This is a genomic window from Candidatus Poribacteria bacterium, from assembly GCA_021295715.1.
GTDB lineage: Bacteria > Poribacteria > WGA-4E > WGA-4E > WGA-3G > WGA-3G.
On the sequence record JAGWBV010000002.1, the window covers coordinates 5,577 to 120,919 of the forward strand.

General features: G+C 48.3%; 86 protein-coding genes and 1 pseudogene (1 of these 87 only partly in view). 52 read left to right on the top strand and 35 right to left on the bottom strand.

The genetic code is table 11. The features are described 5' to 3' along the window. The first annotated feature begins 200 nt into the window (after positions 1–200). Entirely contained in the window at positions 201–2,543 is a 2,343-nt protein-coding gene (locus J4G07_00485; GenBank protein MCE2412455.1) for a hypothetical protein, read from the top strand. A gap of 99 nt (positions 2,544–2,642) precedes the next feature. Here the strand turns inward: J4G07_00485 and J4G07_00490 are convergent, their stop codons facing one another. Together J4G07_00490 and msrA are read right to left on the bottom strand one after the other, a co-directional pair. Further along, on the bottom strand, positions 2,643–4,250 hold the full coding sequence (locus J4G07_00490; GenBank protein MCE2412456.1) for an efflux RND transporter periplasmic adaptor subunit: 1,608 nt from the start codon (positions 4,248–4,250) through the stop codon (positions 2,643–2,645). After that, the gene (gene msrA / locus J4G07_00495; protein ID MCE2412457.1) at positions 4,243–4,782 is read right to left on the bottom strand and encodes a peptide-methionine (S)-S-oxide reductase MsrA; all 540 of its coding nucleotides are present in this window, start codon (positions 4,780–4,782) and stop codon (positions 4,243–4,245) included. The genes J4G07_00490 and msrA overlap by 8 nt, the downstream gene beginning before the upstream one ends. Positions 4,783–5,061: 279 nt before the next feature. Between msrA and J4G07_00500 the strand changes: the two genes are divergently transcribed. Continuing rightward, complete coding sequence (locus tag J4G07_00500; protein MCE2412458.1) at positions 5,062–5,694, top strand: HEAT repeat domain-containing protein; 633 nt, start codon at positions 5,062–5,064, stop codon at positions 5,692–5,694. Between the two features lie 2 nt (positions 5,695–5,696). Here J4G07_00500 and J4G07_00505 read toward each other — a convergent pair whose 3' ends face one another. The 3 genes from J4G07_00505 to J4G07_00515 form a co-directional block, all read right to left on the bottom strand. Then, positions 5,697–6,659, bottom strand: a complete 963-nt coding sequence (locus J4G07_00505; GenBank protein MCE2412459.1) for a hypothetical protein — start codon at positions 6,657–6,659, stop codon at positions 5,697–5,699. After that, positions 6,643–7,449 (bottom strand): hypothetical protein, encoded by an 807-nt coding sequence (locus tag J4G07_00510; GenBank protein ID MCE2412460.1) that lies wholly within the window; start codon positions 7,447–7,449, stop codon positions 6,643–6,645. Before J4G07_00510 ends, J4G07_00505 begins: the two co-directional genes overlap by 17 nt. Positions 7,450–7,529: 80 nt before the next feature. Next, on the bottom strand, positions 7,530–8,294 hold the full coding sequence (locus J4G07_00515; protein MCE2412461.1) for a sugar phosphate isomerase/epimerase: 765 nt from the start codon (positions 8,292–8,294) through the stop codon (positions 7,530–7,532). A gap of 289 nt (positions 8,295–8,583) precedes the next feature. Between J4G07_00515 and J4G07_00520 the strand changes: the two genes are divergently transcribed. The 4 genes from J4G07_00520 to ubiE all read left to right on the top strand — a co-directional run bounded on the left by J4G07_00520 (position 8,584) and on the right by ubiE (position 13,528). Further along, entirely contained in the window at positions 8,584–9,360 is a 777-nt protein-coding gene (locus J4G07_00520; protein ID MCE2412462.1) for a hypothetical protein, read from the top strand. A gap of 96 nt (positions 9,361–9,456) precedes the next feature. After that, positions 9,457–10,233 carry a hypothetical protein gene (locus tag J4G07_00525; GenBank protein ID MCE2412463.1) on the top strand — a complete coding sequence of 259 codons (777 nt, stop codon included), beginning with the start codon at positions 9,457–9,459 and terminating at the stop codon, positions 10,231–10,233. A gap of 171 nt (positions 10,234–10,404) precedes the next feature. After that, entirely contained in the window at positions 10,405–12,801 is a 2,397-nt protein-coding gene (locus J4G07_00530) for a phenylalanine--tRNA ligase subunit beta (protein MCE2412464.1), read from the top strand. A 16-nt stretch (positions 12,802–12,817) separates the two neighbouring features. Continuing rightward, on the top strand, positions 12,818–13,528 hold the full coding sequence (gene ubiE / locus J4G07_00535; GenBank protein MCE2412465.1) for a bifunctional demethylmenaquinone methyltransferase/2-methoxy-6-polyprenyl-1,4-benzoquinol methylase UbiE: 711 nt from the start codon (positions 12,818–12,820) through the stop codon (positions 13,526–13,528). Between the two features lies 1 nt (position 13,529). On the opposite strand, the gene J4G07_00540 is transcribed toward ubiE, so the two are convergent. The 7 genes from J4G07_00540 to J4G07_00570 all read right to left on the bottom strand — a co-directional run bounded on the left by J4G07_00540 (position 13,530) and on the right by J4G07_00570 (position 18,200). Further along, positions 13,530–14,477 carry a histone deacetylase gene (locus tag J4G07_00540; protein ID MCE2412466.1) on the bottom strand — a complete coding sequence of 316 codons (948 nt, stop codon included), beginning with the start codon at positions 14,475–14,477 and terminating at the stop codon, positions 13,530–13,532. A 91-nt stretch (positions 14,478–14,568) separates the two neighbouring features. After that, the gene (locus J4G07_00545) at positions 14,569–14,901 is read right to left on the bottom strand and encodes a hypothetical protein (GenBank protein MCE2412467.1); all 333 of its coding nucleotides are present in this window, start codon (positions 14,899–14,901) and stop codon (positions 14,569–14,571) included. A 79-nt stretch (positions 14,902–14,980) separates the two neighbouring features. Continuing rightward, on the bottom strand, positions 14,981–15,337 hold the full coding sequence (locus J4G07_00550) for a type II toxin-antitoxin system HicB family antitoxin (GenBank protein ID MCE2412468.1): 357 nt from the start codon (positions 15,335–15,337) through the stop codon (positions 14,981–14,983). 3 nt (positions 15,338–15,340) lie between these two features. Next, positions 15,341–15,580 (bottom strand): type II toxin-antitoxin system HicA family toxin, encoded by a 240-nt coding sequence (locus J4G07_00555; GenBank protein MCE2412469.1) that lies wholly within the window; start codon positions 15,578–15,580, stop codon positions 15,341–15,343. 155 nt (positions 15,581–15,735) lie between these two features. After that, positions 15,736–17,208, bottom strand: a complete 1,473-nt coding sequence (locus tag J4G07_00560) for an SAM-dependent DNA methyltransferase (GenBank protein MCE2412470.1) — start codon at positions 17,206–17,208, stop codon at positions 15,736–15,738. Then, on the bottom strand, positions 17,198–17,374 hold the full coding sequence (locus J4G07_00565; protein ID MCE2412471.1) for a hypothetical protein: 177 nt from the start codon (positions 17,372–17,374) through the stop codon (positions 17,198–17,200). The genes J4G07_00560 and J4G07_00565 overlap by 11 nt, the downstream gene beginning before the upstream one ends. Positions 17,375–17,429: 55 nt before the next feature. Beyond that, positions 17,430–18,200 (bottom strand): LamG domain-containing protein, encoded by a 771-nt coding sequence (locus J4G07_00570; GenBank protein ID MCE2412472.1) that lies wholly within the window; start codon positions 18,198–18,200, stop codon positions 17,430–17,432. A 452-nt stretch (positions 18,201–18,652) separates the two neighbouring features. Here J4G07_00570 and J4G07_00575 point away from each other — a divergent pair, with 452 nt between their 5' ends. The 7 genes from J4G07_00575 to J4G07_00605 all read left to right on the top strand — a co-directional run bounded on the left by J4G07_00575 (position 18,653) and on the right by J4G07_00605 (position 25,592). Then, on the top strand, positions 18,653–19,942 hold the full coding sequence (locus tag J4G07_00575; protein MCE2412473.1) for an anaerobic sulfatase maturase: 1,290 nt from the start codon (positions 18,653–18,655) through the stop codon (positions 19,940–19,942). A gap of 30 nt (positions 19,943–19,972) precedes the next feature. Beyond that, a complete protein-coding gene (locus J4G07_00580; protein MCE2412474.1) occupies positions 19,973–20,560 on the top strand; it encodes an AAA family ATPase in 588 nt (195 codons plus the stop codon). Further along, positions 20,560–20,775 (top strand): hypothetical protein, encoded by a 216-nt coding sequence (locus tag J4G07_00585; protein MCE2412475.1) that lies wholly within the window; start codon positions 20,560–20,562, stop codon positions 20,773–20,775. The genes J4G07_00580 and J4G07_00585 overlap by 1 nt, the downstream gene beginning before the upstream one ends. Positions 20,776–20,968: 193 nt before the next feature. Next, complete coding sequence (locus J4G07_00590; protein ID MCE2412476.1) at positions 20,969–23,587, top strand: leucine-rich repeat domain-containing protein; 2,619 nt, start codon at positions 20,969–20,971, stop codon at positions 23,585–23,587. A 135-nt stretch (positions 23,588–23,722) separates the two neighbouring features. Beyond that, positions 23,723–24,013 carry a hypothetical protein gene (locus tag J4G07_00595; GenBank protein MCE2412477.1) on the top strand — a complete coding sequence of 97 codons (291 nt, stop codon included), beginning with the start codon at positions 23,723–23,725 and terminating at the stop codon, positions 24,011–24,013. Continuing rightward, the gene (locus tag J4G07_00600; GenBank protein ID MCE2412478.1) at positions 24,010–24,468 is read left to right on the top strand and encodes a sugar phosphate isomerase/epimerase; all 459 of its coding nucleotides are present in this window, start codon (positions 24,010–24,012) and stop codon (positions 24,466–24,468) included. The genes J4G07_00595 and J4G07_00600 overlap by 4 nt, the downstream gene beginning before the upstream one ends. Before the next feature lie 14 nt (positions 24,469–24,482). Beyond that, positions 24,483–25,592 (top strand): hypothetical protein, encoded by a 1,110-nt coding sequence (locus tag J4G07_00605; GenBank protein MCE2412479.1) that lies wholly within the window; start codon positions 24,483–24,485, stop codon positions 25,590–25,592. 36 nt (positions 25,593–25,628) lie between these two features. Here J4G07_00605 and J4G07_00610 read toward each other — a convergent pair whose 3' ends face one another. Continuing rightward, positions 25,629–27,329, bottom strand: a complete 1,701-nt coding sequence (locus tag J4G07_00610) for a hypothetical protein (GenBank protein ID MCE2412480.1) — start codon at positions 27,327–27,329, stop codon at positions 25,629–25,631. Between the two features lie 359 nt (positions 27,330–27,688). Here J4G07_00610 and J4G07_00615 point away from each other — a divergent pair, with 359 nt between their 5' ends. From J4G07_00615 to J4G07_00630, 4 genes are all read left to right on the top strand, one after another. After that, positions 27,689–29,125 carry an ATP phosphoribosyltransferase regulatory subunit gene (locus J4G07_00615; GenBank protein MCE2412481.1) on the top strand — a complete coding sequence of 479 codons (1,437 nt, stop codon included), beginning with the start codon at positions 27,689–27,691 and terminating at the stop codon, positions 29,123–29,125. Positions 29,126–29,242: 117 nt separating this feature from the next. Beyond that, a complete protein-coding gene (gene hisG / locus J4G07_00620) occupies positions 29,243–30,022 on the top strand; it encodes an ATP phosphoribosyltransferase (GenBank protein ID MCE2412482.1) in 780 nt (259 codons plus the stop codon). A gap of 12 nt (positions 30,023–30,034) precedes the next feature. Then, positions 30,035–31,366 (top strand): histidine--tRNA ligase, encoded by a 1,332-nt coding sequence (hisS, locus tag J4G07_00625; GenBank protein ID MCE2412483.1) that lies wholly within the window; start codon positions 30,035–30,037, stop codon positions 31,364–31,366. Positions 31,367–31,416: 50 nt separating this feature from the next. Then, positions 31,417–32,604, top strand: coding sequence for a metallophosphoesterase (locus J4G07_00630; protein ID MCE2412484.1), 1,188 nt, complete (start codon positions 31,417–31,419; stop codon positions 32,602–32,604). A 327-nt stretch (positions 32,605–32,931) separates the two neighbouring features. On the opposite strand, the gene J4G07_00635 is transcribed toward J4G07_00630, so the two are convergent. The 7 genes from J4G07_00635 to J4G07_00665 form a co-directional block, all read right to left on the bottom strand. Beyond that, on the bottom strand, positions 32,932–33,261 hold the full coding sequence (locus tag J4G07_00635; protein ID MCE2412485.1) for a hypothetical protein: 330 nt from the start codon (positions 33,259–33,261) through the stop codon (positions 32,932–32,934). 15 nt (positions 33,262–33,276) lie between these two features. Then, positions 33,277–33,513, bottom strand: coding sequence for a hypothetical protein (locus J4G07_00640; GenBank protein ID MCE2412486.1), 237 nt, complete (start codon positions 33,511–33,513; stop codon positions 33,277–33,279). A gap of 94 nt (positions 33,514–33,607) precedes the next feature. Next, positions 33,608–34,375: a tyrosine-type recombinase/integrase gene (locus tag J4G07_00645; GenBank protein MCE2412487.1), complete on the bottom strand. Its 768-nt coding sequence runs from the start codon at positions 34,373–34,375 to the stop codon at positions 33,608–33,610. A 94-nt stretch (positions 34,376–34,469) separates the two neighbouring features. Further along, positions 34,470–35,864, bottom strand: a complete 1,395-nt coding sequence (holA, locus tag J4G07_00650) for a DNA polymerase III subunit delta (GenBank protein ID MCE2412488.1) — start codon at positions 35,862–35,864, stop codon at positions 34,470–34,472. A gap of 319 nt (positions 35,865–36,183) precedes the next feature. Next, positions 36,184–36,366 (bottom strand): zinc ribbon domain-containing protein, encoded by a 183-nt coding sequence (locus J4G07_00655; protein ID MCE2412489.1) that lies wholly within the window; start codon positions 36,364–36,366, stop codon positions 36,184–36,186. 10 nt (positions 36,367–36,376) lie between these two features. Next, complete coding sequence (locus J4G07_00660; protein ID MCE2412490.1) at positions 36,377–38,812, bottom strand: hypothetical protein; 2,436 nt, start codon at positions 38,810–38,812, stop codon at positions 36,377–36,379. 110 nt (positions 38,813–38,922) lie between these two features. Continuing rightward, positions 38,923–39,855, bottom strand: a complete 933-nt coding sequence (locus tag J4G07_00665; protein ID MCE2412491.1) for a hypothetical protein — start codon at positions 39,853–39,855, stop codon at positions 38,923–38,925. Between the two features lie 300 nt (positions 39,856–40,155). On the opposite strand from J4G07_00665, the gene J4G07_00670 reads away from it, so the two are divergent. From J4G07_00670 to J4G07_00690, 5 genes are all read left to right on the top strand, one after another. After that, positions 40,156–40,605 carry a hypothetical protein gene (locus J4G07_00670; GenBank protein MCE2412492.1) on the top strand — a complete coding sequence of 150 codons (450 nt, stop codon included), beginning with the start codon at positions 40,156–40,158 and terminating at the stop codon, positions 40,603–40,605. Positions 40,606–40,893: 288 nt separating this feature from the next. After that, complete coding sequence (locus tag J4G07_00675; protein MCE2412493.1) at positions 40,894–42,210, top strand: TolC family protein; 1,317 nt, start codon at positions 40,894–40,896, stop codon at positions 42,208–42,210. 70 nt (positions 42,211–42,280) lie between these two features. Further along, positions 42,281–44,158, top strand: coding sequence for an efflux RND transporter periplasmic adaptor subunit (locus tag J4G07_00680; GenBank protein ID MCE2412494.1), 1,878 nt, complete (start codon positions 42,281–42,283; stop codon positions 44,156–44,158). Positions 44,159–44,386: 228 nt separating this feature from the next. Continuing rightward, positions 44,387–47,557, top strand: a complete 3,171-nt coding sequence (locus J4G07_00685; protein MCE2412495.1) for an efflux RND transporter permease subunit — start codon at positions 44,387–44,389, stop codon at positions 47,555–47,557. Between the two features lie 201 nt (positions 47,558–47,758). Next, entirely contained in the window at positions 47,759–48,487 is a 729-nt protein-coding gene (locus tag J4G07_00690; protein ID MCE2412496.1) for a hypothetical protein, read from the top strand. Positions 48,488–48,514: 27 nt separating this feature from the next. On the opposite strand, the gene J4G07_00695 is transcribed toward J4G07_00690, so the two are convergent. From J4G07_00695 to J4G07_00705, 3 genes are all read right to left on the bottom strand, one after another. Further along, the gene (locus tag J4G07_00695) at positions 48,515–49,693 is read right to left on the bottom strand and encodes a threonine synthase (protein ID MCE2412497.1); all 1,179 of its coding nucleotides are present in this window, start codon (positions 49,691–49,693) and stop codon (positions 48,515–48,517) included. A gap of 56 nt (positions 49,694–49,749) precedes the next feature. Then, the gene (locus J4G07_00700) at positions 49,750–50,688 is read right to left on the bottom strand and encodes an ornithine carbamoyltransferase (protein MCE2412498.1); all 939 of its coding nucleotides are present in this window, start codon (positions 50,686–50,688) and stop codon (positions 49,750–49,752) included. A gap of 161 nt (positions 50,689–50,849) precedes the next feature. After that, positions 50,850–51,920, bottom strand: coding sequence for an Ldh family oxidoreductase (locus J4G07_00705; protein ID MCE2412499.1), 1,071 nt, complete (start codon positions 51,918–51,920; stop codon positions 50,850–50,852). A 276-nt stretch (positions 51,921–52,196) separates the two neighbouring features. On the opposite strand from J4G07_00705, the gene J4G07_00710 reads away from it, so the two are divergent. The 5 genes from J4G07_00710 (at position 52,197) to J4G07_00730 (ending at position 59,804) form a co-directional block, all read left to right on the top strand. Beyond that, positions 52,197–54,638, top strand: a complete 2,442-nt coding sequence (locus J4G07_00710; protein ID MCE2412500.1) for a DUF1592 domain-containing protein — start codon at positions 52,197–52,199, stop codon at positions 54,636–54,638. Further along, positions 54,638–55,801 carry a hypothetical protein gene (locus J4G07_00715; protein ID MCE2412501.1) on the top strand — a complete coding sequence of 388 codons (1,164 nt, stop codon included), beginning with the start codon at positions 54,638–54,640 and terminating at the stop codon, positions 55,799–55,801. The genes J4G07_00710 and J4G07_00715 overlap by 1 nt, the downstream gene beginning before the upstream one ends. Positions 55,802–55,816: 15 nt before the next feature. Further along, positions 55,817–56,866 (top strand): SMP-30/gluconolactonase/LRE family protein, encoded by a 1,050-nt coding sequence (locus J4G07_00720; GenBank protein ID MCE2412502.1) that lies wholly within the window; start codon positions 55,817–55,819, stop codon positions 56,864–56,866. 242 nt (positions 56,867–57,108) lie between these two features. Beyond that, complete coding sequence (locus tag J4G07_00725; protein MCE2412503.1) at positions 57,109–58,323, top strand: transposase; 1,215 nt, start codon at positions 57,109–57,111, stop codon at positions 58,321–58,323. A gap of 131 nt (positions 58,324–58,454) precedes the next feature. Next, a complete protein-coding gene (locus tag J4G07_00730) occupies positions 58,455–59,804 on the top strand; it encodes a DUF1552 domain-containing protein (protein MCE2412504.1) in 1,350 nt (449 codons plus the stop codon). 73 nt (positions 59,805–59,877) lie between these two features. Here J4G07_00730 and J4G07_00735 read toward each other — a convergent pair whose 3' ends face one another. From J4G07_00735 to J4G07_00765, 7 genes are all read right to left on the bottom strand, one after another. Then, the gene (locus tag J4G07_00735) at positions 59,878–60,360 is read right to left on the bottom strand and encodes a VOC family protein (protein ID MCE2412505.1); all 483 of its coding nucleotides are present in this window, start codon (positions 60,358–60,360) and stop codon (positions 59,878–59,880) included. Between the two features lie 431 nt (positions 60,361–60,791). After that, a complete protein-coding gene (locus J4G07_00740) occupies positions 60,792–61,619 on the bottom strand; it encodes a Uma2 family endonuclease (GenBank protein ID MCE2412506.1) in 828 nt (275 codons plus the stop codon). Between the two features lie 182 nt (positions 61,620–61,801). Further along, a complete protein-coding gene (locus J4G07_00745; GenBank protein MCE2412507.1) occupies positions 61,802–63,712 on the bottom strand; it encodes a hypothetical protein in 1,911 nt (636 codons plus the stop codon). A 39-nt stretch (positions 63,713–63,751) separates the two neighbouring features. After that, on the bottom strand, positions 63,752–65,884 hold the full coding sequence (locus J4G07_00750) for a VCBS repeat-containing protein (protein ID MCE2412508.1): 2,133 nt from the start codon (positions 65,882–65,884) through the stop codon (positions 63,752–63,754). Beyond that, on the bottom strand, positions 65,874–66,851 hold the full coding sequence (locus J4G07_00755; GenBank protein MCE2412509.1) for a formylglycine-generating enzyme family protein: 978 nt from the start codon (positions 66,849–66,851) through the stop codon (positions 65,874–65,876). The genes J4G07_00750 and J4G07_00755 overlap by 11 nt, the downstream gene beginning before the upstream one ends. Next, positions 66,820–67,983: a tetratricopeptide repeat protein gene (locus J4G07_00760; protein MCE2412510.1), complete on the bottom strand. Its 1,164-nt coding sequence runs from the start codon at positions 67,981–67,983 to the stop codon at positions 66,820–66,822. Before J4G07_00760 ends, J4G07_00755 begins: the two co-directional genes overlap by 32 nt. Positions 67,984–68,049: 66 nt before the next feature. Continuing rightward, entirely contained in the window at positions 68,050–68,853 is an 804-nt protein-coding gene (locus tag J4G07_00765) for a LamG domain-containing protein (GenBank protein ID MCE2412511.1), read from the bottom strand. Positions 68,854–69,105: 252 nt separating this feature from the next. On the opposite strand from J4G07_00765, the gene J4G07_00770 reads away from it, so the two are divergent. The 4 genes from J4G07_00770 to J4G07_00785 all read left to right on the top strand — a co-directional run bounded on the left by J4G07_00770 (position 69,106) and on the right by J4G07_00785 (position 74,348). Next, a complete protein-coding gene (locus J4G07_00770) occupies positions 69,106–69,477 on the top strand; it encodes a hypothetical protein (GenBank protein MCE2412512.1) in 372 nt (123 codons plus the stop codon). A gap of 46 nt (positions 69,478–69,523) precedes the next feature. Beyond that, positions 69,524–70,129, top strand: coding sequence for a hypothetical protein (locus tag J4G07_00775; GenBank protein ID MCE2412513.1), 606 nt, complete (start codon positions 69,524–69,526; stop codon positions 70,127–70,129). A 100-nt stretch (positions 70,130–70,229) separates the two neighbouring features. Next, positions 70,230–70,976, top strand: a complete 747-nt coding sequence (locus J4G07_00780) for a LamG domain-containing protein (protein MCE2412514.1) — start codon at positions 70,230–70,232, stop codon at positions 70,974–70,976. A 36-nt stretch (positions 70,977–71,012) separates the two neighbouring features. Continuing rightward, on the top strand, positions 71,013–74,348 hold the full coding sequence (locus J4G07_00785) for a right-handed parallel beta-helix repeat-containing protein (protein ID MCE2412515.1): 3,336 nt from the start codon (positions 71,013–71,015) through the stop codon (positions 74,346–74,348). Between the two features lie 102 nt (positions 74,349–74,450). Here the strand turns inward: J4G07_00785 and J4G07_00790 are convergent, their stop codons facing one another. Next, positions 74,451–76,295 (bottom strand): Rieske (2Fe-2S) protein, encoded by a 1,845-nt coding sequence (locus J4G07_00790; protein MCE2412516.1) that lies wholly within the window; start codon positions 76,293–76,295, stop codon positions 74,451–74,453. 130 nt (positions 76,296–76,425) lie between these two features. On the opposite strand from J4G07_00790, the gene J4G07_00795 reads away from it, so the two are divergent. Beyond that, on the top strand, positions 76,426–77,661 hold the full coding sequence (locus J4G07_00795; protein MCE2412517.1) for a hypothetical protein: 1,236 nt from the start codon (positions 76,426–76,428) through the stop codon (positions 77,659–77,661). Between the two features lie 131 nt (positions 77,662–77,792). Here the strand turns inward: J4G07_00795 and J4G07_00800 are convergent, their stop codons facing one another. Next, positions 77,793–80,672 (bottom strand): sigma-70 family RNA polymerase sigma factor, encoded by a 2,880-nt coding sequence (locus J4G07_00800; protein ID MCE2412518.1) that lies wholly within the window; start codon positions 80,670–80,672, stop codon positions 77,793–77,795. A 622-nt stretch (positions 80,673–81,294) separates the two neighbouring features. Here J4G07_00800 and J4G07_00805 point away from each other — a divergent pair. The 6 genes from J4G07_00805 to J4G07_00830 all read left to right on the top strand — a co-directional run bounded on the left by J4G07_00805 (position 81,295) and on the right by J4G07_00830 (position 87,129). After that, positions 81,295–82,305: a PD40 domain-containing protein gene (locus J4G07_00805; protein ID MCE2412519.1), complete on the top strand. Its 1,011-nt coding sequence runs from the start codon at positions 81,295–81,297 to the stop codon at positions 82,303–82,305. 154 nt (positions 82,306–82,459) lie between these two features. Beyond that, entirely contained in the window at positions 82,460–82,759 is a 300-nt protein-coding gene (locus J4G07_00810; protein MCE2412520.1) for a hypothetical protein, read from the top strand. 80 nt (positions 82,760–82,839) lie between these two features. Further along, positions 82,840–83,964, top strand: a complete 1,125-nt coding sequence (locus J4G07_00815) for a PD40 domain-containing protein (GenBank protein ID MCE2412521.1) — start codon at positions 82,840–82,842, stop codon at positions 83,962–83,964. A gap of 221 nt (positions 83,965–84,185) precedes the next feature. Further along, positions 84,186–85,196, top strand: a complete 1,011-nt coding sequence (locus J4G07_00820; GenBank protein MCE2412522.1) for a glycosyltransferase — start codon at positions 84,186–84,188, stop codon at positions 85,194–85,196. A gap of 616 nt (positions 85,197–85,812) precedes the next feature. Further along, complete coding sequence (locus J4G07_00825; GenBank protein MCE2412523.1) at positions 85,813–86,004, top strand: hypothetical protein; 192 nt, start codon at positions 85,813–85,815, stop codon at positions 86,002–86,004. A 153-nt stretch (positions 86,005–86,157) separates the two neighbouring features. Then, on the top strand, positions 86,158–87,129 hold the full coding sequence (locus J4G07_00830) for a PD40 domain-containing protein (GenBank protein ID MCE2412524.1): 972 nt from the start codon (positions 86,158–86,160) through the stop codon (positions 87,127–87,129). Between the two features lie 108 nt (positions 87,130–87,237). Here the strand turns inward: J4G07_00830 and J4G07_00835 are convergent, their stop codons facing one another. Together J4G07_00835 and J4G07_00840 are read right to left on the bottom strand one after the other, a co-directional pair. Next, positions 87,238–88,605 carry a hypothetical protein gene (locus J4G07_00835; protein MCE2412525.1) on the bottom strand — a complete coding sequence of 456 codons (1,368 nt, stop codon included), beginning with the start codon at positions 88,603–88,605 and terminating at the stop codon, positions 87,238–87,240. Positions 88,606–88,685: 80 nt separating this feature from the next. After that, entirely contained in the window at positions 88,686–90,176 is a 1,491-nt protein-coding gene (locus J4G07_00840; protein ID MCE2412526.1) for a M81 family metallopeptidase, read from the bottom strand. A 177-nt stretch (positions 90,177–90,353) separates the two neighbouring features. On the opposite strand from J4G07_00840, the gene J4G07_00845 reads away from it, so the two are divergent. From J4G07_00845 to J4G07_00910, 14 genes and pseudogenes are all read left to right on the top strand, one after another. Beyond that, on the top strand, positions 90,354–91,313 hold the full coding sequence (locus J4G07_00845; protein ID MCE2412527.1) for an aldo/keto reductase: 960 nt from the start codon (positions 90,354–90,356) through the stop codon (positions 91,311–91,313). A gap of 58 nt (positions 91,314–91,371) precedes the next feature. Continuing rightward, positions 91,372–92,580, top strand: a complete 1,209-nt coding sequence (locus J4G07_00850) for a phytanoyl-CoA dioxygenase family protein (protein ID MCE2412528.1) — start codon at positions 91,372–91,374, stop codon at positions 92,578–92,580. 134 nt (positions 92,581–92,714) lie between these two features. Further along, positions 92,715–94,152: pseudogene (locus tag J4G07_00855) on the top strand (sulfatase-like hydrolase/transferase). A gap of 462 nt (positions 94,153–94,614) precedes the next feature. Next, positions 94,615–95,631 carry a MoxR family ATPase gene (locus tag J4G07_00860; protein MCE2412529.1) on the top strand — a complete coding sequence of 339 codons (1,017 nt, stop codon included), beginning with the start codon at positions 94,615–94,617 and terminating at the stop codon, positions 95,629–95,631. A gap of 3 nt (positions 95,632–95,634) precedes the next feature. Next, the gene (locus J4G07_00865; protein ID MCE2412530.1) at positions 95,635–96,537 is read left to right on the top strand and encodes a DUF58 domain-containing protein; all 903 of its coding nucleotides are present in this window, start codon (positions 95,635–95,637) and stop codon (positions 96,535–96,537) included. Between the two features lie 125 nt (positions 96,538–96,662). Beyond that, positions 96,663–98,651 carry a BatA domain-containing protein gene (locus J4G07_00870; GenBank protein MCE2412531.1) on the top strand — a complete coding sequence of 663 codons (1,989 nt, stop codon included), beginning with the start codon at positions 96,663–96,665 and terminating at the stop codon, positions 98,649–98,651. Between the two features lie 39 nt (positions 98,652–98,690). Further along, complete coding sequence (locus tag J4G07_00875; GenBank protein MCE2412532.1) at positions 98,691–100,952, top strand: VWA domain-containing protein; 2,262 nt, start codon at positions 98,691–98,693, stop codon at positions 100,950–100,952. A 255-nt stretch (positions 100,953–101,207) separates the two neighbouring features. Next, entirely contained in the window at positions 101,208–104,621 is a 3,414-nt protein-coding gene (locus J4G07_00880; protein ID MCE2412533.1) for a hypothetical protein, read from the top strand. Then, a complete protein-coding gene (locus J4G07_00885; GenBank protein ID MCE2412534.1) occupies positions 104,618–105,565 on the top strand; it encodes a hypothetical protein in 948 nt (315 codons plus the stop codon). The genes J4G07_00880 and J4G07_00885 overlap by 4 nt, the downstream gene beginning before the upstream one ends. Before the next feature lie 15 nt (positions 105,566–105,580). Further along, positions 105,581–107,413: a carboxypeptidase regulatory-like domain-containing protein gene (locus J4G07_00890; protein ID MCE2412535.1), complete on the top strand. Its 1,833-nt coding sequence runs from the start codon at positions 105,581–105,583 to the stop codon at positions 107,411–107,413. Positions 107,414–107,586: 173 nt separating this feature from the next. Beyond that, the gene (locus J4G07_00895) at positions 107,587–108,615 is read left to right on the top strand and encodes a terpene cyclase/mutase family protein (GenBank protein ID MCE2412536.1); all 1,029 of its coding nucleotides are present in this window, start codon (positions 107,587–107,589) and stop codon (positions 108,613–108,615) included. Positions 108,616–108,725: 110 nt separating this feature from the next. Further along, positions 108,726–111,257, top strand: coding sequence for a hypothetical protein (locus J4G07_00900; GenBank protein ID MCE2412537.1), 2,532 nt, complete (start codon positions 108,726–108,728; stop codon positions 111,255–111,257). Between the two features lie 159 nt (positions 111,258–111,416). Further along, positions 111,417–113,330, top strand: coding sequence for a hypothetical protein (locus J4G07_00905; GenBank protein MCE2412538.1), 1,914 nt, complete (start codon positions 111,417–111,419; stop codon positions 113,328–113,330). A 108-nt stretch (positions 113,331–113,438) separates the two neighbouring features. Beyond that, entirely contained in the window at positions 113,439–114,422 is a 984-nt protein-coding gene (locus J4G07_00910; protein MCE2412539.1) for a PD40 domain-containing protein, read from the top strand. An 88-nt stretch (positions 114,423–114,510) separates the two neighbouring features. Here the strand turns inward: J4G07_00910 and J4G07_00915 are convergent, their stop codons facing one another. Next, positions 114,511–115,343 carry the 3' portion of a mandelate racemase/muconate lactonizing enzyme family protein gene (locus J4G07_00915; protein MCE2412540.1) on the bottom strand. It continues 301 nt past the right edge of the window, so the window shows 833 of its 1,134 coding nt (coding positions 302–1,134); its start codon lies off the right edge, out of view; its stop codon occupies positions 114,511–114,513.

Genomic DNA, 115,343 nt, shown 5'->3' on the forward strand with positions numbered 1-115,343 from the left:
TCCGAGGGAGTGCTTCTGCTTGAGAATGCTTTTCTCATCGCAAGAAATACGCTATTTCCCCTAAATTGACACCTATGGTGCGGTTTCCTAACCGCACCGGTGTAGAGTGTATAGGTAATTCTAAAATCTACCATAATTGCCTGCTTTGCATTCTGGTTGACAAGCAACTGAGGAAATGGTATGGTAAAGAAAATATCTACATGGAGGTTGTAGACTTGAGTACACTAAAAAGCCCCAACAAGGAGGACTTGGAAGATGCCTTGAGTAAGGCACTCCGAATATACAGGAATTGCATGCGTTTTTTCATTGTTCGTCATTTGAGGCGGGTTCCCGGGGAAACCCCCGAAGATTTGATTGCCAACGCTTTATCACATCAACAAGCAGACCAATTTTGGGCAATATTGGATAAGAGAGATGATATCGAATCCGCAATTGACTTTAGTTACTTTCCACCAATTATCCAAAAAAACTGGCTAATCGAACAAAATAGACAAAATTATGGTTTTGCCCAGCAATTCGACTCGGATATGACTTTTCAGAGTAGGTTATGGTTGATAAGAGCGGGACGAAATATTGGGGAACATGAAGATACAAAAATAGACTCCGAATTCGTTCGGACCCATTTATTTCATATTGCTGAGGTACTTGGGAAAATCAATAGTTCTGACGAACAGGGAAAAGTCGAGAAGATCCGGGATGAACTCTTTTCTGATGATACCGCGGAACGTCTCATGGAAACGGAGGAACGCCTAAAGGCTGTAGAAGCGGACAATGCAAAACATAAGAAGACCCTCTCGGAAGTGGAGCAACGCTTAGCGGCTACGGAAGTAGAAAAAAGCGAATACGAACAGAAAAATGCAGCACTTTCAGAACAGGTAGATACGAAAGAGAAACAACGCAAGAAATTAGATAGGCAGTTAAAAAATGCACAAGTGCGGAATGACAAACGTAAAACGGAACTGGCGGGCGTGAAACAACGTTTAGAAAAATCCGAAGCAGAGAGAACTGATCATAAGAAACACCTCAAAACCATCTCGAAAGAATTAGAGGTAATGAAAATCGAACGGAGTACCTCCGAAGAACGACTCACTGCTACATCAAATGAACTCGCATCGGTGCAAGTTAATAAGGATGCTTCTGAGAAACACCATGCAGTCACACGGAATCTATTAACCACAGTAGCAATCGGCGATCAAGCAGTATTTCCGCCTCTCGGCACTGATGCTGCTGCCCGAATACTTGATCGACGAAACACAGAGAAAAAGAATTACCTTCTGGATCTGTTAGAACAAAAACAACCTACCATCATCTATGTCCAGAGTGAAGAGAAAATTGATCAGTTGTTGACCCTTGTCGGACCGGAGAAAGCAAAATTTATTGGAGAGCATAATGCCCAAACCTCTACTGCGGAAGACACGGAGATTTTGGAAAAACTTCGGAAGGGTGAATTAACTGCTATCGTCTCAGACACCGCATTTTCTACCTCAATACCCTCACACTGTGTTGAACATTTTGTCTTTTGTCATCTTGCCCCGAGCTCAGAGGCATTCTTCGATCGGTGTCAACCTGCTTTTACATCGGAAAAGAATACGTATCTACATCTCATCTACAATAGTGAACAGGATATGGAAGGGTTAACTCAAAAGTATCCAGATAGGGAAATGTTGGAAAAGTTGTACCCAGAATTGACAAATCTCGCAGAAACAAACGGTAATTTTATTACGATTGGAAATCTCTATAGCGAATCGGGTATAGCAAAACTTAGTATTGAAACAGGTCTTGCCATTTTTGAGGAGTTACAGTTGCTTGAGCGAAATGGAGAGAATATAAAATTGTTACCACCCACTGGAAAGAAGTTAGACGAATCGGGAATCTATCTTAGAGGAGAGAAACTGAAAAAAGAAACAGCGGATTTTGGAGATTTTCAATTTGAGCATTCCATCGAGCAAATTTGGGAAAAGATGCTGGAGAAACTGAAGGTAGACAACAGTCAAATGTTACACGATAGTCGCATTCATAAGATGCCCTTGAGAGTCTCTGAAACAGAAGAAGACTATCTCATGGATTACCAGACCCAGTCTGAAAAATCTACAGAGGTAGTTGAAAAAGACAGCGCAGCAAGCGACGTAACTTTGGAGGCAGGTCACACCGCCAAACTGACACGAGCGAATGTCAAAGCAGTCTCTCGGACAACTAAGGGCAAGTCCCGAGAGAAAAAGCCCAGCATTTCCGAGCGTTACGTCGCAGATACGACTAAAGAGGACCGCAACCAGGTCGCGGTAAAAGTCGTTGAGATGCGGATCAACGCTGCTGGATCAAAGCGGATGAGTTGGCGTCAAATTCGCGAGAAGCTGGGTCTTAAGAATGACCAATTCCACAAGGTCATTCGCCATTCCCCGGGCTACCGGAAAGCGGTCATTGACCGCATCCAGAAGCTCAGAGCTCGCCCCGAGGGGTGGGAATACTCGGGTAAACTGGAGGTCCTCACAGGGATCCAGATTTCCGAGTCGGAACTCAAGCAAACCAAAAGAAAGGCAGGGTAGGCACCAGACCTACCCCTACAGATTATACGATTTTCTGTTGGATAGTGATTCAGGTTTGAATGAAGTAGCTGTGAGGAAATTGCTTCCGTTTCTATATATCTAATCCCGAATAATAGACACTGGCGTTCCATCCTGTAACCGGTGGTGTTCACCAACAATCACCAATGTGCCGTTCAAGAGCCTCGCGGTAACCTCTATCTCACCACCGTAAACAGTACCAACGCTGACCTGTTCCCGGCGTGCCGTATTCCCTTCAACGGTAAAGATAGTTCCGCTCCCATTTTGAATGTGCAAGACTGAATGTAATGGAAGGAGTAGCACATTTTTCCGCTCACCTGTTTTGACAGAAACCGTGATTGTGCCACCCGGTCTCAGACCGCCATTGTGAGAGAGGGTCCCTACAGAATTCGGCACCGTTGCATGGACGAGAACGGTGTTGTCTTCACGGTTAACCGTTGGGCTGATAAAATCAATCGTGCCAACGATATTCCGAATACCGGTATCCGTAGAAATCAGAACAAGATCGCCACTGTGAATGCGACGCGCGTCCGTGACAGGCATGTTCCAAATGGCTCTGAGTGCCTTAACGCCAATAACCGTAAATACTGGTTTCCCTGTCGGTGAGGCGGCGGATCCTGCATAATCTCCGATATTCAAGTGGCGCGTGGCAATAACGCCATCAATTGGAGATTTAAGAGTTGTAGCATTTGCCCGTTCTTGCGCTATTTTGAGTTGTTCTTCGGCTTGACTCACCGCCGCTCTCGCAATTTCAATCTCTTGCTCCCAAGATTTTGCCTCTACCAGTTTCTGTGCCGCGGTGAGGTCGGCCTGCGCTTGGGTGACCTTTGATTCTGCCAAAGCGATCTCGCGTTCCCAGCTGCGGATCTCCACGAGTTTCCGAGCAACGGCTAATTCCGCTTCTTCCTCAAACTGTCGCGCTGTAACCTGAGCTTCCTCTAAACGGATCTCCGCCAATCTCAAACGTTTCTCTACGGATTCAAAATTGCTATCACTGATGAGTTGCTTCTCATGGAGTGATTTGTTTCGCTCATAATCTGCTTCAGCGTCATCGCGCTCCACTTTCGTGCGTTCCAAACTTTGTTCCGCATTTGTTTTCGATTTTTCAATTGTTTCCTTGGCCGCTTGGGACGTCGCTTCTGCCTGCACAAGTTGGTTACGGACACGCATTTCAGCGAGTGATTGTGTCTCCACAAGGTTCGATTGCGCAGTCATCAACGTCTCCTGAGCAACCGCCAACTGAGATTCAACATCCGCTTGGGTGTTTGCTTCCGTCAATGTGCGTCGGGACTTTGCACCGCTTAATGCCGATTCCGCACCTATTACGGCGAGTGCCGCTTCTCTTGAATCCGTCTCGGCAAGCACATCATCTTTCGCCACACTTTGCCCAACAATCGCTTTCAGGGCAATAATCTTCCCCGGAACATTGGCAAACACCTTCACCTCAGCGTGCGGTTCTAAATGTCCGGTATACTGCTTTGTGGAAACAATCGTCCCGCGTCTCGCTGTGGCTACTGGCACAGCGAGCGGTGATGCTGCCTCTTGGGCGACTCCGTTTCCAACACTGGAGGAAAAGATAATAGCGAAAACGCTCAGTAGAAGTGATTGTCTCAGGTTATTTGTCCGCTTTAACATTAGGATTCTGGCATAAATCGCAGTGTACGCTTTTAAAATATGTCTATTAACCATTTTTAAGTTTATCCTTAAAATCCTTTGTGAACTTTCTCATCTTTGGGTGAATCACAAACTGGCAGTAGGGCTGGTTATGATTCAATTGAAAATAGTTTTGGTGGTAATCTTCGGCAGGATAGAAGACATCTATGGCGGTAATCTCTGTCACAATCGGAGCGTCCCACATATCAGATGCGTCCATCTCGGCTTTAGATTTTTCCGCGATACGTTGTTGCGCTTCCGTGTGATAGAAAATCGCTGAACGGTACTGGGTCCCGACATCAGCACCCTGCCGATTTAAGGTTGTTGCATCATGCGTGTGCCAAAAAATTTCTAATAACGCTTCATAGGAAATAACGTCTGGATCGAACTGAATCTGAATGACTTCGGCGTGGCCCGTCATTCCCATACACACCGCTTGATACGTTGGATTGACAGTGGTGCCACCGGTGTACCCTGAGACGACCGTGTGAACACCTTCCACCTGCAGAAAGACTGCCTCGACACACCAAAAACAACCTGCTCCAAATGTCGCTGTCTCTAATTTCATTTCTTTGATGACGGCTTTCGCGCTGTGACGAACTCCGTGACTCTCCTTTACAATGTAACTTGTAATAACGTAACTTGAATTTGCTGGTGAGGTTTCAAATTTTGCCCATAGTTTTCAAACGTCGGGAATCGGAGGGTTTTTGCTGGGGGTTTCTTCCCTCCTACAGAAGAAATGGATCTCCGTGAAGTTTTAAGGACGGCAACTTGCAAAAAGCGGAAAACTGTGCTACACTCGTAACCCATGAAACGTTTCTTTTTATTTTTTGTTTTCCTGTGTTTGATGGGATGCGAGTCACAGGAACAACAGATTAAAGCACTTGTCAATCAGCTGGGTGACAGAGCGGCTGTGCGTCGCACCGAAGCCACCGAAGCCTTAGTCAAGATAGGTCCTGAAGCGGTCGATGCGCTCATCCAAGGATTATCCGATGAGAATTCGCAGATTCGTGAGATGTCGGCGTGGACGCTCAGCGAAATCAAAACGCCTGTTGCTCGAATTGTCCCCGCACTTATCTCTGTGCTGGCAGATCCCGATGAAAACCTCCGTGTTGTTGGTTCCGTCGCCTTACAAAATGTAGGTGAACCTGCCGTGCCGTATCTCATCGATGCTTTAACAGCAGAGACAGCGGATATTCGGTTGCATGCCGCTTATGCAATAGGTGAAATCGGGACACCGCTTGATACAATTTTACCTGCGCTCATCAACACACTTACAGATTCGGAATGGAACGTCCGTCGTCTTGTCGTGCGTGCCTTGGCTACAATAGGTACGCCTGCCGTCGATCCTCTCGTTGTAGCACTTAATTCCCCTAATGCTGACCTCCGCCGTATGGCGGAACGCGCCTTGAACGATATTGGCACCCCACAAGCCCGCAAGGCAATTGCAGACGCAAAGAAAGGATTGGCAGATCGCTGAGACTATTCAGTCGAAACTTTCTTTCCTGCCATTCGGAGACACTCATCCCAATAAGAGACAGCATACGTCTTCACAGGTTCAGGTTGGTGCGCTTGTTCGAGATACTGCGCTATCCAGTCAAGTAACTGCTCCCGGAGTGATTGCCGAATCTCGCCATCCTCATAGGCTAATTTGTAGAAATCCTGCCGTGTGTCGTCATCTAACTGAAAATCAACTTGGCGATAGAGGACAAGATTGACTATCAATCCGAGTGTGAGGTGTTCAATAGGGTTGGGGAAAATACTGATGGGTGGATCCAATGCGAACAGATTATCCAGTGGTAAGGCTTTTACGTAGTCGCAGCGATTTTCGATACACGCCAACTGCCGATCGATCACATTGACTTCAGCCAAATGGATAAGGGCTCGTGGGACATCTGTATCTCTGATGGTTATTTGAAGCCACCGGATCGTGGTTCTGTAAGTCAACAACGCCTTTAAGAATTCGAGTTCCGCTTGCGTATAAATCTGAATACCTTCTGTTTCAAGGTCAGTATAGGTAGCACCGAGAACACGTTCTTCATCTCTATCAGGGGGTAGAATCACACCGTGTTCTAAAAGTTGGCGTGCTCTGTCTAACAATTTTTCTGTCAGCGTATTCCCGATTTGGAAGAATTTGACGACCCGGTTTTTACAGAGGAGTCGAACCGCTTTGTCAAGATCGCCCTTGCTGCCATACTCCAACCCAAGACTGGTGAGCGTGAAAGCCGTCTGAATCTGCGTCCGCAGCCCCGATTGATCGGAGAGGTCGGTCGTCTTCATTGTGATAAGTTTGTGTGCAATAGCGGCTATATTCTGATAAAGCGTATCCGCCCGTTCACGAGGAATTCCACCGAAAGTGTCTCCGTGCGCTAAGGCTTGTGCGAGGAAGAGTCGTCCGTCAAGCTGCGCTTCGGCGACGAGGGAAAACCTATTTGTTTTTGTCATCGTCATCCTCATCGTCATCTAATTGAAGCGACTCTAAGTCGACCTTCTCTATGAGGTCAGCTTCAGTAACATCAATACCGGCTTCTTTATCACGCGCTGCGACGCGTTCTGCTCTATCCGCCTGTACAGCATCGAAAACAGCGGCAAGTTCGGCTTCAACGTCTTCTTCCGTATCAATTGCGAAGAGTTCCCTGATGAATGTTCTAAAAACTTCATCATCTGCTTCCCAGATAGCATTACAAATCGCCCGAGCGCGTTCATCTGCATAATCAATTGCTGGTGAAGTTGGATCAAGATACCCGGCTTCAAGGAGCATCCCACTGTGGTCATCCTGAAGTGTGACACGATTGTGGAGAAGTGCTGCCAATAAGCGGATATCAAGTTCTCTGAGAAACCGTCCAAGATCGTTCCGTTCACATTCAGAAAGTTCAAAAAGCCAGAGGTCCAATGACTCTTCATCGAGTTTGCCATCGCGCCAGACAGCAATGTCCAGCAGTTCCTCAAATTGATCGTTTGAAAGACATGGCAATAAGACTGAAGCAAGTCCTGTCCCGAGCATCGTGTCCAAGACTTGGAGGACATCTTCGGTAGGGCTCTCTTGGATAAGTTCGGTGCAATCGGGCACAAGATAGTAGAGTTTCTCTCGTGATTTTGGGTTACGAGTCGCGCTCAGGATATCCAACTGCTGCTGCTTCTCGTAACTTTGAAAAAGTTGCTCCGCTTGCTGCGTCGGTAGGGACAGTAACTTCTTACTTTCCGAACGTGGCGCTATCGTATTTGGGCTGTTCATGCCGACTCCTTCATCATGAGACGGGATCCAATATTGAAGTGCATAAATTCCTGATAACGAATGTTACCTCCGTTTCTGTCTCAATAACTGTTTCGCACAAAATCGAGGTTTTTCGCGGCGGACGCAATTGGATCATCTTTACTGGGAGTTTCGAGGACAAACCAACTATCATATCCAACTGCATGGACAGCATTAAAAACGGCAGGGAAGTCAACATCGCCCTCACCGGCGTGATTGCCGCCAGTATCCTTGATGTGCATCTGTGTGATCGCACTCCCCAAGCTCCGAATTTCCGACGGTGAGTCGTAGCCGAATCCCGTGGCGTTCCCCATATCGTAATAAACCCCAACGGCTGACGAGCCGACATTATCAATAATCTGCTGATGCTGTTCAGCACTTAACGTTGATTCAATGGCAAGGAAAACGCCATGTTTTTCAGCGGTTTCAGCAGCCGCTTTCAACCCATCAAGAAACCGTGATGCACTGATGTGTTCATTCTCGATCTGACCGTTCCCGAAAAACGGCACCAAAATCACGTTCGCACCGAGCTGCGGACACGTCTCCGCCAAATATTGTAATTTTGCGATTCCCTCGGTCCGTGTGCTATCCGTCGGATGCATAAATGAGTACGCCGTGAAGCCACCCGGTGACAGTGAAGACACTTCAATACCAGCGGCTTCTGCCAAACTGTTCACTTTATCAATGCCGCCATCTTGCCAGAGTAGATGTTCACGGTAGTTGACTCCCATACAAATCTCGACCCCATCAAACCCGATCTCTTTTGCCTTCTGAAACGATTCTTCAAAAGAAACGGGCAACATCCCGTCCCGAATACCTACCTTCATAGACTACCTCCTAAAGGACACAACTTTAAATCAGAGTACTATTCATATCAATTCTGCATTTTAACATAGTCTTCGCACGAATTGCAAGGAGATCCACTTTTTCTTTTTTACATTGTATTGTTAATTACGAATCTGTCCGAAAAAAGTTGATTTTTTTCTCATCGATGTGTTAATATATTCCAGATGAATTATCTGTACAGACGCACCAAGAATCATCTGAGGGATAAAAGGATCCCATTGAGTACCGAAAAAAGTCGTCCTGTACGCAAAAAATAGAGAGGATATCTTAATGAAACAGATTATTTGTATAGCTACAATTTTCTTTCTGTCTGTATGTCTCATCCCCGGCGTTTTCTCGCAAACTTTACTGAGCGATGAATTCAATGGAACCGGTCAAGACCTTCAATCCTTCTGGCAGGTCAAAGATGGTGATAAGAGCCCTTGGGAGTTGAAGGATGGACTGCTCGTTGCCGAGGCAGGTTTCGACCAGAATTTGTGGGGCGATGACACCTCCACACGTTTCTATCAGGTCACGGACCAGGACCAATTCGACATCGAAACATCAATGGTCGTTGATTACGCAGATGCTTGTACTGTCGCTGGCATTGTTGTATATTCTGCAACAACGAAGGATCACCAAGACCGCGATGGCCAGTGGGTTACATTGAAATTGTGGGGTCGCGGGGCTGCACAAGATAATAACGCTGTTCTCCAGTACCAGCGTCGTCAAAATGATGCCGCACCGTATGTCGGTACACAACCCGATTACAATCCAGAGCAAGGTGTTATCCCAATTGAACTGCGTATCAAACGCGATGGCGATGAATACGAATCATGGTTCAAGCCGAATGCAGAAGGCGACTGGGTTTCGGTAAGTAAAGTGACCAACGAACTCGAAGAACCGCTTGAAGTCGGCATCTACGTCGGTATTTGCGAAGGCGAAAGTGCTGCTGGTAGGATGACCGTCACTTTTGACTACTTCCGAGAAGCCTCAAGTCCGGCGACACCAGTTGATCCGCGTGGCAGACTCGCCGTTACGTGGGGTGAACTCAAAGGACAACAATAGCATCAAACGCTATTTGCAACTTCTACGAAATTACTGGCGGCTCCAATGCCGCCAGCAAATAGCGTCCCGTACGGAAAAATTAGAAAGGATATGTTAATGAAACAGATTATTTGTATAGCTACAATTTTGTTCCTGTCGGTATATCTCATCCCCGGCGTTTTCTCGCAAACCTTACTGAGCGATGAATTCAATGGAACCGGTCAAGACCTTCAATCCTTCTGGCAGGTCAAGGATGGTGATAAGAGTCCTTGGGAACTGAAGGATGGACTTCTCGTTGCCGAGGCAGGCTTCAACCAGGACTTATGGGGTGCCGATACCACCACACGTTTCTATCAGGTCACGGATCAGGACCAATTCGACATCGAGACCTCAATGGTTGTTGACTACGCCGATGCTTGCACTGTCGCTGGTATTGTCGTGTATTCTGCAACAACACAGGACCACCAGGGCCGAGATGGCCAGTGGGTGACCTTGAAGTTATGGGGGCGGGGTGCGGACGACAACAATGCGGTCCTTCAATACCAACGCCGTGAAAACGATGATGAAGGTTTGGGATATGTCGGTGAATTAGCTGGCTATAGACCAGATCAAGGTGTTATCCCGATTGAACTGCGCATCAAACGCGATGGTGATGATTACGAGTCATGGTTCAAGCCGAATGCAGAAGGTGACTGGGTCTCGGTGAGCCAAGTGACCAACGAACTCGCAGAACCACTTGAGGTAGGCATCTACGTCGGCATTTGCGACGGCGAAGGTCCGGGTAAGATGACTGTCACTTTTGACTACTTCCGAGAAGCGTCAAGTCCAGCAACGCCGGTTGACCCGCGCGACCGACTCGCTGTTACGTGGGGTGAACTCAAAGGACAACAATAGTCGCAAACGCTATCCAAAATTTCTACGAATCGCTGGCGGCTACAATGCCGCCAGTTCTTTTGTGAAAAGAAAATATGAAGTAAGTAACGACTTTATCGTCTATTTGTATAAAAAAAGAGGACGGTTTTCCTCCGCTATTAAAATCGGAGGATTCCAGACCGAAAAACTTTGATGAATGTGACCTTAAATTGGCTTAAAGCCTACATCGATTTTGAATTTTCTCTAACTGAACTCGCTGATCGGTTGACGATGTTAGGTATTGAGGTAGAATCCATTAAGCATCCCGGAGCCGAACTCGAAGGTGTAATTGTCGGTAGCGTCACCTCAATTCGACCGCACCCAAACGCAGATAAACTTGTTCTCTGTCAGGTAGATACGGGTGGGGCTGAGGAACTTCAGATTGTCTGCGGTGCTCCGAACGTCAAAGAGGGTATGTTCGCACCTGTCGCTACAATCGGTGCAACACTACCTGCGGGGTTTACAATCAAGCGCGCGAAATTGCGCGGCGAAACTTCGCAAGGGATGCTCTGCTCTGAAAAGGAGTTAGGGCTCTCTGACGATGCTGCCGGTTTGATGGAACTATCGACGGATATACCCCTTGGAACACCCCTCTCAGAGGCTCTTGGATTGGACGATGTCGTATTTGAACTGGAGATTACACCTAACCGTCCCGATTGCCTCAGCCTGATCGGAGTCGCTCGCGAAATCCGAGCGGAAACCGGAAATCCTTTAAAACTACCGGTTGTCGACTTGCCGGAAAGTGACGTTAACGTCAGGGACCTGACGTCTGTTACGATTGATGCCCCAGAGCTTTGCCCGCGTTACGCAGCACGCCTCATTCAAGGTGTTAAAGTGGCAGAATCCCCAACATGGTTGCAACAGCGGCTTGAATCCGTTGGTATAGGTGTTATTAACAACATTGTTGATGTTACTAACTTCGTCCTAATGGAATATGGACAACCGCTCCATGCCTTTGATTATCACAAGCTCACAGAGAATCGCATTGTTGTTCGTCGCGCCACAGCGGGTGAAAAAATAACAACTCTCGATGAAGTTGAACGCGAACTCACACCCGATATGCTCGTCATTGCCGATGCCGAGCGACCTGTTGCCCTCGCTGGAATTATGGGGGGCTACGATTCAGAAATCACCGACGCGACCTGTGATATCCTATTGGAGAGTGCCTATTTCAATCCATCAAGTGTTCGTGCTACCGCAAAGGCGTTGGGAATCAGCACGGAAGCCTCCTACAGATTTGAGCGTGGTGCCGATCCGCGGACAGTCCTCGCTGCCATTGATCGTGCGGCGCAACTCATTGCCGAATTAGCAGGCGGTACTGTCTGTGAAGGCATTGTTGATGTCTATCCGGGACAGCAGCCATTGACCGAAATTCAACTCCGTCCGGAGCGCGTCAATTTCGTATTAGGGACAACACTCGAAGCATCAGAGATGGTGAAGATTCTAAATCGCCTCGGTTTCGACGTGGACGCTACCGGAGAGATTTATCAAGTCACTGTGCCGACATTCAGGTCGGACGTTACTCGCGAAATCGACCTTATTGAGGAAATCGCACGTGTCCACGGATACGATAATATCCCGACAACATTGCCCAAAGGCGATATTCCTGTGCCAGCACCCGACCCGAAGACAGAAATCCGTAAGCGGATTAAACATTTTCTTTTTGCCGCTGGCATGATGGAAGCGATAAACTATAGTTTTTGCGATCCCAATTGTTTTGATAAGATCCGTTTGAATACAGATGATCCGCTTCGTAACACCTTGCGACTCCGGAATCCGTTGAGTCCAGAGATGTCGGTGTTACGCACCACACTAACGCCGGGACTACTCGAAAACGCACAGCATAACCGTAATCATCAGATAGATACTATCGCGCTTTTTGAAATCGGTGGTGTATTCGTCCATGATGGCGAAGAGAAAGAACCGGAACGTGTTGCAGGTGTTCTTGCTGGGCAAGTCGGGGAAGGTGTCTATAGTGATCCGTACCGACCGCCAGATTTCTTTGACATCAAAGGATTGGTAGAAGGGCTGCTTGAGGTTTGCGGCGTTGTCGATTGGACGCTACAGAACACTGACACTCCCACCTTCCATCCGGGTCGGAACGCGGAAATCCTATTGGGTGACAAACGGATCGGTGTCTTCGGCGAGATACATCCAGAAGTTCTCGAAAATTACGATTTACCCTATAAGGCATACCTCTTTGAGTTTAACCTTGAAGGCTTAGCGGAAGCTACTACATTTGCCAAATGCTTTGAACCCATTTCCATCTATCCAAAGGTCGCGCGCGACCTTGCGATCGTCGTAGATAAAGATATATTGTCAGATATGCCCACCGAGCTTATCTATACAACAGGTGGGGACTCCGTAGACTCGGTGCGTCTGTTTGATGTCTATGAAGGTGAACAAGTCCCGGAAGGTAAGAAGAGTCTCGCCTATACGATCACCTATCATTCTGCGACAGAAACGTTGACAGATAAAGCGGTCAATGCCCTTCACGATAAGGTTGTCAAATGCCTGAATCGGGAGTTAGGCGCAGAATTGCGAATGTAGATGCCCGATCAGAACTATGCATGCCCATCGAATAAGGAATCTATTTTCAGCCATCTCGCGCCACTACGACCTCCTCAATGCCCTGTTAAGCCTTAAACGAGATGCTGTCTGGCGTCGCGAAACGGTCAAAGCAAGCGGTGTTGACTTAGGGAGCAAGGTCCTGGATGTCTGCACCGGCACGGGTGAACTCGCTCTTGCGTATGCCGATAAAATCGGGACAGAAGGTTTTGTTATTGCTTCAGACTTCTGCTTTGAGATGTTGGTTATCGGTGATGAGAAGGTGGAGCGGAAGGAACGAGGAACAGACACCAGTTTTCTGGCAGCAGATACCCTTATTCTCCCCTTTTCAGATGATACGTTCGACGTTGTTTCTGTCGGTTTCGGTATCCGAAATGTCTCAGATCTGGAGATGGGAATAGGCGAGATGACGCGCGTAGCGGCACCGGGAGGCAGAGTCGTTATTTTGGAGTTTACGCAGCCCGTGAATCCATTATTTCGGAGTCTCTACTATTTCTATTTCACCAAGATCCTGCCTTTCGTCGGGAACTTGATCTCCGGGAGCAAGGACGATGCCTATGGGTATCTCCCCCGTTCCGTCATGAAGTTCCCGAATTGCGATGCCTTGAAAGTCGTTATGGAACAGTGTGGATTGATGGATGTAGAGTTCTATCGGCAAACGTTCGGTATCGTTTCGATCCACGTTGGAAAGAAACCGATAACTATCTGAATCAGGATTTACCTTTAACCAACCGTTCTACATGTGCTACAACCGATTCAGAAACCCCTTCTAAACTATAACCGCCCTCCAACGCAGAAACAACGCGCCCCGATGCGGTCTCCTCGGCAAGTTCAAGAATTAGGTCTGTCAGTGTAGAAAATCCGTCTGCTGTGAGTTCAGTCCCTGCGAGTGGGTCAAGGTAGTGTGCATCGAATCCTGCTGAAATTAAGATGACCTCAGGTGAGAAATCTTTCAAGGCAGGGATGAGAACATCCGTAAAGACTGCGATGTATTCGTCATCACCGCTCCCCTCGGGCATCGGTGCGTTCAGGTTTGTGCCACGTGCTTTTCCGCTACCCTGTTCGTAACTCGAACCTGTACCGGGGTAGAGCGGCGACTGGTGGATAGAGAAAAAGAAGACCGTCTCATCTTCATAAAAAATGTCTTGTGTGCCGTTTCCGTGGTGGACATCCCAATCCACAATCGCGACCTTTCCGATGCCGTGTTCCCGTTGAAGATAACGAGCGGTAATCGCAATATTGTTGAATAGGCAAAACCCCATGCTCTGGTTTTGCGTGGCATGGTGTCCGGGTGGACGTACCATAGCAAAGGCATTTTCTACTGCTCCTGTTACGACTGCATCCGCGACACGCAGCACCCCACCCGTGGAAAGTTTTGCTATATCATAAGAAGCCTTCACAACGGGAGTATCGTAGGTGAGAAGCAATTCTCGTTCGCAATAGTGCTGAATGTGTTCAGGATAGGTTGGTTCGTGTGCGTAGCAGAGTTGAGCGACGCTTGCGGGTGTTGGTTCGATGGGGTGTAACTGTTCCCAGACTTCGCTTTCCTGAAGAGCGGCTAAACTCGCGCGCAGCCGATCGGGTCGTTCCGGGTGGTTTGGACCGGTATCGTGATTAAGGTAGTCTGGATGATAGGCGAATCCTGTTTTTTGTGTCATGATCGTGCTTGAGTCTAAATTTTCCTTTCCGAGCGTGCTCAACATGCACAAATCAAAGCAATAATTGGCAGTTTCAGCACTGTTAAGGCAATTATTGGGCGTTACAGGGGGTCTTGTTTATAGAGAGAAGGTCGAGTTCTTTGTGCAGACGAGAATTCGCGTCATTATCTCGATGGACACAGATGCAATTAACACCGTAATTTCTTGCACAATACCACTTTTCGTGATTTGGAATTCGATCCTTCAGTGATTGGGTTTCACCGATATATAAAAACGTGTGTTTGCTTGTTCCATCTAAACCAACGGTACGTTTTGAGAATATGTAAACTGCTCCAACAGAATTGAAAACTGTGTCTGTAGTATAAACCTCAAAGGCATAGTTCCCGAATTTGCCTTTAAACGTTGCATCGGCTATTTTTCCCATGTTGTTCTCCTCTGTGCCCAATTTTGTTATATCTAAAGCACGGCACTAAGTAAGATTCTGCCTCCGCTGCAGAAGAAATTTAAGGGAAAGTTACAGCCCAAGCGAACTGCCAAGTTGGGGTCGAAATTTTTGGGAAGGGTTCGTACTCGCGAATTACGTTGCCAAGGCCAACACCTGACGGATTTTCTTCCTGCTCAACTTCCGTTTCAAAAAGTTCGGGGAAGTCCACAGATGAGCGAGGCTGAGGAATTTCATCCCCGTACCGTTTTGCCGTTTCTATCCAACAGAGGATAGCGTCCTCTCCATTCGCTATCGCTTCGTCGATGGTTTCCCCATCAGAAATACACCCCGGTAAATCGGGAAATTCAATTAAATAACCCCCACCTTCCTCATCAGGCAGTATACTTATATAAAATGGATACCCGAGCTCATTCATAATTCATACCTCCAATTGATCTATCATTTTCACAAGTCGTCGAATATACACAGGTCTTATCGGGCGGTGGTCAGGAATAGTCAATTTACTCCCTGAATCGTGACGTAGTGTGACGTGGCTACCGCCGCCGCCCGGTCTACTGATTGAAAACCCGTACCGCCTTGCTAATTTTTCAACATCGGCAATTCGCCAATCATCCCGCGGATTGTTCCGCATTTTTTCCAGCAATTTATCTCGACGCATGGAAATAGTACTCCATACAGGGTCATTTGCAATCGGTAGGATAGCACTTTAAAATTATAACGCGTTATATGCCCATTATCAAGTTAAAATTCAATTGGAAAAATTACGCAGGGACACACCCGTGGTCATGCCTCGTTCTCTATATCGCCATTCCGTTATCCACGAAACAGAATTTTTCTCATTTTCCCCGGTTGTGCCCAATTGCATTTACCAGCACCGTTAAGCTGCCGTAAGAGCGTCGGAATTTCAGGATTCTCAAGCTCACTTTTAATTCTGCGTGCGGCATCTTCAGACCAGCACGGGATGAACGCATGCATCGATTGGTTACCTTGCCATGCCTGCCCATCTACGCAACTCAACACAACTGGATTGAACCGACTTCTCCCATACGCCTCCCACATCACTTTGAACGGCGCAAACGAATAAGTGCCGACACCGAACAGTGCCCACCAATATCCTCTATCAATCGTCGTTTTGAGAAGCGTTCCCTTTCGGAATCGTAGCGTCTCTTCAGCATTACAGAGATATTCTTTCAACGGACTATGCTGTTCAATCTGATGCTGCGTGAGCGGCTTTCCAGTTTCCCGATGATAGGGTAGCAGTATCCATTTGTGAGGGATTGATGTGTCTTGCCGCCAAATCTCCTTTGTCGCGAGTGGGTATAAAAATGCTTCAGGGAGGTGTGAAGGCTTGTCTTGAAAAATAAAAACGCTGTTGGCACCGCATGTATTCACGCCCTGACGTGGTGTTTGTGTCGGGGACAAGTTAAGGTCAACGGTTGTGCCTGTATTCAGTTCGTTGAGGCCCCGCACAACCCGCCACGGATCTGCAGAATCATTAAGTGGAACAGCCTTATGCTCAGTCCAGTTTCCGTCCGATTCCCTGAAATATGGAATGGGGAACGTCTGGAACGTATCGCACTGAAATTTAGCACAACCGTATGATGTGCCGATGCCTTCAAACACTTGGGTCGATGTGAATTCATAGACTGTATCTACGGCGAAATTACGCTGATTTGCCCTATAATTTCGAAAACCACTATGCGCGCCGTCACCGAAAAAAAGGGAAAGCGGCAAGTAAAAATACCCGACCCCGTTCTCTTTTAGGAATTGACCGAGAGCGATCTTCAAGACAAGTGCCGCAATGTCGATACGAGAGGAACCTAAAAGTAACTGCTGTCTGTCTGGCACTAGTCCTTCTGCAAGAAAAGAAGGTTTTACACGCGTTTTGTAATCCGAGGGCAGATCCGCGAAATTCATCCACGGTGGGTTCCCGATAAGAATGTCATACTTTCCTGCGTGCGACTCTATAATCACATCTTGGCAAAAGAGTTGGGATACTGGGAAATCAACGCCAAATTCTTGTTTGACTTTTTTTCTAAACCACGCCAGATGTGAAGCGTTCATCTCAATGAGCGTTAGGCGTGATAAGCGTTCTGGGGTGATAGGGACCCCTCTACAGCGTGCAATGTCCAGAAGCGCAAGGATAAATGCCCCTTTTCCTGCTGTGGGGTCGCAGATGTGTGCGCCATCAATCCATGCGTCGAAGATATCCCACTTATCTATGAGCCATTTTGCCCATTTCAGCGGGGTAAATACCTCTCCAATTCCAAGCAATTTATCCAACATAGTGCTGTGTCAAGTTGAGTTTGATAGTATTGTAAGTTGGGTTGAAGGGATTTTCCTGTAGGGGCAGTCCCTTGTGGCTGCCCACATCCATCATTTTAGGAGTGACACAGCAATAGTCTTCAAATTCGAGGATGGTAAGCGTGAAATCTTGATCGCGACTCTTCATTGTGGGTAATTTCCGAACCGCGATCTTCCGTTTGATTCATTGTTTCGTCGCTAGCTTATCGAGATGCCTTCACTCTCGCCCATGTTGTTGCCAGTTTCCCTTCCGGTTCAACAGCGAAAGCGTCCTCCCATCCATTGAGTAGCTGCGCAATCTCATCCGCCTCAAGGGCGCGGCTGAGAAGGACGATCTCGTCGATACCACCGGTAAACGACTCTGGACCAAATTTGAGTTGCAAGGTCTCACCTACGGCAACTTTGCCACCCCATTCCGGTTTCCAATCTGTTTTGTCGGCTGCCAACGCGCCGTGTTTGCTTTCGGGTTCGCCATCAACGTACATCTCAACATTCTTTCCATCGTACGTTCCGGCGACATGATACCACGTCCCTTGTTCTAATTCTGTTTTGCCGTAAAATCCGGGTGTAATACCGTTGGCTGTCCAGACTCTGAATGAGAAACCATCAGGTATCGGTTCACCACCGGACTGGTCTTCTAACAGATAGGCACCGTTTTTTCTGACACCGGTATCTGAATCGGCATCTACGCGGAACCACGCAGCTACGGTCAATTCTTCGCTGATGCTTTGGAGGCTTTTTGAATCGCCTACATCGATGCTACCGGCTCCACCCGCAACGACTGCTTTACCAAACTTACCGTCTTCAAACTTAAAATTACCGACTATCTTTCCATCGTTACCGTTGTCTGTTGCATCTTTAACATCGCCTTCAAAGAGCCAAACGCCAACGATTGCTGGATCGTCTTCTTCCAATGCCCATGAGGCGGTGCACAAACATAAAAGCAATGCCAAACCTATACATAGCGATTTCATTTAAATGTCTCCATGAAATGTTAAATGCCCAAAACATTGTCGGGCATAAAGCCTTAATTTGATAATGTCAGGTTAACAGGTTTTCCTGTATCTCTTCTGTATTAAGGTATTATATCATATTTCTATCTTTTAGCAGACGCTTTTTCTGCGAGAAAAAAGATAGCAACATACCTGAAGTTGAACATGACAAATTTACTTGTAGGTTCACGTAAAATATGCTACACTTTAAGACATCTCTGGCGACTATGTTACGAGATTAAAGGGTAAATTAGGAAAGTGGATTACGCGAATTGATCGCTGTCGAGGCACGGAGCGGGAAGCCAAAACTTAAAACGGTAGCCTGCATTCTCACTGCAAAGCAGGCGGAAGCGGGTTTAAGGAGCGCGTGTGATAGTTTAAAAGCACGTTGTTCCTCCGCAAGGTAAATTAGAAAAGTGAAAAGAGGGAATCAGATGGTTCAACAGAGCACACCGCGCGCATTTCATGTAATGACGAAGCCGATCGGTCCAATATGCAATTTGGATTGCGAGTACTGCTTCTATCTCGATAAAGAGAAACTCTATCCCGAAACACGTTCCTTCCGCATGACTGACGAAATTTTGGAAAACTACGTTAAACAATACATTGAGGCACAGGAGACCAACGAAGTCACGTTCGCATGGCAAGGTGGCGAACCTACGTTGATGGGAGTGGACTTCTTCCGACAGGCAGTCAGGTACCAGCAGAAGTATAGACGTCCGGGGATGCAGATTCAGAACTCGTTTCAAACGAATGCCACACTCCTCGACGATGAATGGGCGGAACTGTTCAAGCGGAACAGATTTTTAATCGGGGTCAGTATCGACGGCCCCCCGGAAACTCACGATAAATATCGCTACGACAAACGCGGCAGACCGTCCTCTGAACAGGTAATTCGTGGGTTGCGTGTCTTGCAGGAGCATAAGGTCGATTACAATATACTTTGTGTTGTCAACAAACATAACGCTGAGTATCCGATGGAGGTCTACAACTACTTCAAGGAGCTTGGTGCAGAGTTTATGCAGTTTATTCCAGCCGTTGAGCATTTCGGCGGAAAGAATGTATCCCCGCGTTCCGTCACAGCGCGGCAGTACGGTAAATTCCTCTGCACTATTTTCGATGAATGGGTCGTGAACGACATCGGAAGAATTTTCGTCCAAATTTTCGATGTGGCGTTAGAGGCATGGTTGGGCTATAACCCCAGTCTCTGCGTTTTCAATGAAACCTGTGGTGATGCACTCGCAATTGAGCATAACGGCGACCTCTACTCCTGTGACCATTTTGTGACACCTGACTATCACGTCGGAAACATTGCGGAAAACACTATTGCTGAGATGGTGGATTCAACGTTCCAACGCAAATTCGGGACCGATAAACGGGATACACTGCCCGAATACTGTCGGAGTTGCGAAGTGAAGTTCGTCTGCAATGGCGGCTGTCCAAAGAACCGGTTTATCAAAACGCCTACCGGTGAAGATGGCTTGAACTACCTTTGTGCTGGCTATAAGCAGTTTTTCAATCATATCGACGAACCGATGAAGATGATGGCTTCCGCACTTCAGGCGGGACGACCTGCGAATAGTATCATACCGATACTACGCCAGCGTCAGCAGGAGCAAACACGCGCCAGTGCATCAACAGGTTCACAGAAAGTCGGACGGAACTCGCCGTGTCCATGCGGTAGCGGTCGAAAGTATAAGCAGTGCTGCCTGAACAAAAGGTGAATCGGGACTTGTGTTTAAAGAGGCATCTCCTTGTCAAAAAATGTGATCATTATAGCAGGTCCAAACGGTTCCGGCAAAACGACATTCGCTCGTGAATATCTTCTCGATTCGGAGATTTCCGAATACATCAGTGCCGATGCAATCGCGGAAAGATTGGTATCCGATCCTGCGGATTTGGACAGCGTTAAACTTCAAGCAGGACGACTCTTTTTTGAAGAAATCCAACGCCTTATTGAAGCGGAGAAAGATTTTGCCGTGGAAGTGACGCTTGCGGGGAAAGGGTTTGCAAGAATTATCTCTCAACTGAAACGTGCTGGATACACAGTCTCGATCGTCTTTATTTTTCTCAAATCCGCTGAGACGTGTGTTGCCCGGGTCCGAAATAGAGTGAGTGCGGGTGGGCACCATGTGCCAACGGAAGATGTTGTACGCCGGTTTTATCGGAGCAAGCACAATTTTTGGTACACCTATAGAAATCTGGTGGATCGATGGAACCTTTTCTACAACTCTGTGGAACACTTTCAAGAGGTCGCTTCTGGTGAAGGAAACAGTGTTATAGTAACAAACGAGACTTTCTTTGAATTGTTTATGCGAGACATTCGCAATGGAGGCACATAATGTGTCAAGATGAACTAAGCCTTGAAACCCATAAATGGTCACGTGAGATGCTGCGGATCGGCAATCGCGCCGTCAAAAGAGCACAGGAAGAGAACCGCAAGAAAGGGATTCCAAATGTATATGATTTCAACGGGCATCTCTACTATGAACTCCCGAATGGGGAACTCACGAAGGAAGATCCGTATCCTATATCGGAAGAAAGAGTCTCCTTGTGAAGTGATGATGGATTTTCGCGAAGGATACCTTATCTGTTTGGGTCTGTCAAGAAAAATCAATCTGATTTTTCTTGACAGGTTTTCCGACTTATGTGAGACTTTTATCAAACAATTGAGGATGATGCCCTAACGGTTAGAGGGCCCATGGTCGTATCATCATTTTAGGAAAAACCCTCCTATATTAGATAAAGCCATGAAGACACTCCATTTAATTGTTCGTATACTTACACTCTCAACACTATCTTTCTCATTCCTGTTATCTGGGCAGGCACAAAGGATTAACATACCGGATCCTGTGTTGCCCCCAGCGAATGTTCGCAGATCTTTTGACCTTGACCCGTTTTACCAGCAGTGGATTGATGTAGGGGGTTTTCCGGTCATCGCATCGGAGAAGGTGAATCCTTATGCTGTAAAGGAAGCAGCGTATCTCATCCATCAAATGCTTGAGCACCGTCCCGACATCCTTCAAGCTTTCGTACAATACCGGTCGCGCTTTACCATAATCGGATATACCGAAACAATAACGCAGATTCCCGAATACAGTGACCTCCAGCCCGATTTTTTTGTCGATATACGGAACCGGGGTTTAGGAACTGCGTCTCCGTATGAACCCGCTAGTGGCAGCGAGGAAAACCTGCTCCACTATCCCGGGGATCCCTATGAAGGGGGCAGTGTCCTGATTCACGAGTTCGCGCATCTCGTGCATCTCGTTGGATTAAAACAGCTTGACCCAGGATTTGATGACCGACTCAAGAGCACATACGTGGCAGCAATGGCGAAAGGATTGTGGAAAAATAGCTATGCTGTTGTAAACGAGGCGGAATACTGGGCCGAAGGTGTAGGGGCTTGGTTTCACGGCCTACATCCAGACGACGCAAAACTATATGGGGGCACACGGAAGGACTTGGAAACATACGATTCGGGGCTCGCGGCATTGCTCAAAGAAGTCTTTGGCGATGGTAATTGGCGGTATACCCCGGTCACAACTCGTCTCTATCAGCCCCACCTTCAGGGATTTAATCCACAGAATTTACCAACGTTTCAATGGCCCCCAGAAACACTGGCTTTGAATAAAGCATTTACGAGTGACCCGGAGAGCACTGGTGATGGGCGGTGGGTCAACTTACCCCCGTATCCGCCAAGTGAAATCCCACGTCTGCAGGCACTGAGAAATGAAGGCGACCCCACGACAATTTTTATCGCGAACTTTGGAATTGGTGATGTGTACGTGTATCGGGTAGAACCTGACAGGACAGAGAGTTTGTATAACCGCTTATACCATGGTCATAGGGTAGGCTCCTATAATACTCATGTCGGATCACTTTGGCTGCTCAAAGATGAAAACGGCAAGAACCTGGCAGTGTATCGCGCCGAGTCAGAAACCGGACGCATTTTGATTCTTCCTAATGTAGGTACGAAAATAGAGGGCCCTTGGCTCTGGATGATCGCGCCGACACAATATGAACTACTCGGTTCGGAAGCTGCCGCATCAGGAATGGATTACTTAGCCATCGCGAGTGATGGAGCCGTGAAGGAGCAGGACATTGCTACCAATGGCGCGATTGCTGGTACCAAGGTTGGAAACAAAGCGTGGACTTCTGGTAAACTTGCACCAATAGGAGGCGATAACATCACAGAGATGGTGACCACTATCGGCTTGACAAAACTCGGTTACATTGAATACCATGTCGCTTATGGTTCCATCGCCTTGGAGGTGCCTCGGGAACAAAAAACCGTGATGCATGTCGGCAGTGATGATGCCGTCAAGGTTTGGCTCAACGGCACTCTGGTCCACGAAAAACTTGCTGATCGAGGGGCAAACGATTATCAAGACGGTTTTCCCGTCACGCTGAAACAGGGTAAAAACCTCTTATTGGTTGCGGTTTACCAAGGGTGGGGAGGCTGGAGCGGCTTTTTCGGGTTTGAAACAGATGCTGAATACAGTATTCTTCCGCCGCCAATGCGTGAGGATATCAATAACGACATTCTCCCAGAAGAAGAGATTAATAACAGTCCGCAGGTGAAAATGCCGGACGCGAATTTAGCCGCAGCTGTGCGACAGGAACTCCGTCTTGCCGCAAGTACCCCTATCACAGAACAGGTGATGCAAAGGTTAACGACTCTGGGTGCCTCCGACCGTGAAATAACGAACCTCACTGGATTGGAACACGCTACGGGATTGGTCCGTCTATCCGCTTGGGAGAACCAAATTCAAGATGTGAGTCCGCTTTCAAAGCTGACACAATTACAGGAACTACATCTTCAGGCTAATCAGATTACAGACATAACGGCGTTTGCAGGTCTAACAGAGTTAAGGCATCTACATCTTTGGGGAAATCGGATTCGTGACATCAGTGCGCTTGCAGGATTAACGAAATTAGAATCATTATGGCTTGCTGGCAATCCGATTCAAGATAAGACACCGCTTCACAGACTCCTTGAACAGAACCCAGATATGGAATTGGATATTGAGGTCGTTGGTGTAGGGGCATCCCCGGCAGCGGTGCCGGAGAGACCTGCCCAAACCGCACTTCTTGCTAACTATCCAAATCCGTTCAACCCAGAGACGTGGATACCGTATCAATTGGCGAAGGCTGCAGAAGTTACGGTTTCTATCTATTCTACAGATGGGAAGTTGGTTCGGACGTTGGCGTTAGGGCATTTACCGGCGGGTGTGTATCGGAGTCGAAGCCGTGCAGCCTATTGGGATGGAAAAACAAAGGCAGGTGAGACTGTCGCAAGTGGGGTCTATTTCTACACACTCGAAGCCGGCGAGTTCACTGCAACGCGCAAGATGTTGATCCTGAAATAGTATCAAATGACCCCTAAACTCCGGTAGCGGGAAACTCGGTGCGGTTAGAAACCGCATCTACCGGACCCCGAATGGAGAACTGACGAGAGAAGATCCGTATCCCTTATCGGAAGAAACGGATTCAAGCGAGGAAAAATGTTAACTATCTGTTATGACCCGTATTCTGGCACATTAGGTAGATTCACGCGTGCCGAGATTTTTGACCTCGTCGCTGATGCAGGCTACGAAGGTATCAATATCCCAGTGAATTCCGGTTTTCTCGGTGAACTCTCGACTGCAGAGATAGATGATGCTGTGAGTCTTGCTGAGAAACACAATCTTGTTGCCCCAACGATTGGGTTCGGCAATCACATCTTGACAACCCCCGCCCGACAAATGGAAGCGTTACAGCACTATTTGACGCTGAGGTTATTGGGGTGTGGGTGAACCCCTCCGAAAACGTATCGCGACAGGAATCTCTGGACGCACTTTCCGGGAGTCTGGCTCAGATGATACCTGCTTGCAATGAAAACGGGATGAAGATTGCGCTTGAGTTTGAGAAAGGGTGTCCGCTTGATAACTATCGGGAAGGCGTGGCATTCATTGAGGAAACCGGTCTGCAGGTCTATCTGACGTGTGATACGTATCATCTTTTTAACGATGGGGCTGAACCGCACACGGCGGCACACGCCATGAAGGCATGCCTCGGTGATGTGCATGTATCGGGGAGTAACCGCGGTGAACCGGGGGGTGGTGTTTTCGATTTTGAGACGTTTGCGCAGGGTTTGAAGGAGGTCGGTTTCTCGGGTCCGCTCGTTGTCCAATACAAGATGGAAGATGTAGCGAGTATTGCGCGCAGTTGCGAGTTTACCAAAGAGTTTCGATCGATGATACAAGCATAGAGAGGAGATTTCGGATGAGACGGATTGTCTTTTTAATTTTCGCCATTACCTTTATAATAGGTGGGCAGATTTATGGGCACGTGACAGAACACCCTCCAACAGAAACAGGGGATTTTCAGTTTGTTGCGCATCATGAAGCCTCTGACATGAAACTTACGAGTGGACAGGGTGCGCTTAAGTTCAAAGTGCTCTATACACGCGACCATTTTCCGCCAGAAGTCGTCACCGCAATTGACAAGGCGCACGGGGGATTTGACGTAGACCGGCGGGAAGGGAAAGGTGAAACCTATTTTGCACTTCCAGGTGTCGGTATCATCCAAATCAGTACAGACCTGAAGACCACGCGACTGATTGAGACGCCTCCTGCACTGAAAAAAGCCAATGCACATTATACGACTGTCTGGTCCACCTCTGCCGGCACACCCTATCTCTCTTTTCCCGCGAATGATGTCGGCAAGATTTTCACGACGACGATGGATGGAACCCTCGTTCATACATTGGAAGCACCAGACGCAATGACGGATTTCCAACATCAGGCGGTCAACACCTATTTCAGTGAAGGCGGTAAGTTTGTGCCTACCGGTATAACGCATATTGATGGCATGCTTTACGTTACGACCGGTTACTCTGATTTGGATTACATTTTGGGGGCGAAACTCACGAGTCTTGAACCGCTTGAGGCAAGTTGGTATCCGTTGGCATTCGGCGGTAAAGGTGATGAACCGGGGCAATTCGGCACAGGACATCACATTACAGTCCCGGACGGCACAAATCGGTTGGATGCCTCAGATCGGGCAAATGCAGAAATTGAACGCTATTCCCCAGATGGCACCTACTTAGAAACACTCTCCCTTATCAAAGGATCGTTCCCATGTAGTATTGACTACGAAGCAGGATACGCTGTCGTCGCATGTCTCTTCGGACCGAATAAGGAGAAAGGCGCGCCACTCTATATCTTGGAGGGTAACAACCTTGTCTCAACGGTTATGTTAAAAGAAGAATTGGGTGTAGAGACCTTCCAGCATCTGCACGGCGCAGTGATCCGTAAGATTGATGGCAAACTTTACATCATTGCGCAGTCGTGGAACCCTGGGGATATCGTCATTTTGGAACAGGTGATGTAGGCTCTCGCACTGTAGAGGGAGGCGAAGGCGTTACGCTTATTTTAGTTGTGTAAGGCTGTTCTCGTTCGGCACATACAGATAAGCGTTCCTGCCAGTGAAATATTGGGCGTAGACATTCTTCCAATCGCTATTTGTGAGTTTCCACCGGGGGGCGGGACCGAGTTTAAAATAGACAATATCCGCTTCTTGGAGATTCTGAAAAGGATAATCCCCAATCGGGGCACCTCGATGCCGAGCCACGAAAATAACGGCATTGTGGATACCACGTTCTGCTACCATCGGCGGAAGTTTCTGATAGACAGGACTCCAATTCTGGTACACCTTCCCAATGCGGACATAACTCCACACGATGTTGACGCTCAGCAACAAAAAACATATCCCGACACCAATCGCAAGTCCGCGTCTCTGGAACGGTTTGAACCGTTCATAGAGGATGAATATTCCGCGCGCTGCCAACGGGATGAACCCAAGGAACGTCGACTCGGTGTAATAGCGAGCATTCACAGGTGTGAATCCCCACGTCGACCCCTCAAAGTAAAAGAAGGCGTAAAGCAATAAATTGCCTACAAGTAAAGCGAGACAGAACACATCGTATCCGTTGCGCGAACGATGGAAGAATGGCAAAAGGACGAGACACCAGGGCAGGATTAACGGCACAAAGGCGATGAACCATGTCACCGATAATTCTATGTCCTTCAATAAATTGTGGTGATAACTCCCCCAACCGAGCGCGTTGAAACTGATACATGGGAGGATGTGTCGCCAGGTCCTTTCAATCGCCCATGCCGGTGTAAAAATAAATGCCCGTTCAAGATCGGGTTCATAGCCCTCCGTGCGAAGACCGAAACCGATTTTGTCGTAGGGCTGCGCGACCGTATGCGTGAACATGTATGGATCTTCCGTGAAATGCGCGTTCCATGCCATGCACACGCCAAGCATCGCAATAAACGGGATAAAGAAGAATCCTAACCGTTTCATTGTGGGGAGCAACGCTTGCGTCGCTTCGTGTTGATGTTGCCATTGGGTGAGCAGATAGTCAAGTGTTAACAAACCTTCGAGGGACTTGCGATAATCAGATACTTTAAACCATTCGGTGAACAGATGGTAAAGTGTTAACCCCGCGCCGACAACGCCAAAGACTATTGCCGAGAGTGGACGTGTATTGAACGCGTATCCCAATGCAAACCCTGAAAGAAGCGGATAACCGATCCGCGCGAGAAGAGAGGCTTCGCTTTTACAATTCAGGGTTTTGAGAAGTGTAAGGAGATAAAGCGAGAGGTAGAAACGACTCACAGGCTCGCTGAACCATGTTGAACCCATCCCGAGTGTTGCGGGCGAAATGAGCGCGAGCACTGCAGCGACCAGCGCAATTCCGGGATGGATCTCTCCATATATCTCTTTCACAAAAAGGTAGAGAAGTAGCAGCGCACCTCCCGTTGCAAGTGCTGGAATCAGCCATGGGGCGTTAATAAATACGCCGAACATCAGCATCAAGGCATTTCCGAATGGATACTTTGAATACCATTTACCGTTTTGAACGTTGATATGCGGTGAAGAGGAGAACCCGTGTTCCGGTGGGGCGGGCACTGAGAGTTTACCTTCCGAAAACAACTTTGCTTGGAATAGATACGAAACGGTATCTGGCTCAAAGTAGGAGAACTGGAAGTAGATACCGCATAGGATTACGGATAGCAGTAAACCGAGTATCGAGATGATGTAAATAGGTTTAATTTGCATTGCGTTATTCGGTGGTCTCTAAAAAAATTTGACATTCGTTCCTCAATACGGTATAATATCATTAAATTCAATTAAAATCACTGATTTTTTAATAGCAAGTTTCAAGTTACAAGCAATGAAAAAAATGTGTAACGTTATTACATTTAATATTCATCACCATCATTCGGTCCACTTCTGAGTAGAGCGGATGAGGGAATATGAATAAATATCTTTGATACGAAGCAAGTCTAACTTGTCTGGACCCTGGTAAACAAGCCGCTCTCCTCCGTGCCGCGTTGTCGGTGCGCGTGAGAAAAAGAGCAAACCGTTTACTGGGTTTTTTTTTGACTTTTGATCGAACCGCAAGGAAAAATTGAAATATGGAAAAGTTTGATAAACCTGCTGGGACGAATGATTTTCTACCTGAGCAGATGATTCAGCGAAATTTCGTTGAAAATATCGTTCGTGAAACCTTTGAAACCTATGGATATGCACAGGTTCAGACCCCGTTGTTTGAATCCTTTGCCCTATTATCGGAGCAATCCGGCGAAGAGATCCGTCACAAGATGTTCACGTTCGTCGGTTCGGATCGGGTGGATTACGCTCTGAGACCTGAGCTGACTGCTCCTGTCTGTAGACTCATTGCCAATGGCAAACTAAAACACCTTCCTTATCCGTATAAACTCTACTATATCGGGCAGTGTGCCCGGCAGGAACCGGTTGCTGATGGTACCGAAGTAAAACGGGAATTCCGACAAGCAGGTGTTGAACTTATCGGACCGACTTCTGCCCACGCAGACGCTGAAATCATTACGATGCCGATCCGAGTCCTTGAGAAACTCAACGTCTCGCATACAAAGTTAAGAATTGGAAATACGAGAGTCTTCCGTGAGATTTTCAAACAGAGCGCGCTGGATCCAAAAGACCAAGCAGAAATGATTTGGGACATCGACCATCTTGTAAGTCTCCGTAACGAAAGTGAACTTTGGGATATCGAAACACTGCAGGATACACTCAATATGCTGCGGCGTCTGCAAGGATCTGACTACCAAGGCGATTACAAAATTGATACCGCCGCAATTCAGAATTTAGTCGAAAGCACTGCCCCTGCCTTAGCAGAGAAACTACCCGTAATTGCTGAGGAGACTTATAAGGCGAGATGGCACCGGTATCTCAATGTTTCTGAAGAGATGGCACAGTGTTGTATAGATATCTCAAAGGTTTGTGGTGATAGAAACACTGTGATGACAGCATGGGAGACGCTTCTCGGCGATACCGCACAAGCAGCACGTCAGGAACTGCTTGCTCTCTGTAACTGTCTGGAAAACTACGGTATTACAGATTTTGAAATTAATTTGGGTATCACGCGTGGGTTCGATTTCTATACCGGAACGGTTTTTCAGATCGAGTTGCCTGAGAAACGTTTACCACTCTGTGGTGGCGGGAGATACGACAACCTGATCGCTTCCTTCGGCGGTCCGTCAATACCTGGTGCTGGATTTGCGTTTCAATTTGACGCACTTGTAGAAGCCTTTACTGACACGAGCAAGGTACCTGTTAATGGGAGAAAAGACTACTTCATCGCAGTGGAAACACCTGAAGGCATTGCGGAAGCACAACGACTTGCTGAAACGTTGCGGAAATCAGGTAAGAACGTTGAAGTAGATTTGATGGAACGTGATTTGCAGGCACAACAGGATTATGCCAGCCAAGCGAACTACGATTACTTGCTCTGCTTGGTCTCTGATGAGTTGATCCGCCGAATTCAAATCGAAACCGGTGACACAGAAGTGGTCACCCTCGACGGTCTCCTTTAGATGTTTCGCATCTGTTAAAAACTGGAAACGAATATCATCGCTCATAGACATCTAAATCCGATCAGGATCGTTAGTCTACCTATCGGTTAGATTGGAGAAAGGACAACGATTAAAAAAATGCAAACGGAATCACAACGGACGCTGAAACTACTGTTACCGAAAGGGAGTCTACAGGCGGATACGCTTGAAATGTTTCAGCGCGCCGGTTACGAACTTAATGGTTATAACGCGACGGATAGATCCTATCGTGCAACTTTCCAAAATGATAGCGAATTTCAAATCAAAATTTCGCGTCCCCAAGAGATACCGGTCTACGTCGGCATGGATGATTTCTATGATGTAGGAATTACCGGTCAAGATTGGGTCGAAGAAACTGACGCAGATGTTGAAGAAATATTGCCGCTCGAATACGGACATATTGATATTATCCTCGCGGTGCGTGAAGAACGAGACGACCTCAACACATTTGATGATCTGGTGAATATCTCAGATAGAGATATCCGCATATCTACCGAATACTTGAACATTGCCGAGAAATATATCCTTGAAAAGACGGAAAATAGAATCGCTCCTACGATTCTAACACCGTGGAGACGACTGAACACTCTCGGCAGTTACCAATCGCCTATCACGCTTATGTTGTCTTTTGGTGCCACCGAAGGGAAACCCCCAGAAGAAGCGGATGCCATAATTGACAATTCTACGGCATCACGGCGCACCCTCAAGGCGAATGAGCTTAAGGTGATCGAACTGTTGCGCGAATCCGAATCCACTCTGATTGCGAATCCGAAGGCACTCCGGGACTCATGGAAACAGGAGAAGATTGAAGAATTGAAGCAGACCCTCCGGAAAGGTTTGCGTAGACGGCGGAGTCAAGCACTCCCCGGGCACATTTAAGGAGCGTAACCGATGGCAACCCCTTTTATTAAACCGCGCGTCCCGCGCGGGATGCGAGACATTCTACCTGAGCAGATGATTCGCAGACAGTATGTTATAGATGTGATTCGGGACGTGTTCGAGGAATTTGGGTTTGAACCCCTGCAAACACCTGCATTAGAATTATCGGAAGTCCTCACGGGCAAATACGGACCGGAAGCTGAAAAACTCATTTATCAGGCAGGACACGTTGGCGGAAAAGAGGACATTTCCCTTCGTTACGACCTGTCAGTACCGCTTTGCCGAGTTGTTGCGATGCATCCGCAACTGCCGAAACCGTTTAAGCGATACCAAATCGATCCCGTCTGGCGAGCGGAACGCCCGCAAAAAGGACGTTACCGTCAATTTTTCCAGTGCGATGCGGATACGGTAGGCACCGAAAGTATGCTCGCTGATGCTGAAAACGTTACTCTCATCTATCAAGTACTAACTCGACTCGGTTTTGAACAATTCGAGATTAATATTAACGATCGAAAATTAATCACCGGCATCGGACAATTCGCTGGTGTTCCTGAAGAACAACTCGGTGGACTCTATCGATCTATTGATAAGTTGGACAAAATTGGGCTTGCGGGGGTCCGGGACGAGTTAGCGGAAAATCAGATTCCGGAACCTGTCATTGAAAAATTGCTCGCGCTACTGCAGATTGAAGGTGATACAGCGACGGTGTTGAACGCACTCAGTGAACAACTCGGAGATTCCGAAGTGGCGAGAGAAGGTGTCGTGGAATTAGAAGACCTGGATAGCTATCTCACAACGCTTGGAGTACCCGACAAATTTTATAGGATGAACGTTTCAATGGTCCGTGGCTTGGAATATTACACTGGACCGATCTATGAAACCGTTGTTGAGGAACCGAAAATTGGGAGCATCACCGGGGGTGGCAGATACGATGAGCTCATCGGAAGTTTCAGTAAACAGAGTTACCCGGCAACCGGAACCAGTTTCGGTATTGAACGGATTATTGACGTGATGGAAGAATTTGATATGTTTCCAACGACCGTAGGCAAAACGGTGACACAGGTGTTAGTCACTGTTTTCGATGCTGACCTCGCCCAGGAATCCCTGAAATTGGCGACGCTTCTGCGCCAAAGTGGTATCCGGACAGAAGTCTACAGTCGTCCGACGCGACTCAGCACACAGATAAAGTATGCGGATACAAAAGGGATCCCGTATGCTGTCATTCTTGGCTCTGACGAATTAGAAGCAGGCAGCGTGGCGATTCGAAACCTCGCAAGCAGAGAGCAACACATCGTTCCGAGAGAAGAATTTGTTGGACACATCCAACGATGGATAGACGGCTAAAGTGATTATTCACGTAAATGATTACATAGCAATAGGAGCGTTAAGGAAACATGAAGCAATTTTATCAACGCCCCAACTTCACTCGCTATATTGTTATTCTCTGTTGTATTGTTCAAGCAGTACAACTGACAATTGCGGGGTGTAGTCACACAAAACCGTATTATCATCCTGATATACCCGATAGTGCGAAACATGAGAGTAAAACGGAAGACACTCTCCAGTACCGTCTATTATTACTCGGTGATGGTGGTATCCCAAAACCGGATGAACCTGTTCTAAAAACGCTTAGGGAATGGGCGGAGAAGGATCCGGAAAGCACGAGTATTGTCTTTTTAGGAGATAACATGTATCCTGAAGGGATGACGGAGCGGAAAAAACATGAAGCAACGACTCGGCTTACACCACAACTCGCGGTTGCCAAATCTTCTGGAGCTCATGGACTCTTTATACCTGGTAATCATGATTGGGCGAAAGGAAAATCGGAAGGACTTAAGGCAGTTCTTGCACAAGAAAAGTTTGTCAACGCTGCCCTTGCGGGTGAATCGAATTTTCTTCCACCTGGTGGTTCACCCGGTCCTGTTGCACTCGAACTTCCAAAAACCAAACCTGTAGTCCGGCTTATCGTTCTGGACACGCAGTGGTGGCTCCATCAACACGAGAAACCGCAAAAATCTCCTGAACAGGTGATAGAAGAACTGGGAGCACTCTTAGATACGGAATTACCGGTCATTGTTGTCGGACATCATCCACTGGAAAGTTATGGATCACATGGTGGTTTCTACGACTGGAAGGCACACCTCTTTCCCATCAGATTTATGAAAAAGTGGCTCTGGATCCCGATACCGATAGTGGGTCCCATATATCCATCCGCACGGTGGTATCTTTACAGATCCGATCAAGACATGAACGGCGCACGCAACAAAAATATGGTAGCGCAGTTAAACCGAGCGTTTTCCATGCGAAAATTGCCACCGCAAGGTCCACCGCTCTTAATCTACGCTTCTGGGCATGAACACTCCTTGCAGGTTTTAAAAGGTGGAGTTACCGATTATCTTCTCGTAAGTGGGGCAGCAGCGAGCCGAAAAGTGACGGAAGTGATGTCTGGGGAAAATACACTTTTCGCACATCAACATACCGGTTTCATGGCGATAGATTTTTTCAGCGATGAAAAAGTTTTACTGCAAGTCGTTGAACCCAAAGGGAAAGGTGTCCTATTTCACCGATGGTTGACTTTTTAGGATTTTGGCGGTTGGTTTCGGGAAAACGAAAGCATTTTTAATAATTCCGAGCGAAGTTATAGTTTTTCGTTGGTGCGTCTTAAACTGATACCACAGTCTGCAAAAAATCCTTTCGAGAATGCCCTACAAGCCCCTTAGAAAAGATGCCCTGCTATGGTAACCCTACCCGTAAAATACAGGGTCATTGTATCGACTTAGCGTGGATTTTAGAATTACTTGGGCAGTCTAAATAGGCGAGGTTGGAAACCTCCCCAGGAAGAGGATACATGAAATAGACAGGACAAAAGCGTGTCCTGTCTACCTTTCGTCTTTTTCTGCTTTACAATGCTAATTCTCTGTTTTACGATTCTGGCGGGCGTACCTTAGAAATTCCACATCTCGTAGATACGGTTCCGCCTCCCCTAATTCAAAACGCATCTCCTGTAAATCTCCAACAATTTGATTTAAATCTGAATCTACCCGACGGTAAGTCTGTTCGGCTCTCTTTGGATTATATCCAGAGGTTCTCAGGTAATACGATGTTCCCAACCAGACGCATGCGAGTATAGTGATTGTTGTTGTCCCGATAACGATTGCCACAATAGCGGTAAGCGCGGCTGTCAATTTGAAGATAAAGAAGAATGCCAGAACGAGAAAAATCAGTAGTAACGCTAACATGTCTGTTCTCCTCCTTTACTCACTTGCGCCTTTGGCGATTTTGATGAGTCGTTTCACTTCCTGTTTCAGGGCATCCATCTCTTGTTGAACATCGCTTACTTTCTGCTGTAATATTTCTATCTCGCGTTGCGATGCTCCGTTTCTCAAGCCTTTTTTCTTTGCCGCGTAGGAAGTCCCCATCCAGACACATCCAAGCGTTGTTACTAAAATGCTTCCAAATATAATAGCGATAATCAGAACGACTTCTCCCATTTTAAACCCTCCGATTTTCCAATAAAGTGTTGTTTGCTATTATTGAGTCGGTAGAGCACTGAAAGGATAGTAAAAAATGGTTCGCCAATGTGAATTAAACGAATTTTGAAGTCGTATCTTCATTTGGAAGTTGAAACGGTTGTTCTGTATCGTTGTTTTGAAGTAAGCGAGCGACATCATATCCTCTCCGGAGCAATTCGATTAAAAGCACGTCATCCGAGGCTTCATTGACCGAACTTAACGTTTGCACACTTCTGTTAGATTCGGAATGAATTGACATCGCTTCCGACGCATCCCGAACGCTCGCATAGTTTACCCCTAAGTATCGCTGGGTTGTTACCACGCTCTTATGCCCTAACATTTCTTGGACGGCATAAATATCGTTCGTGTGTTCATAGAGACGTTGCGCGTAAGACTTTCGCAGGGAATGTGTCCCGAGTTTTCCGTTGAGTCCTGCTGCCTCAAACACATTTTTTAGTACATCATGCGCTGCTATTCGCGTCATTGCTTTCAAGCCTTGTCCCTTCCGGGACGGAAACAATGGACGGGTCGGATCAACATTTCCATAGAGTTCAAGATGCCAAGCGATGAGGCTTTCAATCGCCTGCCTGCCGTCTGTGTTCACAGGTACTGCTCTCGATACCTCGCCGCCCTTTACAATGTTTCGATCAAACAGCAAATCAGAGACCGGTTTGTCGTTCTGCCATACATCATTCACTTTCAGAGCAATCAGTTCGCTAATCCGTCCACCGACGGAAACACCGAGCATAAACAGGTTTCTGTTCCGAATGGCAAATGTCCCGTCAAAAGCCACTGATACCTTACGGATTTCGGCGTTGTCTAAAGGTCTTGTGCCTTTCATAATAAAAAACTCCTTGTTTCTATGCGTACATAATATTTAAAACGGAATCATATCCTGTTGGTTTCTAAGTTATGTTCTGTAAAAGCAATCTATGCTATCTCGGCGTAGTGCAAAGTTCATACACTAATTGCTCCAGAACCCCCGTTTTACTGAGGTCGCTTGTTTTCAATTGGGTATCCACGATGAGGGTCTTCTCAATCGCATCGACTAATTCCTCAGCAGTGAAAGCGTGAAGGGTCTGAAAGACTTTGTAGGCGACATAAGGGTTCTGCTTAAGAATGTTGTGCGTGGCTGTCTTCGGTAAAAAACCCTCTATTTCTTCAACAAGGGGTTGAAAAATATTCTTCGTAAACTCTGAGAACTGCATTCGACTACGGAAGGGGCGAAGTCCCTTCTGGTCTGCGATGAGTTTGGCTTGGAGGGCAAATCGGAATTGGCGTGTGATCGTCGAATTAACCAAGATAGGTTCCTGACCACTTGCTAACACCTCGTAGAGACTCTTTAGTGCCTGCCCGGCTGAACGTCTGCCAATGGCATCGGTGAGGTCAAAGATGCTGTCAAATGTGTGCTGCGTCACAATATTCTGGATATCGTTCGCGTCAATTTGACGCTTGTCACCCACGAAATCGACAATCTTATTGATCGCTTCGGCAATTGTGTGCATATCACCACCGGTGCGAGTCCTGAGTTGCGTGAAAGCACGGGGGGTGATCTGTTTATTGAATTCACTGAACTTTTCCGAGACTTTTTTATACAACGGGTCTCGATTTACCGATGGGCCGGCTTCCACCGGATCAAAGGATCTATAGCGTCCCACACCCTCAATCGCTTTAACGAGACGGTTGCGTTCGTTTACCGATCCGCGCACGATAAAAATCAGAACGCTGTTTTTCGGGAGATCCGCTTGGAGCCATTCAAGAAGCAAGTCAATCTCATCACTGGCACCGGTTTCAGTGCCATACGTATCCAGCTGTTGGGCGATTTCCGGCAAACGTTGTAAGAAACCGCGCTCTTCATCGGTTAATTTTGGACCTAACTCATCAATAAGTGCTTCAAACGCATTTGCGAAGTCGAAATGCTGTTCAGCGATTTGTTGCGGACTCACCTCTAATAGTTTTGCCATTGTAGAGATAGATTTTTGTGGGTCTGTAGTTTCAATTTTAAACGCATTTCGGAGAAGCGTTACCGGCGTTGTCCGTTGTTGGGTTTTGAAAAAGGGCGCGTCGCGAACAACAACCACTCGCCATTTTGACATGACCGGATAGAGATCAACTTGGCTGAGAATTTCTCGAATTGTTATATCGGTGCCGTCGAGAAATGTAAGGTTAAAATCGCGTGTCTCAGGTGAAAGTAAGTGATCGAGCATCTGTTTGAGGGTTCCCTCAATGAGGAAACTTTCCTCGCCACAGAGAAGATATACCGGTAGGACTTTGTCCGCTTGGATCTCGCGAAGGATGTTCGGTGCGGGCTTTGCAGGTTTCTGTCTCATGAGAATCTTTTAGCTTCGGGTCCACCGCTTTGGGATGAACGCTATGCTCCTTATATTTATAATAGGCTTGATTTCTACACATACGGAGGTTTGTAGTATATGCATTGTATATAAAGATAATGCAACTCCCCGTGCTGATGGAGGTCTTTATCACTTGTGAATCGTATAAGGCTACAATACTAAGGAAAATACAACGCCGACCTATGCTATGGGACCTTCTAAGGAAGACTGATGTTTGTGAAGTACAAGCCACTATGCCTTTAGGTTTGGCAATAGGTGGTATTTATGGTTAGGGCAAACTGCCGCCAGAAGGGATTGCTCACGTTGCGGGGTCGCTGGCAGTTTCCTTCTGCGTACCCGTAGTAGCAAACGCCGAGAAGCGTTTCGTTGGATTCAATGCCCCACACTTTGGACATTCCAGAGGGGAGTTGACATCACTGGCACGTTGGAGGACCTCAAATTCAGCTGTACAGTCATCGCAGTGGTATTCAAAAAGTGGCATTTATTTTCCTTTACGCTGTGGTGGGGCGGATGATGAGTTTTATCTTTGTGCCTTTGGGTGGGATTATATCGGTATTTACACGATACGTCCGATCATCGGTGCCAGTAGGTAGAGGATGGTTGAAAAGCGAATCTGGGTCGCGATAGACGGCGATAATGTTATGGAAGAGCTGGGCAGTAAATTGATTATTCTTAAGCCGTCCACCTGTGAAGACCCATGGCGTTTCCTGCATCGGCTGTTCCGTAAAGGCATTCCATACTAACTCTCTCGCACGGCGCGAGACAACTTCTTCGCCTTGATTCCATTCTACCCAGATGTCAACAGGTGCTCCTGTAGGTGTTCGCGGATCACCTTCAACTGAAAGATTCATGCCGGGTGTAAAATCTAAAACCCCGAGTGCTGTCAGTATGTAAATCGGTTCTGCATCAACGATTAAAATGCTTTCATGTGTTTTACCGAGTTTACCGCAGGCAAAGAATTCGATATTGGCATCTCCACCGACAATGTTAATTTCACCCGGCACCCTTACCTCACGTTTGCTGGTATCAAAAACAACGTTGCCGAGTTGATAAGTATTTTCGCTAATTTGCTTCGGTTTTGCCAACTGAACGTCTGCAGCTGCCGTGGATTGTGGAAACACAGTGAGTTTTTCCGAAGCACTGTTATCACTGTCGTCTGCATCCGAGAGGGCGATGCGTGCCACAAATTCTATCTCTCCTTCTATTCCTGGTACCCAATCGGTTGAAATGACGGTCTCTGTGAGTTTTGAAGTCCAAAGGACTTCGGTGGTAGTAACCTTTTCATCATTGACATAGAACTCGATGTTGAGAATATCGTCAAGAGGAGTTCCTGTATTCCGAAGAGTAGCACTCAGTCGGACGGCTTCGCCGACGCGTGGCGTAGGAGGCGAAAATCGGAGGCTTCGTGGAACAATCCCGATATTTGGTTCAGTTGGACCTACCAGCGCATGACTCAAGGACATCACGGTGAAGCAGGTCGATAAAAAATCGCTCTCAGATCCGGTCCATCTTCCATCAGATTCCTGTTGTGCAACCAGCATCCGTGAGATTTCATCGTACCAATTGTAACCAGCAAGCGTGTCTAAGGTTGGCGGAATATCACAAAACCGTTGCAGCGAAAGTAAATAGTAGTAAAGCCATGAGTTAGAACCAGGGTTACGGGTTAATGACCAATGCTTTTTAACCCACTCAACCCCCTTCTGAATCTGCAGATCGTCAACTGGAACGCCACACGCCCGAAGTGCCCACAACCCTGTTGCAGTCATACTTCCATAGACACCTATTGCCCACGGTGAACCGTCATCAACCAAATTGTAGAGCCATCCCCCTGTTTCGGTTTGGTTCCGGCGAATCCATTGCTCGGCACGTGCCCATGTGTCCGGAGGAATATCAATTCCCCACTGCTTTGCGGCATAAAGTGCGTAGATAACCATGTTCATGTGGGCGCCATCGGCACTATAACCGTATCCCCAACCGCCATCGTCGCGGTCGTCCGTGAACTCACTGCCGCTGACGGGAAGTTGCTTTTTGACTAACTGATTCACAGCGAACTGGACACGCTCTCTGTAGGTGGCATCTTGCGTCGCGACTAAAGCCGGGATAACCACGGCAGATTGGTAGACAGCAAATTCGTTCCAGTTCTGCGCCAAGAGGAATTCTATCCCTTTTTGGACGGGTGGGTGCGAAGCCGTGTGCCCTGTTGCGAATAATGTTTGGAGTGCCAATGCTGTTTCTTGGGTCTGATCTTCACCGAAGTTCCAAGACTTGCCTGGGATAAAGTTTTCAGCGAGACCTTTTAGGTTCGCCCCGCAGGTAATGCAGATTAAGATGAGTTGGTTTTCAGTTCCACACTGCAAGCAGGTTCGGCTATGTCGTCCTTGTTGTGCTTCTATCCAATTAATACCCTTCGTTATCGTGTTCTGGATCTGTTCAGAGGTGACGGGCGGGAACGTTCGCGACACAGCGGTGATCGTTGCATGCGTGCGGTTATTGCCTATGTCCGTTTCTTCAATGTGTTTTTCACCGGTCGGGTTGACGACCGCATAAATTTCGGTCTTACCGGGAGGGGGTTGCCACTGTGTTTTCACACGTTTGCTCTCTCCCGGTTTTAACTCCAAGATTACATCCTTACAGAGGATTTGGAGCGGTTGTGTTGCTGGATCTGCCTCGTAGAGGTCAACAACCAGATCTTGGTTCATCGTTTGTTTTCCGCCGCCGATGTTCTTCACCTCAACTGAAATGGTAATCTCTTCTCCTTCAACCGGTGTTGGATTGGAAAAGGAGATACTATCAGTGTCAACACGGAAGTCTGGCAGCTGCGCGAATCCACTCGTGCTAAGGGAGGCAATAACAAATATTCCGATTGCCAATTTTAACAGTAGATTTCGGAAACTGACGCAATGCGTCAAACGAGGATACCTAATCATGATGCACCTCACATCTGTCAAAGAAGTTGTTATGATTCCGATGAGTACCACAACCGGATTTCGGTTTATCTTTCAACGCGGCGAACGTGGCAACTCCTACCAATTCTGAATTAGTTTCCTGCCCAGTGCCCGACGGAAACCGAGGAAGGTTGCGGAATAGGATTTTTGAACAGGGGCTGTCCACCTGCCGTCCATTTACTAATTTCACCTTGGAATGTTTCACCGAGTATATCCGCTATCCAAATACCGCCATCTGTAGGTGAAACACTAATTGCCACGATTGCCATGCCCGCAAGAAATTCAGCTCTCTTGCCCCCGTCTGGTCCCAAGTTCATTAACATGGATTGCTGTGAAACGACCCAGACACTTCCATCGGTGATATTGATGCGCGGTGACGTGGGATTCGGAATATCGGTAATTTCTACCAGTTTCTGTCCGCTCGCTGAAACCCGCATCAAAACACTATGTTGACTGTCAGCGATCCAAGCATTTCCTTCGTAGTCAACGGTTACACCTTTGGGTTCACCCATCGGTGGTGCGTCTGCGACTTTGTTTCCTGCAGCATCATAGCGTGCGATAGGACCTCGTGCGTTCGTTATCCATGCCGAACCGTCTGTAGGGTTTACTGCCACTGCGGGTTCATGGGCGGGTATTGTCGCGACAACTTGGGCACCGTCACCGGATACTTTTTTAACAGCATCAAGACCTGCGATCCATGCTGAACCATCGGCGGGGTTAATGGCAATCTGGTTCGGACGGTTAATATCGGGAATCTCTTTAAAATCGCCAGTATTCGGATTGTAACGATAGACGGTATTTGCCGCTGAAACTGCGATCCAAACAACGCCATCTGCTGGATTCACTTCGGCGGCAGTTGCTTGTGGTAAATTCGGAATAACCTGTGGATCGGCGTTTCCATCGGCGTATAATTTATAAACTGTATCTCCTTTGCTGACGACCCAACATTCTCCATTATATTGTCCATAACTGATGGAAACGCATAGAACCGACAACACCATTGCCCAACACATCTGCTTAATCATTTATATCTCCTCATTTTACTGTATGCGCTTGAAGCGCGCAATATATGATTCGTAAGAGCGCGCTATAAGCGACGCCTCCATTTTTTAAATCTTAACACAGTTGCCGTTAATTTTGCAAGAAATTTCATGCATCTTTACGGCCTACTATCCTGCTGAGATATTCGAGTAATCGACCGGTTTCAATTTTCTCTTTATTTCTTGATTTTTTTCAGGAAGGCGTGTATACTATATAATTAAAGTTCTGAACGGGCAGTTAACTGGATGCGTTTAAAACCTTATATTACCTCATGGAAAATGAAAATGAAATTTATTTCAACAAATAAACAGAGGACTGCCATCCCTTTAATTGGACTACTCATTTATCTTTCCACCGTTCCGATGCAGTTGTCCAATTATGTTTTGTGTATCGGTTCAGACGGGCACGTCGAATTTGAAATCGCAGTCAATGGGCAATGCACTGACACACACGACCTCCACGAAGGGCATACAGAGATTGCGATTACTACGGATACCGCCGGAGAGAGTCACTGCGGTGCGTGTCTTGATCTCGCGATCTTCGTCTCTTTAGACATTGAACCCTATCTTGTTCCAGTTCAAGATGCCTTAATCCACCCACCTCTTTGCGTAACTACACTCATAGCACTCCGAGCAAATGCTCCGACGATTCTAACGCATACTCCTTTTCTGGATATCACATCAGTAATAGACCCCACTCTCGTATCTCTTCGGTCCACGACACTCCTCATTTAAACCACACCCCTTTCTATTTACAGCGACGTTCATCGCGCTCGGTGCGCTGAGAGTTCGGCATTAATTCCCATTGATATGAAATATTTTAGCCCTGTGCCGACTATTGTAAGCGGACACAGTTATGTCTCGTAGGTTTTCCTTTGAAGCGCAGTGCGAAAAATAGACCCAACGACCAAGTCTGAAACGAAGCGGAAGGGTTTTGCTTGGACGTTTCCTCAATTTATTCAACTCGAAAGCGAAGAATGCTAAGTCTCAAACCACGATACTTATCCGCAAGGGAAAATTAAAATGCGTATGAAACTCACATTCAACTCCATCTTCATGATGGGCATAATTTGTCTGTTAGCCTTAAGCGTATGGCAAATGCCAACTGCCTTTTCAGATGAAGCCTTTTCAAATAAGGGTGGGCAGGTTTCGCTTGAGGTGGCAGTCCAAACAGCGCTGCACGAAAACCCGGATATCAACGCGATCCGTGAAAAACTTAAAGTTGCCCGCGCTCGAATTGAGGGCATCGCGTTGTTTGATAATCCCAAATTGGAAACTGAATTCGCTGGGGGGATAGACGGCGATCAAGGCCTCGAACTCACCCAATCGTTTCAACTCGGTGGACAGCGAGGACATCAAAGACGGATTGCGAAGATCCATCTCGAAAAGGTAAACGCTGAACTTGCCGAAGCGTCTCGCTTGCTTACGAAATTAGTAAAGATAGCCTTCTATGAGTTGGCACTTGTCCAAGAAAAACTTAAGTTAGCGAAAGAGGTTATCGAACACAGCAAACAGATGTCCGATATTGCACAGTTTCGGTATGAAACTGGCGATATTTCGGTAACACAGGCAAATTTGGCAAATATTCAACTACAATCGGCACTGCGCGAAGTGGTAAAGTTAGAAGGTGAATTACAGTTGGCACAACTTGCACTGAATGCTTTAATGGGCGCCCTGCTTGAAACGGTGCGTATCGCTGTCGGTGGTTTTCCAGACGCTTCAACAAGTTTTGGAAACCCACAAGCGACAGCCAAAATATCACCAAATGCTATTTCAGAATTGACGCTTGATGCCTTGAAAACACAGGCACTCGCGCGTCGTAACGATCTAAAATCGGTTCAATTAAACGCCGAGTTAACTGAAAACGAACTCCGACTCGCAAAAGCCGAGAACATTCCCGATTTAAGTGTCGGTGCGCTTGTCCAACGCACCAGCGGAGAGAATCAAATCGGCGTGAAATTGACGGTCCCGTTGCCATTCTTCGATCGGAATCGTGTTGAGATTAATGCGGCAAAAGCGCAGCAGCAGGTAGATGCTATCGAAATAAGCAGTCAAGAACGACAAATTAGCCAAGAGGTAATGGCAGCGTTCCTCTCTCTCAAGACCGCGCAAAAAACGCTCAAGTTTTATGAAGGTGGTTCAGTAAAATTACTCAATGAAAATCTCAAACTGACGCGGGCTGCCTACGAATTGGGCGAAGCAAAACTCTTGGAAGTTATTTTGATGCAGAATGAATTTGTCGAAATGCGATTTGCTTACCTTGAAGCACTCGCAGCGTACTATAAGTCCCTGGCTCAACTTGAAGCGACTATAGATACATCCGTCGAATTACTGCCATAGAAGCGCGGTAGAATAGATTGATACTATGCGGCATGTCCCGATGATTTGGACAATACAAGGAGAAACCAAAATGTTACGTTATTCTCATTTTTCGCTATTTTTTTCAATTGTTGTTATTGCGATAGTAGGCTTGGTTCCGCTAAACCTCACGTCTACGCTAACTTGGGCTGACGGCACAACTGACGACGGGCATCAATCGGATGACGAGCGTGCTGATCATACGCACAGCCAAGGAAATACGATAACGCTTACTGACAAAGCAAAAGCCAACATCGGTTTGAGGACTGCTGAAGTTGATGTCCGCTCCATTGAAACGATTGTACACGTTCACGGCAATGTAATGGCGCATCCCGAATACCAAGCAGTCGCCACACCCCGAATCAGCGGTATCGTGAAACGCATCCATTCCAGTGTTGGTGAATTTGTAGAAAAAGGTGATTTACTGCTTGAACTGGAAAGTCTGGACTTGCAAATGGCGCAGATTGAAATGGTTGAAGCCGTAGCAGAAAAGAAGTCATTGGAGTCCAAATTGGCGAGACTGACAGAGGTTTTCGCCAAGCAAATTCGGCGGGAATTGCAGACCCGTCAAATCGACTACTTGCAATCGCTTTCCGAGCTACAGGAGTTACAGATCGCAATTGAAAAACGCAAAGAACTTGCCATAACGGAAGTTATTAGGGCTTTAGAACAGATGCGGTTCAGATTGGTTAAAGCCGACGTTGAACTCCGATTGCTAAAAACGACATTCAAGAGAACCGAGGCACTCGCAGAAAAGCGTATTTCCGCGCAGAAGGAACTCATTGCACAAGAAGCAGAATACAGAAAAGGACAGAATGAACTGGCAGATGCGAAGCGTCAATTCCAAATCCTTGATGTCAGTGAACAGACGCTGGAAAAGATCCTCCACGGCAGCAGGGAGACAGCGGTCATCTCACTCCTGGATGCTGACGAAGTGGACACAAAAGTTCTACTGGAAAAATACGCGATCCTCAGTGAAAAAGGAACACAATTAGTAGAAACAGAAGCGGCATACAAAATCACTGCGATTAAGGTTGCAGCCAACAAACAACGTGCCTTGGCTGCCGGTCTCACCGAAATGCTTCTTGAAAACTTGGCTAAGACCAAAACTATTGTATCCTTCAACGATTTGTCCACCGATGCCCTGATTGAAAATTACCTTGCCTTCGTTGAGAGTTCAGAAGCACTCGAGGGAGTGCTCCAATTGGAAGAGTCACTTCGAAGCGCGAACATCACCTTAAACAAGGTTCAGCAGAAACTTCAGGTGTTTGGATTGACCCTCGACGATATAGACAAGGTCGTTCAAACCGGAAAACCCACTCCAATATTCTATGTTACGGCACCCGCTTCCGGACAGATCATTGAGCAACACGTGACACTCGGCACAACGGTTGAAAAAAGTAATATGCTTTTCTCAATACTCGACACCGACCGTGTCTGGGTTGAAGGGGAGGTTCATGAGGATGCGCTTGTCCGTCTTCAGGACAAGTGGCAGATAGGTAGCGAGGTTCGCATCCGTGCCTCTGCTTATCCAGAAACAATTTTCACTGGGAAAATATCACATATATCAAGTGTTATGAACCCAGAGGAGCGCACCGTCCACTTTTGGACGGAAGTCAACAACCCCAAGCATAAACTCAAACCAGGGATGTTTACTGAGCAGGTGATTGTCTTGGAAAAAGGAGCCGAGGTCTTGAGTGTTCCGCTGAACGCCGTGCTTGAAGACAAAGGGAGCTGGTTTGTTTTTGTCGAATTCGGGGAGACTTACACGAAGCAGGAAGTTGTCGTGGGCGCGAAAGACGACCAGTATATCGAAATCAGAGAAGGATTGTTTCCAGAGGAATATGTTGTGGTGCAGGGGCAACATCAGTTGTTGAGAGCAACAGAAGATGTCTCCGAAGTGATGGGTGCCCATGGGCACCCGCATTAGCGTTTTTTAACGATTGGTTCTTGCGCTCCTTTCCATTTCATTACGATCAGACTTTCGGGGAATTCACGACTGAAATAAGGATCTGTACGGTTTTTTACTGCCTTTATTAATCCAAAACGATAGCCTGCAACAACGGCGCAGGGTTTTTGCTGGGGTGTTTCTGCAGATTTAAGGAACGCATTTGAAAGTTCTAACGTACGTAGTTTACCCGCAAGGAAAAATTAAAATATGTGGTCGAAAATTACCGAGATTTCTCTCAAAAATAGACTCCTAACGCTTACTTGTATGGTTGCAGTCGTCATCATCGGATTTCGGATGTTTCAATCAGCACCGATTGATGTTTATCCTGACATCAATCCGCCTCGCATTACTATACTCACTGAGGCACACGGGTGGTCTCCTGAAGAGATGGAGACCTTGGTTACGTTGCCTATTGAAAGTTCGATGAACGGTGCGCCTTATGTTACACGGGTCCGGTCTTCCTCCGCGATTGGTTTGTCCCTTGTGTTTGTTGAATTTGAGTGGGGAATGGATGTGTTTCTCGCGCGACAGATGGTCTCTGAGCGACTTCAACTGATCGCACCGAATTTGCAGGAGGGCGTTGATGCCCCAATTATCTTGCCGACTTCCTCCCTCTTGGGCGAGATTATCGAATACGCGCTCGTCGCTGAAACGGGAGAATTTGATGAGATGGAAATGCGAGACCTCGCAGATTGGGTGATTCGCTACCAACTGCAATCTCAGGGTGGCATTGCCAATGTGATTAACATCGGTGGCTACGTGAAGCAATTCCAAGTTTTCGTCGATCCTGAGCGGTTGATAAGTTATAACCTTTCACTTGAGGACGTTGCTTCTTCGCTTGAGAAGAGCAACGAAAACTCAGCAGGCGGTTTCCTCATCAAAGATGCTCGCGAGTTGATGATTCGGGGATTAGGGCGGATTTCTTCGGTTTCTGACATCGAAAACGTCGTTGTTAATGTGCAAAAACATGGCAGACCGATTCTTGTTAAGGATGTTGCCTCGGTGAAAATCGGATCGCTTCCAGAAATTCGACGCGGTGCGGGAAGCCACAATGGAAAAGAAACTGTCTTGGGCAAGGTCGTCAAGCAACCCGGTATTAACACGATAGAGCTGAGCGACAAAGTGGTTTCCACCTTGGAATCCTTGGAGAAATCCATGCCTAAGGGTGTAAATATTAAGGTTGAATATGCCCAAGCTGACCTAATTCGGCGTGCTGTTGACACCGTTAAAGAAGCTCTACGCGATGGCGCGATTCTGGTCGTAATTGTTCTGGCTATTTTTCTCTTCAACATTCGGACCGCCCTGATTACTTTGACTGCGATCCCGCTGTCTTTGATTATAGCCGTTATCGCGCTTCTTTCTCAGGGCGACACGCTTAACATTATGACGCTCGCGGGTTTGGCGATTGCGGTTGGAATGGTCGTTGACGACGCGATTGTTTACGTCGAAAACATATTCCGGCGATTACAAGAATATTTTCGTCTGCGTTGGACGGGCGAGGAACCTGAAGAAACACCCTCAGAGGTTGTAGCACGAGCGAGTGAGGAAATCCGATCCTCAATTGTCTTTGCGACCTTGATTATCATCCTCGTTTTTGTGCCCCTGTTCAGCCTCAGTGGTATGGAGGGCAGAATGTTTCGTCCGCTTGGCTGGGCTGTTGTTATTTCGATGGCAGCATCGCTACTCGTTGCGCTCACAGTCGTTCCGGTGTTAAGTGACTTGCTATTGACGCGTTTCCGAAGAGGACGTCCATCAGAAGGTCCTGAGTCGGTCCCTCCTCCGGCAAAAGAGAGTCCGGTGGTTGTGTGGATTAAACATGTTTATCGTCACATACTTGTCTGGGTTATGCAATTGCGTTGGGCGATTGTAGTGGTGGCACTGCTACTGGTGGTCTTGACTGTGGCAGCGATACCTCGCCTGGGACGCGAATTCCTACCTGTGATGGATGAAGCTACGTTTATTATCAGTGTCTTCTCACCACCAGGTACCTCGTTAGGAGAATCAACGCGTATCGGTAGAGAGATGGAAACACGACTCCTGACGATTCCAGAAGTAACGAGCGTGAGTAGCCGCACCGGGCGCGCTGCGGCGGACGAGCATGCCCACGACGTAAACACACATGAGATCCTTGTGAACTTTATCCCTCCCGATGAACGAGAGAAAACGCGAGCAGAACTTCTTTCAGAAGTCCGTGAGTTGCTGTCTCCTGAAAACTTTCCGGGTGTATTGGTATCTGTCGGTCAACCGATTCAGCATCGCCTCGACCACCTTTTGTCAGGGGTTAATGCGCAGGTAGCACTGAAATTGTTCGGGACGGATCTCGACATGCTCCGGGCAAAGGCGGAGGAAATTCGGGCGGTCATGTCGAGAATCGACGGTGTAGCGGACTTACAGGTGGAACAGCAGGTGCAGGTGGAGCAGCTTCAGATTAAGGTAAAACGACTTGAAGCAGCACGCTACGGCTTGCGGGTCGAAGATGTGACGCATTTTACAGAAACCGCACTCAAAGGGGAGTCGGTGAGTCAGGTTATCCAAGGCCAACGCCAATATACGCTCTTGATTCGAGTCGATCCGACGCTCGTCAACACAGCCGAAGCCGTCGAAAGCCTAAAAATCCGAACGCCATCAGGCGCGTTCGTCCCACTAAAACAGGTCGCCGATGTTGGTTTTGGTTATGGACCGAACACTATCAATCGCGAGAACGTTTCTCGGCGTATCGTCATCCAGTGTAACGTCCAAAATCGGGATCTCGGCAACTTTATTGCAGAAGTTCAGCGGGAAATCGACGAACGGGTCGAATTGCCTGAAGCGTATTTCCTGTCCTACGGCGGGCAGTTTGAAAGTCAACAGGCGGCACAAAGAAAAATTATGATTCAGACAGGTTTTGTCCTCATTGGTATCTGTGTTCTGTTGTTTTTGGCGATGGGTTCATTTCGGCTTTCGTTGTTAGTGATGCTGAATCTGCCGTTGGCGTTAATCGGGGGTGTTATCAGTATTTTTCTCACAGGCGGAGTGTTGAGTATTCCGTCGATGGTCGGCTTCATTTTGCTATTCGGTATTGCTGTGCGAAATGGAATTATTTTGGTGACACACATCAATACGCTGCGTTCAGAAGGTATGTCGCTCTATGATGCGGTGATGAAGGGTGCCGAGGAGCGCATCAGTCCGGTGTTAATGACGGCACTAACGACAGGATTGGGGATGCTGCCGCTTGCGCTTGCGCACGGCTCCGGGGCAGAACTCCAGAAACCGCTCGCAATCGTCATCAGTGGCGGGATGATAACCGCGACGATCTTGACGCTTATTGTCTTACCAGTGTTATATTACATTGTCGAATTAAACTGGTTAGCGAGTTTTGAACGTAAAACCGGTTCCTAACTGCCGATGGGTTTTTAAACTGCTCTATGTAAACTTTCTTGTGGTGTTCTTCGTTTAAACCCTCAAATGAAAGGATTCATTATACCGACCCCACACGACAGAAAGCATTGGACCTAATCTCTGTGACTTTTTTGCAACTTTTTTCGTCGAACGGTGTCTAATAAGTATAAGGAAGAAAACTTACGAATAAGGAGAAACAGAATGAAACGCTCACATTTCTATTGTCTGACCTTTGTGGTGGTCCTTCTGTTTGTTGGAATCAGTGTGGTAAGCATGGCTGAAGTGGCTGTTTTAAAGCTGGAGATTTCCGATGTCGTCAGTAATGCTGATGCCCGGCAAATTCGGCGGCTCCTGGAACCTTGGGCGGCTCCAGAGGACATCACATTCCACACACCTGTGGACAAGAACGGTAGAAAACGACTGTTCACGACACGTGTGGAAGTCAAACCGAGACAAGGTCCTTCTAAATTCAGCGAAACACACACGTTTGATGTCTATGACATTATGCGTCAGCTTAACGATTCTCGTTTCAGGGGTCGCCATGGCATTGGACATTCTCGCGTTATTAATACCGAGGCAACCATTCGCGGCGACCTGTTTGCACATCCCGGCTTCGCCCGGAGTTATCTCCGAAACGTTCCGGCATGGCGACGTTGGCGACCTGACACGTCCCATATCCATCACGCAATGACGGCGGGGCATGAAGAACAGAAGTTCGTCTTCAGTGCGAATCCCGAGTTTGATCAGCTGCGGATAGATGCGGCGAACAACAATAAGCCCGTTGAGGTAAAGGGTATCATCACAGGATTTGATGGTCCCTATCCAATCGTATCCGTTCGCGAGTACGAGGTAGGCTATCATCTCAAGACGAAGGCATCTGAAGCGGGAACAGCGAGACAACCGACCTACGACTACCTTGAAAGAAAGTAGAAGCTATCGCCAATCCTGACTTGCTTTTTATGACTGGTAACCGCCTGTATTAAAAAGCACAACGCGCGCCGTGTCTTTGATCATTCCATTTGCGACGAGTTGTTTGAGTGCCGCGACAGTTGCGGCTCCTTCAGGACATGTCAAAAGTCCTTCAGTTGTCGGGAGCAGCTGCATTGCTTTACGGATAGCATCATCTGTGACGGCAATCGCGGCACCGTTGCTTTTACGAATCGCCTCTAAAATGAGGAAATCGCCGATTGCTTGTGGAACCCGCAAGCCACTTGCAACGGTATGTGCATCACGCCACGGTGTTGCTTCCGTAGCCCCTTCTTCCCATGCTTTGACAATCGGTGCACATCCTGCCGACTGTACTGAGATGAGCCGCGGTCTTTTCTTACCGATCCAACCGATCGCTTCTAATTCTGCAAAGGCTTTCCACATCCCCACAATACCCGTGCCACCGCCGGTAGGATAGATGATAACCTCCGGGAGTTCCCATCCACACTGCTCTGCCAGCTCAAACCCCATCGTTTTTTTGCCTTCCACGCGATACGGTTCCTTGAGTGTTGACACGTCAAACCATCCTTCCTGTTCCTTCCGTTCTGCGACAATTTTGCCTGCATCCGTAATTAGACCGTCAATGAGTGTGACGTTTGCACCCGCGAGTTGACACGTCTCCTTGTTGAAAGGAGGGGTATCTTGTGGCATAAAGATATGTGCCGATATACCTGCGGCAGCGGCGTAAACTGAGAGGGCAGTCGCAGCATTACCAGCGGAAGGAATCGCCAATTGCGTTAATCCGAGTGCCTTTGCTTTCGAGACTGCCATTGCCAAACCGCGCGCCTTGAAACTTCCAGTGGGTAATCGGGATTCGTCCTTCACCCAGACCTCTGTAAGTCCAAACACTTCACCTAATTTCTTTGTATGGACGAGGGGGGTCATCGTTTCCCCAAGCGTCACGATGTCTGCAGAATTGGATATGGGTAGGAGTTCCAAATAACGCCAGAGCGAAGCAGGTCTCGACTGGAGCGTGTCGCGTGTCCATGTTTCCGCGACCTGTTCGAGTGCATAGCGGGCAAGTAACGGTTTTCCACAGGTGGTACAGACGTTTTGTGGTATCAGGTGGTCATAAGTTTCACGACACTTACTACATTCAAGGAACTCTAATTTTCCAGCCGGTTCGGTGAGGTGGGATCGAGTTTTCATGTCTTTTTCCGTAGGCTCGCGCGAGGCTTGAACTTACGCGCGCTGAAGGCTGTGGCTTAGGAGTGCGCGAGGAGTTTGAGAAGGATTGCTTTCATACTATGGAGTCGGTTTTCGGATTGTTCAAAGATAATTGAACGTTCATCGTTGACGAGCTCACCCGAAATTTCATACCCGTGATGTGCAGGAAGGCAGTGCATGACCCGGCACTCGGATGCCTTCAGGAGTTCAGCGTTCAATTGATACGGCATCATCTTTTCTAATCGACGTTTCCGTTCTTTTGCAAAGGATGGATCCGTGAAGAATTCCATGTCCACCCACGTATCTGTGTAGACAACATCGCTTTCCGTAATTACTTTTTCCAGTGAACGCTCCACCGCTTCGGTGTTGGTATTGATCGTTTTATAGAGACCTTTGCGAGAGGCTTCTTCCCACAGTGCTTTGTCAACGGCAGCAGGGTTCACCTCTGGTGCGACGACCGTGACTTCGATGCCTACCTTCATACCGGCAGCAATCAGCGAATTGCAGACATTGTTATGCACACCGATAAAGCACAATTTGACCCCTTCCAGTCTACCGAGATGCTCCTGTATCGTCATCAGATCGCCAAGAGCCTGTGTCGGATGGTATTTATCACAACAGCCGTTAATTACCGGGACGGTTGCAGCGGCTGCAGCCTCAACGAGTTCCGAGTGTTTCAAGAAACGGGCTAAGATAATATCAACGTATGCAGAGAGGACACGCATTTCGTCGCCAAGGTCGGCTAACGCGAAGTTAGTCGTGCGCCAATCGAGGTAATGGGCATGCCCACCGAGTTGTGTTATACCAATTTCACCGGCGCAGCGCGTTCGCGTGGAGGTCTTTTGGAAAAGTAGACAGAGGCTCTTCCCACCTACGGCATGTCTGTATTTTTCGGGATGGTTCTTAATGCTCAGACTGTTTTCGACCGTTTCAAGAATGTCTGTTTCTGACCATGGATTCAGTGTAATTAGGTGCATAATTACCTCCACAATGGGGCACTGAGAAACCAATGAATGATTTCCATTTTTTTAAAAATCATAAAAAGGTTGTGTATTGTCTTGAATTACGCTCAGCGACAAATAAGAAAGCATAATTATACCCAATTTTCTAACGAATGTCAAGTTTTTTTCTGCACTCATTACACCCGCTCCCACGGAATTTCAACATCTAATTCGTCGGCGAGTCGCTCAATTTCTTGTAAGGGTTCCTTGTGGAGCGGAATCCCATTGGCGAGGCGTTCTTGCGTCAATTCCCATTCAATCTCGCCGGGGAGGGTGACGCGTGTAAACCCACTGCGCGGAGTGGCTTGACGTGTCATCCGGATCTGTCGGTCAATTTCAGACTTGAATTCCACAATAGAGGTGAAGTTGGCGATGTTAATCGCAAGAAAAAAGTGGGCTGATACGCGTTTCTCGCGGGGCGCATCTCCAGGCTGATAATGCTTATTGATACCCATCAGCCCACCGCTTAACGGACCACATAAGACATCCATCACAATCGCAAGGGCAGAGCCTTTAGGACCTGCAGCAGGTAAGATCGCGGCAACCTTGCTTGGATCATCGGTTTCATTGCCGTCAGCGTCCAACCCCCATCCCAATGGGATTTTTTCTTGGTATAGCCTTGCCGTTCCAATCCGTCCGGCGGCGGCTGCACCACACGCCATATCTAACACAATCGGTGGCTCTTCACCAGCAGGAATGGCAAAAGAAAGCGCATTGTTCCCGATTGAAGTGGTTCTCGCGCCGAAAACAGCAACATTCACGCCGAGTCCATTTGTGGTTGCAAAACCGATCATATCGTGTTCTGTGGCTCGTATCGCATGGCTGGAGGCAGCCCCAAAATGATTGCTATTCCGAACAATAGCCACGCCAATCGAAGCGGATTTCGCCTTTTCAACGGCGAGATTCATTGCTCGGACACCGACAAGATGTCCCAAGCCTCGGTCGCCGTCTAATAAGACAGAAGCGGCGTTGTCTTCAAGTAGTTGAAGTTCGGGTGTAGGATTTATGTCACCGTTGATGATACCGCGAACATAACGTGGCACAGCACGCGTCGCGTGCGAATGAACGCCGCGCAGATCCATTAGGACTTGCATTTCTGCGACGGTATCCGCATCTGATTGGACAACGCCTACTTTTTGGTAAAGTTGGCTACAGACGGTTTGCAATGCCTCTGCATTCACAATGGATTCTTGTTCATGTCGATTCATGGTTGGAGGTACTCCTATAGCGTTTTCTATGGGTTGGCAAGACACGTGGACAGTTGCTTAGAATCTGTTGTGTTTCTAACGCCGCAATTTTAGCAGAATTGCCGATAAAGCGCAAATTCTCTTCAGAAAACTGAACAATCCAGTATTAGTAGGTTTTTATTTGCCGTTATGTCTCATACTGAGATATAATTACTGTATATCGCGTAAACGCATACCCAAACGTAAACGTTGTCATAAAAAAGCAAACCCCATTTCCACAGTTCAGGAAACATACTCATGATTTCGCTCAATTATGTCTCATCTTGTTTTTGCTTGATCTTCGTGCTACTGCTCATTGCACTTGCTGCCAACCCGGGTGAAAAGGACACTTCCGACTTTTCGCAGAATGGTGCTTTATTTTTGGAAGAATACTGTTTGAGTTGTCACGCCGGTGACCAGCCTGCCGCTGAACTTTCCTTGGATTCATTCACGGATAATCGCTCGTTAATTGAGAATCGAGACATCTCGGAACGTATACTGGATATGGTTACGACAGGACAAATGCCACCGTCAGAGAGCGAGCAACCGCCATTAGAGGTATCCGAATCATTTGTTGAACACATTGATGCAGTTTTTGAAAACGCTGACCGCGCAGCTAAACCCGACCCGGGACGTGTTACCGTCCGAAGACTCAATCGAGTCGAGTATAAAAATACTGTCCGCGACCTATTGGGTGCTGATTTTAATCCGACCGAAAATTTTCCCGCAGATGATGTCGGACACGGGTTTGATAACATCGGTGACGTGCTCACGATGTCACCACTTCTAATGGAACGCTACCTTGAAGCCGCGGAGGCAATTGCCACACGCGTTATCTTGTTGGATCCACCACCGCCATCCAAACGTTACCAGAGCGGTAATAGTCTGGAACCCCGCCACGATGATGTCTCTAATGAACGTTACCGACTGCTCGATCCAACTGCCACAGAAGCGTGGAAATCTGGTCCTTTTACAACGGGCGCGAGCAATTTCAGGATAGCCCCCGACGTAAAAATCGTCTACCGCGCAACACTTTACGCTGAAACCGACAGCGAAACCCCTGTGGAAGTTGTCTTATTCATTCAGGGGAACGAGTTGGTGGAGGTAACCCCACCGGAGAAACTTGCTCGTTTAGTTGGCATAGATCCTACGGCAAACAATAATATCAAGGTCTTGAAGGCTTTTGAGATTACCGCCCGCGATGATGAGAAGAGACAGACAATTGAATTCCTTATTACTGGTATTCCTAACATTGAAAAAGTGGGTATTGCGATGCTTAAACCAATAGAGGGTGAACCGCACGCTAAACTCCAGATTCGCACGCTCTGGTCAGAGGGACCATTAGAAACCAGACCCGATTCGCATTTTGAAATTCTGGCATGCACACTCGGGATCCCGCAGGCAGAACAGACCCGTGAAGTGCTAACGCGTTTGCTTCGGCGCGGCTACCGTCGTCCACCAACCAAAAACGAAGTGGAACAACTCGCACAGTTTGTAGCATCCGTCCAAGCCGACGGGGTCTCGTGGGAAGCGGGCATCCAAGAAGCGATTAAAGTCATTCTTTGCTCACCGAAATTCCTATTTCGGTTGGAGTTAGACGATCGTCCGCAGCATTCAGAACCGTATCCGATTGATGAGTTTCAACTCTCCTCTCGGCTCTCCTATTTCTTGTGGAGCAGCATGCCGGATGACGAACTCCTTGAACTCGCTGAGAAGAAGCTGCTAACGGTCAACCTTGAGTCCCAAGTTAAACGCATGTTGGCAGATCCAAAGGCATCTGAATTAGGACGTAATTTCGGAACCCAATGGCTTCAAATTCAACGATTGACAACGGCTGCACCTGATCTCGAACAATTTCCTTATTTCACAGGCAGCTTGCGCCTCGCTATGCTAAAGGAGACAGAACTTTTTGTCGAATCCGTCTTTCGCGAAGATCGGAGCGTCTTGGATCTGATCGATGCCGATTACACCTTCCTCAATTCTCCCTTGGCAAATCACTACGGCATTATGGATACACAGGGAAACTGGAGAGGACAAAAGAACCCCGTACCCGGTGGTGAAGCGATTAAAGGCAGATCGTTTCGCCGCGTCAAGATACAAGGCAACTCACGCGGTGGAGTCCTAAGTCACGCCAGCGTCTTGACGGTTACCTCTAATCCGACGCGCACCTCTCCCGTCAAAAGGGGACGCTGGGTTCTGGAACAGATACTCGGTACACCGCCGCCACCGCCGCCACCGGATGTCCCGGAATTAGAAGAAGAGGGTGAGGCGATTCACGGGAGTACCCTACGTGAACGTCTTGAGCAACACCGAGCAGATCCCGCATGTGCTAACTGCCATGCGAAAATGGACCCCATCGGATTCGCGCTTGAAAACTACAACGCGATTGGGGCTTTTCGATGGAAAGATGGAGAATTGAGTATTGATACAACGGCGGAATTGCCAGACGGAACGATTTTGCGCGGTGCTGCAGACCTGAAACAGGTCATAAAAGACAGAAAACAGCAATTCCTACGCTGCCTGACAGAGAAAATGTTAACCTATGCTTTAGGCAGGGGATTGGAATACTACGACCGATCAGCTGTTGACAAGATCGTGGCACAACTTGAAGCCGAGGGGTATAGAAGCTCTGTGATGATTACAGAGATCGTCAAGAGTGATCCGTTCCGGTTACGACGCGGCGCAAAGGACAATTTATAATGCGAATTTTTCTAATCTCCCTTGCAGTTCGGTCAGTTGAGTTGCTTCGATGGACGCGCCTATTCCGTATAAACGAAGAGTCTAAATCTTTCCATTTCACTTCAGGCTGCGCGTCTTTTGGTGTGTCTCTCAGTCTTGCTGCTCTCTCTTTATTAATGATTTTGCTCCAGCCAAGTTGTGCTACATCTCATTTTCATTATGAAACACCAGATAACAATCCTATGTCCCAGTTAGAGCAAAAATATTCCGTTTACTTGGATGCTACATGGACGAAAAAAGATGCCGCTATGCTTTTAAAGGCCTTTGAATCTATATTCCCAAATCTGAATCTCCAATTTTCCAGATGGAGTATAACTGACGATGGCTTAGAAAATGATATTAAGATTGAATCTAAGGATAAGTTAAAGTTCGTTACGATTAGTAGAGATGTCTTTCCAGCTGAGGAATCTCAAGAGGTTCTGTCTCCAGGCAAGCACCTATATTATGCAGTCGTTCAATACATAACAGAGAGTGGAACGAACAGAGCCGTAATAGAGTTAATATTGCAAGAAAGATATGGTATATATGTCCCCTCTTATGCTTCATTACCCGATGAAACGAAAAATAAAACAACAAAACGCTATTCGGATTTTGAAAATAGGGATCTGATGCTTATTATATCAGTATTTGAAGCATTCCCTCAGGCATTACATAAAATACCTCGATTGAAGTATATAGTTCGCAGAATCGATAACGAAGATGATGAAAACAGAGGCGTGAGTCATGCCTTGACCAGTCGTGGTTACATAGAGTTTGCTGAATCTATTTTCACTCGCCGTAATTTTCGTAATTTTATTAATACACGTCGTATAATTGCCCACGAAAAGGCACATTTTTTATGGGCTTATGTTTTTAATAGAGAGCTTAAATTGGATTGGGCAAAACTTGGGGGGTGGTATCGAGAAGGAACAAGTGGGTCCGGTTGGTCAACAACCAAAGAACGGGCAGCGTTTGTATCAGATTACGCTTCTGAAAAAGATCCAAATGAGGATATGGCGGAAAGTATCGCAAATTATCTTGTATCACCCCATAGACTCCGTTCCTGTTGCCCTGAGAAATATGAGTTTATTCATGAAATTATGCTTATGTATGTCGAACGGTGGGGCACGTCTAATGTTATGTAAATCTGGGAGAGGCTTATGAACACATCAAAACATTTTTCACGTCGGACATTTTTACGCGGTTTGGGAGTCAGTGCCGCTTTACCTTGGTTGGAAACGGTGGGGTCCGTTGTGGCTTGGGCAGACACATCCATAGAGGGAAAAGCGATTACGCGTTATCCCGATCCAGCGGTTGAAGTCATTGATTCGCGTTTCGCACAGTATAAGATTGGAAACGCCGTCGTAGAACGGCTGTGGACGGGATCGCGCTGGGCAGAGGGACCTGTCTGGTTCGGTGATGGCGGTTTCCTCCTTTGGAGTGACATTCCAAACAATCGTATTCTGAAATGGCAGGAAGCCACCGGTATGGTGAGCGTCTATCGCAAACCCTCTAACTACACCAATGGACACACGCGCGATCGGCAAGGTAGACTCATCAGTTGTGAACACGGCACACGGCGTGTCACACGAACCGAATATGACGGAACGGTTACCGTTCTCATAGACAACTTCGAGGGCAAACGCTTCAACGCACCGAACGATGCAGTCGTCCATCCTGATGGACATATCTGGTTTACCGATCCCGGATACGGGATCCTATCCCATTATGAAGGACACAAAGCAGAATTTGAATTACCGACTTCCGTTTACCGTCTGAATCCAGACACCGGTGAAGCAGTCGTTGTAACGGATGAAATTGAGAGACCGAACGGCATCTGTTTTTCACCCGACTACAATAAACTTTACATTGCTGATACCGGTCCACCGAAAAACATCGTTACCCATGATGTCGTAGACGGTGAACGGTTGGCTAACAACCAGGTATTCGCTGATATGGCACCCGGTGCTGCTGACGGGCTTCGGTGCGATACCGATGGAAACTTGTGGGCAGGTACTGGTTGGGTCGGCGAAGGCTACGACGGTGTACATATTTTCGCACCAGACAGAACACTTATCGGGAAGATCCATCTGCCCGAAATTTGTGCAAATATCTGCTTCGGCGGTGTGAAACGAAACAGGCTCTTTATGGCAGGTAGCCAGTCTCTCTATTCAGTTTATGTCAACGCACAGGGGGTGCCTTATTTTTAAATGTGCGCCATAAACGCGCAGCGTCAGGCATCCTTCGGTGTCAAAACCCAATCCTTTAGGTTTGGGATGTAGACACCGCCCTCTTGGAAAGGACCCAAACGTTCATTTTTTCCTTGACGTTTGGTCCGAAATTGTGGTATAATACTCATATCACATTGGACCGACACGTATAGCGTCACCGCTGGGTGGCGTGTCGGTCCGACCCACTATACAGGGGTTAAAGGTGTAATGTGTGACAGTCCATGCGAAACACAAAACACAAACTTTTCAAAGATAAGACGTTACGCCACTTGCACGACGAGTGTAATATCATTGGCGTTGTGCGAAACCACTTCATTGCTCTCTGCATGCGATATTACCGTCGCTATGGGAAAGGACTTTCCTATCGGAAAATGTCTGCCCATTTGACGAAACTCAAGAAACTTGAGAAGTATCAACATTGGAATATCCCCTACTCATGGGCTTTGCAAAATATGCTGAAGCGTTTGGCACAAAGTTTTCGTGAAATGAAAACGCTCGGCAGAGGACACCCTCAATTCAAGCCGTGTAAGAAACATAAAGGCATGACCTTTCGCGGTGAACACGTCAAATTTGAATATCTTTTGCCGAAACAGAAAAACGAAAGAACCCACCCAACGTATCGTATCCGTCTCAACGGGCGTTGGTATCGCTTCGCCTTGCACAGACCGATGGAAGGCAGAATTGTGCAAGTGCAACTCACAAGAGACGCCCTCGGAGACGTGTATATCACGCTCACAGAAGATTGTAATGAAGTCAATCCCGAACCCAAGACAGGTAAGGCTGAAGGGTTCGATATGGGTATCAAAGACTTCCTAACTGGAAACCCTGACGGTGAATGCTACGGGTCTCCTATGTTCTACACACACAACGCTGATAAGTTGGCGAGCGCACAACAGGCGCATTCCCGAAAGGTGAAAGGGTCTAACAACCGTGAACGCGAACGTAAGAACGTTGCGCGTATCCACAAGAAAACGGCGAACCAGCGAACAGACCACCATTGGAAACTTGCAATAGAGGTGTGCCAAAAGTTTGATGTGCTGTTCTTTGAAGACCTGAACCTTCGGGGTATGAAGAAACTGTGGGGAAAACAGGTGTCTGACCTCGCCTTCGGTGAGTTCATGCAGAAGCTCAAGTACCAAGCCTGTAAGCGTCTGCGGTCTGTGCTGCAGATTGATCGATGGTCTCCGACAACAAAATGTTGTTCTGTGTGTGGACATAAAAATGAAAATCTCACGCTCGCAGATAGAAACTGGACGTGTCCGAAGTGTGATACACATCTCGACCGCGACCAGAACGCTGCGATGAACATTCTTAAGGAAGGGGTAGCTTCCTTTGGGTTAGGCGTTGTAAGACCGATGGTTCTCTTCAATAGGATTGTTGGCTGCTCCGTTGAACCGTCCAGTTCGGTTCTCAATTCCACAAATGCTTCTGCTTAACTTTTGCGGAAGCCCAAGTCTTTAGGCTTGGGTCTATCACAGGAGTTCTGGAACGGCAAATCACATAGTGACATAAGGTTTTTTGCAAATTTCTACTGTCTTAACTATTGGGAGTTGACGAAGAAATAATTATGAACACTTCAAAACAACTTTCACGTCGAACGTTTTTACGCGGTTTAGGTGTGAGTATTGCGCTACCGTGGTTGGAGGTAATGGGACCTCTTACCTCGTGGGCAAACGCTCCCGCAAGTGGGATAGCACACCAGACAGTTCCGAATCGGATGGCATTCCTTTACGTGCCTAATGGAAAAATTATGGAGGAGTGGACCCCGAAGCAGGTCGGAGCTAACTATGAACTCACGGATATCCTGAAACCACTGGAAAATGTGAAAGACAAGATGTTGGTGCTAAGCGGTCTAACGGCTGATAAAGCCCGTGCGAATGGGGACGGTGGTGGGGATCACGCCCGTGCTATGGCAGCTTTCCTTACCGGTGCACAGCCCCGGAAGACGGATGGTGCTGACATTCAGGCTGGCGTTTCTGTTGACCAAGTCGCGGCATCGCATATCGGTAATCGGACCCGAATGCCTTCGCTTGAACTCGGAATCGATCCTGGAAGAAGAGCGGGAAATTGCGATTCCGGTTATAGTTGCGTCTATTCATCAACACTGTCATGGCGTTCCGGCACGCAACCGCTTCCTAAAGAGGTAAATCCGAAACTCGCTTTTGAACGGCTGTTCTCTTCTCTGCCTGATACACAACGAGAGGAACGCGATCAACAGCGAAAAAGTATCCTCGATTTTGTCAGACAGGACTCAAAAGAGTTACTCGGTCAGGTCAGTGGGAATGATGTCCGGAAACTCGATGAGTACTTCTCCTCTATCCGGGACATTGAAATGAGAATCGCATCAGCTGAAAAGTTCCCACCGATCGAAAGCCCAAACTATACCGTGCCGGAGGAAATTCCAGCAGATTATCAGGAGCATCTGCATCTCATGATGGACCTGATGGTACTCGCATTTCAGGCGGATGTAACCCGCGTTACGACCTTCGTCCTCGCAAATGAAGGGAGCAACAAACCCTATCCGTTTGTCGACGTTCCAGAGGGACACCACTACTTGTCACATCACAGTGGTGATGAAGAGAAGATAGAAAAAATCAAACGCATTGATATCTTCCACTCTCAACAGTTGGCATACTTCTTAGAAAAAATGGACGCGACTGCTGAAGGGGATGGTTCGCTCTTAGATCATTCAATGGTTCTGTACGGTAGCGGGAATGCAGATGGCAACCGACACAGCCACCACGATCTCCCAATTCTGCTCGCTGGAAATGGCTGTGGCACGATCAAAAGCGGTCGTCACATCCGCTATCCGAAGGAGACCCCGCTCAACAATCTCTGGTTATCAATGCTCAATCGCATGGATGTCAACCTCGCACAATTAGGCGATAGTACTGGTAGTTTACAAGGACTCTCTTAGGTCGAAAATATAGGCGCGCCCCACAAGCGCGCCTCTTTCCAGTTTCCCCACATCCCTCATTATTCGTTCAATATTAATGGGTATCTTCGGCAGACAATCCAGTCTCTGCGATCCGCATCAGTTCGCCATCATCTAAGTCAAGGTCTACGTCCTCAGAGAACGGTTGTGGGACCTTGTACGGGGTCTTAGCGTATACCTCAACGACGTTCTCGTCGGGATCATAGAAGTAAATTGCCAAAGAGATCCCGTGATTTACCACACTGCGAATTCTTACGCCTTCCGACTTCAGAAGCGCGTGGAACTGCTTTAAATCTGCGAGATCCTCGACGATAAATGACACCTGTTGAACGACTTTTGATCCGGGTGGAACATCCCTGCCGGGGCACAACGCCAGTTCATGGTGTTCCGATTCTGGCTGTGCACTCAGGAAAATAATATGTCCTTCTGGATGTGCGTCTGTAACGGTGAGACCGAGAATACGGGTATAGAAGTCTTGGGACTTTTGGATGTCGGTACAGTAGAGCCCAACATGACCGAGTTCCTTAACGGCTAACATTTTTCACCCTCCGCTGGTATCGAAATTAGTAACCTCAATTTATCACGAAACTGGAAACAGATCAAGTTGTTCCAGTCTTTAGCATAGGACCCTGTGGTGTTCTCATTACTCTCAGTAATATTATGCGTTTGACCTGAATGCCTGAATTAGATCGAACGATAGACCTCAATTGATCCTCCCATCAACATTTTCTCAGTAACATATTCAAATAGTTAAGGAGAAATTCCGCCGAAATTATCTGGCATTCTGTTGTAAAATAACGGACACGCTTTGATTCAATATCTACAGTGGAAATTCGCAGTATAAAATCTACAAACCCAGTTACCATAAGGGTTTCAAGCATAATATCATTACTTTGGAAAAATATATTTTGAGAATGGGTTTCATTATCAAAAACTGAAATCGCAATTTGAGATGTTTTCGGAGATGTTCTATCGGGGACCGAGTTGTGCCCGAAGGCGTTCTAACTCAGTCTCTAAAGCCTTCCGTCGTTCCGTTTCTTCTTCAGCACGCGCTTCGGCTTCCGTTCTCAGACGCTGTTCTTCCACTCTCAGACGCTGTTCTTCCACTCTCAGACGCTGTTCTTCCACTCTCAGATGCTCCTCCTCCATAGAAGTCGTAATCGGGGTGCCATCCGGCAGATAGGGGCGTAAAAGTCGCACCTCGTTAGGCAGGATATTTTCCCAGCGAAATAAGAGATTTAACGTCTCGCTGAACAAACCCCCTTGCGCGTCCGGTAGGATTTCGCTGATGCCGCCCGATGGACTTCGCCGCCACCCTCGAAACTCCGCGGACTTCTTCATTTCAGGCTGATGAATGAAGTATTCTGGAACGCCCATATCCATCAAATACAGTTGCACTTTTTCATTTCGGTCTTGATTCGCAGTTGAATCCGAAAGGAATTCAAAAACAGCGGCGGGAACGGCACCTTCGGACCAGGTGTAAAAACTGCGCCGTTGCGGAAATTTATCAACCCCTAAAACAACATAAACATCTGGAGCGACGAATTTTGTCAGGTCGCCTTCACGGTAGTAGATGAAATTGTCAATGCCAACATAGATGTGCGGATTGATTGCAAAATACCGATAGAGTTGGTCAAAAAAGTTAGAAATCTGTTCCGCGTGGAATCCTGTGGCAGCCATAGGTTCATCGTCCTCGCAGGGGTATCCTTCAATGTAGATAGTCGGTTTCCCACTTGCTTTTGGAAAGACAGGCATATACTTCCTTTGCTTGAATTCAAAGTCTTTTAGAGTATCCATGATTTTTTTCCTTGTGGGTACTGTGGGAGCCTAATAGGTTAAAGTGTTGGGTTTTGCTGGTATTTGCGGTGTGTTCGAGTTTGGTGTTTCGCGCGCCCTAACCCTCATGCTCTTTTCATGTAATTTTAGCAAAATGCGTAGCGTTTGTCAAGTCAAAGCCAATAAGACAAGCAGCAGATAGGCTACCAGTCTTTAAACGGAAATATGCGCGTTTCCGTCGCCATTCCGTAGAAACTCCATAAACTCCCAGCGACGAACTCACCGAGAATTAAACCGAGGAAGAAGGGGGCTGCCTTGCGATGTAACTGTAACCCACCCTGTTTGATAATCAACCATTTTGCGATCGTGCTAATCACAAGCGAGATCCAGAGCCAGTTCATACACCAATCCGCTGCCCCTGAAACAGCATAACCAACGGCATGGAAGGGCCACCAAAAGAAGCGCATCCGTAAAGACATCAAAAGGAACGTGAATCCCATACCAATACCCATGGATGTTACTTCCGGGATATTCGGTCCCATTGGAAAATTAAGTTGTTGTTGGAGTCGATTGAAAGGATGGTGTGCAAAACTCCCTGCCGATCCAAAACGATACACATCGTGCAAATATGCCCAGAAAGACCCGATCGAACCGACAAAGACTGCTAACAGTATTACCCATACCAGCGGTTTCGGGTTGAGCCGTGCCCGCGAGGCGAGTTGGAACCCCTCTAACTGGTGTGGCATCGGATGACTGCGGTGCGCACGATTAAAGAAAAACAGAAAGGAAAGTGCCGTAAGGTTTGACCCTCCCATGCCTCGTGAGCCAAGAATCGTCGGTAAGGCGTAATCCGGTCCCATATAATGGAGATCGTGTGCGGGGGCACCCGATTCCACCCGCATTCGGGTAATACCTGTTGATAGCGCGAAATACATCGCAAAGAAAGCAATACCGAGGGAAATACTAATGCCTATCTTTACTGAGAAGGCAATGAGATAGATACATCCTAACACAATACCCACAATGGCAGTTCGGTACCGCATCGGTTCGACAGATTCGTCAAGTCTGGAGCGTCCTGTAACGACTTGTCTAAAGACTTCTGTAAGGTATTTTCGGCTTGCCCATATCGCGAAAATCGCAAGTCCAAGATATGCTCCCAATGACTGCTGGCGGTCATAGGGAAATCCAGGTAATCCCCGAATTCCGATGATGGCTCCAGCGACCCGTTGCATCTTGCGAAACAGGTAGAAGAACCAGCAAGAGAACGATAAGTCCAATGGCATAAAGAATCCGAGTCCAATAACGAATGGATAGATAGAAAAAGGGGTCCAACCGATGGCGTTCCACGGCTTTTCCGTGAAGAATTGGCTGATATTCCGAAACCGAACGCCAATGATCGGAATGGTCGGGAAAAGATAACTGAACCCGTTAATGAGGTTTAACACCGAAACGAGGATAAACGCCGTCCAAAAAGGTCTGCCGCGGAAGAAGTTCGCACCGCTGTCCCGTGTCATTTCTAATGGCAGTTGGATGATTGGGTAGGCGAGCTTCTCACGTTCCGTCCACTGCTTCCGCAGCACAACGTTGATGCACAACATCACAAACACAAGGACTACAATGAAACTCGTCCACCACAAAGCCGGACCGAGCCAGGCTTGTAGTACCTCTATGCGATAAAACGTTGTCTGTCCTTCGTAAAACCCTTCAAGAATCTGCTTATCTTGGACTGTTCCCCATGTCGGTATATATCGGTGGAGCAGCTCACGCCATTCGTTCTCAGGTGTATCGAACCAGAAGACGTGCCCGATCATCGGGATGAGCACTTGGGCGTGGTCATGGGACGCAATCGCACTCGCCATACAAAGCATTACATAGATAACGAGCAGTTCACCGTGCGTCAATGCCCACTGCCGATTTATGCGCCGAACAAGCAGATTGAGGAGGGTAATCGTAAATACGAAGAAGACTGCGTTGAAAAACAGGGACATCGTTGTCGGAAAAAGCCCCCACCAGACCATTTCCGTGTACATAATCCAATAGCAGTTGATCGGGATAAGGATGAGGGATATTATAACTGATTTGAAGGTGACACCGCGAGTTAAAGCCGACGGCATATAATTCTCCTATAGTTTTCCCAGTCTTTCAAAAATAAACTACTCCATGCTGGCTTGGAGCATCTGCACAATGGTGAGATGTCCTCTCGATTCCGCTAACGTCAGTGCGGTGTCGCCTTGTCTGTTTTTCAGGGTGGTATCGGCGCGGTGCTCAAGGAGAAGTTTGACAATCTCCGTATGCCCGCGCCACGCTGCATACATCAATGCTGTCTCACCGGTCCGGTTTTGGGCATTGACAACAGCCCCTTTTGCAACCAATCTTTTGGTAATCTCAAGATTTCCTGTCTTGTGGGTAATAAAGATGAGCGGTGTGTTGCCGTTAGCATCTGTGAAGTTCACGTCTGCCCCATTTTCGATGAGGAACATCACTATATCTCCGTGTCCGTTCTCTGCAGCGATGTGCAGCGGGGTTCTACCGAGTCCATCTTTTACATTCATATCCGCGTTCGTACTATGAAGATTCGTAGTATCACCCGTCCACGCTGCGTTGAGGAGTTTATCTTCAGGTGTGTCTGAAAACTCAGAAATAACGTGTTCCCGATTTACTGGGAGATCCCTAAAGACTTGCACAACGCCGCTCTGCCACCGCAGCTCAACTCTATCAATAACAGTGTGCGCCCCTAATCCGAAGTGGAGTCGACCATCGTGACTGGACAAGTAACTTGCGACGCGATTGATCTCTTGGACTTGTGTGTGTCCGCCTGTCGTCAAGATAACGCGCGTCCCCACGCCGTCTCGACTGCTGATAACACCGACAGTTTTAATCCGAACCCAGTTGTCTCGTGTTCCGGTCTCGTTTCGCAATAAGGTCGCAGGACCGTTAGATTGTGTGACGAGCATGTCGACATCGCCGTCGTTATCATAGTCGCCGAAAAGTGCCCCACGGCTTACCGCAGTGCTTTGAAAGTAATCCCCTGCGTTCGCTGATACTTCTTGAAACGTCCCGTCTCCTTGGTTACGGAAAATCTGATCTCGCTGGCGATAGGTTAAAATATCGTGTGTGTCTTCAATATTGTCGATGATATGCCCATTCCCGATGAATATATCTCGCCAGCCATCGTTATCCGCATCGAGGAAACCTGTGCCGAATCCGACGAACAGGTAACTCTCTTTACCGAGATGTGCTTCATAAATGACATCTGTAAAGGTCCCGTCACCGTTGTTACGGTAAAGCGCATTGGTTTCATAAGAGAGGTTCGTAACGAAAATATCGAACCACCCATCGCCGTTGTAATCGTCAGTCGCGACCCCCATTCCTGCTTGTGCAACGCCATTGAAACTGTAAGCGCATCCAGCGAGGAGTGAAATCTCACTGAACGTTCCATCACCATTGTTATAGAAAAAATCGTTTCGGGTATCGTCGTTTGCAACATAAAGGTCTGAAATACCGTCGTTATTAAAATCGGCGGAGACGACCCCTAACCCTTTTCCGTGAAACAAGCCACCAATACCGCCAACACCGGTTTCCTGACTGACATCCGTAAAAGTTCCGTCCCCGTTATTGCGGTAGAGTGTATCGGGCGCGCCTTCAAACAGGGACGGATGACAATAGGTTTCGATCCCATCTTCCCCACATGGACGGTAGGGAATATCCGTTGAGTACACAAGATAGTTAACAACGAATAGATCGAGGTGTCCGTCCCGATTATAATCCAGAAAACACGCGCTGCTGCTCCAAGCTGGGTCACCGACGCTCGCGTGAGCCGTTACATTTGTAAAGGTTCCATCGCCGTTGTTACGGTAGAGTTGGTTGACACCAAAATTAGTCACGTAAAGATCTACATCTCCGTCGTTATCGTAGTCGGCGCAAGCCGCGCCTTGTCCGTAGTTGCCTCGGTTACCCACGCCTGCAGTTGTTGTAATGTCAGTAAAGGTTCCATCGCCGTTGTTTCGGTAGAATGCACTGAGTACTTGATCTGCTGATGGTGAATCTTTCCAATAGCCGCTGTTCACAAGGTAGATGTCCAAATACCCGTCATTGTCGGCATCGAAGAAGGCACCACCTGCGCCAAGCGTTTCGGGCAGATGATATGCCCCTTCTGCACCATTAATGTGCCGAAAATTGATACCTGCCTCTGCAGTCACATCAACGAATTGGATCGCGGCAGATGACAGTGAAAATGAAACACACATAAGGAGGACTATGAAAATATGGATGCTTTTATTTTTCATGCCCGGAACCTGCGTCTTTCGCGAGGCGGAATCCGATAAAACTGGTCCCGATCGCTGGATACTGCCCAATTCGCGTGGAGCATCTCGCTAACTTTTCCCGGTTCAACCAGGATCCGCCTCTCACAATACGGCGACTCCCAATCCCCGGTCCTTTTGGGTTTCGATCAGGACTCTGGCGATAGTACGTTTCGGAATACCAGTCAGCGACCCATTCCCAGACGTTACCTGCCATGTCGTGCGTGCCGTAAGGACTTGCCCCTGTAGGATAGGCACCGACGGGTTGCAGATGTCCACCCGATTGCTTCCATGTGTTCGCATGGACGGTTGCTCCTTTGATACGTTGCGTGAAAGTATTACCCCAGGGCCACCGCCTTGCGTTTGTCCCGCGTGCCGCTTTTTCCCATTCCGCTTCAGTAGGCAGCCGCATGCCTCGCCACGTCGCGTAGGCAACAGCAGAATGCCATGATACACCTATGACTGGATGATTTGGTTTCGTTTCTGCGATGCGGGGCCAAGTGCCAAATTCACCGTCATAACTAATTGGAGTGTGTTCACTACCAATGCTTCCATTTTCGAGCCAAAACTGATGGTATTCAGCATTGGTTACCTCTGTTTTACCGATATAATAGGCGTCCAGATAGATTTTGTGTGCTGGTGCTTCATTCGGTAGATCGTCATCGCTGCCCATAGTGAAATGCCCCGCGGGGATGAGACACATTTCGGGCTCGCTCCATGCACAGGGTGAAAACGCCAGAAGGATATAAAGTAAGATGACTTTCGGTATATTGGCTATCGGTTGTCGGAAACAGAAGGTTTCTGGCAGCAAGAGAATTTTATGGCAGGTGAAAATGATAGCAACTGCCATACGCTCTACTGACCGCAGCGCAAGCCACATGTGGGCTTGCGGAACAATGCTGACTGCTGATGGCTGACCGCTATTCCGTGGATTTTGACGTGAGACGTTCATATTCTTGATAGGTCTTCTCGGCTTCTGTGTGTGCCCCAGTGAGTTCGTAAGCTTTGGAGAGGTTGAGATAGAAGCGCGGTTCGGAAGGTTTTAACTGAATGGCTGTTTGGTATTGCGCTATCGCTTCGGAATACTGTTTTAACATCAAATAAGCACCGGCAAGGCTGTTGCGGTAAGTGGCAACGTTCGGTTTCTGCCGAATTGCTTTCTGGTACATCGCTACCGCCTGCTTGTAGTTCTGTCCCTGAAAGTGAACGTATCCGAGTGCTTCATACCCCCGTGTTTCTTGCGGGACGAGTGCGATATAACGTTCCAAAGATTGCGTTGCCTCAGCCCAGAGTTGGCGTTTTAATTGGATTCTACCGAGTCGGTACCACGGATCGGCATTGGTAGGGTTTAGCTGCACAAATCGCTTGAGATGGGTTAATTGTTCTTCCTCAATAGATAGCACCTCAAAACGTTGTAAATTCCGCTGTGCGACTTCTGTTTCTCCAATACGACGATAGGCGGTGCCTAAAGAAAAATGTGCCTTCGCGTGGAACGGATCAATTTCAATGAGTGCTTTGAGAGTATCAATAGCGGATTGCCACGCTTCCTGTTGAAGAAAGGCATTTCCAAGTGTGTAACGTGCCGTTAGCGAAGTCGGATCGAGTTTAAGTGCGTGTTGAAGCTCACGAATAGCCGCATCGGTGAGATTATCACGAAAATAGGCGATGCCTAATAGGGTCCGCGTGCGTGCATGATTCGTATCCATCGCGATTGCTTTCTGTAAGATTTGTGTCGCCTGCGCGGTGTCGCCTAAGTGAACGAGTAGCACATCACCCAGTTCATAATACGACTCAATATAGTTTTCGTCTGCGACTATCGCCCGTTGGAACGCTTCAGCCGCGGCAGGGGTCTCCTCAGCACCTTTATAAATCAAACCCAAAACGCAGTGTGCATCCGCCAACGATGCATCCAGCATAACGGCTTTCTCTAAAGCGGTTCTTGCTTTTTCCTGATCTCCATGAGCGAGCGCGCGTAATCCAGCATCATATAACCGTGCCGCTTCGGGATGGTATCTCGGTGCTGCAATGGTAAGCGGGGTCAAAAACAGTATCAGGAGTGCGAAAACGCATTTGAATGGGGTCATAGGTTCGAGGGAATAGGAATGTATAGGGACGGAGTTTTACCCCCGTCCACTACCACTATATCCAAATTATTGTGATTTAATGTCTGCCCACGTTGTTGTGAGCCGTCCCTGCGGGGTGACAGGCGTTAAACCGAGCACAGAGCCAAGTCCATCGTTCATCAGATTTTGGATATCGGCTTGTTCGAGTGGCACATTGAAGACTGCAATCTCGTCCATCAATCCCAGTGCTTGTCTTTCGGTGGGTGTTCCCCCTAAATGGACATCAACACCTGTAACGCCAAAGACTCCGGTTGTATCCTGCTCGATGTCAACTTCACCATCAACGTAGAGGATTTTCTTCGCACCGTCGTAGGTGAAAGCGAGGTGATGCCACTGATCGTCGTTAACAACGGTGGGTCCGAAGAGCCAGCGCGGATTCAGTTCACGGCTACCGACTTCGATTTTCCCTTGATTTCCGCCTCTGCCGGGACCAAAGACGTTCAGGATATTGTTCCATTGTGTTGTGAAGGCGATGACCATGTGGTCATCTGCGCAGCAGCCACCGTGTGGATCGCCTTTTCTTTGGATTTTCACCCATGCGACACCGGTGTAGGCTTCGGCTGTGCTGTCTAAACTATCTGAATTTGCGACATTGACGTAGTCATCGTCCCCATCGAGGCTAAGTGCTTTGCCCCACTTGCCGCCATCGGTAACTTCTGCGCCGTTTATAAGTTCGCCATCGTTTCCGTAGCTGCTGGAATCACTAACATCGCCATCGTCAAAAAGCCAGACACCGACAGCGGTTTCACTGTCAACTGCGGCGAAACTCTGCAGCGGGATGAATGCCAATCCCAGGACCGCCAAAACGCACAGTATAGCACGATTTTTCATTTTACAAATCTCCTTTGAAATGTGAGTGGGTTGCCTAAACAAAACGCTTAGGCATCAATTTTCCGCTATTTTATCGTAACGGACGCGTAATGTCAAGCGGAATCTATTTTCCTTTTTTATTGATTCTACGCATTGAGATGCGCTATAATTTTATAACTAAGAAGATGTAGAAACGCTACACCAGCGATGACTCTGAAACCGGAGCGGCATTTCGTATCCGAAAACGACCTACTTATCAGGAAGGAGAAAACGATGGAAGGTAAGCATCTGCCTTGGCATTTACCTCTAACGGATTGGTTTCTCGGAGCAACGGTTTTGTTCGCAACCACTGGCACCGTCATCCTATGTCGGTTCTTGTTACGAAAATGGCAAGCGTGGCGGATTCAAAAGTTTCTCGATCAACGGTCAGCACTCGCATCTCCGGGCGAGCAGAAGTTTACGGCATACGATAAGCAGCTGCTTACGAGAAGGATTCGGCAATCCGGAAATGAGCGTTTGGAGAAAAGTTTCGCCTTTCAGGGGAACGCCGATCTCTACGTTGCTATTGGGCTTTTCGGACTGGCGATGATCGCTTTGGTCTTGTTAGCCCTCGCGAATGGTTTCCATAAACATGGACTTCCATAAGCACGGAAGACCTTTAACCGATGACTATTCTGAGGAATCCATCATAATGGCATACAGCAATTTTACCTTAGAAACGGTACGGAAGACGTTTCATCTTGAAAAAATTGAATCTACAGACATCTTCTCCGATATTGAGCCGCTGGAGCCAAGCGAAGACCTCACGAGGGAATTGGCAAAGAAAGTGCCGTTAGCGATCGCTATTAGAACAGAGAAAGCACGCTCGGAATTGATTGTTGCCAGTGTTCTTGTTGAACTCCGTGAGCACTTTGAGCATCGCATTAGTTTCTTTTCTGGAATTGACTTCAGTGTTGATCCCGAAAGCGGATTAGCAGGTGTATGCGATTTTTTAGTGAGCCGATCGCCAGATCAATTTTACTTGGAGGCACCTGTTATTGTCCTCGTTGAAGCCAAAAACGCTGATCCGGCAACCGGATTAGGACAGTGTGTTGCGGAGATGCTCGCCGCCCAACGCTTTAATGCAGAAAGAGGAAATGAAATTCCATGTATTTATGGAGCTACGACTACAGGCACCGAGTGGCTCTTCCTGAAATTGAAAGGTCAGCAGCTCTATGTTGATATGGAGGTCTACCCAATTAGGCAATGCGGCGAGATCCTTGGCATCCTTTCAAGCATGATTGACCAAAAAGCGTAAATTTTGACACTGGGCTGTTGGTGACTCGATGATTGCCCTGGTCGTGTTAGCCCTCGCAAATGGCTTACACAAAAGTGAGGTTTGAAAAATGAAGGTCGTAATGGCGAATTTAATGCGTGTGAGTTTAATTATTCTGAGTCTGATGTTTGCGGGCATCAGTGCTGCCGAATTTGATCTGAAAACCGTTGCCGGGATGTGGCTTTTTGATGAGGGCAAGGGCAATACAACAGCGGATTTCTCTGAAAATGGTAATGATGGGAAACTTGAGAACGGTCCGAAATGGATAAAGAACGGTCAATTCGGATCCGCGCTGGAATTTGATGGAAATGAGAGTAAGGGACATGTCGTTGTCGGGGATTTAGGGTTGGCTGGGGCACTTACATTGGTTTTGTGGGCGAAACCGAGTGACGCCGCCGATGATGATCGGTTAATATCGAATCTCAGTGGACCAACAAATCCAGCTTTCGCAATTCGGTTTCAAAGTGGCGCGGTTGACATTTGGGGTAGGGCGTGGAAACCCGTCATCCCAAAATTTGATGACAAAAAATGGGGACACTATGCGTTTGTATTAGATGATGAAGGAAACGCGACGGGCTATTACAATGGCAAAGAAGGTGAGACGGTTACCGATACCTATATTTTAACGGAAATCGGCATCGGGGCAACTTTTTTGCATCAATGGGGACAATATTATTCCGGTCAGTTTGACGATATCGCGTTTTTCAGTGTCGCGCTCACTGAAGATGACATCAACGTCGCTATGACAAAAGGTCTGAAATCTGCCTTGGCGGTTTACCCAGCGGGCAAATTAACCACCACATGGGGAAATATCAAAACCAATCCTTGAGATCCTTTGATACATACAGATATATGGAGACTACACATGGAATATCAAGTACTCCTTACCCTTTTTGTAATAGCGGCACTGGTATTGGCAGGTGAACTCAGTAGTGTACCAGCGGGTGAAATCGGAGGGCTGGTTGGTCATTGGGATTTTGACGACGGAACGGGGACCGACCTCTCTGGGAATGGGAACCACGCCGTGCTGGGTGAAACAAAGATTTATTCGCTCGGTGAAGGACGTGCCTGTATTGAAACAATGTCCAAGACCGAACCGATGCGGATTCCGGTGCCTGAGAATTCTCCACTTGCGATGTCGCGCGGCACAATCTGTTTTTGGCTAAATACGATATCGGATAGGTCCAACATTCTCAGGTATAACAACGATGGTCTCGAACTTAACACCTATCGTGGCTGTTTCCAGGTGCGTTTCCGTGGTGAAAAGGATTTTGAATACTGGGAAGGGATTCTCGACTATGACTGGCACAAGTACGACATGCGCGAATGGGCGTTCTATCCGCATGTGAAAGCCTCCATCGGCGATTCCGAATGGCATCTGTTTGCGGTTGCCTACGACGACAAAGCGAAGCAAATCGTGGGATGGCGGGATGGCGAACAGATCGCAACAATTGATTTATCAACAGTTAATACAGAGCCGCTGCGTCAAGAGGGTTTAACGGAGATTCACACGGGTGAACGCTTTGTCGGTTATCTCGACGATTTGCGCATCTATAACAAGCCACTCACCGATGCTGAAGTCCGTCGGATTTACAATGAGACCAAAGCCATTTATGCGGGAAGACGGGATACGAATCCGGCTGAAAGAAGGCAGAACACTTACAAGTACCAAGAAATAGACAGGACACTCTACAAGGCGTGGTTACAGTTCGATCCGCCTGCTACAAAACAACACAGTCAGGATTTATTCAAAAACATTGTTGCTGAGGGAGCGAATTCGACTGTTCAGATGGCTGGTTCTGAGTTAGTCCAGGCGGTAGAATCCATGTTCGGCTTCACGCCTTCCATTTCGGAGACTGTCCCTGTCACTGGACCGAAGATTATTCTCGGTACAGTTGAAACCTCCAACTGGATCCGCGATCGTGCTGCAGACCTCCAACTGGATCGAATCGAAGGTGATGGGTTCGTCATCAAGGCAATGGAAGGAGCGATTGTTGTTGCCGGAGGAATACCCGCGGGGGTTGTTTTCGGTACCTTCGACCTGATTCGCCGCATCCAGATTGGACAGGATCCGCTCGCATTTGATGTGCTGGAAAATCCGCAAGTGCCTATCCGTATGGTGGCACACTGGTCGTATTTCCGCGGACTTTTCGGGGACAGATGGCGCGGTGGTGGCAGAGACGATTCAATTTTCAGCTGGGAAGAGTTGCGGACTGGCGATACCAAACGCATCCGAGATTGGGTGCGCATGTTGGCATCGTGCGGTTGGAATGCGCTTTGTCCGAGTGAAATTAACTGGCATTATCGCAACAATTTTCTGGATCATCTCGATGAGGTCGAAAAACTCGCTGACATCTGCCGAGACTACGGTATCAAACTTTATTGGAGTCCGAGTTATCTCCTTGCACTCGACCCTAAAACCGCTGATACCCTCTATGCCCGCGTGCCTGACTTCGGTGGATACATGATGAAACTCGGTTCAGAGAAACAGAACGGCGATCCGCGCCCTCCGATGACGAACCGGATTGCGGATACACTAAAGCCGTATGATGGGAAGGTACTTGTGCGCGCGTTCGTCTACGGCAATCTGCGATACACACCTGAACCCTACCGAAATTTGATTCCGTATGATTTATTCGCACACGAGGATGGTAATTTCCGAGACAACGTTGTTATAGTCCCGAAAGGCAGCCCCATGGATTGGGATCTGTGGGCACCAATACCAGCGCTTGATGGTGCGATTCAGAAAAACCTATATGGAAGTGAACTCGTCGTTGACAAGAGTTGGCCCGTCTCTTGGGTCAAAAAGTGGAAATGGTGGTTTGAACAAGACACGTATCGCAATGGACCGGGGAGCCTGAACAAATTCAGTGTGGACTGCATCATGGGGGTGTCCATGATCTCGCCCTCACCGGCGTGGACGAAATGTCCATTGAACGCCGTGAACTATTATGGACTCGGACGACTCGCTTGGAACCCAGACCTGACGGTAGATGAGATTTACACGGAATGGATTCAGCAGACATTTGGCGATGCTCCAGATGTACTTGAAACAGTCAAGACTATCCTGATGATCCTTGAAGAGGTGACGCGTAAGTCCTACAACTATCGTGGGTACCGCGGTATATGGCTTGATTCCTCCGACCCCGGTATGACGGAAAACAAGACCCCTTATGTCGTCAATGAAGACGGTGTAGGTGTTATGACACCTGCGTTGCGTGAGCGCGTGTTAGCACAGTATGCCCAAGGGCTTCAAAAAATATATGGAGATCCGTTGCGCGGGGAGGCACACCTCGTTACCTTCCACTTCACAGAACACGATCAGCAACTTTCTATCGGCAGAACCCTCATCCAAGACATCTACGCCAACATGGAAGAGGGTGTTGAGATGGCAACGCAGGCAGCTGAACTCTGGAAAATGCTTGAAGGCAAAGTAGACCAGCATAGATATGAATACACGCTAAAAACGCTGGTGGACTATGCCGCATCTGTCCGCAGCCTCACCCTTAAGAAATGGGTCACGAACTTTGAGAAGTATACCAATAGAAAACGCGAGGAAACACTCGCAGAACTGACTGCGGAAGCACTTGCGAAAGTTGGCACATATAACGTGCGGCATTTCGGTGCTGTTGCCGATGGAAAATCAGATGATGCAGGCGCGATCAACGAAGCCATTACAGCCTGCTATACTGCTGGGGGTGGGACAGTCTTCGTGCCGTCAGGTGTCTATGCAACGGGTTCTATCCATCTGAAAAGCAACGTTACGCTCGCGGTTGACGCAGGGGCGATCCTTATGTTTTCCAACCCTAATCCAGATTCCTTATTGCTTGTTGGAGAGGACTTGGAAAACGTGAAAATATACGGTCCTGGGACCCTTGATGGCATGGGTAGCGTATGTATCGCCTTGAAACGCTGTAAAAATGTGGAAATCCGAAACTTGAGTGTCCATAGAGGCGGCGATTCCGCGATTCTGGCTGAAGATTGTGACGGAACGCTTATCGACAACGTGAACATCCGGACGGATAACGATGGGCTTACGCTTTCTGAGTCTTACAACGTAACGATTACCGACTGTCGTATCGATACGGTGCACCGCGAATATGGGAGACCTATCGGAGGCGGCGAAGCAATCAAAGTCAAGAGCGAAGAACGCTCGTCCGAAAGCATCACCGTTCAAGATTGCTTCCTTACACATCCGTAGCAAATGAATAGGCGAGGATAGAATCCTCGCCTACAAGGATAGGACCTTGTTCATTGAACAATTGTCCACATATTTTGGGGGCTACTTTATAAGCCAGCGGTATCAATCATCGTCGCGTTCACTCAATAACTCACCCCGCGCGAGACGCTCTGCGTTCTCGGTAGACCACAAGATGTTCTTCATCAGCTTCTGTGCTGTGATGTAACGGGTCGCTGCCAATAAGTGCATCCGTTGCTCTTCGCGATCAACCGCTAACTCGTAATGCCGGAATGCCACTTCCAGCACCTGAAACATGTGCAGTTCTGCATCCTCGCGGAGCAGGATGTGCGCGAGTGCTTGTTTCAATGGCGCAATCTCATGCCCTTCTTCCAGATATTGGTTCACCAGAATTTCTGCTTCATAGACCTTCTGGAAGTCCGCAAACTCTTGTAGCCTCTCCAGCATTTTATCAGAAGAATCATAGGTTTCATCAGGTATCCGCTGCCCTGGTCTTGGTATGCGGGCGGCAGGCATGTTCAACCAACGCAGATATGCCAAGAAAACGACACCGTGAAAAATACCGCGTAGTAGGTTGGCACTCGGTGAATACTCAAAAGCGTGGTAAAGCGCATGAGCATACGAGTAAATGTTCGCGACATCGTGCCAATCGCCTTCGTTCTTCAGATGAAAACGAGCCGTCCGAATTGCAGAAGCATAGGTCATCGCACGGCAGATGTCTCTCGGATTCACACCGGCACGCAGTTTTTCTTCGACTTCAACGACAGTCGGCTCGAAATCGTCACCGAGAAGTGTCTGTGTAAACGCTGAAATATCGAGTTTCGCTTTGTTGGCTTGGTTGTCTTTCCAGATACTATCAAGCCGCTCAAAGACGGGTTCTAAGACAGGCACGGCATCTGCCCAACGCGAGGTCTCCTCATGACGAGTTCGGCTCACGAGATCGACAACAATCGGACGTAAGATTTCGTGTGCGCCTTCCCATTCGACATAATCCAACGCCTCGAACATCTTGTTGGCAAAATCGAGGGCGTGTCCATCGCCTGTAAAGTAGAAATCGGTCGCTGCAGTGAAGACAAAATCCGCAATCACCGATTTATCGTAGCCTCGGTTATTAAGCGTCAACAAGATACGCTCGGCTGCACCTGAGTGCCGTTTATCTATAAAGTAGCGGAACCACCGCATGAGTGTTTCAAGGTCGTGCTCCTCACCCATTGCGGGAAACGGTGCGCGATAGGGGCGAGAACTTCCTGTCGTTCGACGGCTAATTTGACTCAAGCCGTGTACAAGGAAGAGGTTATGGTCTTTTGGGTCTACATCGTCCCACAAATTCGCCGCTAAAGTGAGGATAGCGACACCAGACGACCACCCCTCGCTACTCTTATGTGCGCCGTAGTGGAGTCCTTGGTGAATAATTTCGTTCGGTGCTGCGCCTGCGTCCCGAAGGGCGGTGACAGCTTTCGCGATAAAGAAGGTGCTACGGTCTTTGAGCCCTCGCTCAAGTGCCCGTTTGCCACGGTCAATGACGCGTCGTTTTGCTGCTTCTCGCTCACCCTTTGCTAATCCAACATACAGATAGCCATCATCGCGGAGTTCGACGGGAAACGCTTTCAGATCATCGCCGAAAGCCTGAAAGCAACCACCGGATTTGAGGTCAAATTCCCAGTGGTGCCAATGACAAATCAGGACACCATCTCGGATGCTGCCTTTGGACATAGGATACCCCATGTGTGGGCACCGATTATCAATTGCGTAATATTTATCTTGGTATTTGAAAACAGCCATGTGTGTGCCGTTGACGTGGAACGGTTTGCCTTCCAAGTCTTGGAACTCATCAGCGCGACAGAGTTGATGATAGTCAAGATCGGTTTGATCCATCGTCTCCACGGGTACTGGTTCAAAATTAATAGTCCCGGCACCGGCTTCTTCGGGTGTAAAGGTTGAAGTACGCACAATTAACCTCCTGAAACTTAGCACTCAATTCAAACACATTCGGTGTAAAAATTTTCATTTTTTGTTTCATTCTAACTATAATTATAGCATCTATTAATTTTTAAGGCAAGTTTGGCAGGGGGCATTGAATATGAAAATTACAGAGATTGAAATTCATGAAATTACGCTTGAATACCAAGATTTTCTCGCCTACCAACTCAATCACTACTACGGTCCGATCCGGCGTACTATATATGTTGTCCGCACAGACACCGGCTTGGAAGGGTTGGGTGAGAGCGGGAGACGCGAACCTCAAGATGTTATCAATCAATACATCGGGTCAAATCCCTTTGACTGGGTAGGAGACGAAACCTCGCTTGGACTTGGTACGGCGATGTACGACTTAATGGGGAAGGCAGCGGGCGTGCCCGTGTATAAGTTGTTCGGACAAAAGTATCGTTCATGGGTGCCTGTGGGCTGTTGGACGGTTTCGACTGATCCCACGCGTATGGCAGAGACCGTCACTACGTATGCAGCACAAGGGTACACATGGATGAAATATCATCTTTCACCCTTCGAGAATGTCATCGACCAAACCGAGGCGATGGAAGCCGTCGCACCGGAGGGATTCAAGATCCATTACGACTTCACGATGGGCGGAACAGATGACCATATTCCTGAATTGGTTGATGCGTTGTCTCAATACGGGATCGCGGGTTGTTTTGAAGACCCGTTGCCCGGTGAAGACATACAGGGATACATCGAACTCCGCCAACGCTCAAGATTGCCGATTGTGCTGCATCACTTTCCGATGGGGGCGACGTACGAGGTGTTTATGCGACCTGCGGACATTTACATGCTTGGGCACGCGAAGATTGGTGATGCGGTTCGGCGCGCAGGACTTTTTGCGGCAAATGAGAGTCCGTTCATGCTTCAAAATGTAGGAGGAAATATCACGCGTGCGATGACAACCCACATGATGGCGGCGTTTCCAACGGCGACCTTTCATTTCCATTCGGATACCGAGACGTGGAAAACGGATGTGGTCAACGAGCAATTGACCCCGATTAACGGGTTCCTACGTGTTCCTGAATCTCCTGGACTTGGGGTGACACTGAATCGTGATGAATTAGAACGTCTGAAGTCTTTAAATCTACCGGAACAGAAGCGGTGGATTCTCAACTCTCAATTCAGGAACGGCACACGTATGTATAACATCGCGGATCCGACGAATTCGCTTTTCATGGTCCGTCCGGATCGGAGTCGCCTGATTTCGATGCGTTACACCTCCCCTATTTCTACGACGTATTGGGATGATGATGGCAGTGCTGAATACAAAGAAACCTTCGCGCGTATTGAACGGGAAGGCGTGGTTTTGGAGAGGTGATAGAGGTGGGGAGGATGCCGGGCGACTGTGGAGCCTCCCCATAAGTTGATACGCTTACTGGTTTGTAGTTGTTAACCATTATTTCGTGTGAGTGGTTCATGGCTGTGGATGTTGTGAGTTTACGGGAAAGTTTAGAACGAGTTGGCTATATCCATTCGCTCCTTAAGTGAGATGTGGAACATGCCATGGTTATGGGTTCCGACGTAAAGTCGATCGTTACTGACAACGAGTGATAGAATATTATCGGGAACGTCTGCAGAAAGCAATTCCCACTCGCTGTGAGCATCTAATCGATAGGTACCACTATCACCGACCCCATAGAGTGTCGTGCCGTCTACAGCGAATTTGCCTATGACGGTGGGCATCTGGTTTTTATCAGTGATGACTTGCCAGTGTTCTCCAGTTTTTGAGATCAAGACACCTTTGTCGGTTGCGATACAAATTGTTGAACCCGCGAAGATAATCTCCTTGAAATGCGCAAAGCGGATCGGTAGCGTTGACGTGATGTCTTTCCAACTGTCTCCGCTGTCAAAGGATTGAAACAATTTTCCATTCGTCTTACCGGCGTAGATGGTTTCCCCAGAAACCGCCAATGCAAATTTGGGACTGATACCAACGAATTCTGTGTCTATCCATTCCGGAGTGCCAGGTTTCCACTTGAAAAGCCGGTGATTGTATTCAGCGTAAAATGTTTCACCATCGACGACGAAGGCTCCGATTTTCGTATTTTTTTCCCTCAGTAGATGCCACATATATGAGGCAGAGTCATTGTCTGGTGCTAGCTCAGCTTCAAAAGGGGGGACCCCATGAATCGGGATGAGTTCTTCACCGGCAGGAAATGTGCGGAAGATACTCGGTTTGTTCTCCTGAATCGAAATGGCGTAGAGGACGTTATCGGCGATGGTTAACTTTACGTTGTTATAAAAATCTGTATCCAATTTGTGTGTGTGCTCGTGGGTATTGAAGTGAACACTTTCCCAAGTCTCACCGCCATCCGTTGACCGGACAAGGTCTCTGCCGATATGCATATAGAGTCTATGATTTAGGGCAATCAAGTCGTACATTGCGGGACCTGTCATTCCGTCTACATACGGGTGCCAAGACTCACCAGCATCGGTTGTGCGGCTGATCCCAAATGCATCTGCCTTGTAAAATGTATTTTCATCGATAGCAACAGATGGAAATCTCGGTGTGCCAAGTGAACTGATGTTAGATCTGAGGTGGGTCCAAGTTTTTCCACCATCGGTGGATCGAAATTCGGCTACTCCGAGGACGAAGAGGGTTTTACCTGCAGCGAGGACCTGTATAGCGGATTCTAAGTTTATGACGCCAGATTCATCCGTAGGTGTTATTTCAGTCCATGAGTCTCCAATATCTGGTGAGTGGAAGATCCTTTTCTGTAATACTTCAATGGTCCTTGGTATCTCTGGAAATGATTTAGTGGATTCCGAGTAGACAACATCAGGTGCCATTCCAACGTAGAGGTTATTTTTCTCAACGGTCAAGGCGTAAACGGCACCGGATGCGTCAGTGATCAATTGCTGCCAGTTGCTCGAACTGAGACGATAGAGGCCTTGGTTTGTGCCAGCGAATAGGGTGTTTCCCACTACAGCGATTGTAAAAATCCGTTTCCCTGTCAATTCGTTGTTTATGGGTGTCCAGTGCTGACCGGCATCAGTAGATCGAAAGATTCCTTGCTCTTGAAGGGCAATATACAACGTTACAGGTGCTTTCGGGTCGTATTTTTGGGTTTCCGCTGTGACGATGAGTCCATTCGCGACCCCTTTCGGACGCGGTCCGAGAGCATCCCACGTTTCACCGCCATCTCCTGAAGCGAGCACCTCATCAACGGAAACAGTATAAAGGATACCTTGGTGTTCTGTCATAGGCACTCGGTACTGTCCGGTGGGGATATTGGTGTTAATAAGCACCCATGTCGCGTTGGGGGTCAATCTATAGAGTCCCGTTTTTGCGGCAGCATAGATTGTTCCGTCAGTAGCTTCAAAGATGTTAAAGACGATACCGCCTTTGGGTCCGATTGACTGTGTCCACTGTGAATTCGAAAGTTGGGAGGCCTCGTCGTCCCACGCGTTTGTTGTGAGGGTGGTCTGCGAGGGTTGCATGCCGGTACCGCTGTTTTTACTGGGGATAATTGTTCTGCCGATCTGATTCCGCACCGCGGGTTTTGCGACAATCTCAAGGTAGATAGGCTCATCAACGAGTTCAATGGTAGGTTCAGATTGTGCGTCAAAACTATATGGCTGCTGGAACCGGAGGCGGTATTGACCGCCGATGCCAAAGAGTATTACTAATGCCACTGCAGAACCGAAGGCTACCCAAGGGAGTAGCGGTTTTTTTGCCGGTGGTGTTGGTGTCGGGCTCAGGTCGGCAATGTGTCGCATGACGTTCTCAGTGAGATTGTCAGACAATTGCACGCCGCTCAGCGTTTCGCGCACCAGCGTTTCCTCTTCTTGTAGACGCTTGCGTGCGCGCCGGAGTCGGCTCTTAATTGTATTCACCGACACGCCTAAAAATTTACCTATCTCCTTCGCCGTCATTTCGCCGAGGTAGTAGAGCGTCACGACGGTGCGTTCACTCTCTGGAAGTTTCTCCAGAAGCGTTTTGACGAGATTCTGGCGACGATTTGTGGCTTCAGTTTCACGTTGATGGAAATGGGAAGCCTTTTCTACCTCTTCTGGAAGTGTCTCCTCTAAGGATTGCATATTCAACCTGTCTGTTTTCGCTTTATTTCGCTTTATCCAATTAATGCAGAGTCGATTGGCGATGACATAAAGCCATCCATCAAATCGGTTTGGATCCTCCAGTGTCCCAAGTTTTTTGTAGACTTGGATGAAGGTGTCTTGGGTAATTTCCTCGGCAGTCTGAAAATCCCCGATTTTCCGCCATAGAAGGGCATGAACACCTTTTTGGTGTTTCCGCATCAATATACTGAATGCTTCGTCGTCGCCCGACAAAATTCTGCGAATCAGTTGCACATCGTTATCTATCATCAGAATTCTCCACCATCTTGGTTAATGAAGGATCCTCCTTGGTTGATGAACCATCTTCGTTAATAGAGTTTAATTAGAATTACGCTACCCTTTTTTAATTATAAAGACACAATTTATTGGGAAAAGGGTGCATTTAGATCGAAAATATTTGAAAAATATGAGTTTTTTTATTTTTTTACGAATTGGTGGCTTGTTTAGGGCAAGAAATCTGCCTACATTGACCCTCAGCTGTCAGTAGGATCACGAAATATTTTTTTTGAACTGACGCTGCGCGATTTTGAGTAAGTTCCCGTTCAAATAGCGGACGATGGTTTAGTTTTTCGTCGGGATATTTTCAACTGACGCGTCCGTGCGATTCTATCGCGATAACAAGGCTAACCTAATTGTAGCATAACACACAATTCCTAAGCAACTGAGGGTACACCTATGTCACGCGACGACCCTTCTCTTATATCTTTGGCATTTACTTTCGGTGGGTATGCGAGTTATACCAATCTGAAGAAAAATTGGTGTTTATGCACCCATTCGCTGCAAAACGGTGTCTTTAAACTTTAAAGGATATCCTTACAACCCGTAACTTGCGTTATATTAACTTTTTTAAGTGACTATCGGAGGAATACAGATGAAATATGTACGCGCCTTCTACGTAATCAGTGGGATACTACTATGTGCGAACGTTTCTTCACTTTTCGCAAAAGCCCCAGAAACTGCCAAAATCGTATTCAGATCAACGCGTGATGGCAACTTTGAGATTTATAGCATGAACCCGGATGGCTCTGATCAGAAAAACTTAACCCGGCACCGTGCCAATGATTCCGCGCCTGTCTGGTCGCCGACAGGTAGACAGATTCTTTTTCTCTCGGATCGAGGTGGGATACCAGATCTCTACCTTATGGATGCCGATGGAACGAATGTGCGTCAGGTGTTCAAAAAATTAATAGGCAGAGAGTTTCCAACGTGGTCGCCTGACGGAAAAGCGATTGCTTATCACCGATTTCACACATTCTCTATCTACACCGCCTCAATTGACGGAACAAATGAGGAAAAACTTGCGGATGGCTTATGGCCTGCGTGGTCTCCCCACGGTGCTGAGATAGCTTTTATGGCAGGCGAGTTTGTTTGGGCTGACAACGGCAACCTCAGATTTCCGGACGTCAGCGTCGAGATTATCAATCTACAAACGCATGCAAAAGAGAAACTTCTTCCGAGGAGTATTTCGATGTATAGACCTATCTGGGTACCCGATAGTGATCAGATAACCTTTTCTTGGAACGGTAGGCAAGAGAACGGTTTTTTAGAAGCTAACAAGAGAGTGCATACCATAGATATCTACGTTGTGAACCGAGATGGTAGCGGACTCAGGAAGATTATTGAGTCTGGAGCAGACATTGGAGTGTCTAACCCTACTTGGTCACCACGCGGGGATGAACTCATTTACAACATTTACAATCATCAAGGTCGTGGCTCCAGACAGCTCTTTAAAGCCACTTTGGACGGCGGTACCCCAGAGCAGCTCACACACCGGGGTAATAATTTCCGCGCCGATTGGTTCGATCCGGCGTTTGCTTTGCCGGTGTCACCCCAACCGTCCCTTTTGACGACCACGTGGGGGAAACTCAAAACACGAGACTAACATCATGGAGAAATACTTTCTTTAGAAAGCATATCCAAGGGGAGGGCTTCACTCCCGTATCAATAGTATTCGTCCTGGAGATGGTGTTCCCAATACTGTTTGGGAATCCAATCTTGCCGGAAGAGAAGCACCAGCAGAAAGGAGAAAAACCGAGATGAAAAATAACCTTCGCGATAAATTCCGTGACTTCCTGCAATCGGAGGAAGGACGTGTCGGTGTCAAGGCACCGCTTGTAGTAGGTATCGCAGGCGGGAGTTTGTTGTTAGCACAGGCAATGCTCCCCTCCTCGACACAGGCGCATGGCAATCATCAGGGTTGCCCTCAGTGTCCTGAGGGGCAAGTCTGCGAATCAGGAGAGAAGTGGCAATGGTCTCCCGACTGCGATAACGGCCCGGACGAGGAACCGGGATGCATGATATCTCTGGGATGGCACTTCAAGTGTGTTGATCCGTAAGAACCTCTATCAATCTGCTGTTATCGGTCCTGCTGTTTCTTCAGCAGGACCGACCTTTCAAAAAACTTTGCGAGGAGGACATGATGAGATGGACAAGGATTGAGGACCCTCTCTTTCTGATAAAAGGCGGGCTTGTATATTATACAATGTTAGGGATTGTCCTTTTTCTAAGTGGTGGTCTGCTGTTCATAGCCAACTGGGCAGACGCTGCTAAAAGCGACCGGATCTCTTTTGCTTCCAATCGTGGAGGAAACTTTGATATCTATGTCAGGGACATCAACGGTGAGCACGCCCGCAACTTGACGAACCACCCAACGGATGAGTTTGGTCCCTGGGCTGGCATAGGATTGCCTGTGCATACCTGGTCTCCAGATGGACGTTTCTTGGCTTATGTCTCCGGGCGAGATGGAGTTTTTAAGATTTATGTCATGGACACACGGACGAGGGAACACCGGCGACTCACACATCGCCGCGAAAAAGAATTGGCTCCTGCGTGGTCTCCGGATGGCAAGTGGATTACCTTTGTCTCCCATGATAACGAAGGTGACAGCGAAATCTACAAAATGGAGGTCAAAAGCGCACATCTGGTCCAATTGACAGACTTTGGAGGAAACGAGCACCCTGCGTGGTCTCCGGATGGCAAACAGATCGCTTTTGTCTCTTTATCCCACAATCGAGGGGGTAAGAGGGACGGTCTCTATATAATGAATGCCGATGGGGAACGGTTGAGACGAGTGCCTAACGCCAACAGAGGTTTGATTGGGAAAGGATGTGCGTGGTCTCCGGATGGCAAACAGATCACTTTTAGTGTCTACATCCCTAACACCCGGCGAGAGCATCTCTGTGTGATTGACGTGGATGGCAGGAACTTTCGCCAACTCACCCGAGGCGGTCCGATACCCATATTAGGGAATAAGGAACCCGCCTTTCCGCTTTTACCTCGACCTCCTCTTCCGGAGATTGGTTCTCCCGCATGGTCCTCCGATGGCAAGTGGATTGCCTACGTTTATTCAGAGACAATACTCTGGCAAACTGCTGACATCTATATTATAGACGCGGCGGGGAACGGGCGCGGTCAACCACTTGTAACGGGTGCACGGCAAAATTTATCTCCTGCGTGGGTGCCGGAGGGGTTTCTCTCTGTATCGCCGAGCATCGAGAAGCAGACAACCGTCTGGGGCAGGCTGAAAGAAAAAACAGATTAAAAACTGATGCAGTGGCTTCAACTGCAAGCGGAATGGCATCTTAGATTGGGTGGACATAGTACTGCTACCAATAAAACAATCAGCGAGGATGATGAATCCTTATGAAAAACCATTTATCAAGCCTTTGAGCAACTACACAATTCTTTTCTTGGAACAGTGTGCCCACTATTGTACGCATTCATAGTGGTGCTAAAAACGGAGCTGCTTTTATAAATTTTGTTTTGGCTGTATACGGAGCGAAGCGTCCCTTTGATGCCATCGTCGTTGATGCCCCTTGGCTCATACATCGTTTTCAAGAAATATTGTCATCTGACATTGATTTTTCTTTTCTCCCTGATCCGATTGATCTCGAAAGGTTTCAGCCATACCAAGACAAGATAATAGGGAAGCGATGTATAAACGCCATTTTTGACACACAAGAGGTCTTCCAAAAACCCGTTGTCGGAATCATCCTTGGAGAAGTGCCCGAAGTCAATTATCGTGTTGGGGAATTCATTGCTCAGTTGTGTCCAGAACTCTTCTTTGTTGTATTCGCACCTGAGTTACCAGATATGTATTTAAATAATCTGCCTAATAACCTTGTTTTTTATACAGAAACTGAACAACTTGGGACGGATCCACACTTGCTCCCGATGCTATTCAACGCTATGGATATCTGCTTCTTCCATGCAAACTTACAAAGCTCCAGTTCGCTACTGTTCCAGGGTTTGGCTTGCGGAGTCCCTACGCTTATAGGGACGAGTGTTGCTATACCTGAGTTTGGGAACGCCTGTGCTTTTATAGATTCAAAAAGAGAGATTACAGACCACGAATACTTGAAACACGTTCTCGAGGACTCAAAGCAGTTATTGGCAGATAGCTCAGAAATAGATCGGCTCTCCAAGGAGGGCCGGAAATTGGCAGAAAGTTTTTCTTCCGATGCCATTTCGGAGCATTTTATTAACCTTATTCACTCATTAACGCAGCGACAGATCGAAACTGAGGCGATGTCCACTTTCAATTCTTTCCCTAATCTGTTCTGCTATAATTATGATAACAATCATGGGACTGTCCGATCTCAAGCACTTCAGCATCCACACTATTCCGCAGAAAGTATTGAGGTTGGACTTGCTAAAGAGCTTCTCAACTCTCACTCACGCCCGCAGGTTGAGACGCTTCTCACTGAAATATGCGATGATAATAGAGAGAAGGTATCTCACATTTTAGACACACTTTCCGGGTCGGTGCTGTAGTCTGGGTTGTCACTCATACTAATGATTTTGGTGGATATTCGCAAATTTTAAACGAATCAACTCTTACGGGCGGGCGGAACACCCTGCCAGTGAAAGAAGGTACCGGTATCCTATGCAAGCGATTATTCTGTGTGGCGGTTTAGCAAAGCGGTTGGGTGAGACTACGAAAACAGTCCCAAGATTTTGCTTGACATTGCTGATCAAACAGTGTTGAATTGGCAACTGCAACTACTCAAAGAGGCAGGTGTCAGAGAGGTCATCCTCGCCTCGGGCCACCTGCACAATGTGCTGTATGAACGCGTGGGAGACTGCTACGGTGGTGTGTATTCGCTATGCGAAAGAAGAGAAAAGACTCGGTACCGGCGGCGCGATCCGGAACGCTATGAAATATATCACCGCGTCCCCTTTTTTGGCCTCAACGGCGATGTGCTCCTTGATAACTTTTCGTTCCGAGGGATGTTAAATTACTTTCGCCCAAGACATGACAGGATTGTTACTGAGTGTGTATGTTGATGATATGCGTCCCTACGGATAGATTGTATCCGACAGAAACGGGAAAATTATAACCTTCTGTGAGAAACAATTAACCTGTTCTGCAGGATACATCAATGGGGGAATGTATCTCTTCAACGAAGCAATTACTGAGGTGTTTCCCAAGGATAGGGACAGTTTCTCAATTGAACAGAATGTTTTCCCTTACGTGTCCGATTTGTGGACGTTGTGCACCGATGCGAATTGGATTGATATAGGTGTCCCAGAACGGCTAGCGTATGCGAGACAGCACTTCCGAAATGGAGGGTTTCGGTAAAGGGAGTGTCGTTGGTAATCGGTGTTGCGCCTGATATTTTTCAAGTCCCAGAAAGAAGTCGTCTATTTGAGAAAAAATGATACAATAGGCATTGGGGAACTCCTTTTTCAGGGGTTAGGTTACCTCATGATACCAGATGGAGGAAAGAATCTTATGAACCGCTCGTGTTTGTTTATTTTTTTTACACTCAGTCTGATGCTGTTGTACCAAGGGCTGTGTCCTGTTTTGGCAAATGCTCCAGCAACTGCTAAAATCGTGTTTAGCTCCACTCTTGACGGCAACGCGGAAATTTATATGATGAACCCAGATGGGAGTCAACGGGTGAGATTAACCAATCACCCAGCGCGCGATTCGGCACCCGTTTGGTCACCAACAGGCGAACAGATTGTTTTTAACTCCGATCGCGATGGGAAATGGGACATCTACATTATGGATGCGGACGGGACAAATGTGAGGAGGGTGTTTAAGACGCTTGCACATAGAGAACATCCAGCATGGTCTCCCGATGGAAAATGGATTGCTTACACGCTGCATGCTGAATGGGCTATCTATATTGCGAAGACTGATGGGCGCGATGCCAAGAGAATCGCTTCGACGGGTTTTCTTGGAGGGGATCCAGCATGGTCTCCCGACGGAACGCAGATCGCGTTCTGTTTGGCACAAGCTATAAATCCAGGAAGTTACCAACTTCGACTTGTCAACCTAAAGACCGGTGATCAAGAAACGATCCATCCGGAGCCTTGGCTGCGAATGACCCAACCGGCTTGGTCTCCGAATAGCGACCAAATCGCCTTTGCCCACATTCCAGTATTGAGACAGGATGTCCCTAAAGGGACAATCTACACGCTGAATCGTTTTGGTGGCGAACTCAGACGAATTGTTTCTGAGAAGGGTGGGAGGGCATCCCATCCTACATGGTCTCCAGATGGAGAGGAACTTCTTTATCAACAGAAAATCGGAAATCATACGCAGCTCTTTAAAATCAATTTGGGTACGAGTCAAATCCAAAAACTCACCCGCCGTGGTAGCAATTTCCACGCCGATTGGTTTGATCCACAGGTGTTGCCCGTTCAGCCAGCGAAAAAGACAATCACAACAATTTGGGCTGAAGTGAAGAAGGAGTAAAGTGAGTGTGCAGCGTGGGAAAATCCAAAGAAACACCGGAAGTGTTCAGCCTTCAGCGATCAGCGATTAGCAAATTCGCGAGTAAAGTTCGCTCCTACGGGCAGTGTGTTACAGCAAATCGAATGTCTGTCCGCCTTCCGTCTGCCAGTTGGTGAGATTGTCCAGCCGGATTGTTCGTAATCCGACTTGGGCGTTTCCTGTGTAAAAAACGTATCCGACACTGTCTTTGATGTACATACGGGGCCAGCCTACCCAGTTACTGTCGAATTGCTCGGCGTTGATACCGAGACCGGGCAGTGCTGGATTTCTCGGATAGTATTCCCAGTTGATGAGGTCTTTTGAACGTGCGAGTCCTACTGTATCCCACCACCCGTGATGGGACACACCTTCCGGTTTCCATGTGTTGCACCCTTCATACCACAGATACCACATATCATCGACCCGATTCAAGGATCTCGGTCGGACGTGAATCGCGTCCCAGTTATCCAGTGTTTCGGGAGCAAAGACCGGATTCCGCTCGTCGGGATGCCAGTTCACCAAATCATTGCTGTAGAGTAGATACCCGCGATCGCCTGCCAATCCGCGTTGTGGCTCTGGCGTGAAACCCGCGTAGAAAAGGAGATAGCGGGACGGTAACCCTTCAGCACGGATGAGGTCGAATTCGTGCGCGTGGGTGAAGTGTTTGTAGACTGGGTTGTTCGGATATTGAAAGAATGGACCCATCGGATAGTCTGCCATAGCCAACATGAACCCTCGCCATTCTGGGAACTTCTGTGCAGAGAACATGATAGCGACGCGCCCGTCATTTGTAACGACTGCACCGCTGATATAGAGATTATCATACGGCGTATCGAGATAGGAGATAAGGGGTTCAACGTGTCCTTCCCACTGCTTCAGGTCTGAACTCACAGTCACACCGATTGACCGTCTTGAAGACCCCTCCTCATCACCTGCCATTCCTGTCATGACGTACATGTAATACAAACCGTCGTATTCAATAATCGCGCCCGGGATGACCTGTTTCTCATAGAAAGAACCTTTGGGACCACGGGATATAATCGGTTTGGTAATCTCTTGGAGCCATGGGAGGGTTGTCACGGTGAAGGACTGGAGTCGGACACCTGACGGGGTTTCAACGCCAAGGCTGTTGTCAGTGGGTTCGTAAAGGTCTTCCCATTCACCCAACGGGCCCCGCATCCAACCGGTTGTATCGTTGACCCAGAACCTAAAAAAATTGCCTTTCTTCAGAATTCTGATGTTCCACGGCGGTCTTCCGATGTTATTATACGTCTTCCAAGTTCGTGTGTCAGTATTGATTTCGCGGACAATCTTGAATTCGTCAGTAGAAATCGCGAGGTATGCCCTTTTGCCTAACGTTGTATCTCCGGAGAAGAAGACTTTGACCGGTTCGGTGGTCAGTTCTCCTGTCAGCACCAGATTCATTTCGTAGTTTCCAGAGACGCGTCTTTCTGTCACGTTTTTTGTCCTTTGAATAGGTGATCGGTTTTCGGTGAGAGAAGGGTAGGCACAAGACCTACCCCTACAGCGTAACAGATTTAGGTTGCGTCGGTTTTACCGTAAGTAACGGTTGGATCGAGCGGGTAAATCGGATGCCTTAACTTCTGATAGTCATAACTGAAAAGGTTCGGACTGTGAACGCCGGGGGTATCCACGTCCAAAATCTGGTGCGCAATGGGTGTATAGTCTGCGCGAAAATGGACAGCGGATTTGAGGGCGATGAGTTTGCGCGCCTGCGGTTCAATCCCAACACTCCGAAGTACTTGCGCATCGTAAGGTTGAATCCGTCTTTCTGTGAGGATAATCTTAATGCCATTGACTTGGACGACGGCTGTTCTGCCCATGTTCGCAGCGGTGCCGCGCCCCATTGGACCCTTCAAGATAAATCTGCCGTCAGAGAGGGTTTTGACGGATGCTGTTAGCGCGACGGGTGCTCCGTGTTGTGTGTCCGTTTTGCCACCGACATTCAACCGAACACTGTTTCCGACACCTGCTTCAACTGCTTGGGCAACTGATTCGGGATCTGCGATGACCGCGATGATTGCGTCTTGAACATCTGCCTCAATAAACTTTCGTAAAATCGTTGTGCCGTCACAGGGACCGCCACCGCCAGGGTTGTCCGCGCCATCGGCGAGTACAATCGGGTTGCCATCTGTTTCGTTGGCGATTTCGATTGCAGCTTCGACGGTGTGTAAGTTAAAAGTAAACTGCTCGCGCATGTTCCAAATATTGGAGGCGAATTGGTCAGCGTGGGTCTCTGCGAGTGCCATATCCCCGTTGGTGGTGACGAGGACTGAAACGCCAGCATCCGTTATATCCGCAAATGGGAAGCCCATAGAGAGGGTTGCCGTTACAACACCGCGCTCGGTTTCAAGGTGATGCAGTGCTTGGATAACTTCTATCATTGGATTTTTCATTGTGCACTGCGCAGGCGGCGCGGTCAGTAAAGGGAGTTGACGGTATGCCATCGTCGGTTGAATCTTCCCTTGGTTCATACCGAAGAGAAGTTGCCCTGCTTCAAACCCGCGTTCGTAGCAGTCTATGTGCGGATAGGTATCAAACCCGATGATAACATCGGAGTAATGTGCCATTTTATCGGTGATATTGGCGTGTAAGTCGAGTGTTGTGACGATCCACGTTTCACCTACGATCTCACGAACTGCCTGAATCAAGTCGCCTTCGGCATCTTCATGCTCCTCTGTTACCATTGCGCCGTGTAAGTCGAGGAGGACCCCATCAAATTCTCCAGCGTTCTGTAAGAGCGTCAGGAACTCCGCTTTAAGGGTCTGATAAGCGGTTTGCTCTACCATGCCGGAAGGTGTCGCAAACGCCCACAGGAGCGGGACAGGTTGTAAATTGAGTTGTTCGGCGACATCAAGGAAACCGCCGGTAATGGTTCGAGTGCCTCGAAACGCGGCGATAATCTCTTCACCGCGGTGGTAACTCCCCTTTTTGAAACTCTCAATGGTTGTCAAAACGGGTGAAAATGTGTTAGTTTCGTGTCCGATACAACCGACTGCAATTCGCATGCGTTATCTCCTTTCGCACTTGGATACGAAACCAATTTACCATGTATTTATCGGCATAGCAAGCAAAAGTGTGCCAGATTTTTGTTAATCAAAAAGCCAAGATTTGATAAAATGGTTAGCAAACGTGTTTAACTGCCAAATTTAAGAGTTACGAACATTCATACAGGAGCAATCACTATGGAATATACCTATCTCGGTCGGATTGGGCTACGGGTAAGTCGTTTCTGTCTCGGAACTGTCAATTTTGGGGGGCATACATCCGCAGAAGATTCGTTGCCGGTCCTCAGCCGGGCATTGCAATCCGGAATTAACTTTTTCGATACCGCTAACATTTATAACGATGGTTTAACAGAGACGATTGTTGGAAATTGGTTGACAGAGGATAAAAGTCGACGCGATCAGATTGTCTTGGCGACCAAATTGTACGGTTCAACGGGTGAGGGACCCAATGACGGTCGACTATCGGCGTACCATATCCGTCGCGCATGCGAAGACAGTCTACGTCGCCTACGAACTGACCATATAGATTTATATCAGATGCACCATATTGATCGTCGGACACCGTGGGATGAGATTTGGCAAGCGATGGAGCAATTGGTGCGTGAAGGCAAAATTTCGTACGTCGGCAGTAGCAACTTCGCAGGGTGGCACATTGCCCACGCGCAGGGTATCGCTACGCAACGCAATTTCCTTGGACTCGTCTCAGAGCAGAGCGTCTATAATCTCCGCAGCCGGAAAATTGAACTTGAAGTGTTACCGTGTTGCCGCGAACTCGGTTTGGCGGTGATCCCTTATAGTCCGATGGGAGGTGGGCTGCTCTGCGGTGTGCTGGATAACCCGACCACCGGTCGACGGGGAAGGGAATCGCACAGAGAAACGATTGCGACGCATCGAGCACAGTTTGAAGCCTACGAAGCACTTTGCGCCTCAATGGGAGAACCTCCCGCGAACGTTGCTCTGGCATGGGTGCTCAGCAATCCAGACATTACAGCACCGATTATTGGTCCGCGGACGATCGAACAACTTGAGGCGAACTTATCGGTCTTGGAATTGAAACTGGACGATGAAACTCTCGCGAAACTTGATGAGATTTGGACGGGTCCTGGTGGTGAAGCACCAGAGGCGTATGCATGGTAGTACTTAAGCGCGTTAAAGTGAATCTTCGGATATTGGAAACAGATAAGGAGTGAAGTTGATGGCATACGAGAATGAGCTTTTTCAAGAACGCGTCGTTCGTGTGGAGCGTCCGTCAGCACATTGGACGTTGTTGCGCGCCCCGAACGGTGAGTTTCTTGGCGCGTCTGGCGATGGACTTGCAGTTTTTGATTATGTAGATGATAAAGCGATATGGGAGTCGGTTGAAGGTGGCACTGCGTATCGTCATGTGGTCACCGATCTTGTCCTTGAAGCGAAGGCTGCGGGTTCAGAGAAAGGTTGTTATCTTCAGCATAACGGTGCTCGACTTGCCAGTGACGGCACTGCAGCAGTTGATGAAGGAACGGTCTTTTCTCTTGGACATGGACCTGCGCATCTGCCATCGGAGTATCTAAAATCGCTCCAAGAGAACGGTTGGGTATGTCTTCCGTCCATCATAGCACCCGATGTTGTTGAAGAATTGGCGCGGATTAGTTGTACGGGGCGGTGGGATCACGAAACCTATGACCGAAGCACAGGCTCACTGGTGAAGGGTGTTGCCGTGGCACAAGCAGCAACAGAACCAGTGTCCTTGTGGGTGATGCGCCAATATATGCGAACGAGCGAAATTCGACTGGGGCATCCACCCGGTTTCGCGATACTCACGCCGGACGATGGCGAGCGGGATGTGCAAGGTTGGCATTCCGATTTCCCTTACCATTGGGGGATTTTCGCTACGCGTGGCACTGGTCCAGAGATACCACTCCATAATTTCCCGGAATTGGTTATGGGTGTTCAGCGCAATTTGTGTGTTTCCGAATTCCGCAAGGAGAACGGTGCAACCTGTTTCAAACTTGGATCGCATACGCTCGGTGAAGGTCCACCGGACGAATGGGGACCCGGACACATCTATCGACAACCTGGCTATCGAGCTGCCCACGGGTTGCCCTACAACGGACCAGATGCGGATGTCGTCGAGGCACCGGGTGGGAGTTATATCCTCTACGACTCCAGAATTTGGCATCGCGCCGGGGTGAACCGGACAGCGCGTAAACGCGCCGCAATGTTGCAAGCCATCATCCCGATGTACATCATGCCCAAAACGGACACCAGTCGTGCCTATCGGAACTTCATTGCGAGTCCTCTCGTTGAGGAACTGACACCGTTAGAGCTGAAAGAACTCAAAGCCTTGATGATAACCAGAATTGAGGGTTCAGGTGGAAAACATGTCGTCACAACTGATTCGGCACTGAGTGAAATAGTAGGATAGCCGTCAGCAGTCAGTAATCAGCAGTCAGCCAGTAGAGTAGCCATCAGCGGTCAGCAAAGAGGTTATCGCCTCACAAAGCCTCTTGACTGACAGCCGAAAGCCGATGGCTGACAGCCACTAAAAAAGGAGCAAACATGGAAAAACGTCCAAATATTTTATGGTACTGCACAGACCAGCAACGTTTCGACACTATCGGAGCGTTGGGAAATTCACACATCAACACGCCGAGACTCGATGAATTCATGCGTCAGTCAGTCACATTCACCCACGCCTATTGCCAATCTCCCATCTGCACACCTTCTCGTGCGAGTTTTATGACCGGTATGTACCCTTCAGCCGTGAGCGTCACTGGCAACGGTAACGCCGTTTTCCCCGAATATTATGAAGATCGATTGATAACTCACGCATTGGCGCAAGATGGCTATGACTGTGGGTTAATTGGTAAACTCCATCTCGCGAGTGCTTTTGAGGCACAAGAACAGCGCGTGGATGATGGATACCGCTACTTCCAGTATAGCCATGACCATGGGAAACCGAATGCGCTCGGACACGAATATGCCGATTGGCAACGTGCACAAGGGGTCGATCCTGAGGCGTTGATCGCGGAGAAGGCAATTTCTCAAAGGTATCCGAACAGGAGTGGGCGTGTGCATGAACCGTCCCCCGATCGCGATAATGTTCCACCGCACCTGCATCAGACTTACTGGTGCACCGAGAAAACAATCGAATTTGCCGAGAAAAATCGTCGAGAAAATCAGCCGTGGATGCTGAGTATCAATCCATTTGACCCACATCCACCGTTTGACGCGCCGTGGGAGTATTATCGACGGTACGACCCGGAAACACTGCCCGGTCCCTATTTTCAGGAGAGCGATATCGCCTTTCAGTCGCAATTGACAGATGCGGGTATCGATTTCCAATCTCAGGCGAAACCACCTTCGGAGTGGGACGACAAACGGATGCAAGCATCTTATTACGCCATGATAGAACAACTCGACCATGAGTTCGGACGTATACTCGACTACCTTGATGCCGAGGGACTTCGTGAAGATACGATTGTTATCTTCACTTCTGACCATGGAGAGGCACTTGGCGACCACGGGTTGGTATACAAAGGGTGCCGTTTTTACGAAGGATCCGTGGCCCGGACATTTCTTACAGGATGTTCAAAGCGACGCCCTCGTTGAACTGCTTGATATTGTTCCTACACTATATGATGCATCAAGTGTGGAGGTTCCGTACTACGTACAAGGCAAATCTCTTGCCCCACTATTGCGCGGTGATGTTCCTGCCAACGAGCATCGAGAGGCGGTTCGTTGCGAATTTTTCGATGCAATCTCAATGCCCGATCAGACACACGCCACGATGTATCGGGACCAACGCTGGAAGCTTGTAACCTACCATCAAAAAGGGCTTTGTGAACTTTACGATCTCGACAACGACCCTTGGGAACATAACGATCTTTCGGAGCATGCCGATTATCAAGCCGTCAAATGGGAATTGATGCAGAAAAGCTTCGACGCGACCGTTTATGCGCACCCTCAGATGATACCGCGTGTCGCTTCGCACTAACAAAACTGCGACTTTGGTATGCTGAATGGGTGTGCTTTGTAAACGCGATTGGCGTGAATTCGGTTTAAGAATTCACGCCAACGCACAGAGGAATCCGACGGACTTCGGTGGTTTTCCGAGATTCTGCAACCTTTTCACCCTAAAAGTGTGTCACTAAGAAGTAACAACTAACGTAAGTTCAAACCGTAGTAAAGGGTTTTTCTGTGCTTTGTGTTTGCATATAGGTGGTTTTTTGATTCTTCTAAAATTATGCACCATTTCCGCTGCGACGGTGCGTCACTAATAATTGAATGCGATCAGATACCACGTTTAGAAGAACAGTTTTCAGCACGGGTTGCTATGCAACCCTTTCAGTGATCGGTTATCAGTTAAAGATGGTGTTTTGCGGATTTCCCTTGTAAAACGAAGACCTCTTACCGATAACCGAAGGCCGAAAACTGAAAACCACTGAAAAGGAATATTATGGCGACCTCAACAAATAACGGAATGCATGCCGATGACGTTGCTGCAATTGATGAACTCCGAGACGTCTACGACCAGTTAAAGGTATCACTGGCGAGGATCATCATTGGTCAGGAGCAGGTCATCGAACACTTGTCGATATGTCTGTTTTCTCAAGGTCACGCGCTGTTGATGGGGGTTCCCGGCTTGGCGAAAACATTGCTGGTCAGTCGGTTTGCTGAAACGATGGCGTTGCAGTTTAGTCGTATCCAATTCACGCCTGATCTCATGCCGATGGACATCACCGGCACAGACATTCTTCAGGAAATCCCCGGCGGCAGACGGGAGTTCGAGTTCGTAAAGGGTCCCCTCTTTGCAAATCTTATTTTAGCGGATGAGATTAATCGCGCCCCTTCAAAGACCCAAGCCGCTATGCTTGAGGCGATGCAGGAATACAAAATCACTGTCATCGGCAGAACCTACTCTCTGGATCCTCCTTTCTTTGTCTTAGCGACACAAAACCCAATCGAGCAGGAAGGCACATATCCGTTACCGGAAGCACAATTAGACCGGTTCATGTTCAGAATCGAGGTGGACTATCCGGGACGGTTTGAAGAGATTGAGATTGCCCGGACGACGACTGGCGCGTCTCTCCCGACACTGGAGCACGTTCTGACGGGTGAGCGAGTGCGTGCGTTTCAAGACCTTGTGCGTCGCGTCCCGGTCGCTGAGCACATCTACGAATTCGCTGTGGATCTCGCCCGGAGCACACGTCCAAAAGGCGATGCAGCTCCTGACTGGTTGAAGCCCCTCGTTGCTTGGGGTGCCGGTCCGCGGGCGGTTCAGTATCTAATTCTCGGTGCGAAAGCCCGTGCAGCACTCAGTGGCAGCTACATGGCACGACTTGAAGATGTTGTTGCGGTGGCGAATCCAGTGCTGGCGCATCGTGTTATTACCTCCTTTGCTGCGGAGTCTGAGAATATCACCAGTAAAGACATCGTCAATCGACTCCTTGAGGAGTTGTCTGAAGGAAATTAAGGTATGCTGCAACTCAAACGGGATTACCTCGATCAGAAGGTTCTGGAACGGCTTTCAACGCTTCAACTGCATGCTCGGTTGCCTATGATCGGAAGCGTATCAGGCAAACATCGGAGTCCGATTCGCGGTTCGAGCCTTGAGTTTGCAGAATACCGTAAGTACGTACCGGGCGATGACCCTCGAAGACTTGATTGGCGGGCTTATGCGCGAAATGATCGCTACTACATCAAAGAGTTTGAGGCTGACACCAATTTACGGATGTGTTTAATCGTTGATACCAGCGGTTCCATGAACTTCACATACAACGGCATGAGTAAATTGGATTATGCCCGTCGTATCGCTGGGACTTTAGCCTATATTGCGGCACAGCAAGGTGATGCTGTTGGACTCTATTGTGCTGGCACGGGGTTCCACAAAGAGATCCCGCCGAAACGGAGTGCAAAGCATCTTAGCGCGGTCCTTGATGAATTGGGTACGATGGAGGCAACTGGTGAGACGGGATTAGCGAACGTTCTCCATGAAACCGCTGAACGCGTCCCGCAAAGGGCACTCATTGTCGTTCTTTCCGATCTGTTTATCGAACCAGAAGTTGTGCGAAACTGTCTTGAGCACCTACGATTCCGTAAGCACGACATCGCCGTGTTTCATCTGTTGGAGCAGAGCGAGTTGGAATTGGAATTCGATCGCCCAATGCGTTTCGTTGACATGGAGGGAGGCGAACCTATATTGGCGGATCCGACTGTCATTGGGGCTCAATACCAGCGTGCACTCGAAATGTATCTCGAAAGTATGAACACAGTCGTTCAGGATACTGAAGTCGATTACCACCGTATCCGCATCAATGAGAACTACGACGATGTGTTAGCGCGATTCCTATTGGGACGGACACCGAAGCGGCATTCTTAATAGTTTTCAGCAGTCGGCAGTCAGCAATTAGCAATTAGCAATTAGTAGTTAGCAAAGAGGCACCTAATTGCTATCAACTAACAGTGAGCGTAGCGAACGCCCTAACCGCTAACGAGTAAAAAAATATGGGTTTTCTGCAACCGTTGGCATTAATTGCCCTCCCTTTAATCGCGTTACCGATCCTTATTCATCTTATCAATCGGCATCGGCATCGCACGATCCCTTGGGCAGCGATGATGTTTCTCATGAGTGCAAAGCGTATGAGCAAGGGCATGGCACGTCTTCGGCATTTCCTGATCCTATTAATGCGTGTGCTTGCAGTCGCGGCTCTGATTTTTGTCGTCAGTCGTCCGTTATCTGGTGGATGGTTGGGTAGCATTGGAATGAGTAAACCGGATGCTACCTTGATACTCCTGGACCGTTCTGCGAGCATGGAAATGCAGGACTTACAAGCGGGTCAGTCGAAGCGAACCGCGGCACTGCAAAAACTCGCGGAATTGCTGGAACAGGGGGATTACGGGGCGCACTTAATTCTCATTGATAGTGCGAGTGGTCAACTGCAAGAGATAGATTCACCGAAGGTACTATTGGATATACCCATCGCCGAATCGAGTGCCACCAGTGCGGATATTCCGGGTATGCTTGAGTCTGCCTTGGCGTATCTCAAAGCGAATAAGTCGGGACGAGCTGACGTGTGGATCTGCTCTGACTTAAGCGAGAACGATTGGGATGTTGAAAGCGGACGCTGGCAAGCGATATACGAGGAATTTGCGCAGTTAGAGGGTGTACATCATTTCTTGCTGGCATACGCAGATTTACCTTCAAGCAATTTGTCGATAAGGGTAGAAAACGTACAACGATGGGAACGCGGTCACGATGCGGAGCTCGTTCTTGATGTGATAGTTCGGGCGAAGGGGAGCAGTGGCGCAACACTTCAAGGAGTTCCAATTGAGTTTGAAGTCAACGACGTTCGATCTGTCGTTGAGGTCGAGATTGACAGACAGGGTGCCTCACTGAAAGGACACCGTATCCCGATTGATACCAAACTGCGTTCAGGATGGGGTTCAGTTGGGTTGCCGGGTGATGCGAATCCCTTAGATAATCGATTTTTCTTTGTGTTTTCAGAATCGACGGTGCGAAGAGCCGTTGTCGTCAGTGATGATGTAAAGAATGGTGAAGCGTTTCGTCGGGCACTTACTATTCCGATAGCCCCTCGACTCGAACATCGGGTTGATGTGGTCTCCGTGGATCGCGCTGCAGAAATTGATTGGGAAAATACGGGGTTGTTGATCTGGCAAGCGGCTCTACCGCGCGGGTCAGTAGCAGAGCAGATTGCGCAATTTGTTGACACTGGACGTGTGGTTATGTTCTTTCCGCCGAGTCAAAACGCAGATGAACGGCTATTTGGCTCACGTTGGGGGGACTGGCAAACTCCCGGAAGTCAACAGATTTTTAATCCCTCATGGTGGCGTGGCGATACAGATCTGCTGGCGCACGTAGAGAGCGGAGACGCGTTGCCGCTGAACGAACTGCGTATCTATCGATACCGTTCTATTGAAAGTTTTGGGACACCGTTGGCGAGATTTGACGACGATGCTCCTCTGCTCACGCGTGTCGCCACGGATCGTGGTGCGGTATATTTCTGTAGCACGCTACCTACGGCGCAATTCTCCTCCCTCGAACGCGATGGTGTCATCTTTTACGTGATTTTACAGCGGGCATTGGATCAAGGCTGTCGCGCGCTGGCGGTTGCATCGCAACGCGACGCGGGTCCTGACGCGCTGGCTGGTGCTTCGGCTTGGGAGTTAGTGGCACCTGCTGACAATTCGCCACTCCTTTCACAACGCGGGTTACACGCCGGTGTGTACCGAGACGGCGCGTATTGGACGGCTGTGAATCGTAGTCAAATTGAAGACAGTGCTACGGCGGCCCCTGTCGAGACGGTGGATGCCCTGTTTGACGGGATGTCTTATCGGCGGATTGATGTAGATGTTGGGGATACATCTGCCTTAGCGAGTGAATTGTGGCGTATCTTTCTCATTGCAATGATAGTGGCACTTCTTGTAGAGTCGGTATTGAGTTTACCGAGTAAAAAAGTTAGGACGACCCTTTAATCGATTTTTAAACTTTTAACTGAGGTCATAATTTAAAAAATGCAGGAACAACAGGGAAACCTTGAATTTTTCTCAAGTGGCACCTTTTTAGGTTTGAGTTTGGTTGTTATAATTGTGGCAGGTGTGTTGTGCTGGTTGGCGTGGCATCGCAGCGGTTATAGCAAAAAGACAGCGGTGCTTGAGTTACTGCGTTTTGTGTTGATTTGCTTGGTCGTTGTAACCTTGAACCAACCCGAATGGTTGCAAACGCAACTTCCAGATCGGCGTTCGACGCTCGCCGTGCTTTGGGACAAATCTAACAGCATGAAAACTCGGGATGTAGTTTTGACCCACAATTCGATTCCGATACAAAACAGCAAAGCACGAGTTGCGGGTCAAGCACAAGACCTTGACCGAAGAGACCTGAAAAGACGAGACGAGACGATTCAACCGCTGATGTCTGAGGAGGTATGGAAACCTTCGGATGCCAACGACCTCAATGTGGTGTTTGAACCCTTCTCGTCACAGTTAGATCCAGCGGAGGAAGCGACTGATTTGAATGCCGGACTGTCGCAGGTTTTGGACACGCATGCGAATCTTCGCGGTGTTGTGCTATTGTCGGACGGTGATTGGAATGTTGGTAACTCGCCTGTTGAAGCGGCGACGCGGTTTCGGATGCGAGGAATTCCCGTTTTCGCGGTTGGCGTCGGCAGTAAAGTACCCTTACCTGACCTTGAGTTGGTGAGTATGGATGCCCCGACTTATGCGGTTGTCAATAAGCAACTTCGTATTCCGTTTGTCGTTCGCAGTACTTTGGGTCAGGACACGGATGTGAACGTTACACTCAGTATTGACAAAAAATCAACGGTTAGCAAACTTATTCGTGTCCCCGCTATGAGTCAGGCACAAGAGAATATGGTTTGGACACCACCCGCAACCGGTGACTATACACTAACGATGCATATCCCGAGAGATACACAAGAATTAATCCCAGAAAACAATGCGCTTTCTGTGCCGATATCGGTGCGCAAGGAACAATTGAAAGTCCTCGTCGTTGAATCCTACCCACGATGGGAGTACCGCTACCTACGCAACGCATTGGAACGGGATCCGGGGGTCGAATTAACATGCCTACTTTTTCATCCGAAGTTACCGAAGGTCGGCGGAGGACGTAGTTATATCAAGAGTTTTCCCACGACGAACGAACTGAGTCGCTACGACGTGGTGTTCCTTGGTGATGTCGGTATCGAAAAGAAGCAGTTAACAGTCGGACAGGCACAGGACTTACGGCAGCTTGTCAGTGCTCAGGCTTCTGGACTCGTCTTTATGCCCGGACGGACGGGGATGCATGCGTCGTTGATATCGGGTCCGCTGTCGGATCTCTATCCCGTGGTTTTGGACGCTGCGACCCCCTATGGTGTTGGATCAGCGACACCGGGATATTTCGCACTCACGCAGTTGGGACAACGAAGTTTATTAACTCGCCTTGGTGAGACTGAAGAGATTAACCGTCAAGTATGGCGCACATTGCCGGGGTTCTACTGGTACGCTGGTGTCAAACGTGCCAAGGCAGGCACTGAGACTTTAGCGGTGCACGATGGGGTGGCGACGGCTTCCGGACGCGTGCCTCTCATCGTGACCAAAACGTACGGTGCAGGTAAAGTGTTGTTTATGGGAACAGACAGCGCATGGCGGTGGCGGCAGGGTGTTGAGGATAAGTATCACTACCGCTTCTGGAGCCAAGTTGCTCGATGGATGGCGTATCGTCGGCAGATGGCACAAGGCGAATCAATGCGGTTGTTTTATTCACCAGATCGCCCACACGTCGACGATGCAGTGATGTTAAATGCCAATGTGAACGATCCTTTGGGTAGTCCGTTAGATAGAGGCTCGGTTATTGTAGAAGCAATTGCGCCGTCGGGTAAAACACAAACGATCCGACTGCAGCCCGGTGAGGGTGATGCGATCGGGTTGTTCACGGGTTCGTTTGTGCCGAAAGAATCTGGCAATTATCAACTCGTCGCCAGTAGCACTGAAACCGTGGCTTCAGTACAGACCGATCTGTCAGTCCAGGGTTTAAATCGGGAGCAACAAGGACGTTTGGCGCGTTTTGAGGTTTTAGATGAAATCGCCAAAATTACGAACGGCAAGTTAGTGTCGGTTTCTGAGGCGAGGAGTCTGTTGGATTATCTCGCCGCCTTGCCGGAGCCTGAGCCGACGGTGCATCGGACACGCATCTGGGCACACCCCCTTTGGGCGGGACTTCTTATTCTACTACTCGGCGTGTTCTGGATTGCGAGAAAAATGACGGGAGCTGTGTAGCCGTCAGCAAATTAGCCATCAGCAATCGGCAATCGGCAATCAGCAAAGACGCAAGCGGTACAGAACGCCGCTTTTCTTTATTCTCACTGCGAAGCATGCTGAAAGGGTTGCGTAGCAACCCGACCTGACTGCGACGCAAGCCGCGTGTGGGCTTGCGGGACAATGCCATTCTTTACCGATCGCTGAAAGGTTTTTTCGCAAGAAAAAATCGCCCCGACAGCCGACAGCCATTAAAGGAGATTTTCGGTGGACCAGATGCAAACAAAAGCACAATCACAAAATGGAGCGGTCAACCTACCACCGCGTATGAAAGCGGCACTCGAACAGTACCAAAAACGGGTATGGACGATCAAACTCGCTGAAGGTGTACTGGCGGGAATTTTTGGTATCCTTGTCTCATATATCATCGTTTTTTGCTTAGACCGAGTCTTCGATACACCTACGCTTTTGCGATTACTCATTTTAGTAAGTGGTATGGTAGGAATGGTCTTTCTCTTACCTATGAAGTACTACAATTGGGTCTGGAAGCATAGGCAATTGGAGGGGGTCGCTCGGTTGTTGCAGCAAAGGTTCCCACGTTTTGGGGATCACGTGCTCGGTATCGTAGAATTAGCGCGTAATAGAGAGGATCAATTGTCAAGTCCTACGCTGGTTGAGGCTGCCATGCGTCAGGTTGATGCCGAGGTCGCAAAACATAATTTGGCAGATGCGGTTCCGAATCCGAGGCACCGTCGCTGGGTAGGGTCGGTAGCATTCCCATTGGTATTGGTGGTAATCGGAGCCTTTGCAATACCCGCAACGAGTTGGAATACCTTTGCTCGGTGGCTGACCCCGTGGCGTGATGTGCCGCGTTACACTTTTGCCCAATTGGAGGGTGAATCAGGATTGCGTGTGGTCCCGTACGCCGAACCTTTCGATGTGGAAGCACGCCTAAAGGACGATTCGCCGTGGAAACCTGAGTCTGGAGAAGCCCGTTACGCAAACCAAGTCCCGGTGGTTGCGACGCGAGACGCAGCAGCGTACCGATTTCAACTACCCCCGCAAACAAGGGATGGACGGCTCAAACTTCGAGTCGGAGATGCACGACGCTCCATCCGCATCGAACCCAAATTGCGTCCCGCCCTGACGCAGCTTACTGCAAAGGTAGAATTACCAGCCTATTTACAACGCAGTGAACCCCTTGTGGAGGATGTCCGCGGAGGGACACTCAGTTTATTGAAGGGGAGTACCGCAGTCTTAGAAGCCACAGCAACACGAGAACTCGCAGAAGCGACTTTGAATGATCGTCCACAACATGTTGATGGCGCGCGTGTGACGACTGATCCTATCAGCGTCGTAGGAGGGGTTTCTAACCCCGATACCTTACTCCAGTTGGCATGGCGTGATCGCTTTGGTCTTGCTGCCCGTGAACCCCAAGTGATACAGTTAGAGGTGCAAGAAGATGAATCCCCGAGGGTTAGTTTCAACAAACTAAAGAATAATCGTGTTGTCCTTTCGAGTGAGGTTCTCACTTTTGAGATTCAGGCGGGTGACGACTTCGGTGTAAAACAAGTGGGTTTGGAATGGGAAGGCATTGGCAACCCGATTCACAATCCCGAACCTACGAGTGGTGAGAAAACAGTAGCATCCGGCACACCAACTACGGATGTTATGACGGTTGCTGCTACCTTTTCTGCTGTGCGTGAAAATGTGCGTCCACAGAGTCTGCGCCTGCGCGCCTTCGCTGAGGATTATTTTCCCGGTCGCGAGCGCGTCCGTTCACCGGACCTTGTTGTACATGTGCTGACCCCAGCGGAACATTTCAAATGGTTAGTCGGGCAGATGGAACTCTGGATGGGGGCAGCACAGGAGGTCCACGACAAGGAATTGCAGTTGCACGAAACCAATCGTGAACTGCGTGACCTGCCCCCCGAAGCACTTGACGATCCGGCGCAGCGCAGGAAACTGCAAAATCAAGCGGCTGCCGAGCGTGCCAATGCAGCAAGACTTGAGAGTCTCATCCAACTTGGAACTGAACTGGTGCAAGAAGCGACAAAGAACGAAGAATTCGATCCGAATCATCTTGAATTGTGGGCAGAAACACTCAAGATGTTAGAGGAGATCGCAGGGCAGAGAATGCCCTCTGTTGCTGACTTACTTGCGCGGGCGGCTGAGGCACCAGGGATGAGCAACGGTAAGCCCATTAGCAATCAGCCATCAGCCATCAGCCATCAGCAAGAAAACCGAAAGGAGGGGACTGACAGCCGACTGCTGACGACTGATAGCCACTCTGTGGAGAAATACGGTCCTGAGAGCAAGAATCCTCCTGAAGGGTTAGACGAAATACCAGAAGATCCGAATACTCTGGGAGCGGGAGTTAATGTAAATCGAAGCAAACAACCTGAGGGTAAGCCGGGTTATATACCCGCCAATCCCACGCCGCGTGTCCTTGATGTTGAATCCGGTTTCAATGAGGAGGAAGACGCGGCAGGACAGGCACCACAAGTCGTTGGTGGACTCGGAATCCCTACGACGACCCTCAAAGGGAGCGGTAGAAAGGATGAGGAGGAAGAACCCCCAGCTCCCCAGACAGCGGAACTCGTCTTGGAAGCGGTCAAAGAACAGCAGGAATTGTTGGATGCCTTTGCCGAGTTGGCAGCAGAAATGAACAAATTGCTCACAGGTTTTGAAAACAGTACATTTGTGAAACGTTTGAAAGCCGCATCGCGACGGCAGATTGACATCGCAGTGGACCTGAACGATCTGGACGGTTTCGGTCAGGATGCAGGTGATGCAGTGGAAAATGCGTTTGATCGGGAGCGTTTGGCTGAAAAAGAGATCTCGGAGTCTAAGGTAGCATCTACACTGCTACAAGACATGGCTGCTTATGCTGACAGGCGACCCTCCGAAGGTTTCTCGCGTGTGCTTTCGGAGATGCAAGACGCTATTGTATCCGACCAGATGCAGGACATGGCGGCAGCGATTAATGACAATTTTATCGGTGACGCAACAATCGAGGCGGAATTCTGGGCAGATACCTTGGATCGGTGGGCAGAGCAGTTGGTGGATCCGCTCCCTGAAGGAGAACCTCCAGGAGAGGGTGGAATGGTTACATTGCCGAACCTACCCCCGGAAATCGTTGTCGAAGTGATGCGGATCATCAATCGTGAAATCCAATTACGGGAAGAGACACGGAAGCTTGAGCAGGCGAAGGAGGCACTTACTCCTGATGAATACCGTGAGCGCAGCATCGCGCTGTACGATACACAAATCACGCTCACTGAAGACACTCGCGAGGTAGAGGCACAGATGAGTCTTCTGCCTAACGCACAGGAACGCTTCATCCAGGGACAACTCGCGAAGGTAGGACGAGCGGCAGAGGTTATGGAGGAGGTAGAAGACATACTCGCAGAACCGGATACCGGTCCCAAAGCGATTGCTGCAATAACGGAAGTAATTGAAATCCTACTCCAAACCGGACGGGTTCCAAATGCTCCTATGATTACCAATGCACCGCCAGCCACTGCTTCTGCTTTGATGCTCCTCGGTGTCGGTGATGACAGCGGTAGAGCTTCCATTGAAAATCGTTCACCGAGACAGGCAACTGGGAAAGCAGGGCGCGTGTTACCGGAAGAGTTTCGTCAAGGTTTGGACGCTTATTTTGATGCTTTGGAAGGGAGAACCCAATGACAAATCCATGGAAAGAGCCTATTCCGTTCGAGGTATTCGCCAGTTTCAAGAGGATTGAGACGGGCAATCCAATCATTTCTCTGCCACCACCGCTTTGGGCAGCGGCGACCCACGCTATTATCGTTGATGAAACGGTACACTATATCTGGTGTAAGCGTGACCTTGGTGTCCGATGGTTGATAATGCATGCGACGGCTCCGATGAGTGATCTTACCAACATTACACAGGATGCCCGGAATCCTATCCTTGAACCTTCAGCGGATGGCTTCGATGACGCAGCCGTTGAGTACCCTTTCCCGTTTCTGAATCCTGCTGATGGCAAATTCTACATGTATTATCGGGGCAAGGGGAAAACGACCCCTGAACAGACGGGACTACTCGTGAGCGATGGAGACCTTGGTGAGTGGCGACGTGTCCGGCACTCACCCGTCATTCCTGCGGATACCGAACACGAACGACACGGCTCAACCCACCCCTCGATTGCGATAGAGGACGACACAATCCACATCGTTTATACAGGAAAGGCAACACAGTCATTCGGAGAGGGATTGACGATGTGTCATGCGACCGCGCCGACGAGTAATCCAGCATCGGTCAGAAAAAATCCTGACAATCCCGTTTTTACGGGGAGCGGACAAGCGTGGGACAGTAAATCCGTTCGTGAAACCGAGTTGTTCAAGGATTCACAGTACTTCCATATTCTCTATGGTGGATACGATGGCGAAGTTTGGCGGATTGGGCACGTGCGCACTCGCGATTTCCATACCTTTGAACCGAACCCCTATAATCCGATATTTACACCGTCTGACGATCCCGATGCGTTTGATTGCGATGGGGTGCTGACAGGCCAGATCTTCGAAGTTGGAGACACCTACGCTATGCTTTACGCAGGCAAGAAGGGTCAGGAATGGCAGACGGGCTTGGCTACAATCCGAGAAAATTAGAGGAGGACTGAAGAGATGCGTCATTTACGATATGTCTTAATAATGGGTGCTTGCGTCGGTATGTCGCTTGGCGTTGTTTTTGCACAGGACAAGGTTCTGAGCGTTGGGACCCTCCGAGGTCACATTACTGATTTAACGCCAGCACAGAACCCGGTTGAAGGCGTTGAGGTCAAGATTGTTGCCCAAGATGGCGGTAAGGAGTTTATAACTGAGACAGATGCAAAGGGGAATTACAAACACGCCTTGCTTCCCGCCGGACGCTACATGATTAGCATATCTAAAGAGGGATACGACGAGCGAGTTGGGCGACCTGTTAATGTCGTTAAAGGTGGTGACCACTTCATCCCGCTCAAAATGGCTAAAAAAGGCAAAATCAAAATGTTCGTTGACGTGCAACGGGATGAAAGAATGAACATTGTTATCAAACAGCGAATTGTATCCCTGCTTCAACGTGTCGCCGAAGGTGTCGGCAAACGTTACGATTTGGATGAGGCAGCTGTCAAAACACTTCATCAGTCATTTCTCGATTCAATTGAGGGGGCATCGGAATCGGGTGGCGATCTGAGTGTCTTTGCAAAGCCAGTGGAAGAAGGAAACATATCGTTGCTTGAAATGTTATTATCGCATCCGGTTTGCCAGGCGGCGTTCGCTAAACACTTGAGCGAGGCACAACTTCAAGATTATTTGGAATTTACGGAGGCACGAGAAGTTCGAGATCGACAGGCAGTCGTTCAGTGGATTACTGCCATACTTGATAAGGAACTCAGTTTGAGAACAGAGCAACGCGAAAAGGTTGTCCAGTCGCTACTTGATGCAACAGAGAACGAACTTTTTCCGAACTCAATGAACGCATTGCGGCTCAAGCCACAACAAGCGGCACAGTTGATGCACTACAGGTTAAAAATTTCATTGGATGGCATTTTAAGTGAGGCACAGTCCAAGGTTTGGCAGGGATTGGTTAGGGCTAAGGCAAACAAAGTGGATATGTTTATTATCGCACCAGAGGTCGGTATCCAAAAAGTAATCAGGGCTGAGAAGATAAATGACGGAGATGTTGCCGCCCCGAACAAGAGGTTTGTGTTTATCCCCGATGAACCAGACAAGCATGTTGGAATAGAGAAAGAATTTGAAGTCGTGATCGATGATATAATGATTGATCGACAAGAACAGCAACCTTGGATTGAGCTTAACACTAATATAGCGGAATCGCAGGAGCAAAGAATGGAGATCGCCGAAGCTAAACTCGTAGCACATACCGAGTTGTTAGGCACCCTCGATGAACGTGCTGCTCGACGTTTGGCACTCGTTGCCAAGGGTGTGGCACAACAGCACTTTGAAGCCCACGACGAAACCCGTGAAGCGTTATCCCGGGAAATCGAAGCGGATCTCACGAAGAAAGTCGAAGATGGCAAAATGACTCGTGAAGAGGCGACTGCGATGCTTAACTTCACTCTGAAAAACGCGATGGATGAATTATGGGGAGATGGAGGACCAAACATTGAGATTACAAGTCATCCGCTGTATCAACAGGCGATCAAAGATGTGCTTTCTGAAGAGGCATTTGCGGCATATAGCAAACACCAAACCGAGAGAGTGGCTTTGCATCAACAGGTGTTACGTGATGTAGTGGTGGCGTGCACCGATATGCATCTGCTTTTAGATGACACACAACGGGAGCGGTTGGAAACGGCAGCATCGCAGTTGGTACCGAACCTACTTAGCAAGAGAAGTCCTTCGATCTTGATGTTTTTCCAACTCTTTCCACAGACGGTAGATTTTGAAGTCCTGACAGCCTGGCAGCAGACGGAGTTTGAACGTGTATTCGGTCCGATGGTATGGAGGAGATAACGATGATGACAGTTTCAAAGTCTGTAAAGTGTGCTAAAGTCCGTAAAGTCGTCAATAGCTTTCATCGGGAATCGGAGTGTTTTTGCTTAGGCGTTTCCCCCTTTCCTACAGGAAAAGTCGGGAATCGGAGTTCCCGCCTGCTAACTTGCGAACTTTTTTATTTTTTTCTTGTGATGCTGGTCATATTTTTAATTGAAACCGCGAATGCCCAGGAGGTCGCCCTCCGTTATGGGACGGGTGTCCCTGCGGCAGTTCGTATCATCAATGATCGCGGCTTACGCTATCTTGCGAACACGCAAATGGAGGACGGCGGTTGGTCAGGTGCGGGGAGCGGACCCGGCGTAACAGGAATTTGTGTCATGGCATTGATGGCGAGTGGCGAAGATCCTGACTTCGGTCCTTATACCACGAACATCCGTAAAGCCTTGCAGCATATTATCAGCAATCAGGATACAAGGACGGGATACATCGGTGGGACTTGGGGCGGACATGGATCGATGTACCAGCACGGTTTTGCTCTCTTGGCACTCTCCGAAGCGTATGGTGCGGTCAGTGAACGACTGCTCTGGGAAGGGAGCGATGTCCCATCTCAACGGCGACGCACCCTTAGCGAAGCATTGGAGCTGGCAGTGCGCTCCTCATTGACTTCACAGCGGAAGAATCCGTGGGGGGCTTGGCGTTACTCTCCAGATTCCCAAGATGCTGACACAACTGTGGCTGGAACTGTGTTGATGGGCGTACTGGGTGCTCGAAATGCCGGTATTGAAATTCCCAACGAAGCCGTTGACAAGGCGGTGAGTTTTTTCCAGACACATACGATGCAAAACGGGAGTGTAACGTATCAGATGACAAGCAGTCACGGTGGTGGACTCACTCGGACGGCAATTGGTACCCTAATTTATGCGATTGCAAAAAGAAAGGATACGCCTGAGTACAAAGCCGCTTCTGAGTTCATCAAACGTAGAATTGACCAGCGCGGTACTGGACATCTGTTCTATAATCTTTACTATATGGCGCAGGCGCTGTTTCAAAGTGACTTTGAGGCGTGGAAGGCGTGGAATCAGAGGACCATCGAGTGGCTTCAGAAGACACAGGCAGAAGATGGCAGTTTCTCGAGTTCCCATGGCAGAGCCTACGGCACGGGTATGGCTATCCTCGCTTTGGCGTTGAACTATCGTCTCTTGCCTATCTATGAAAGATAGCAGTCAGTCGTCAGCAATCAGCAGTCAGAAAGAAGGTGCTACTTTGTCAGGAACCTTTTACCGATAGCTGAAAGCCGAAAGCCGACGGCTACTAAAAAAGGAGAAATACGATGCAATGGAATCTAAGGAAACTACTTGTTGTTGCTGTGGGATTGGCGGTGTTATACGCGCCAGTAATACACGCTCAAAACGCAGCGACTCCGCAACCTGGTATGCAAACATTGCGTTGGAAAAATGGTGATGTCCTTCCCGGCAACCTACTGAAAAGCGCGTCTGGCGTGTTCCACTGGTCATCACCCTATTTTTCGGACGATCTGGCTGTTGATATTGGTGTATTGGATTCGGTTGCTTTCCCAAGGCAGTCTGCACCTGCAACGGAGGCTTTTCGCGTTGGCACTGTATCGGGGGATATCTGGATCGCGAATATCGTTGATTCGGACGAGGATACCTTTCTCTTTTCCAGTGAGCGACACGGTCGGTTTCGAGTGAATCGTGAGGCGATCTATACCCTTGAACGTCAGGCGCACCCGAATCTTATCTTCGACGGTTCCCAAATGACGAATTGGCAGAAGCCACGCGATCAGGATCATCGTGATGGTGGACTTCCGCAGGAATTACCTAAACCGGATGCGAATCAGCCCATATTGCTGTTCGGTGGAAATGCCCTTCCAGATTGGTACGCGGATCGCGGCGGTCATCCACGAACGGATAAAGTCAAGGCAAAAATCTTCTATGCACTTGACTGGCCCCAGCGTTTTGAGATAGACTTGGAGTTAGCATCAGCGGCGCGTCCTCCGGGTTTTGTTTTCGCACTTGGTAAAAATCTATACGAGGCATTGCGGTTAGAAACTTGGGTTAACGAACTCGTCGTCGTCCAAGGCACTCTGTTCGAGCCGGTATTGACGATTCAGCCGGATCGGCGAAACTTTCGTTTACGTCTTGCCTATAATGGAGATACAGGTGTACTGGAAGTCTTTGATTTTGCGGGCAATTTGCTCCTGAAATTGGACGAGGTGGGACAGACGGTTAAGGAAGCTGGGGTCTACATTTACAACCGAGGTCAGAATCTGACGGTGCGACGGTTAAGGGTCTACCGGCAGCCCATTGGCTCTACGAAGCAGCAAATCGATGTTTCCAAATCCCGGATCCACATGATGAATGGACAAGTCGTTTATGGCAAATTGTTCGTAGAGAAAGAAATTACTTATGTTCTTGATGACGACGGAAATCGGTATGACCTCGATATCCAACAAATTGACCGCGTTGTCCAACCGGGTGCTGCCTTAGTTGAAATGGAGCAACCCGTTGCATTGACATATCCCGACGGTGCGGTTTTGGGCGGCAAAATTGCACAGGTGAACCCAGATAGTGTATTGTTACAGACTGCGTTCTCAAATGAACCGATAGAATGCGTGTTTGAGGGTGCTTCACTGCTTCGGGTGGAAGTAGGAGCGACCTCCAGTTCACGATTTCCACAGAATCATGGGCAAATTGAAGACGAGGATAGATTATTTCATCCGTCAGGGAATCTCCGTGGTCGTGTTCACTTCGATATGGAAGATGGATCGTTTATCCGTTGGAAACCTGTCGGTGCGTTGAAGGCAGTGCGACTGGCGAACATTCGGCAAGCCTACATAGAACGCAACAATAGGCGCGCATCGAAGATGTATCCCTTTGACACGTCCCAGTTCCGTCATATATTGCATCTGAAAAGCGGTGAGATCATTCCGTGTCAAATCTCGTCATACGACGAAAAGACCGTCGGTTTCCAGTCTCCTTTTACCAGCGCACACTTGGTTGATTCGGCAGACGTGAAAGCACTTGAATTCTCTGGTAGAACACATGCGAACTATATCGACAGGGCACATTCGACAAACAACAAACCTTCCTATACCGTTTTGGGGCATGGAAAAGGAAACCGATTCAATAATCACGTAATCCATAGAATCGAGGTCAAAGGAGATGGTAACTTAGAGGGATTTCTGGAAGGTGGCAAGATAGATGTGGAAGATGGCGAAATCATACTCATGGTAGATGGCAAGAAAATAAACATTCGTCCTGACCAGAATATGGCAGAAGTGATCTTTGATGATGGCGTATCTAAAAATTACAAGTTAGACGTGAAATTGGAGCGTGCGTTAACCATTCCGCGTTTCAGCCGTGACACCCCACCGAATCATATCTTGGTGGCAGAGAACGGTGATATGAAACGGGGCAAGCTGCTCAGCTTCGATGGAGAAACGATTCAATTTGATTCTAAGCTACGTCAGTTTTCCGTTCCTATAGACCGTGTAGCGCGGGTGGTCGAAGTCAGCAGAGAAGCGGTCAGCCATCAGCAATCGGCAGCCAGTAAAGAGAGCGTTAATCGACCGAAAGCCTCTTATGCTGAGAACCAGAAGTCAATAGCCACTCAATCTGAGGTCTCTATGAGGTTAACCGATGGCTCAATTCTGATGTTTGAACCGCTTGAAATCAGAGATGATACATTGTTGGGACGTTCGTCAATTTACGGAGAAATAACAGTTCCGATCGAGAGTATTCAGCAGCTCTATCTCGGAGACACGACAGCGTCGTTTGAGGCAGCCTTCGCCGCGTGGGTGGTCCGTCCGGCGAAAGAGCCGGTGTTCAGCGACGAACCGTAATCCATTACAAGGATGCCAAAGAACAGAGCCTGCAACAATACGCAGAAATACTTTCTTCGCATTGGATTTTAGCGTTTGCAAAAACACGCAGGCGGGTCTACGTAAAGGCACTTCAAAATCTCAATTTCACCTGACCGAACCGCAAGGAATAATTAAAAAATGAGCGTGAGAGCAATTCTGATCGGTTTGGCACTCGTCATTATACAAACAGCAATTACCCCCTATAACGACTACTACCTCCAAGGGACAGATATTGCCGGAAATCATTTCCCTTTGGGGACAGTGTTCACACTGATTTTTCTCACCTTAGTCGTCAATCCCATTCTGAAAAAAGTATTTCCCCGAGCAGTGCTAAGTCCAGGCGAATTGATGATCGTCTGGGTGATGATGGTCATCAGTTCAGCGATTCCATCGAAAGGAATGGTCGGGTACTTACTACCCTATTTGGCGGCACCGGTCTATTTTGCTACACCTGAGAATGAGTGGGCAGAAACGCTGCATCCGCATTTCCGCGAATGGTTAATTGTGTGGGATGAACATGCCGTTACGGATTTCTATGAGGGAGAATCAATTGTTCCTTGGGTACTTTGGGCAAAACCGCTTGTTGTTTGGACGGTTTTCATCCTACTGTTCTATGCGCTGACGATCTGCGTATCGGTTGTGTTAAGGAAACAGTGGGTTGAACGCGAGAGGTTCATCTTTCCGCTCGTTACTGTGCCTGTAGAGATGGTTCAGCAAACCTCAATGCACGCCGGACTGAACAGTTTGTTCAGGAATCGGCTCGTGTGGGTAGGGTTTGGAATCGCCGCCTTTTTTCATCTACTTAATGGATTACACGAGTATTTCCCCGCACTCCCGCGAATTCCGAATCGGTATGATTTGTATACCCCATTCACAGAGCGTCCGTGGATTGTGATGGGTTGGTGGCCCCAATTTCGGTTCTTTCTCTACTTCTCGGTTATCGGGATAACCTACTTTCTCGCAATGGAAGTGTCTTTCAGTTGCTGGTTTTTTTTCCTATTCTTCAAGTTACAGTACATCATCATCAACGCCTTTGCTATCCCTATCAGTCCGTGGATCTCTGCAAGAGGACAGACAATGGCTGCCTATGTGGTCATGGTTCTTGCCTTTCTGCTTAATAGTCGGACTCATATCACGGATCTCTTGAGGAGAACGTTTCTGGAGTCCACTTCATCTACAACGATCGACGATTCAGACGAGGTATTACCGTATAGATGGGCGGTGCTGGGAACAATTCTTAGTTTTCTGTTGCTTGCGGGTCTCTGCGTCTATGCTGGGATGTCATTTTGGGTCGCCTGTAGCATTATTGCGCTGTTCCTGATTGCTTCTACCGCGCTGTCATGGATGGTCGTCAACGGTGGAATGCTACTGATCCAAGCACCGATGTACCCTGTGGAATACTTTGAGATTATTACGGGTTCAAGAATTATTAACGCAAATAGCTTAGCACTCTTGGGATTTCAGCGGGTAATGATGCGCGACTGGGGCGGTATTTTGATGCCGAGCGTTTTGCACGGCTTCAAAGCGGCGGATCCGGTCGGATTAAATCGAAGAAGTATCCTTGGGGCAATGGTGCTCTCGATTGCTGTTGCTATCGGTGTTTCCTATGTTGCATCGCTGCCGTTGATTTATGAAAAAGGCGGCTTAAATCTGCAGAGAGGTCCCTTCGTCGGATCACCGAGATACTTTAATCATATCGTCTCACTGATTCAGTATCCGAAAGACGCGAAATTGGGGGAAGCGTACAGCATGCTCTTGGGAACCGGAATCACTACCTTTCTCTTGATTATGCAGCGTCAATTTATGTGGTGGCAACTTCACCCGATTGGATATGTGATGGGCGCGGTGTATTCCTCCTATTTCCTCTGGTCCTGTATATGTATTGGCTGGTTTTTGAAGTATCTGGCACTGAAATCGGGTGGGATCGGATCCTATAGAAGGCTTCGACCGCTGTTTATGGGATTGGTTATCGGCGAGTTTGGTATTGTAGGGGTTTGGATGATAATCGGAATGTTTACGGGTGTGAATTACCAAGGTGCCTTACCCGGATAATTTTCCCCTACTCGTTTCTTGAGCGTCTGTGTAAACCCTTATACCCAACGCTCGTTAAAAATACAAGGTCCTCAAGGATTTTCGTTCAGATCGCTAAGGAGGTAAATTATGAAGTTGATGTTTCCTAAAGGAATCATAAAACTGTTCTGTTTACAGAAGTGTTTTTTGGCAGTATTGGCAGGCCTTTTCACCGTATTGGCAAATCAGACTCCCGCGGATGTTATGAAGATCGCCTTCACCTCAACCAGAAATGGTAATTCTGAAATCTATGTGATGAATACCGATGGAACAAATCCGGTCAGACTCACTAAAAATCCGGCATCAGACAGTGGGCCCACTTGGTCTCCAGACGGTAAGCGCATTGCTTTTACCTCGAACCCAAAAGGCGTCTACGATATCTATGCGATAAATGCTGATGGGACAAACCGCATCAATCTCACACGAAATTCGTCAGGCGACTTTGGTGCTGATTGGTCTCCGGATGGGACGCAAATCGTCTATGGTTCAAACCGAGGGAACGAAGAGATCTATATCATGCGCGCAGATGGTAGCAAGCCTACGAATATCTCACGGCATGTAAAAGCCGACCGCCACCCAGATTGGTCTCCGGATGGAACACGAATTGCCTTCACCTCAGACCGAGATGGTGATCGTGAGATCTATGTGATAGGCGTTGGTGGAGGCAGACCTATTCAACTGACGAAAAACTTGGAACCATGGGACAGGGCTGCTGCCTGGTCTCCAGATGGCAAGCGAATTGCCTTCACTTCAGGCAGAGATGGTGATTTTGAAATCTATGTGATGGATGCCGATGGTTCCGATACCATTCAACTAACGCATAACCTATTCGCATTTGATGATCATGCTGCCTGGTCTCCAGATGGGACAAAAATCGCCTTCAGTTCTGACCGAGATGGTGAGGATGACATCTATGTGATGAATGACGACGGCTCCAACCCTGTCAATCTCACTCAAAATCTGGCTGGCAGTAATAGGAGTCCCGCTTGGCAGCCGCTACCGTTAGCGGTTTCGCCGCAAGAAAAGTTGGTGACGCTGTGGGGAAACCTCAAAAGCAAGCAGAAACCGTATTAGTGGCGAGATGTTTGCTTGGGTGTTTCCGCCAAGAGCCCTCGGCAGCGAAGAAGCGGTGTATACTTCAAAATACACCCGTCGCTGAAATTTAGGCGATGCCAAAATGGTCAGACCCCGGCATGAGATATTCTCTGGCAACGTCTGCGTTGATTTCGATACCCAGTCCCGGCTGCTCTGGCACCACAAATGCGCTATCCTGCATGAGGGGCTCGTTGGTAATTGCGAGATCCCATCGCCATTCAACTTGATCGGCATGATATGGAAGTTCCATAACGATGAAGTTCCGCACGGCGGCACAAACATGTGCTGTCGCTGTCATTCCGATTGGCGACGTGATGTTGTGTGCAGCAAATGGGATGTAATAGAGGTCTGCGAGATCCGCAATTTTCTTCGCCTCAAGCATTCCGCCTGTTCCAGACACATCAACATGTAGCATATCACACGCTTGGGCCTGAATCAACTCTCGGAAACCGTCTCGTCGGAACAGGAATTCACCGGTACAGATCGGAATGGAGGTCGCGGAACTCACCTTCGCCATCGCTTCAACGTTATCATTCGGCACTGGATCCTCCAAGAACATTAAATCGAACGGTTCTAAGCGTTCGGCAAGTTTCATCGCCGAATGGGTGCTGAATAGGCTGTGACAGTCAATACTGATGTCGATTCCATCGCCAGCAGCCTCCCGTGCAGCGGCGACCAAAGATGTCATTTTCTGTAATTCCGCTGTGCTGAGTTCCCGATTGACCGTATCCTGCTTGAGTTCGTTTGCGGAGTTATCGATGTCAAATTTGATTGCTTGGTAGCCGTCTGCAACGCCTTCTTTGGCGCGTTGTGCCCAGCCTTCAGGTGTGTTCCCTTTTCCGTGTCCGACATCGGCATAGAGTCGGATACGATCCCGATATTTTCCACCTAATAGCTGAT

Excerpts from the sequence above, each read along its gene's own strand:
- J4G07_00485 (MCE2412455.1), top strand. The coding sequence starts at position 201 with ATGGAGGTTGTAGACTTGAGTACACTAAAAAGCCCCAACAAGGAGGAC.
- J4G07_00490 (MCE2412456.1), bottom strand. The coding sequence starts at position 4,250 with ATGGTTAATAGACATATTTTAAAAGCGTACACTGCGATTTATGCCAGA.
- msrA (MCE2412457.1), bottom strand. The coding sequence starts at position 4,782 with ATGAAATTAGAGACAGCGACATTTGGAGCAGGTTGTTTTTGGTGTGTC.
- J4G07_00500 (MCE2412458.1), top strand. The coding sequence starts at position 5,062 with ATGGGATGCGAGTCACAGGAACAACAGATTAAAGCACTTGTCAATCAG.
- J4G07_00505 (MCE2412459.1), bottom strand. The coding sequence starts at position 6,659 with ATGACAAAAACAAATAGGTTTTCCCTCGTCGCCGAAGCGCAGCTTGAC.
- J4G07_00510 (MCE2412460.1), bottom strand. The coding sequence starts at position 7,449 with ATGAACAGCCCAAATACGATAGCGCCACGTTCGGAAAGTAAGAAGTTA.
- J4G07_00515 (MCE2412461.1), bottom strand. The coding sequence starts at position 8,294 with ATGAAGGTAGGTATTCGGGACGGGATGTTGCCCGTTTCTTTTGAAGAA.
- J4G07_00520 (MCE2412462.1), top strand. The coding sequence starts at position 8,584 with ATGAAACAGATTATTTGTATAGCTACAATTTTCTTTCTGTCTGTATGT.
- J4G07_00525 (MCE2412463.1), top strand. The coding sequence starts at position 9,457 with ATGAAACAGATTATTTGTATAGCTACAATTTTGTTCCTGTCGGTATAT.
- J4G07_00530 (MCE2412464.1), top strand. The coding sequence starts at position 10,405 with ATGAATGTGACCTTAAATTGGCTTAAAGCCTACATCGATTTTGAATTT.
- ubiE (MCE2412465.1), top strand. The coding sequence starts at position 12,818 with ATGCATGCCCATCGAATAAGGAATCTATTTTCAGCCATCTCGCGCCAC.
- J4G07_00540 (MCE2412466.1), bottom strand. The coding sequence starts at position 14,477 with ATGACACAAAAAACAGGATTCGCCTATCATCCAGACTACCTTAATCAC.
- J4G07_00545 (MCE2412467.1), bottom strand. The coding sequence starts at position 14,901 with ATGGGAAAAATAGCCGATGCAACGTTTAAAGGCAAATTCGGGAACTAT.
- J4G07_00550 (MCE2412468.1), bottom strand. The coding sequence starts at position 15,337 with ATGAATGAGCTCGGGTATCCATTTTATATAAGTATACTGCCTGATGAG.
- J4G07_00555 (MCE2412469.1), bottom strand. The coding sequence starts at position 15,580 with ATGCGTCGAGATAAATTGCTGGAAAAAATGCGGAACAATCCGCGGGAT.
- J4G07_00560 (MCE2412470.1), bottom strand. The coding sequence starts at position 17,208 with ATGTTGGATAAATTGCTTGGAATTGGAGAGGTATTTACCCCGCTGAAA.
- J4G07_00565 (MCE2412471.1), bottom strand. The coding sequence starts at position 17,374 with ATGAAGAGTCGCGATCAAGATTTCACGCTTACCATCCTCGAATTTGAA.
- J4G07_00570 (MCE2412472.1), bottom strand. The coding sequence starts at position 18,200 with ATGAAATCGCTATGTATAGGTTTGGCATTGCTTTTATGTTTGTGCACC.
- J4G07_00575 (MCE2412473.1), top strand. The coding sequence starts at position 18,653 with ATGGTTCAACAGAGCACACCGCGCGCATTTCATGTAATGACGAAGCCG.
- J4G07_00585 (MCE2412475.1), top strand. The coding sequence starts at position 20,560 with ATGTGTCAAGATGAACTAAGCCTTGAAACCCATAAATGGTCACGTGAG.
- J4G07_00590 (MCE2412476.1), top strand. The coding sequence starts at position 20,969 with ATGAAGACACTCCATTTAATTGTTCGTATACTTACACTCTCAACACTA.
- J4G07_00595 (MCE2412477.1), top strand. The coding sequence starts at position 23,723 with ATGTTAACTATCTGTTATGACCCGTATTCTGGCACATTAGGTAGATTC.
- J4G07_00605 (MCE2412479.1), top strand. The coding sequence starts at position 24,483 with ATGAGACGGATTGTCTTTTTAATTTTCGCCATTACCTTTATAATAGGT.
- J4G07_00610 (MCE2412480.1), bottom strand. The coding sequence starts at position 27,329 with ATGCAAATTAAACCTATTTACATCATCTCGATACTCGGTTTACTGCTA.
- J4G07_00615 (MCE2412481.1), top strand. The coding sequence starts at position 27,689 with ATGGAAAAGTTTGATAAACCTGCTGGGACGAATGATTTTCTACCTGAG.
- hisG (MCE2412482.1), top strand. The coding sequence starts at position 29,243 with ATGCAAACGGAATCACAACGGACGCTGAAACTACTGTTACCGAAAGGG.
- hisS (MCE2412483.1), top strand. The coding sequence starts at position 30,035 with ATGGCAACCCCTTTTATTAAACCGCGCGTCCCGCGCGGGATGCGAGAC.
- J4G07_00630 (MCE2412484.1), top strand. The coding sequence starts at position 31,417 with ATGAAGCAATTTTATCAACGCCCCAACTTCACTCGCTATATTGTTATT.
- J4G07_00635 (MCE2412485.1), bottom strand. The coding sequence starts at position 33,261 with ATGTTAGCGTTACTACTGATTTTTCTCGTTCTGGCATTCTTCTTTATC.
- J4G07_00640 (MCE2412486.1), bottom strand. The coding sequence starts at position 33,513 with ATGGGAGAAGTCGTTCTGATTATCGCTATTATATTTGGAAGCATTTTA.
- J4G07_00645 (MCE2412487.1), bottom strand. The coding sequence starts at position 34,375 with ATGAAAGGCACAAGACCTTTAGACAACGCCGAAATCCGTAAGGTATCA.
- holA (MCE2412488.1), bottom strand. The coding sequence starts at position 35,864 with ATGAGACAGAAACCTGCAAAGCCCGCACCGAACATCCTTCGCGAGATC.
- J4G07_00655 (MCE2412489.1), bottom strand. The coding sequence starts at position 36,366 with ATGCCACTTTTTGAATACCACTGCGATGACTGTACAGCTGAATTTGAG.
- J4G07_00660 (MCE2412490.1), bottom strand. The coding sequence starts at position 38,812 with ATGATTAGGTATCCTCGTTTGACGCATTGCGTCAGTTTCCGAAATCTA.
- J4G07_00665 (MCE2412491.1), bottom strand. The coding sequence starts at position 39,855 with ATGATTAAGCAGATGTGTTGGGCAATGGTGTTGTCGGTTCTATGCGTT.
- J4G07_00670 (MCE2412492.1), top strand. The coding sequence starts at position 40,156 with ATGAAATTTATTTCAACAAATAAACAGAGGACTGCCATCCCTTTAATT.
- J4G07_00675 (MCE2412493.1), top strand. The coding sequence starts at position 40,894 with ATGCGTATGAAACTCACATTCAACTCCATCTTCATGATGGGCATAATT.
- J4G07_00680 (MCE2412494.1), top strand. The coding sequence starts at position 42,281 with ATGTTACGTTATTCTCATTTTTCGCTATTTTTTTCAATTGTTGTTATT.
- J4G07_00685 (MCE2412495.1), top strand. The coding sequence starts at position 44,387 with ATGTGGTCGAAAATTACCGAGATTTCTCTCAAAAATAGACTCCTAACG.
- J4G07_00690 (MCE2412496.1), top strand. The coding sequence starts at position 47,759 with ATGAAACGCTCACATTTCTATTGTCTGACCTTTGTGGTGGTCCTTCTG.
- J4G07_00695 (MCE2412497.1), bottom strand. The coding sequence starts at position 49,693 with ATGAAAACTCGATCCCACCTCACCGAACCGGCTGGAAAATTAGAGTTC.
- J4G07_00700 (MCE2412498.1), bottom strand. The coding sequence starts at position 50,688 with ATGCACCTAATTACACTGAATCCATGGTCAGAAACAGACATTCTTGAA.
- J4G07_00705 (MCE2412499.1), bottom strand. The coding sequence starts at position 51,920 with ATGAATCGACATGAACAAGAATCCATTGTGAATGCAGAGGCATTGCAA.
- J4G07_00710 (MCE2412500.1), top strand. The coding sequence starts at position 52,197 with ATGATTTCGCTCAATTATGTCTCATCTTGTTTTTGCTTGATCTTCGTG.
- J4G07_00715 (MCE2412501.1), top strand. The coding sequence starts at position 54,638 with ATGCGAATTTTTCTAATCTCCCTTGCAGTTCGGTCAGTTGAGTTGCTT.
- J4G07_00720 (MCE2412502.1), top strand. The coding sequence starts at position 55,817 with ATGAACACATCAAAACATTTTTCACGTCGGACATTTTTACGCGGTTTG.
- J4G07_00725 (MCE2412503.1), top strand. The coding sequence starts at position 57,109 with ATGCGAAACACAAAACACAAACTTTTCAAAGATAAGACGTTACGCCAC.
- J4G07_00730 (MCE2412504.1), top strand. The coding sequence starts at position 58,455 with ATGAACACTTCAAAACAACTTTCACGTCGAACGTTTTTACGCGGTTTA.
- J4G07_00735 (MCE2412505.1), bottom strand. The coding sequence starts at position 60,360 with ATGTTAGCCGTTAAGGAACTCGGTCATGTTGGGCTCTACTGTACCGAC.
- J4G07_00740 (MCE2412506.1), bottom strand. The coding sequence starts at position 61,619 with ATGGATACTCTAAAAGACTTTGAATTCAAGCAAAGGAAGTATATGCCT.
- J4G07_00745 (MCE2412507.1), bottom strand. The coding sequence starts at position 63,712 with ATGCCGTCGGCTTTAACTCGCGGTGTCACCTTCAAATCAGTTATAATA.
- J4G07_00750 (MCE2412508.1), bottom strand. The coding sequence starts at position 65,884 with ATGAAAAATAAAAGCATCCATATTTTCATAGTCCTCCTTATGTGTGTT.
- J4G07_00755 (MCE2412509.1), bottom strand. The coding sequence starts at position 66,851 with ATGAACGTCTCACGTCAAAATCCACGGAATAGCGGTCAGCCATCAGCA.
- J4G07_00760 (MCE2412510.1), bottom strand. The coding sequence starts at position 67,983 with ATGACCCCATTCAAATGCGTTTTCGCACTCCTGATACTGTTTTTGACC.
- J4G07_00765 (MCE2412511.1), bottom strand. The coding sequence starts at position 68,853 with ATGAAAAATCGTGCTATACTGTGCGTTTTGGCGGTCCTGGGATTGGCA.
- J4G07_00770 (MCE2412512.1), top strand. The coding sequence starts at position 69,106 with ATGGAAGGTAAGCATCTGCCTTGGCATTTACCTCTAACGGATTGGTTT.
- J4G07_00775 (MCE2412513.1), top strand. The coding sequence starts at position 69,524 with ATGGCATACAGCAATTTTACCTTAGAAACGGTACGGAAGACGTTTCAT.
- J4G07_00780 (MCE2412514.1), top strand. The coding sequence starts at position 70,230 with ATGGCGAATTTAATGCGTGTGAGTTTAATTATTCTGAGTCTGATGTTT.
- J4G07_00785 (MCE2412515.1), top strand. The coding sequence starts at position 71,013 with ATGGAATATCAAGTACTCCTTACCCTTTTTGTAATAGCGGCACTGGTA.
- J4G07_00795 (MCE2412517.1), top strand. The coding sequence starts at position 76,426 with ATGAAAATTACAGAGATTGAAATTCATGAAATTACGCTTGAATACCAA.
- J4G07_00800 (MCE2412518.1), bottom strand. The coding sequence starts at position 80,672 with ATGATAGATAACGATGTGCAACTGATTCGCAGAATTTTGTCGGGCGAC.
- J4G07_00805 (MCE2412519.1), top strand. The coding sequence starts at position 81,295 with ATGAAATATGTACGCGCCTTCTACGTAATCAGTGGGATACTACTATGT.
- J4G07_00810 (MCE2412520.1), top strand. The coding sequence starts at position 82,460 with ATGAAAAATAACCTTCGCGATAAATTCCGTGACTTCCTGCAATCGGAG.
- J4G07_00815 (MCE2412521.1), top strand. The coding sequence starts at position 82,840 with ATGATGAGATGGACAAGGATTGAGGACCCTCTCTTTCTGATAAAAGGC.
- J4G07_00825 (MCE2412523.1), top strand. The coding sequence starts at position 85,813 with ATGTATCTCTTCAACGAAGCAATTACTGAGGTGTTTCCCAAGGATAGG.
- J4G07_00830 (MCE2412524.1), top strand. The coding sequence starts at position 86,158 with ATGAACCGCTCGTGTTTGTTTATTTTTTTTACACTCAGTCTGATGCTG.
- J4G07_00840 (MCE2412526.1), bottom strand. The coding sequence starts at position 90,176 with ATGCGAATTGCAGTCGGTTGTATCGGACACGAAACTAACACATTTTCA.
- J4G07_00845 (MCE2412527.1), top strand. The coding sequence starts at position 90,354 with ATGGAATATACCTATCTCGGTCGGATTGGGCTACGGGTAAGTCGTTTC.
- J4G07_00850 (MCE2412528.1), top strand. The coding sequence starts at position 91,372 with ATGGCATACGAGAATGAGCTTTTTCAAGAACGCGTCGTTCGTGTGGAG.
- J4G07_00860 (MCE2412529.1), top strand. The coding sequence starts at position 94,615 with ATGGCGACCTCAACAAATAACGGAATGCATGCCGATGACGTTGCTGCA.
- J4G07_00865 (MCE2412530.1), top strand. The coding sequence starts at position 95,635 with ATGCTGCAACTCAAACGGGATTACCTCGATCAGAAGGTTCTGGAACGG.
- J4G07_00870 (MCE2412531.1), top strand. The coding sequence starts at position 96,663 with ATGGGTTTTCTGCAACCGTTGGCATTAATTGCCCTCCCTTTAATCGCG.
- J4G07_00875 (MCE2412532.1), top strand. The coding sequence starts at position 98,691 with ATGCAGGAACAACAGGGAAACCTTGAATTTTTCTCAAGTGGCACCTTT.
- J4G07_00880 (MCE2412533.1), top strand. The coding sequence starts at position 101,208 with ATGCAAACAAAAGCACAATCACAAAATGGAGCGGTCAACCTACCACCG.
- J4G07_00885 (MCE2412534.1), top strand. The coding sequence starts at position 104,618 with ATGACAAATCCATGGAAAGAGCCTATTCCGTTCGAGGTATTCGCCAGT.
- J4G07_00890 (MCE2412535.1), top strand. The coding sequence starts at position 105,581 with ATGCGTCATTTACGATATGTCTTAATAATGGGTGCTTGCGTCGGTATG.
- J4G07_00895 (MCE2412536.1), top strand. The coding sequence starts at position 107,587 with ATGCTGGTCATATTTTTAATTGAAACCGCGAATGCCCAGGAGGTCGCC.
- J4G07_00900 (MCE2412537.1), top strand. The coding sequence starts at position 108,726 with ATGCAATGGAATCTAAGGAAACTACTTGTTGTTGCTGTGGGATTGGCG.
- J4G07_00905 (MCE2412538.1), top strand. The coding sequence starts at position 111,417 with ATGAGCGTGAGAGCAATTCTGATCGGTTTGGCACTCGTCATTATACAA.
- J4G07_00910 (MCE2412539.1), top strand. The coding sequence starts at position 113,439 with ATGAAGTTGATGTTTCCTAAAGGAATCATAAAACTGTTCTGTTTACAG.